The sequence below is a fragment of the Patulibacter brassicae genome (assembly GCF_033949425.1).
GTDB classification, from domain to species: Bacteria; Actinomycetota; Thermoleophilia; order Solirubrobacterales; family Solirubrobacteraceae; genus Patulibacter; species Patulibacter brassicae.
The window spans coordinates 57067-171637 of record NZ_JAXAVX010000003.1; the positions used below are offsets into that span (position 1 = coordinate 57067).

At 77.1% G+C, this 114571-nt stretch carries 102 protein-coding genes and 4 pseudogenes (2 of these 106 running past the window's edge); 51 read left to right on the forward strand and 55 right to left on the reverse strand.

The features are described 5' to 3' along the window. The 3 genes from cobN to SK069_RS07995 all read left to right on the forward strand — a co-directional run. A protein-coding gene (gene cobN / locus SK069_RS07985; protein WP_319953679.1) for a cobaltochelatase subunit CobN crosses the window boundary here: on the forward strand, nt 1-1793 show its end. 2392 nt of this gene lie to the left of the window's left edge; only the last 1793 of its 4185 coding nucleotides appear in the window; its start codon lies off the left edge, out of view; it ends in the stop codon at nt 1791-1793. Then, nucleotides 1790-2023: a hypothetical protein gene (locus SK069_RS07990; protein ID WP_319953680.1), complete on the forward strand. Its 234-nt coding sequence runs from the start codon at nt 1790-1792 to the stop codon at nt 2021-2023. Before cobN ends, SK069_RS07990 begins: the two co-directional genes overlap by 4 nt. Nucleotides 2024-2202: 179 nt before the next feature. Then, the gene (locus SK069_RS07995; RefSeq protein WP_319953681.1) at nt 2203-3069 is read left to right on the forward strand and encodes an alpha/beta fold hydrolase; all 867 of its coding nucleotides are present in this window, start codon (nt 2203-2205) and stop codon (nt 3067-3069) included. Between the two features lie 14 nt (nt 3070-3083). Here SK069_RS07995 and SK069_RS08000 read toward each other — a convergent pair whose 3' ends face one another. From SK069_RS08000 to ligD, 4 genes are all read right to left on the reverse strand, one after another. Beyond that, nucleotides 3084-3350 carry a hypothetical protein gene (locus tag SK069_RS08000; protein WP_319953682.1) on the reverse strand — a complete coding sequence of 89 codons (267 nt, stop codon included), beginning with the start codon at nt 3348-3350 and terminating at the stop codon, nt 3084-3086. A 252-nt stretch (nt 3351-3602) separates the two neighbouring features. Then, the gene (ku, locus tag SK069_RS08005) at nt 3603-4550 is read right to left on the reverse strand and encodes a non-homologous end joining protein Ku (protein ID WP_319953683.1); all 948 of its coding nucleotides are present in this window, start codon (nt 4548-4550) and stop codon (nt 3603-3605) included. Continuing rightward, nucleotides 4550-5395, reverse strand: a complete 846-nt coding sequence (gene ku, locus SK069_RS08010; RefSeq protein ID WP_319953684.1) for a non-homologous end joining protein Ku — start codon at nt 5393-5395, stop codon at nt 4550-4552. The genes ku (SK069_RS08005) and ku (SK069_RS08010) overlap by 1 nt, the downstream gene beginning before the upstream one ends. 1 nt (nt 5396) lies before the next feature. Beyond that, nucleotides 5397-7976 carry a DNA ligase D gene (gene ligD, locus SK069_RS08015; RefSeq protein WP_319953685.1) on the reverse strand — a complete coding sequence of 860 codons (2580 nt, stop codon included), beginning with the start codon at nt 7974-7976 and terminating at the stop codon, nt 5397-5399. Between the two features lie 248 nt (nt 7977-8224). Between ligD and SK069_RS08020 the strand changes: the two genes are divergently transcribed. Beyond that, nucleotides 8225-8542, forward strand: a complete 318-nt coding sequence (locus SK069_RS08020; RefSeq protein WP_319953686.1) for a hypothetical protein — start codon at nt 8225-8227, stop codon at nt 8540-8542. Nucleotides 8543-8596: 54 nt separating this feature from the next. Continuing rightward, nucleotides 8597-9502 (forward strand): adenylate/guanylate cyclase domain-containing protein, encoded by a 906-nt coding sequence (locus SK069_RS08025; protein WP_319953687.1) that lies wholly within the window; start codon nt 8597-8599, stop codon nt 9500-9502. Between the two features lie 6 nt (nt 9503-9508). Here the strand turns inward: SK069_RS08025 and SK069_RS08030 are convergent, their stop codons facing one another. Genes SK069_RS08030 through SK069_RS08045 form a run of 4 tightly spaced genes read right to left on the reverse strand, consistent with a single transcriptional unit; the run spans nt 9509 to nt 13704 of the window. Next, nucleotides 9509-10033 carry a hypothetical protein gene (locus tag SK069_RS08030; RefSeq protein WP_319953688.1) on the reverse strand — a complete coding sequence of 175 codons (525 nt, stop codon included), beginning with the start codon at nt 10031-10033 and terminating at the stop codon, nt 9509-9511. Between the two features lie 33 nt (nt 10034-10066). After that, on the reverse strand, nt 10067-10978 hold the full coding sequence (locus SK069_RS08035) for an SDR family oxidoreductase (RefSeq protein ID WP_319953689.1): 912 nt from the start codon (nt 10976-10978) through the stop codon (nt 10067-10069). A 33-nt stretch (nt 10979-11011) separates the two neighbouring features. After that, nucleotides 11012-12019 carry an MBL fold metallo-hydrolase gene (locus SK069_RS08040; RefSeq protein WP_319953976.1) on the reverse strand — a complete coding sequence of 336 codons (1008 nt, stop codon included), beginning with the start codon at nt 12017-12019 and terminating at the stop codon, nt 11012-11014. Between the two features lie 50 nt (nt 12020-12069). After that, nucleotides 12070-13704 carry a RecQ family ATP-dependent DNA helicase gene (locus SK069_RS08045; protein ID WP_319953690.1) on the reverse strand — a complete coding sequence of 545 codons (1635 nt, stop codon included), beginning with the start codon at nt 13702-13704 and terminating at the stop codon, nt 12070-12072. Nucleotides 13705-13856: 152 nt separating this feature from the next. Between SK069_RS08045 and SK069_RS08050 the strand changes: the two genes are divergently transcribed. The 5 genes from SK069_RS08050 to SK069_RS08070 all read left to right on the forward strand — a co-directional run bounded on the left by SK069_RS08050 (nt 13857) and on the right by SK069_RS08070 (nt 19244). Further along, a complete protein-coding gene (locus SK069_RS08050) occupies nt 13857-16037 on the forward strand; it encodes a VWA domain-containing protein (protein ID WP_319953691.1) in 2181 nt (726 codons plus the stop codon). Then, a complete protein-coding gene (locus SK069_RS08055) occupies nt 16034-16627 on the forward strand; it encodes a type 1 glutamine amidotransferase family protein (RefSeq protein WP_319953692.1) in 594 nt (197 codons plus the stop codon). Before SK069_RS08050 ends, SK069_RS08055 begins: the two co-directional genes overlap by 4 nt. After that, the gene (gene cobM / locus SK069_RS08060; RefSeq protein WP_319953693.1) at nt 16624-17469 is read left to right on the forward strand and encodes a precorrin-4 C(11)-methyltransferase; all 846 of its coding nucleotides are present in this window, start codon (nt 16624-16626) and stop codon (nt 17467-17469) included. Before SK069_RS08055 ends, cobM begins: the two co-directional genes overlap by 4 nt. A gap of 183 nt (nt 17470-17652) precedes the next feature. Then, complete coding sequence (locus SK069_RS08065; RefSeq protein WP_319953694.1) at nt 17653-18480, forward strand: ABC transporter ATP-binding protein; 828 nt, start codon at nt 17653-17655, stop codon at nt 18478-18480. Next, complete coding sequence (locus SK069_RS08070; RefSeq protein WP_319953695.1) at nt 18477-19244, forward strand: ABC transporter permease; 768 nt, start codon at nt 18477-18479, stop codon at nt 19242-19244. The genes SK069_RS08065 and SK069_RS08070 overlap by 4 nt, the downstream gene beginning before the upstream one ends. 43 nt (nt 19245-19287) lie before the next feature. Here SK069_RS08070 and SK069_RS08075 read toward each other — a convergent pair whose 3' ends face one another. The 5 genes from SK069_RS08075 to SK069_RS08095 all read right to left on the reverse strand — a co-directional run bounded on the left by SK069_RS08075 (nt 19288) and on the right by SK069_RS08095 (nt 21423). Next, nucleotides 19288-19662 carry a type II toxin-antitoxin system VapC family toxin gene (locus SK069_RS08075; protein ID WP_319953696.1) on the reverse strand — a complete coding sequence of 125 codons (375 nt, stop codon included), beginning with the start codon at nt 19660-19662 and terminating at the stop codon, nt 19288-19290. 1 nt (nt 19663) lies between these two features. Then, on the reverse strand, nt 19664-19903 hold the full coding sequence (locus tag SK069_RS08080; protein ID WP_319953697.1) for a type II toxin-antitoxin system Phd/YefM family antitoxin: 240 nt from the start codon (nt 19901-19903) through the stop codon (nt 19664-19666). Between the two features lie 105 nt (nt 19904-20008). Then, entirely contained in the window at nt 20009-20764 is a 756-nt protein-coding gene (gene cobF / locus SK069_RS08085; RefSeq protein WP_319953698.1) for a precorrin-6A synthase (deacetylating), read from the reverse strand. 39 nt (nt 20765-20803) lie between these two features. Beyond that, a complete protein-coding gene (locus SK069_RS08090) occupies nt 20804-21178 on the reverse strand; it encodes a type II toxin-antitoxin system VapC family toxin (RefSeq protein ID WP_319953699.1) in 375 nt (124 codons plus the stop codon). Next, a complete protein-coding gene (locus SK069_RS08095) occupies nt 21175-21423 on the reverse strand; it encodes a type II toxin-antitoxin system Phd/YefM family antitoxin (protein ID WP_319953700.1) in 249 nt (82 codons plus the stop codon). The genes SK069_RS08090 and SK069_RS08095 overlap by 4 nt, the downstream gene beginning before the upstream one ends. Nucleotides 21424-21518: 95 nt before the next feature. On the opposite strand from SK069_RS08095, the gene cbiQ reads away from it, so the two are divergent. Further along, entirely contained in the window at nt 21519-22295 is a 777-nt protein-coding gene (gene cbiQ / locus SK069_RS08100) for a cobalt ECF transporter T component CbiQ (protein WP_319953701.1), read from the forward strand. A gap of 17 nt (nt 22296-22312) precedes the next feature. Here the strand turns inward: cbiQ and SK069_RS08105 are convergent, their stop codons facing one another. Next, nucleotides 22313-23332, reverse strand: a complete 1020-nt coding sequence (locus tag SK069_RS08105; protein ID WP_319953702.1) for an LLM class flavin-dependent oxidoreductase — start codon at nt 23330-23332, stop codon at nt 22313-22315. Between the two features lie 79 nt (nt 23333-23411). Here SK069_RS08105 and SK069_RS08110 point away from each other — a divergent pair, with 79 nt between their 5' ends. From SK069_RS08110 to lnt, 4 genes are all read left to right on the forward strand, one after another. Beyond that, nucleotides 23412-24269, forward strand: coding sequence for a hypothetical protein (locus SK069_RS08110; protein ID WP_319953703.1), 858 nt, complete (start codon nt 23412-23414; stop codon nt 24267-24269). Between the two features lie 212 nt (nt 24270-24481). Further along, nucleotides 24482-26104, forward strand: coding sequence for a hypothetical protein (locus SK069_RS08115; RefSeq protein ID WP_319953704.1), 1623 nt, complete (start codon nt 24482-24484; stop codon nt 26102-26104). A 117-nt stretch (nt 26105-26221) separates the two neighbouring features. Continuing rightward, nucleotides 26222-26899, forward strand: coding sequence for an ABC transporter ATP-binding protein (locus SK069_RS08120; RefSeq protein WP_319953705.1), 678 nt, complete (start codon nt 26222-26224; stop codon nt 26897-26899). A gap of 10 nt (nt 26900-26909) precedes the next feature. Further along, complete coding sequence (gene lnt / locus SK069_RS08125; RefSeq protein ID WP_319953706.1) at nt 26910-28517, forward strand: apolipoprotein N-acyltransferase; 1608 nt, start codon at nt 26910-26912, stop codon at nt 28515-28517. On the opposite strand, the gene SK069_RS08130 is transcribed toward lnt, so the two are convergent. Further along, complete coding sequence (locus SK069_RS08130) at nt 28502-29086, reverse strand: cupin domain-containing protein (RefSeq protein WP_319953707.1); 585 nt, start codon at nt 29084-29086, stop codon at nt 28502-28504. The genes lnt and SK069_RS08130 overlap by 16 nt on opposite strands. Before the next feature lie 102 nt (nt 29087-29188). Here SK069_RS08130 and SK069_RS08135 point away from each other — a divergent pair, with 102 nt between their 5' ends. The 4 genes and pseudogenes from SK069_RS08135 (at nt 29189) to SK069_RS20255 (ending at nt 34308) form a co-directional block, all read left to right on the forward strand. Continuing rightward, nucleotides 29189-32080: a helix-turn-helix transcriptional regulator gene (locus SK069_RS08135; RefSeq protein WP_319953708.1), complete on the forward strand. Its 2892-nt coding sequence runs from the start codon at nt 29189-29191 to the stop codon at nt 32078-32080. Nucleotides 32081-32084: 4 nt separating this feature from the next. Then, a complete protein-coding gene (locus SK069_RS08140) occupies nt 32085-32438 on the forward strand; it encodes a VOC family protein (RefSeq protein WP_319953709.1) in 354 nt (117 codons plus the stop codon). A gap of 163 nt (nt 32439-32601) precedes the next feature. Beyond that, nucleotides 32602-33288, forward strand: a pseudogene (locus SK069_RS20250) (sirohydrochlorin chelatase); the annotation flags it as partial. 255 nt (nt 33289-33543) lie between these two features. After that, nucleotides 33544-34308 carry an energy-coupling factor ABC transporter ATP-binding protein gene (locus tag SK069_RS20255; protein WP_406628276.1) on the forward strand — a complete coding sequence of 255 codons (765 nt, stop codon included), beginning with the start codon at nt 33544-33546 and terminating at the stop codon, nt 34306-34308. Nucleotides 34309-34323: 15 nt separating this feature from the next. Here the strand turns inward: SK069_RS20255 and SK069_RS08150 are convergent, their stop codons facing one another. Further along, nucleotides 34324-34848 carry a hypothetical protein gene (locus SK069_RS08150; protein WP_319953711.1) on the reverse strand — a complete coding sequence of 175 codons (525 nt, stop codon included), beginning with the start codon at nt 34846-34848 and terminating at the stop codon, nt 34324-34326. A gap of 137 nt (nt 34849-34985) precedes the next feature. Between SK069_RS08150 and SK069_RS08155 the strand changes: the two genes are divergently transcribed. Then, complete coding sequence (locus SK069_RS08155; RefSeq protein ID WP_319953712.1) at nt 34986-36131, forward strand: radical SAM protein; 1146 nt, start codon at nt 34986-34988, stop codon at nt 36129-36131. Nucleotides 36132-36220: 89 nt separating this feature from the next. On the opposite strand, the gene cobJ is transcribed toward SK069_RS08155, so the two are convergent. Next, on the reverse strand, nt 36221-36955 hold the full coding sequence (gene cobJ / locus SK069_RS08160) for a precorrin-3B C(17)-methyltransferase (protein WP_319953713.1): 735 nt from the start codon (nt 36953-36955) through the stop codon (nt 36221-36223). 139 nt (nt 36956-37094) lie between these two features. Further along, nucleotides 37095-38819, reverse strand: a complete 1725-nt coding sequence (locus SK069_RS08165) for a hypothetical protein (protein WP_319953714.1) — start codon at nt 38817-38819, stop codon at nt 37095-37097. A 148-nt stretch (nt 38820-38967) separates the two neighbouring features. On the opposite strand from SK069_RS08165, the gene cobA reads away from it, so the two are divergent. The 6 genes from cobA (at nt 38968) to SK069_RS08195 (ending at nt 44695) form a co-directional block, all read left to right on the forward strand. Continuing rightward, a complete protein-coding gene (cobA, locus tag SK069_RS08170) occupies nt 38968-39891 on the forward strand; it encodes a uroporphyrinogen-III C-methyltransferase (RefSeq protein ID WP_319953715.1) in 924 nt (307 codons plus the stop codon). Then, nucleotides 39878-40705: an energy-coupling factor ABC transporter permease gene (locus SK069_RS08175; RefSeq protein ID WP_319953716.1), complete on the forward strand. Its 828-nt coding sequence runs from the start codon at nt 39878-39880 to the stop codon at nt 40703-40705. Before cobA ends, SK069_RS08175 begins: the two co-directional genes overlap by 14 nt. Continuing rightward, entirely contained in the window at nt 40702-41382 is a 681-nt protein-coding gene (gene cobO, locus SK069_RS08180) for a cob(I)yrinic acid a,c-diamide adenosyltransferase (protein WP_319953717.1), read from the forward strand. The genes SK069_RS08175 and cobO overlap by 4 nt, the downstream gene beginning before the upstream one ends. Next, complete coding sequence (locus SK069_RS08185; protein WP_319953718.1) at nt 41379-42464, forward strand: alkaline phosphatase family protein; 1086 nt, start codon at nt 41379-41381, stop codon at nt 42462-42464. Before cobO ends, SK069_RS08185 begins: the two co-directional genes overlap by 4 nt. Before the next feature lie 269 nt (nt 42465-42733). Continuing rightward, nucleotides 42734-44185 carry a cobyrinate a,c-diamide synthase gene (locus tag SK069_RS08190; RefSeq protein ID WP_319953719.1) on the forward strand — a complete coding sequence of 484 codons (1452 nt, stop codon included), beginning with the start codon at nt 42734-42736 and terminating at the stop codon, nt 44183-44185. A gap of 216 nt (nt 44186-44401) precedes the next feature. After that, nucleotides 44402-44695 (forward strand): hypothetical protein, encoded by a 294-nt coding sequence (locus SK069_RS08195; RefSeq protein ID WP_319953720.1) that lies wholly within the window; start codon nt 44402-44404, stop codon nt 44693-44695. Nucleotides 44696-44737: 42 nt separating this feature from the next. Here SK069_RS08195 and SK069_RS08200 read toward each other — a convergent pair whose 3' ends face one another. Next, complete coding sequence (locus tag SK069_RS08200) at nt 44738-45469, reverse strand: GntR family transcriptional regulator (RefSeq protein WP_319953721.1); 732 nt, start codon at nt 45467-45469, stop codon at nt 44738-44740. Nucleotides 45470-45495: 26 nt separating this feature from the next. Between SK069_RS08200 and SK069_RS08205 the strand changes: the two genes are divergently transcribed. Next, the gene (locus SK069_RS08205) at nt 45496-46791 is read left to right on the forward strand and encodes an MFS transporter (protein WP_319953722.1); all 1296 of its coding nucleotides are present in this window, start codon (nt 45496-45498) and stop codon (nt 46789-46791) included. Between the two features lie 239 nt (nt 46792-47030). On the opposite strand, the gene SK069_RS08210 is transcribed toward SK069_RS08205, so the two are convergent. Further along, nucleotides 47031-47264: a hypothetical protein gene (locus SK069_RS08210; RefSeq protein ID WP_319953723.1), complete on the reverse strand. Its 234-nt coding sequence runs from the start codon at nt 47262-47264 to the stop codon at nt 47031-47033. Here SK069_RS08210 and cobI point away from each other — a divergent pair. Then, nucleotides 47257-48024: a precorrin-2 C(20)-methyltransferase gene (gene cobI / locus SK069_RS08215; RefSeq protein ID WP_319953724.1), complete on the forward strand. Its 768-nt coding sequence runs from the start codon at nt 47257-47259 to the stop codon at nt 48022-48024. The two genes, SK069_RS08210 and cobI, sit on opposite strands and share 8 nt — an antisense overlap. A gap of 225 nt (nt 48025-48249) precedes the next feature. Beyond that, complete coding sequence (cbiE, locus tag SK069_RS08220; RefSeq protein ID WP_319953725.1) at nt 48250-49506, forward strand: precorrin-6y C5,15-methyltransferase (decarboxylating) subunit CbiE; 1257 nt, start codon at nt 48250-48252, stop codon at nt 49504-49506. Between the two features lie 71 nt (nt 49507-49577). Here the strand turns inward: cbiE and SK069_RS08225 are convergent, their stop codons facing one another. After that, the gene (locus tag SK069_RS08225; protein ID WP_319953726.1) at nt 49578-50303 is read right to left on the reverse strand and encodes a histidine phosphatase family protein; all 726 of its coding nucleotides are present in this window, start codon (nt 50301-50303) and stop codon (nt 49578-49580) included. A gap of 272 nt (nt 50304-50575) precedes the next feature. Between SK069_RS08225 and SK069_RS20260 the strand changes: the two are divergent. The 4 genes and pseudogenes from SK069_RS20260 to SK069_RS08240 form a co-directional block, all read left to right on the forward strand. Continuing rightward, nucleotides 50576-50974 (forward strand): annotated as a pseudogene (locus SK069_RS20260) (cobalamin biosynthesis protein); the annotation flags it as partial. Nucleotides 50975-51037: 63 nt separating this feature from the next. Beyond that, on the forward strand, nt 51038-51682 hold the full coding sequence (locus SK069_RS20265; RefSeq protein WP_406628277.1) for a precorrin-8X methylmutase: 645 nt from the start codon (nt 51038-51040) through the stop codon (nt 51680-51682). 73 nt (nt 51683-51755) lie between these two features. Further along, nucleotides 51756-53774 (forward strand): bifunctional adenosylcobinamide kinase/adenosylcobinamide-phosphate guanylyltransferase, encoded by a 2019-nt coding sequence (locus SK069_RS08235; protein ID WP_319953728.1) that lies wholly within the window; start codon nt 51756-51758, stop codon nt 53772-53774. A gap of 184 nt (nt 53775-53958) precedes the next feature. Next, nucleotides 53959-54588: an MIP/aquaporin family protein gene (locus SK069_RS08240; protein WP_319953977.1), complete on the forward strand. Its 630-nt coding sequence runs from the start codon at nt 53959-53961 to the stop codon at nt 54586-54588. Here SK069_RS08240 and SK069_RS08245 read toward each other — a convergent pair. From SK069_RS08245 to SK069_RS08270, 6 genes are all read right to left on the reverse strand, one after another. After that, entirely contained in the window at nt 54558-55208 is a 651-nt protein-coding gene (locus tag SK069_RS08245) for a hypothetical protein (RefSeq protein WP_319953729.1), read from the reverse strand. The genes SK069_RS08240 and SK069_RS08245 overlap by 31 nt on opposite strands. A 182-nt stretch (nt 55209-55390) precedes the next feature. After that, on the reverse strand, nt 55391-56026 hold the full coding sequence (locus SK069_RS08250) for a hypothetical protein (protein ID WP_319953730.1): 636 nt from the start codon (nt 56024-56026) through the stop codon (nt 55391-55393). Between the two features lie 180 nt (nt 56027-56206). Beyond that, the gene (locus tag SK069_RS08255; protein ID WP_319953731.1) at nt 56207-57235 is read right to left on the reverse strand and encodes a hypothetical protein; all 1029 of its coding nucleotides are present in this window, start codon (nt 57233-57235) and stop codon (nt 56207-56209) included. 342 nt (nt 57236-57577) lie between these two features. Further along, nucleotides 57578-58423: an undecaprenyl-diphosphate phosphatase gene (locus SK069_RS08260; protein WP_319953732.1), complete on the reverse strand. Its 846-nt coding sequence runs from the start codon at nt 58421-58423 to the stop codon at nt 57578-57580. A gap of 126 nt (nt 58424-58549) precedes the next feature. Then, entirely contained in the window at nt 58550-59827 is a 1278-nt protein-coding gene (locus tag SK069_RS08265; RefSeq protein ID WP_319953733.1) for a hypothetical protein, read from the reverse strand. 165 nt (nt 59828-59992) lie between these two features. Continuing rightward, nucleotides 59993-61132: a DNA polymerase III subunit gene (locus SK069_RS08270; protein ID WP_319953734.1), complete on the reverse strand. Its 1140-nt coding sequence runs from the start codon at nt 61130-61132 to the stop codon at nt 59993-59995. 86 nt (nt 61133-61218) lie between these two features. On the opposite strand from SK069_RS08270, the gene tmk reads away from it, so the two are divergent. Further along, nucleotides 61219-61869 carry a dTMP kinase gene (gene tmk / locus SK069_RS08275; RefSeq protein WP_319953735.1) on the forward strand — a complete coding sequence of 217 codons (651 nt, stop codon included), beginning with the start codon at nt 61219-61221 and terminating at the stop codon, nt 61867-61869. 63 nt (nt 61870-61932) lie between these two features. Continuing rightward, nucleotides 61933-70827 (forward strand): hypothetical protein, encoded by an 8895-nt coding sequence (locus tag SK069_RS08280; protein ID WP_319953736.1) that lies wholly within the window; start codon nt 61933-61935, stop codon nt 70825-70827. Nucleotides 70828-70849: 22 nt separating this feature from the next. On the opposite strand, the gene SK069_RS08285 is transcribed toward SK069_RS08280, so the two are convergent. Continuing rightward, nucleotides 70850-72973: an O-antigen ligase family protein gene (locus tag SK069_RS08285; RefSeq protein ID WP_319953737.1), complete on the reverse strand. Its 2124-nt coding sequence runs from the start codon at nt 72971-72973 to the stop codon at nt 70850-70852. Between the two features lie 27 nt (nt 72974-73000). Between SK069_RS08285 and SK069_RS08290 the strand changes: the two genes are divergently transcribed. From SK069_RS08290 to SK069_RS08335, 10 genes are all read left to right on the forward strand, one after another. Further along, on the forward strand, nt 73001-73699 hold the full coding sequence (locus SK069_RS08290; protein ID WP_319953738.1) for a hypothetical protein: 699 nt from the start codon (nt 73001-73003) through the stop codon (nt 73697-73699). 432 nt (nt 73700-74131) lie between these two features. After that, a complete protein-coding gene (locus SK069_RS08295; protein WP_319953739.1) occupies nt 74132-76963 on the forward strand; it encodes a vitamin B12-dependent ribonucleotide reductase in 2832 nt (943 codons plus the stop codon). Nucleotides 76964-77322: 359 nt separating this feature from the next. Beyond that, nucleotides 77323-78963 carry a carboxypeptidase-like regulatory domain-containing protein gene (locus SK069_RS08300; protein WP_319953740.1) on the forward strand — a complete coding sequence of 547 codons (1641 nt, stop codon included), beginning with the start codon at nt 77323-77325 and terminating at the stop codon, nt 78961-78963. A gap of 10 nt (nt 78964-78973) precedes the next feature. Continuing rightward, nucleotides 78974-79420, forward strand: coding sequence for a carboxypeptidase-like regulatory domain-containing protein (locus tag SK069_RS08305; protein WP_319953741.1), 447 nt, complete (start codon nt 78974-78976; stop codon nt 79418-79420). Beyond that, complete coding sequence (locus SK069_RS08310; protein WP_319953742.1) at nt 79417-80673, forward strand: hypothetical protein; 1257 nt, start codon at nt 79417-79419, stop codon at nt 80671-80673. The genes SK069_RS08305 and SK069_RS08310 overlap by 4 nt, the downstream gene beginning before the upstream one ends. Beyond that, complete coding sequence (locus tag SK069_RS08315) at nt 80670-82073, forward strand: hypothetical protein (protein ID WP_319953743.1); 1404 nt, start codon at nt 80670-80672, stop codon at nt 82071-82073. Before SK069_RS08310 ends, SK069_RS08315 begins: the two co-directional genes overlap by 4 nt. Before the next feature lie 123 nt (nt 82074-82196). Next, complete coding sequence (locus SK069_RS08320; RefSeq protein WP_319953744.1) at nt 82197-82730, forward strand: methylated-DNA--[protein]-cysteine S-methyltransferase; 534 nt, start codon at nt 82197-82199, stop codon at nt 82728-82730. 90 nt (nt 82731-82820) lie between these two features. Beyond that, entirely contained in the window at nt 82821-83015 is a 195-nt protein-coding gene (locus tag SK069_RS08325) for a hypothetical protein (RefSeq protein ID WP_319953745.1), read from the forward strand. Beyond that, nucleotides 83016-83408, forward strand: a complete 393-nt coding sequence (locus SK069_RS08330; protein ID WP_319953746.1) for an MmcQ/YjbR family DNA-binding protein — start codon at nt 83016-83018, stop codon at nt 83406-83408. It abuts the gene before it with no gap. A gap of 84 nt (nt 83409-83492) precedes the next feature. After that, complete coding sequence (locus tag SK069_RS08335) at nt 83493-84050, forward strand: hypothetical protein (RefSeq protein WP_319953747.1); 558 nt, start codon at nt 83493-83495, stop codon at nt 84048-84050. A gap of 30 nt (nt 84051-84080) precedes the next feature. Here the strand turns inward: SK069_RS08335 and SK069_RS08340 are convergent, their stop codons facing one another. The 12 genes from SK069_RS08340 to SK069_RS08395 all read right to left on the reverse strand — a co-directional run bounded on the left by SK069_RS08340 (nt 84081) and on the right by SK069_RS08395 (nt 94007). Continuing rightward, on the reverse strand, nt 84081-85331 hold the full coding sequence (locus SK069_RS08340; protein WP_319953748.1) for a fatty acid desaturase family protein: 1251 nt from the start codon (nt 85329-85331) through the stop codon (nt 84081-84083). Between the two features lie 91 nt (nt 85332-85422). Continuing rightward, nucleotides 85423-86529, reverse strand: a complete 1107-nt coding sequence (locus SK069_RS08345) for a ferredoxin reductase (protein WP_319953749.1) — start codon at nt 86527-86529, stop codon at nt 85423-85425. Between the two features lie 278 nt (nt 86530-86807). After that, complete coding sequence (locus SK069_RS08350) at nt 86808-87524, reverse strand: lysophospholipid acyltransferase family protein (RefSeq protein WP_319953750.1); 717 nt, start codon at nt 87522-87524, stop codon at nt 86808-86810. Between the two features lie 120 nt (nt 87525-87644). Then, a complete protein-coding gene (locus SK069_RS08355; protein WP_319953751.1) occupies nt 87645-88736 on the reverse strand; it encodes a winged helix DNA-binding domain-containing protein in 1092 nt (363 codons plus the stop codon). A gap of 63 nt (nt 88737-88799) precedes the next feature. Then, on the reverse strand, nt 88800-89333 hold the full coding sequence (locus SK069_RS08360; protein WP_319953752.1) for a hypothetical protein: 534 nt from the start codon (nt 89331-89333) through the stop codon (nt 88800-88802). Beyond that, nucleotides 89330-90424: a winged helix DNA-binding domain-containing protein gene (locus SK069_RS08365; protein WP_319953753.1), complete on the reverse strand. Its 1095-nt coding sequence runs from the start codon at nt 90422-90424 to the stop codon at nt 89330-89332. The genes SK069_RS08360 and SK069_RS08365 overlap by 4 nt, the downstream gene beginning before the upstream one ends. Further along, the gene (locus SK069_RS08370) at nt 90421-90960 is read right to left on the reverse strand and encodes a GNAT family N-acetyltransferase (RefSeq protein WP_319953754.1); all 540 of its coding nucleotides are present in this window, start codon (nt 90958-90960) and stop codon (nt 90421-90423) included. The genes SK069_RS08365 and SK069_RS08370 overlap by 4 nt, the downstream gene beginning before the upstream one ends. 147 nt (nt 90961-91107) lie before the next feature. Then, on the reverse strand, nt 91108-91314 hold the full coding sequence (locus SK069_RS08375) for a hypothetical protein (protein ID WP_319953755.1): 207 nt from the start codon (nt 91312-91314) through the stop codon (nt 91108-91110). Between the two features lie 2 nt (nt 91315-91316). Continuing rightward, on the reverse strand, nt 91317-91589 hold the full coding sequence (locus SK069_RS08380; RefSeq protein ID WP_319953756.1) for a hypothetical protein: 273 nt from the start codon (nt 91587-91589) through the stop codon (nt 91317-91319). Nucleotides 91590-91774: 185 nt separating this feature from the next. Continuing rightward, complete coding sequence (locus tag SK069_RS08385; protein ID WP_319953757.1) at nt 91775-92356, reverse strand: YdeI/OmpD-associated family protein; 582 nt, start codon at nt 92354-92356, stop codon at nt 91775-91777. Between the two features lie 66 nt (nt 92357-92422). Beyond that, nucleotides 92423-93415, reverse strand: coding sequence for an aldo/keto reductase (locus SK069_RS08390; RefSeq protein WP_319953758.1), 993 nt, complete (start codon nt 93413-93415; stop codon nt 92423-92425). A gap of 163 nt (nt 93416-93578) precedes the next feature. Further along, complete coding sequence (locus SK069_RS08395) at nt 93579-94007, reverse strand: MerR family transcriptional regulator (RefSeq protein WP_319953759.1); 429 nt, start codon at nt 94005-94007, stop codon at nt 93579-93581. A 135-nt stretch (nt 94008-94142) separates the two neighbouring features. Here SK069_RS08395 and SK069_RS08400 point away from each other — a divergent pair, with 135 nt between their 5' ends. Then, the gene (locus SK069_RS08400) at nt 94143-94394 is read left to right on the forward strand and encodes a hypothetical protein (protein WP_319953760.1); all 252 of its coding nucleotides are present in this window, start codon (nt 94143-94145) and stop codon (nt 94392-94394) included. A 119-nt stretch (nt 94395-94513) separates the two neighbouring features. On the opposite strand, the gene SK069_RS08405 is transcribed toward SK069_RS08400, so the two are convergent. The 5 genes from SK069_RS08405 to SK069_RS08425 form a co-directional block, all read right to left on the reverse strand. Continuing rightward, on the reverse strand, nt 94514-94861 hold the full coding sequence (locus SK069_RS08405; RefSeq protein ID WP_319953761.1) for a hypothetical protein: 348 nt from the start codon (nt 94859-94861) through the stop codon (nt 94514-94516). Between the two features lie 209 nt (nt 94862-95070). Next, complete coding sequence (locus tag SK069_RS08410) at nt 95071-95802, reverse strand: histidine phosphatase family protein (protein WP_319953762.1); 732 nt, start codon at nt 95800-95802, stop codon at nt 95071-95073. Nucleotides 95803-95849: 47 nt separating this feature from the next. Beyond that, nucleotides 95850-96929, reverse strand: coding sequence for a phosphotransferase family protein (locus SK069_RS08415; RefSeq protein WP_319953763.1), 1080 nt, complete (start codon nt 96927-96929; stop codon nt 95850-95852). Nucleotides 96930-96966: 37 nt separating this feature from the next. Beyond that, nucleotides 96967-97908, reverse strand: coding sequence for an SDR family NAD(P)-dependent oxidoreductase (locus tag SK069_RS08420; protein ID WP_319953764.1), 942 nt, complete (start codon nt 97906-97908; stop codon nt 96967-96969). Continuing rightward, complete coding sequence (locus SK069_RS08425; protein ID WP_319953765.1) at nt 97905-99155, reverse strand: acyl-CoA dehydrogenase family protein; 1251 nt, start codon at nt 99153-99155, stop codon at nt 97905-97907. Before SK069_RS08425 ends, SK069_RS08420 begins: the two co-directional genes overlap by 4 nt. A gap of 378 nt (nt 99156-99533) precedes the next feature. Between SK069_RS08425 and SK069_RS08430 the strand changes: the two genes are divergently transcribed. Continuing rightward, entirely contained in the window at nt 99534-99902 is a 369-nt protein-coding gene (locus tag SK069_RS08430) for a hypothetical protein (protein ID WP_319953766.1), read from the forward strand. 12 nt (nt 99903-99914) lie between these two features. Here SK069_RS08430 and SK069_RS08435 read toward each other — a convergent pair whose 3' ends face one another. Continuing rightward, nucleotides 99915-100511 (reverse strand): TetR/AcrR family transcriptional regulator, encoded by a 597-nt coding sequence (locus tag SK069_RS08435; protein ID WP_319953767.1) that lies wholly within the window; start codon nt 100509-100511, stop codon nt 99915-99917. Nucleotides 100512-100605: 94 nt separating this feature from the next. On the opposite strand from SK069_RS08435, the gene SK069_RS08440 reads away from it, so the two are divergent. Then, complete coding sequence (locus tag SK069_RS08440) at nt 100606-101832, forward strand: cytochrome P450 (protein WP_319953768.1); 1227 nt, start codon at nt 100606-100608, stop codon at nt 101830-101832. Nucleotides 101833-101841: 9 nt separating this feature from the next. On the opposite strand, the gene SK069_RS08445 is transcribed toward SK069_RS08440, so the two are convergent. Then, nucleotides 101842-102354: a hypothetical protein gene (locus SK069_RS08445; protein WP_319953769.1), complete on the reverse strand. Its 513-nt coding sequence runs from the start codon at nt 102352-102354 to the stop codon at nt 101842-101844. Nucleotides 102355-102481: 127 nt separating this feature from the next. Between SK069_RS08445 and SK069_RS08450 the strand changes: the two genes are divergently transcribed. Both SK069_RS08450 and SK069_RS08455 read left to right on the forward strand, forming a co-directional pair. Next, on the forward strand, nt 102482-103807 hold the full coding sequence (locus SK069_RS08450; RefSeq protein WP_319953770.1) for a serine protease: 1326 nt from the start codon (nt 102482-102484) through the stop codon (nt 103805-103807). 39 nt (nt 103808-103846) lie between these two features. Beyond that, a complete protein-coding gene (locus SK069_RS08455; protein WP_319953771.1) occupies nt 103847-104851 on the forward strand; it encodes an ATP-dependent DNA ligase in 1005 nt (334 codons plus the stop codon). Nucleotides 104852-104861: 10 nt separating this feature from the next. Here SK069_RS08455 and SK069_RS08460 read toward each other — a convergent pair whose 3' ends face one another. The 8 genes and pseudogenes from SK069_RS08460 to SK069_RS08500 form a co-directional block, all read right to left on the reverse strand. Next, a complete protein-coding gene (locus SK069_RS08460; RefSeq protein ID WP_319953772.1) occupies nt 104862-106055 on the reverse strand; it encodes a dioxygenase family protein in 1194 nt (397 codons plus the stop codon). Between the two features lie 118 nt (nt 106056-106173). Then, a pseudogene (locus SK069_RS20270) lies at nt 106174-107220 on the reverse strand (DNA polymerase domain-containing protein). A gap of 463 nt (nt 107221-107683) precedes the next feature. After that, nucleotides 107684-108355 (reverse strand): SDR family NAD(P)-dependent oxidoreductase, encoded by a 672-nt coding sequence (locus tag SK069_RS08475; RefSeq protein ID WP_319953775.1) that lies wholly within the window; start codon nt 108353-108355, stop codon nt 107684-107686. Between the two features lie 287 nt (nt 108356-108642). Continuing rightward, nucleotides 108643-109449: pseudogene (locus SK069_RS08480) on the reverse strand (sterol desaturase family protein); the annotation flags it as partial. 216 nt (nt 109450-109665) lie between these two features. Continuing rightward, nucleotides 109666-110355, reverse strand: coding sequence for a FadR/GntR family transcriptional regulator (locus SK069_RS08485; protein ID WP_319953777.1), 690 nt, complete (start codon nt 110353-110355; stop codon nt 109666-109668). 11 nt (nt 110356-110366) lie between these two features. After that, a complete protein-coding gene (gene nhaA, locus SK069_RS08490) occupies nt 110367-111623 on the reverse strand; it encodes a Na+/H+ antiporter NhaA (protein WP_319953778.1) in 1257 nt (418 codons plus the stop codon). A gap of 197 nt (nt 111624-111820) precedes the next feature. After that, complete coding sequence (locus SK069_RS08495) at nt 111821-112456, reverse strand: TetR/AcrR family transcriptional regulator (protein WP_319953779.1); 636 nt, start codon at nt 112454-112456, stop codon at nt 111821-111823. 144 nt (nt 112457-112600) lie between these two features. After that, the gene (locus SK069_RS08500) at nt 112601-113230 is read right to left on the reverse strand and encodes a TetR/AcrR family transcriptional regulator (RefSeq protein WP_319953780.1); all 630 of its coding nucleotides are present in this window, start codon (nt 113228-113230) and stop codon (nt 112601-112603) included. A 197-nt stretch (nt 113231-113427) separates the two neighbouring features. Between SK069_RS08500 and SK069_RS08505 the strand changes: the two genes are divergently transcribed. Beyond that, nucleotides 113428-114571, forward strand: the 5' portion of a protein-coding gene (locus tag SK069_RS08505) for an MMPL family transporter (RefSeq protein WP_319953781.1). Its footprint extends 1028 nt past the window's final position; the window shows 1144 of its 2172 coding nt (coding positions 1-1144); it begins with the start codon at nt 113428-113430; its stop codon lies beyond the right edge, outside the window.

Here is a 114571-nt window from a genome sequence, read left to right on the forward strand (position 1 = left end):
TCGGCTCGGGCGACCTGCCGGGCCTGCGGACGGCCGTCGGCGCCGCGTTCGGGATCGACGAGGACGCGCTGCTGCGGGCCGGCGGCGCCCGGCTGCCGCGCGCATCGACCGTCGGCTCGGCCGACGGCGCCGCGTGCGGCCTCGACGCCGCGGTCGCCGACGCCCTCGGCGACGCGGCTGCTCCGCTCCCGTCGGCGGGCGATCCCGGGGTCGCGGCGCTCGTGGAGCGCTTCCCCGGTCCGGCCGCCACCGCCGGCGACCTCGTCGACCGGCTCGACGCCGCGCAGCGCGCGCTCGTCGACGCGCTCGGCGACGCCGGCTGGCCGACCGACGCCGGCGCCGCGCTGGCGATCGTCACCGAGGTCCTCGGGCGCAGCGACCACGCGGTCGAGCGCGTGCTGCGCCACGCCGCCGGCGAGGTCGTCCCGCGGATCCGCCGCTGCGGCGAGGAGCTCGAGCACGTGATCGGCGCCCTGTCGGGCCGGTACGTGCCGTCGGGTCCCTCGGGCTCGCCGACCCGCGGTCGCCTCGACGTCCTGCCGACGGGGCGCAACTTCTACGGCGTGGACCCCAAGGCGCTGCCGAGCGAGCTCTCCTGGGAGACCGGCCGCCGCCTGGCCGACGACCTCGTGCGCCGCCACGTGAAGGAGGAGGGCCGCGCGCCCGAGCAGGTCGGGATCGTCGTCTGGGGCACCGCGAACATGCGGACCCACGGCGACGACGTCGCGGAGATCTTCGCGCTGCTCGGCGTCGAGCCGGTCTGGCATCCCGAGACGCGCCGCGTGCGCGATCTGCGGGTCGTCCCGCTCGAGGAGCTCGGCCGCCCCCGGGTCGACGTGACCGTCCGGATCAGCGGCTTCTTCCGCGACGCGTTCCCCGGGCTCATCGACCTCGTCGACGATGCCGTCGCGCTCGTCGCCGCGCTCGACGAGCCGGACGAGCAGAACTTCGTCGCCAAGCACGTGCGCGAGGACGAGGCGCGGCTGCTGGAGGAGCTCCTCGCGCAGCCGGCCGACGGGGCGCCGGGCTCCTCCGCCGCCGAGCGCGCGAAGCGCCGGGCGACGACGCGGATCTTCGGCTCGAAGCCCGGGACCTACGGCGCGGGGCTGCTGGAGCTCGTCGACAGCCGGGGCTGGCACGACCGCAGCGATCTGGCCGCCGTCTACGAGGCGTGGGGCGGCTACGCCTACGGGCGCGGCCTCGGCGGGGTCGAGGCCCGCGGGTCGATGCGCGAGCAGTTCGGCCGGATCGAGGTCGCCGTGAAGAACCTCGACACCCGCGAGCACGACATCTTCGACTCCGACGGGTACTTCCAGTACCACGGCGGGATGGTCGCGATGGTCGAGGCGGTGACCGGGAAGGAGCCCAAGGCGTGGTTCGGCGACAGCGCCGACCCGACGACCGTGGAGACGCGGACGCTCGCCGAGGAGGCCCGCCGCGTGGTCCGCTCGCGCGTGCTGAACCCGCGCTGGGTGGCGGGCATGATCCGTCACGGCTACAAGGGGGCGATGGAGCTCTCGGTCACCGTCGACTACCTCTTCGGCTACGACGCCACGGCCGGCGTCGTCGAGGACTGGATGTACGAGCAGGTGACCGACCGCTACGTCGGCGACCCGGACGTCCACGCGTTCCTCACGCGATCGTCGCCGTGGGCGCTGCGCCAGATCGCCGAGCGGCTGCTGGAGGCCGCCGACCGCGGGCTCTGGGAGGCCCCCGACGACGCGCGCCTGGAGCAGCTGCGCGACGCGCTGCTGGAGGTCGAGGGCGAGGTCGAGGAGGCGGGGCGCGCATGAGCGATCCGACGCCCGACCCGAGCCGGCCGCGTCGGCTGGTGCTCGTCCGCGACGCCCTGATCGCCTTCGTCGTCGTGACGCTCGTCTGGCGGTTCCTCATCTCGGGGAACTGGACCGCCGCGGTCCTCTGCGGCGTCGTGCTGGCGACCGTCCTCACCGTCACCTCGCTCTCGCGGGACCGCGACGCCGCCGCCGGCGGACAGGCCGGCGACGACGGCGGGACCGGCTGAGCCACGGGCCGGGCCGTCGCGGGACCCGACGCCCGCCGGGGCGGCCCGGCCAGCGCTGGCGACGGCGAGCTTCGCCCCGTCACCCTCCGCGGGACCCTGGGGGAGGACGGCTCGGCACCCTTCACGATGACCCCGAGCGGTCGACCGACCGCCGAGGCCGTGGCCTATGGTGCCGCGCGATGGTCGCCACCCACGCCCTGGGCGCCCCGCGCGCGCTGCAGCTCCCCGACGGACGCCGGCTGCGCCACCGGGTCTCCGGGCCCGCCGATGCATCGGCGACGGTCGTCCTGGACGCCGGACTCGGCATGTCGAGCGCGACCTGGGGCTGCGTGGTGCCGCTGCTGGGCGACCGGGTCCGGACCGTCGCCTACGACCGCGCGGGCTTCGGCGGCAGCGATCCCGATCCCCGGATGCGCACGCTCGAGCACCTCGCCGACGACCTGCTGGCGCTCCTGGACGCGCTGGGCGACGGGCCGTTCGTGCTCGTCGGCCACAGCTGGGCCGGGCCGATCGTCCGCACGGCCGCCGCGCGGACCGACCCGCGGCGGTTGCGCGGCCTCCTGCTGCTGGATCCGACCGACGAGCGGTGCGACCTCTTCCTCTCGGAGAAGATGGCGAAGCGCTCGGCCGCCGCCGCGCGCTGGCTGCCCGGTCTCGCCCGCACGGGGCTCTATCGCCTCGCCGGGCGGCTCGGCCCGGGGCGCGCGCTGCCCCCCGAGGCGCGGGCCGCCCACCGGCGCGACGACTTCTCGCCGGCCGCCGCGCGCGCGCTGGCCGCGGAGCTCCAGGGCTTCGTGACCGAGATCCACCGCCTGCGGGCCGATCCGCCGGCGATCGGGGACCTGCCCTTGACGATCGTGTCGGGCCAGGCGCCCGGGCGGGGCGAGGGCCGCGACCGGCCCGCCGTCGTGGCCGCGCACCGGGCGTCGGCCGCGGCCGCCCCGCGCGGGCGCTTCGTGCCGGCGGAGCGCTCCTCGCACCACGCGCTGCTCGACGACCCGCAGCTCGTCGCCGACGAGATCCTGCGCCTCGCCCTCCCGGCCTAGCCGGGACCCCGGGCTCAGCGCTCCATCGCCACGCCGGCGTCGTCGCCGCCGACCGGGCGCGCGCCCAGCTGCAGCTCCATGAGGACGTCGAGGACGGCGTCCGGACGGCGCCCGCCGTCGATCGTCAGGCGGACGTGGCCGGTGGCGTCCTGGGCGCGGCCGGGGCCGACCACGAGGTGGCAGCTCGGGCAGCGCAGTGGACGCGTCGGGTACGGGCGGGGGGCCTCCAGCAGCAGCAGGCGCTGGCAGTGGGGGCAGTAGGCGTCGTCGTGGTGGGACATCCGGGTGCCGGGGTGCGGGACGCGACCCGGCGGGGCCGGGGTGCGTGAGCGGTCGGGGTGTCGGGCGGGGCGCCGCCCGGCCGGCGGGCGGCCGAGCGGCGGCTCCGACGGACGATCACGCTGGCGCGATGGGGGTCGCGCGGGACCCGGTACCGCGGCCCTGGGGCGAACCTACCCCCTCGGGTGCGTACGGGGCAAGCAGGCGGGCGAAGAACGGCGGCGTTCGTGGATCCGCCCCTCCGGCGGCGTTCGTCAGGACGTGCCGGACCGCGCCTTCGCGCCCTTGCCGGCGCCCGTCTTCGCGCCGGCCTCGTCGCTCGCGCTCCCGCCGTCATCGGCGCCACGACCGGGCGTGCCGACCGGGCCCTTCGGCGAGCCCGCCCGGCTGCCGGGGCGCTTGCGGTCGCGGGCGCGCTGCAGGCTCTCCTCGAGCGCGGCGAGCAGGTCCTTCGACGCCCGCTGGGGCTCCGGCTCGGGCTCCGGCTCGGGGATCGTCACCTCGCCGCGCTCCTGCTTCTCGGCGATCAGCGCGAGCAGCCGCTCGCGGTGGTGGTCCTCGTAGGACTCCGGCTCCCAGTCGGCGGTCATCTCCTCGACGAGCGCGACGGCGTCGGCGACCTCCTGCTCGGTCGGCGGGTCGTCCTCCAGCGACGGGACCGCGCCGGTGTCCTGGGGATCGCGGATCTCGTCGGCGAAGCGCATCGTCGTCAGCGAGAGCAGCCCCTCCTGGACCCGCAGCGCCACGAGCTGCTCCTTCGCGCGCATGACGATCCGCCCGACGGCGACCTGGCCGGCCTTCTCCATGACGTCGCGCAGGAGGCGGTAGGCGCGCGCCGGGCCCTCGCCCTCGCCCCGCGGCAGCACCCAGTAGGGCTGCTGGAAGAAGATCGGGTCGATCTCCTCGAGGTCGACGAAGAGGTCGATGTCGACCGTGCGGGTCTTCTCCGGCTGCGCGGCCTGGAAGTCGTCCTCCGTCAGCACGACGAGGTCGCCGTCGTCGGTCTCCCAGCCCCGCGCGAGCTCGTCCCAGGCGACCTCCTCGTCGGTCCCGGCGGCGACGCGGTGGACCTCGATCCGCTCGCCCGTGTCCTTGTGGACCTGGTGGAAGTGGACGTCGCGGTCGCGGGTGGCGCTGAAGAGCACCACCGGGACGTTCACGAGGCCGAAGCTCAGCGAGCCGACCCACATCGGACGGGGCATCAGCCCTTCCCCTTCGCCTTCGACTTCGACTTCGCCTTCGCCTTCGAGCCGGAGCCCTTCTCCGCCCGGCCCGCGCCCTCGCCGTCACCGGCGAGCGAGGCCTCGAGCGCGGCGAGCAGGTCGTCGTCGCCCTCGTCCTCGCGCTCGGGCAGCTGCGGCGTCTCGCCGCGGCGCTTGGCCTCGATCATCTCCATCACGGCCTCGCGGTACGTGTCGCGGTGCTCGTCCGGGTCCCACTCGTCGGCGAGCATCGCCACGAGCTTGCCCGCCATCCGGACCTCGCGCGCCGACGGGTCCTTCTTCGGCGTCGTGAGCTCCATCTCGTCGGCCGGCACGAGCTCGTCGTGGAAGCGCATCGTCTGCAGGCCGAGCGCGCCGTGCAGCGGCCGCAGCGCGACGAGCTGCTCGCGCGAGCGCAGGACGAAGCGCCCGATCCCGACCCGCCCGCTCTGCTCCAGCGCGGCGAGCAGCACCCGGTAGGCGTGGGCCCCGCCGTCGCGGGCGCCCAGGTGGTACGGCTTGTCGTAGAAGACCGGATCGATCTCCTCGCCCTCCACGAAGTGCTCGATCTCGATGACCTTCGGCCGGGGGCCGTCGGCCGCGGAGAGCTCCTCCTTCGTCAGGACGATCTGGCCCGTGCCGGTGTCGTAGGCCTTCTCGAGGTCCTTGAACGCGAGCTCCTCGCCGCTCTCGACCCCGATCCGCTTGTGCTGGATCCGCGCGCCGTCGCTCGCGCGCACCTCGCGGAAGGCGAGCCCGCGGCTCTCCGTGGCGGAGAAGAGCTTCACCGGGATCGCGACGGTGCCGAACGTCAGCGTGCCGTTCCAGATCGAGCGCGCGGCCATCTCAGCCTGTTCCCCCAAGCTCGGGAACGTCCTGCTCGAGCGTCGTCAGCGGCGCGAGGAGGTCGCCGTGCGCGGCGACCCGCAGGAGCAGGTCGGTGAAGGTGAAGACGAGCGCGTCCGGATCGCCGTCCTGCGCGCAGCCGGCGACCTCCTCCCAGGTGACCGGCGTCGAGGCCGTCGGGCGCGGGCGGGCCCGCAGCGCGTACGCCCCGACCGTCGTCTTGTGCTCGTCGTTCTGGCTCCAGTCGATGAGCACCTTGCCCGGGCGCAGCTTCTTCGTCATCCGGGAGACGACGAGGTCCGGGTGGCGCTCCTCGAGCAGCCGGGCGATCGCGTGGGCGAGCGGCTTCGTCCGCTCGTACGTCGTGGCGCGGCCGCTCGGATCCAGCGGGGCGTAGAGCTGGAGGCCCTTCGAGCCCGAGGTCTTGGCGAAGCTCCGCAGCCCGAGCTCGTCGAGCAGCTCGCGCAGCAGCAGGGCGACCTCGCAGCACTCCACGATCGTCGCCGGCGCGCCGGGGTCGAGGTCGAAGACGAGCGCCGTGGGACCGGTGACGCCGGTGGCGTCCTCCGCGCCCTCCAGGACGCCGGCCGGATCGGCCCGCGAGAGCGACGGGTGCAGCTCGATCGCCGCGAGGTTCGCCGTCCACACGAGCGTCGGCAGGTCGTCGACGACGACGAAGTCGTTCGGCTCGGGCTTGCGCGACGTCGGGACCGGCGTCGTGCGCACCCAGTCGGGACGGTGGCTCGGCGCGTGCTTGTTGAAGAACGCCTTGCCCTCGACGCCGTCGGGGTAGCGCTTCATGGTCGTCGGGCGGTCGCGCAGGTGCGGCAGGACGAACGGCGCGATCCGCGCGTAGTAGTCGATGACCGCGCCTTTCGTCAGGCCGGCCTCGGGGTAGAGGACCTTGTGGAGGTTCGTGAGCTTCAGCGTCCGGCCCTCGACCTCGACCTGGGCATCGCCCTGCGCGGGCAGCTCGAGCGGCGAGGGCGGCAGGGCGTCGAGCGCGGACGCCGCGTCGGGGTGGTCGTCGTCGGTCGCGGCGTCCTGCACGGGGTCCTCCCCCTCGTCGGATGGCGGCTCGGCGACGACGGCGGCGCCGCCCGCGGCGACCTCGGCCGGCGTCGGCTCGCGGACGACCGCCGCCGCCGGCACGTCGTCGCGCAGCCCGAGGAACGACGAGTGGCGGATCGAGCCGTCCGGCGTCCACTCGGCGAAGCGGACCTCGGCGACGAGGTCCGGAACGACGAACCGCGTGCCCTTCGGCGGCTGGCGGCCCGCGAACGGCGAGGCGTCCGCCTCGCGCTCGCGCAGCGCGCGCAGGACGCGCCCGAGCGCGGCCTCGTCGAACCCCGTGCCGACGGCGCCGCAGTAGCGCAGCGCGCCCTCGGCGTCGTGGACGCCGAGCTGCAGCGCCCCGAAGGTCGTGGCCCGCCCGCCGCCGCCCGGGGTCCAGCCGCCGACGACGAGCTCCTGCCGCAGGACGTGCTTGATCTTGCGCCAGCGGCCGTCGCGCCCCGCGCGGTACGGGCTGTCGAGGCGCTTGGCCACGACGCCCTCCAGCCCCTGCGCGGCGGTCGCCTCCAGCAGCGCGCGGCCCTCGCCGGGATGGCTCGGCGAGACGCGCCAGTGGTCCCCCTCGAGCCCGAGCGCCGCGAGCTGCTCGCGGCGCTCGGCGTAGGGCAGGTCCACGAGCGGGTGCCCGTCGAGCCAGAGCAGGTCGAAGAGCAGGAGGACGATCTCGGCGCGCGAGCCGGTCCGCCGGCGGACCGCCCGCAGGTCGAGCTGCTGGCCGTGCTGGGCCATCCGCGGCTGCAGCGCCGCGAAGCTCGGCCGCCCGTCCTCGTCGAAGGCGACGACCTCGCCGTCGAGGATCGCCTCGTGGTGCGAGAGCGCCGCGTTGATCCCCCGCAGCTCGGGGTAGGCCCCGGTGACCTCGCGCCCGGTCCGGGTCTCGACCCGCAGGCGGCCGGGACGACTGTGGACGAGGGCGCGGAGGCCGTCCCACTTGACCTCGAACGCCCACCGCTCCTCGTCGCGCGGCAGCGGCCCGGTGCGGGCGAGCATCGGCGCGAGGCGCTCGGGCATCGGCTCGGCGTCGGGATCCTCCGGCGGGTCCATCCGGTGCACGAGCCAGTCCTTGGCGTCCTTGCCGGCCTGGAAGAGCACGTAGCGCCCGCGCAGGCGCTCGCCGTGGAAGACGACGATCACCTCGTCGTCGCGCCACTTCTCCGTCTCGTAGGTCCCGGCGTCCCAGATCGACATCTCGCCGGCGCCGTAGCTGCCGGCCGGGATCGTCCCGTGGAAGTCGACGTACTCCAGCGGGTGGTCCTCGGTGTGGACGGCCTTGCGGTTCTGCTGCGGGTCGTGCGGCAGGCCGTTGGGCACCGCCCAGGAGGCGAGCACGCCGTCGCGCTCGAGCCGCAGGTCCCAGTGCAGGCGCCGCGCGTGGTGCTCGTGGACCACGAACCGCGGGAGCGCGGCGAGGGCGCCGGTGGGAGCGCCCCCGTCGGGATCGCCCGACGGCTCCGGGGTGGCGCCGAAGTCGCGCTTGCGTCGGTAGTCGTCGAGGGAGGCGCTCATCGCGGGCACCGGTCGTCCGGGCGTCCCTGCCTTGTACCCCCGCGCTCGTCCGCGGGCACGGCCTGAACGCGCGCGCCCGCCGGGGCGGCGGTGCCGCCGGTCGGGTGCGGGGGCGGGACCATCGCCGGCTGAGACGCCCCGGGCACGCCGAACTCATCGCCGGGAGCGTCGCCTGCACCGGTGGCGCGCGGTTCGCAGCGCCCACCGCTGGGTAGTCGAGGGGCACGTCCACGACCCCAGGAGGGCCGATGAGCTCGACCGCTTCCCCCACCGACGGCGCGCGCTGGACCTCGCGCTACGGCATCCCGCTCGCGGCGCTGGTGCTCGCCGTCGTCGCCCTCGTCATCGGGCAGGAGATCATCGCGATGGTGCTCGCCGGCGTCGCCGTCGTGGCGATCGTCGCCGATCGCCTGATCCGCCTCGGCGGCAGCAGCCAGATCGATCGCGACGAGGAGCGCTCCGCCCGCGAGACCCTGCGGGAGGAGGGCCACTGGCCCGGCGAGCCCCCGCCCTCGGGTGCCGGCACGCCGCCCGACGTGACCCAGCCCACGCCGCACCGCGACTGACCCCGGCCGGGCGCGCCCCGACGGGCGCGCCCGGACCTGCGAGGCTCCTGCGGCATGCCGCCCGAGCGCGACGAGCCCCCGACGCCGGAGCAGCGGCCCGCGGAGCCGCCGGCGCCCGACGCCGCGTCGGGTCCGGCGGGCGCTGCGGCCGACCTGCTGGCGCACGACGCGCCGGCGGGCCTGCCCCGGAGCGAGCGCGGACCGCTCGGCGCGCTGCGCCGGGTGAACGAGAGCGACCGGCTGATCGACGCGGCGGAGCGCCTGCGCCGTCGCCTGCCGGGCGACCCGCGCTTCGGCGACGCCCTCTCGACCGCGGAGTCCGGCCCGTCCGGCTCCGCGTCGCTCACGCGGCGCATCGCCCGGCTGGCGGGCCAGGGGACCGGCGGCCTGGCGCACGAGCTGGGGCTCGGCGCGCTGCAGGTGTGGCAGGCCGCGGCCGAGTCGCGGGGTCGTGGCCGCGGGACGGAGGACCTGACGGTCCTCTTCACGGACCTCGTCGGCTTCTCCCGCTGGGCGCTGGAGGCCGGCGACCCGGCGACCCTGCTGCTGCTGCGCGAGGTCGCGGCGGTCCTCGACCCCGCCGTCGCACGGCATCGCGGCCGCGTCGTGAAGTGGCTCGGCGACGGCATGATGGCCGTGCTGCCCACCCCGGAGGCCGCGGTCCAGGCCGTGCTCGAGGGCCGCGACGCGCTGCGGGAGATCGAGGTCGCGGGCTTCCAGCCGCGGATCCGCGCCGGCATCCACCGCGGGCGTCCGCGCCGCGTCGGCGGCGACTACCTCGGCGTCGACGTGAACATCGCCGCCCGCGTCGCCGACGCCGCGAGCGCCGACGAGCTGCTCGCCTCGGACGCCGCCGTCGCCGGGCTCGACGAGGAGCGCTGGAGCCGCAAGCGCAAGCGCCGGTTCCGGGCCAAGGGCGTCCCGGCCGAGGTCACGGTCTACGCGGTCCGCGCCCGCTGAGGCGGCTCAGGCGCGGGTCGGCTCGGGCTCCTCGACGACGACCTCGACGCTCTCCGGCGCGTCGAGGATCGCCGCGGTGCCGTCGATCCGGGCCTCGTCGAGCGCCGGGCGCTTCGAGCGCCGGCGCAGCGGATTGGCCACGCGGCGCGCGATCCGGTCGATCCGCTCGAGCGACCGGCCCATGTCGCCGATGCTGTGCTCGACGCCGGAGAGGACGGTCGGCAGCGGCTCGACGGACGTCGTCAGCTCGTCGACCCGCCGGCTCATCGTGATGACCGAGCCGGACAGGGCCTCCGGCTGCAGCGCCGCGATCTCGGACCGCAGCCCCTCGACCGCGCCGATGACCTCCTGGATGTCCCCGCGCATGCCCTTCATGTCGACGGCGACGTCGCGCAGGAGCATCAGCTCGCCCTGCAGCTTGCGGATCTCGCCCGGCAGGGTGCCGAGCGTCCGCTGCAGGTCGATGACCGCGTCGAGCGCCTGCTCGATCTTCGGCAGGAGCTGCGGCAGCGTCGGGAGGGCGAGGCGCATCGCGGACAAGGCTCTACCCCGACGGGCCGTCCGTCAACCCTGCTGGACGGTCTGTCCGGTTTCCTGCGCCTCGACGGTCTTCGCGCCGAACGACCGGCCGAGCGCCGCGACCTCCGCCTCGAGCGCCGGCACGGCCTTGCGGGCCTGGAGCTTGATCCCGATGTCGCTGACGGGGCTGATGACGATCGTGCGCAGCGCCTGGAAGACGGCCAGCGAGCGCGGCACGTAGATCCGGCGCTTGCGCTTGGCGATGCCCTCGGCCACGGCGGCGGCACAGGCCTGCACCGTCGTCGTGGAGCCGAGCGGGCCGGGGAGCCGCGAGCGGATCTCCCGGAACGTCCGCAGGTCGTTCTCCGTGTCGCGGACGAGGTCGGTGTCGATCCACGAGGGGTGGCAGGAGCCGACCTTCACGCCCTTGTGGGCGACCTCCAGCCGCAGGACGTTCGCGAACGCCTCGGCGCCCGCCTTCGAGGCGCAGTAGGCGGCCATGCCCGGCAGGACGGTGAACGACGCCAGCGACGCGACGACGAGGACGTAGCCGCGGCGCTCGGTGACGTGCGGCAGCGCCGCGCTCACCGTCCGGACGACCCCGTTCAGGTTCACGTCGATCGTCCGCACGAGCGCGTCGGGCGGGTTGATCGCGACGGTGCCGTTGTTCGCGATGCCGGCGTTCGCCATGACGACGTCGATGCCGCCGAGCCGCTCGACCGTCCCGGCGACGGCGGCGTCGATCGACGCCTGGTCGGTGACGTCGGCCTCGAACCAGACGTGGCGCTCCGGCCCGCCGCCGTTGAGCTCGGCGGCCAGTGCGGCGAGCGCGTCGGGCTCGAGCCCGACGAGCGAGAGGCGGGCGCCCTGCCGCGCGAGGACGCGCGCGGTCTCGGCGCCGATGCCGCGCGCGGCGCCGGTCACGAGGACGACCTGGTCGGTGATCGAGCGAGCCATACGGCGCATCCTACTCGTCCGTAGGAAGTTTGGCTACTCGCCAGTAGGTCGCGGCCCCGCCGCGGCCCAGAGGACCCGATCGCCCGCGTCCACGCGCCGCGCCGTCCCGGCGTCCTCCAGCAGCTCGAGGGAGGCGAGGACGCTCGCCAGCCGCGTCAGCCCGTACGCGCTCGCCGGACCCGACGGCCAGAGCTCGCGGGCGATCGCCCAGCCGCTGCGCGGCTCGGGTCCCAGCAGCGCGGCGATCCGCGCCGTCCGGCGGTCGAGCCGCTCGCGACGGGCCGCGATCGTCGCGCCGGCGTCGCGCAGCGCGGGCCCGTGGCCGGTGAGGACGAGGCGGTCGCCGCGTGCCGCCGTCTCCGCGAGCGCCGCGAGGTACGCCACCGCCGGGCGCGCGCCGGGGGCCACCATCGAGCCGAGCACCGGGGTGAGGGGCGCCGTGGCGAAGAGGTGGTCGCCGACGGCCGCGACGGCCGCCGCTCCGTCGCGCAGGAGGACGTCGGTCGGGCTGTGGCCCGGGCGCTCGAGGACCTCGAGCTCGAGGTCGCCGGCCGGCACGACGTCCCCCTCCGCCAGCGGCACGACGTCGGCGACGGGCCGGAAGCCGTCGAGGACGGCGAGCGCGCCGCGCGTGGACGCGAGGACCTCCGGCGGGGCGTCGTGGCGCCCGGCGTGCCGCTCGCCCCAGTCGAGCTCGCGCTCGTACGCGGTGCGCGGGTCCGCGAGGACCTCCGCCACGCGCGCCCCGGTGCGGACCGTCGCGCCCGCCGCCTCGACGAGCCAGCCCGCCAGGCCGACGTGGTCGACGTGGTGGTGGGTCAGGAGGACCTGCTCGACGTCGGCGACCGCGGCGCCGGCCGCGGCGAGCCCGGCGGCGAGCGCGGCCTCGTGCGGGACGACCGGCATGGCCGCGTCGACGAGCGTCGTCGGGCCCCCGCCGCGGAGCAGGTGGACGTTCACGCCGTCGTCGATGCCCGGCACCGGCAGCGCGATCCGCGTGATCCCGGGGGCGAGCTCCTCGACGGTCAGCGGCTGGTCCATGCGGGGCACCGCGGGGATGCTGGCAGGCGCGCGGCCGCGACCCGCGCCCGTCAGTCGTCCGGCGTCAGCAGCCCGCGCTCCGCGACGAGGCCGACGTCGAGCGTCCGGTAGCCCGCGTCCTCGAAGAGGACCGTCATCCGCCCGCTGCCGTAGCGCTGCACGACGCCGCCGCCCCACTCCCCGTGCCGGACCGCCGCGCCGACCGGGAACGGGCGCTCGCCGTCGTCCGGGTCGGCGCGCCCGTCGGCGCAGGTGTCGCAGGCGCCGCAGGGGCCGGCGAACGCGTCGCCGAAGTACGAGAGCAGCACCTCCCGGCGGCAGTCGCGCGTCTCGGCGTACGTCCGGACCATCGCCAGGCGCGACTCCTCGTACGCCTTCCGGTGGCGGCCGGCCTCCTCCGCCGCCTCGACGGCGCCGGCGAGGTCGTCGAGCTCCTCGCGCGGGGCGACGCGGCCGTCGGCGAGGACCTCGACCGCCCCCGCGTCCTCCAGCCGCCCGACGGCCGTCGTGACCTTCGACGCGGTCAGGTCGACCTCCTCGGCGAGCTCCGCGGGGTCGACCGGCTCGTCGACGGCCTCGACGACGGTCGCGACCCGCGCGATCTGGTCGCCGTCGACCTGCCCGGCGCCGGCCTGGAACCGCCGCAGCCCGAGATCCTGCGGCCGGTAGAAGAGGATCGCCGACGCCGGCTCGCCGTCGCGGCCGGCACGCCCGATCTCCTGGAAGTACGCGTCGAGCGACGAGGACGGGGCGTCGTGCAGCACGAAGCGCACGTCGGGCTTGTCGACGCCCATCCCGAACGCGATCGTCGCCACGACGACCCGCGCCGTGCCGTCGAGGAACGCCTCGAGCACCTCCTCGCGCGGGCCCGCCGCCATCCCGCCGTGGTAGTGGCGCGCGGCGACGCCGCGCTCGACGAGCGTCGCCGCGAGCTCCTCGGCCGCGCGGCGCGTCGCGACGTACACGAGACCGGAGCCCTCCTGCTCGCCGATCTCGTCGAGCAGCGCGGCGGCCTTCGCGTCCTCGTCCTCGAACCGCCGCACCTCGAGCCAGAGCTCGGGCCGGTCGAACGACCCGACGACGAGCGCCGGGTCCTCCATCCCGAGGCGCGCGACGATCTCGTCCCGCACGGGGGGCGCCGCGGTCGCGGTGAGGGCGAGGACCGTCGGCGGCGGGTCCCCGAGGCGCCCGCGGGCGGCGCCGATCCGCAGGTAGTCCGGCCGGAAGTCGTGGCCCCACTCCGACACGCAGTGGGCCTCGTCGACGACGAGGAGCGCCGGACGCACGGCGGCGAGATCCTCGAGGACGTCCGGGTTGGCGAGCTGCTCCGGGGCGAGGAGGACGAAGCGGGCGCGGCCGTCGCCGAGCCGCTCGAGCGCGTCGCGCCGCTCGCCGACGCCCGTCTGGGAGTTCAGGGCGACGGCGAGCCCCTCGTCGCCCGACGCGGCGGCGAGGTTCGCCACCTGGTCCTGCTGCAGCGCGATCAGCGGCGAGACGACGATCGTCGGCCCGGCGAGCCGCAGCCCCGCGAGCTGGTAGATCGCCGACTTGCCGGCGCCGGTCGCCATCACCACGAGGGCGTCGCGGCCGTCGAGCACGGCCTCGACCGCCGTCCGCTGCGCGTCGCGCAGCTCCTCGATGCCGAGCACCTCGGCGGCCAGCTCGTCCAGGGTCGGCTCGGTCACCGGGAGCGCCTACCCCGGCGCGGCGCGCTCTACGCGCCCGTGCGCCCTTCGCGGGGCGGTCCGGGCGCGCCGATGCGGGCGCCGCCCGGTGCCGGGAGCGGGCCCGAGGCGTGGCAGCGCTCACCCCGCCGTCGCAGTAGCGTCACGGCCTCGTGACGTCGCCGGGATCGGTTCGCTTCCCCCTCTCCGCGCTGGTCGGCCAGGACGACCTCCGCCGCGCGCTCCTCGTCAACGCGGTCGCCCCCGAGGTCGGGGGCGTGCTCGTGCGGGGCGAGCGGGGCACGGCGAAGACGACGGCGGTGCGCGGGCTCGAGCCCCTGCTGCCGCCGCTGGAGGTCGTCGCCGGCTGCCCGTACGGCTCCGCCCCGGCCGAGGCGTCTCGCTGTCCGTGCCCCGCGTGCGCGGCGCTCGTCGCCGGCGCGCCGCTGCACGAGCCGGCGACGGCGACGCGCCCCGCGGCGCTCGTCGAGCTGCCGGTCGGCGCGACCGTCGACCGGGTCGTCGGCACGCTCGACCTCGAGCGGGCGCTGCGCGACGGCGAGGCCGCGCTGCAGCCCGGCCTGCTGGCCCGCGCGCACCGCGGGATCCTCTACGTCGACGAGGTGAACCTCCTCGGCGACCACCTCGTCGACGTGCTGCTCGACGCGGCCGCCCAGGGCGAGGCGACGGTCGAGCGCGACGGGATCTCCGTCCGGCACCCGGCGCGGTTCCTGCTCGTCGGGACGATGAACCCCGAGGAGGGCGACCTGCGGCCGCAGCTGCTGGACCGCTTCGGGCTCTCCGTCACCGTCGCCGGGTCGACCGACCCGGCCACGCGGGCCGAGGTCGTGCGCCGGCGCCTGGCGTTCGAGGCCGACCCCGTCGCCTTCGCGGCCCGGTTCGCCGACGAGGACGCCCGGATCGCCGCCGCGATCGCCGCCGCGGCCGCGCGCCTGCCCGCGGTCCGCCTCGGCGAGCGCGCGCTGCGGCTCATCACCGGCGCGTGCGCGCGGCTCGGCGTCGACGGGCTGCGCGCCGACCTCGTCGCCGCGCGCTGCAGCCGGGCGATCGCCGCGCTCGCGGGACGCGACGAGGTGTCCGAGGAGGACGTGCGCGAGGCGCTGCTGCTGACGCTGCCCCACCGCCGTCGCCGCGGCCCGCTGGACCCGCCCGGCCTCGAGCCCGACGAGCTCGACGAGGCGCTCGACGAGGCGCGCGGCGACGAGGACGAGCCGCCGACCGCCCCGCCGCAGGACGACGACGGCCCCGACGACGACCGCGGCCCCGGAGACCGCGGCCCGGCGCCGGACGACGCCCCACCGGACGCGCGCGACGCCCCGCCCGCCGGATCGGGCGACGACGCGCCCGAGCCGCCCCCCGCCAGCGAGCCCGGCGAGGGGCCCGCGGACGACGACCCGGCCGCCGAGGCCCCGGCCCCGCCGCCCGTCCCCGACCCCGCCCCGCCGGCCGACGAACCGCCCGCCGACCGGCCCTTCCGTCCCGGCGCCGCCGCCCGCACCCGTCGCGACGCGCCGACCGGGACGCCCGGCGTCGCGCCGCTGCTGGAGCTCGTCCGCGGCCGCGGAGCCCACCGCACCCCGAGCGGGCGCCGCAGCCGGACCGCGGGCGAGGCCGGGCACCAGGTCGACACCCGCCCCCGCGAGACCGACGAGCAGCCGCTCGCGCTGCCCGCCACGCTGCGCGGCGCCGCCCTGCGCGAGGCCCTGGCCGCCCGCGGCGGCCGCACCGGCCGGCTGCGCGTCACGCCCGGCGACCAGCGCACCCCGGTCCGCGCGGGCCGTGAGGGGACGCTCGTCGTGTTCTGCGTCGACGCGTCCGGCTCGATGGGCGCGCGGCGACGGATGGGCGCGGTGAAGGACGCCGCGCTCGGGCTCCTCATGGACGCCTACCAGCGCCGCGACCGCGTGGCCCTCGTGACCTTCCGCGGCCGCGACGCCGAGGTCGTCCTGCCGCCCACGGGGTCGGTCGAGCGCGCCGCGACGCGGCTGGCGGACCTGCCGACGGGCGGCGGCACGCCGCTGGCGGCGGGCCTCGACGCCGCGACGACGCTCGTCCGCGCCCACCGGCTGCGCGACCCGGGGCGCCGCGTGCTCTGCCTCGTGGTGACGGACGGGCGCGCCTCGGGCGGCCGCACCGGGCTCGCGGCCGCCGAGCGTGCCGCCGCGCGGCTCGGCCGGGTCGCCGACGGGGTCGTCGTCTTCGACAGCGAGCAGGGGCGCGTGCGCCTCGGCCTCAGCGCGCGGATCGCCGCCGCGGCCGGACCGGAGGCGCGGCTGCTGCCGATCGGCGCGCTGGCCGGCGAGGCGCCCCGCGCCCGGGTGGGGGCGCGATGAGCCGCCCGGTCGTGGCGGTGGCGACCGGCCCCGCGCTGCTGGAGCCCAGCCGCGAGCTGCGCGACGCGATCGCCGTGGCCGGCGCCGCGCTCGCGACCGTCGACCTCACCACCGACGCCGCGCTGCCCGACGGGGCCGTGGCGCTCGTCCTCGGCGACGGGGCCCCCGTGCCGCACGCACCGGCGATCGGGGCGAACGAGGCCCTGCGCGACGCGGTCGTCGCCCACCACCGGGCCGGACGGCGGATCGTCGCCGAGGGCGCCGGGGTGGCGTACCTCGCCACGAGCCTCGACGGGCACCCGATGTGCGACGTCCTCCCCGCCGCGGCGCGCCCCGGCCCGGGCGGCGTGCCTGGTCCGGTCGAGCTCATGGCCGCCGCCGACGGGCCGGTCCACGCCATCGGGCAGAAGCGGATCGGCCGCCCCTCCCGCGCGGTGGCGCTCGACGTCACCGCCGGCTCGCAGCCGGCGTGGACGATCGGCCGCGATCGCGAGGGCTGGGCGATGCCGGGCCTGCACGCGAGCCTCATCGTCGTCCCGTGGACGCCGGACCGCCTGCAGCGCCTGCTCGAGGGAGCGCCCGTCGCATGACCGATCCCGATCGGCCGACCGCCGTCGACCCCCGCCCCGCCGCGGGCGGTCGCGTTGTGTTCGTCGGCGCCGGCCCCGGCGCCGCCGACCTGCTCACGATCCGCGGGGCGAAGGTCCTCGGCGAGGCGGACGTCGTCGTCTGGCCCCGGTCGCTCGTGCCGCCCGAGGTCATGGAGCACGCGCGGCCCGACGCCGAGGTGCTGACGAGCGACGACCACACGCTCGAGGACGTCATCGCCCTCTTCTCGCGGGCGAAGGTCGAGGGCCTCGTCGTCTGCCGCCTGCAGTCCGGCGACCCCTCGATCTACGCGACGCTCCACGAGCAGATCAACGCCTGCCGGCGGATGGACCTGCCGTACGAGATCGTGCCCGGCGTCGGATCGCTGTCCGCGCTCGCCGCCGCGCTCGGCCAGGAGCTCACGGTCCCCGAGGTCGCCCAGTCGCTCGTGCTCACGCGGCGCGCCGTCCGGGTCCCGATGCCGGAGAACGAGCAGCTGCAGGACCTCGCCCGGCACGGCACGACAATGGCCCTCTACCTCTCGGTGCGCCGCCCGCGCGAGCTGCAGGCCGACCTCCTGGCGGGCGGCTACGCCCCCGACGCGCCGGTCGCGATCGGCTACCGGGTCTCGTGGCCGGACGAGCGGATCATCCGCTGCCGGCTCGACGAGCTCGCCGCGACCCTGAAGGCCGAGCGGATCACGACCCAGGCGCTGATCGTCCTCGGGCCGGCGCTCGCCGGCGGCGAGGAGGAGCGGCGCTCGCACGTCTACCGCCCGACGTACGGCCACCGCTACCGGCGGCTGGGCAACCCCGCCGCGTACCGCGGCGACGAGCCGTCCTGAGCGGCGCGCGGGCCGCGCCCCGCCGTGCCTCCGACGGGCCCCGCCGCGAGGCGCGTCGCCCGGGAACGCCGCGCTTGACCTCAAGTGCGGTCGAGGCGCCATCATGGCTCCCATGTGGTGCTCCCGTCCCCGCGCCGTCCGGCGCGTCGTCCCGTCCTGCCCATCCGGCCCCGGAGGTCGCGCGTGACCCTCGCCCTCGAGGTCCGCGACCTCGTCAAGCGCTACCCGACCGGTACCGAGGCCCTGAAGGGCGTCTCGCTCGACATCCGGGAGGGCGAGTTCTTCGGCCTCCTCGGCCCCAACGGCGCCGGCAAGTCGACGCTCATCCACTGCACGACCGGCCTCGCGAGCCCGACGTCGGGCACGATCCGCGTGTTCGGCCACGACGCCGTGACGCACTACGTCGACGCCCGCGCCGCCGTCGGCCTCGCGCCGCAGGAGCTGAACATCGACTGGTTCCTGACGCTCGAGGAGACGCTCGACTACCACGGCGGCTACTTCGGGATGCCCCGCAAGGAGCGCCGCGCCCGCGCGAAGGAGCTGCTCGAGGCGTTCTCGCTGACGGAGAAGAAGGACGAGCGCACCCGCACGCTCTCCGGCGGGATGAAGCGCCGGCTGATCCTCGCCCGCGCCCTCATGCACCGCCCGCGGCTCCTCATCCTCGACGAGCCGACCGCGGGCGTCGACGTCGAGCTGCGCCTCGAGCTGTGGCAGTACGTGCGGCGGATCAACGAGGAGGGCACGACCGTCCTGCTCACGACCCACTACCTCGAGGAGGCCGAGTTGCTCTGCGACCGGATCGCCTTCATCAACGGCGGCGAGATCGTCGCCGAGGGCACGAGCGAGCAGCTCGCCGCGCACTACGGCGTGGCCGGGCTCGAGGACGCCTACCTCGAGCTCGTCGGGCGCAAGGAGCTGTCGCGCAACGGCGCGAGCGCCGTCCCGGACGGCGTCGACCCGGACCTCGCCGACGCCGCGGCCCGGGCCGGCGCGACGGAGTCCGAGCGATGACCGCCGCCCAGATCCGCCTGCTCTCGCTGCTGCGCCGCGAGTGCAGCCGCTTCCTGAAGATCAAGCGCCAGACGATCGGCGCCCCGCTGCTGGAGACGTTCCTCTACGTCTCGGTGTTCGGGGCCGCGCTCGGCAGCCGGGTCGGCGACCTCCACGGGTTCGACTACGTGGTGTTCGTCGTCCCCGGCCTGATCATGATGGCGTTCGCCATCAACGCGTTCGCGAACAACTCCAGCTCCCTGCTCCAGCAGAAGATGCAGGGCTCGATCCACGACCAGCTCTCGTCACCGGCGACGCCGCTGGAGCTGCTGCTGGCGTTCTCGCTCGGCGGGTTCCTCCGGGGCCTCGTGATCGCCGTCCTGACGCTCGTCGCCGCCGCCCTGCTCGTCGACCTGCCGCTGCGCCACCCGGAGGTCCTCCTCCCGGCGCTCTTCCTCGTGGGCATGTTCTTCGCCCAGCTCGGGGTGCTCATCGGCGTCCGCGCCGAGCAGTTCGACGACGTCGCCGTCGCCCAGACGTTCGTGCTGCAGCCGCTGATCTTCCTCGGCGGCGTCTTCTACTCGACGTCGCTGTTGGACGAGCCGTTCGCGACGCTCACCCACTTCGATCCCGTCTACTACATGATCAACCTCGTGCGGTACGGGTTCCTCGGCTACACCGAGGAGTCGATCTGGCTGTCGTTGACGCTCCTGACGCTCGCGACGACCGTGCTGTTCCTCCTGAACCTGCGCCTCTTCCGGCGCGGCTGGAAGCTCCGCTCCTAGGGCGCCGCGCGACGTCCCGGGGCCGGCGCCGTCGGCCCCCGGCTCAGCGGAGGACGGGGACGTCGTAGGCGTCGATCCACGGGTCGGCGCTCACGATCGTCAGGCCCTCGAGCTGGGCCTGCGCGACGAGCAAGCGGTCGAACGGGTCGCGATGGTGCCAGGGCAGCACTGCGACGTGGTCCGCGTGGCGCGGGGCGATCGGGAGGAGCTCCACGTCGACCGCCTCGAGACGCGCGAGGAGGTCCGCGGTCGGCGGAACGAGCTTGCCGAGCGACCGCTTGATCGCGGCCTCCCACAGCACGACCGCGCTCACCACGACCTTCGCCCGCGGCCGGGAAAGCGCCTCGATCATCGGTGCGCTGAGTCGGTCGCGACGTCCCGCCAGCCACCAGAGGACGACGTGCGTGTCGAGCAGCACGTCAGTCGACCATGCCGAGGGCGCGCGCCACGTCCTCGGGCAGCTCGTCCCAGTCGTCGGCGATCTCGACGTCCGGGAGCGTCCCGAACGCCTCCGCGAACGGGATCCTCCGCTGCTCGAGGGGCGCGAGCCGCACGACGGCCTCGCCCCGACGGGTGATGACGATCTCCTCTCCCGCGAGCGCGCGCTCCACGAGCCGGGAGAGGTGGGTCTTGGCCTCGTGCATGCCGACGCTCGCCATGCGTCGACCGTACCAGCGAACTAGCCAACGGACTAGATCATGCCCGTCACAGGACGGTGCCGAGGTCGTTCCCGCCCGCGACGCGGCAGCTCGTCGCCGGCCGGCTCAGCGCGCCCGGCGCAGGAGGTACGTGTCGAACATCCAGCCCTTGCGCTCACGCGCCTGGGCCCGGACGCGGACGACCTCGTCGGCGACGTCGCCGAGCCGACCGTGGATCAGCAGCTCGTCCGGGGTCCCGAGGTACGCGCCCCAGAAGAGCTCGAGGTCGGGGTCCTGGTCGGCGAACGCGAGCTCGGCGTCGAGCATGACGACGACGTCCTCGGTCGTCAGGTCGGCGAGCTGCTCGGCCAGGCGCCGACCGGGGGTGACGCGGATCGTGCCGCCGACCTGGTTGAGCGTCGTCCGGTGGCGGGCCGCGAGGTCCTGAACGGCGCTGATGCCGGGGACGACGTCGTAGTCGAAGGCGACCGTCCCGCTCGCGAGGACCTGCTCGACGACGCCGAGCGTCGAGTCGTAGATCGCCGGGTCGCCCCAGACGAGGAAGGCCCCGCGCTCGTCCTCGCCGAGCTCGGTCGCGATCGCGGCGGCCCACTGCTTCGCGCGGCGGGTGCGCCAGTCGTCCACGACGCCCTCGTGCGCGTCGCGCGAGCGGCCCCGCGGCGGGTCGACGAGCTCGACGACGCGGTGCTCCCCGGTCACGTGCCGGCGCAGGACCTCGCGCCGGACCGCGACGAGGTCCTCCGTCTCCCGGACCTTCGTGATGAGGAAGATCACGCGCGCCGCGTCGAGCGCCTTGATCGCCTGGACCGTGACCTGGTCGGGGTCCCCGGCGCCGATGCCGACGAGCGAGAGGTGCCGCATGGCGGGCGACCCTACCCGGAGCGCCGCGAGGACCCCGCCTCACCAGGCGACGTCGACCCCGTAGCGGGCGAGCACCGCGTCCTTCGTGAGGATCGTCGCGCCCTCGCGCTGCGCCTGGGCGACGAGCAGCCGGTCGAACGGATCGGCGTGGATCGCCGGCAGCCGCTCGACCGCGGCGGCGTGCTCGAGCGCGATCGGCAGCGCACGCGCGCCCGCGCCGAGCAGCGTCGAGGCGAAGCCGTCGGGCGCCTCGAGCTTGCCGAGAGCGCGCTTGATCGCGACCTCCCAGACGACCACCGCGCTGAGCAGCACCTCGCTGCGCTCGTCCGCCAGCAGGGTCAGGGCCCGCTCGCCGAGCGGCGCCGCGTCGTCGAGCCACCAGAGCGCGGCGTGGGTGTCCAGGAGCAGCCTCACCGCAGGCCGAACGCCTCGGCGATCTCCGGCGGAACGTCGTCGAAGTCGTCGGCGAGCCGGACGCGGCCGCGCCACGCCCCGCGGACCTCGGCCAGCCGGTTGGGACGCTCGACGGGCACGAGTCGCGCGGCCGGCGCACCGTGACGCGTGATCACGATCTCCTCGCCCGCGGCGACGCGCGCGACCAAGCGCGAGAGGTGCGTCTTCGCCTCGTGCATCCCGACCTCCGCATCCGCACCGGCCACGCGTTCAGACTAGCACCCGACTAGACCTTGGCCGGGTCGAGCAGCGACCTCCGGCGAGCCGGCGCGGCCGCGGAGGCGCGCCTACACTCCGGCGGGTGAGCGGCGCCGCACACGGGGGCAACGAGGAGCTGCTCCGCCTCGACACTCCGCTGCACCGGCTCCCGGCGCAGTGCAAGGTCGCCACGCTGCTGCTCTTCGCGCTCGCGGTCGCGCTCAGCCCGACCCACGCGGTCTGGCCCTACGGCCTGCACCTCCTGCTCGTCCTCGCGGCGGCGCTCGTGGCGCGCGTCCCGCTGCTCCAGCTCGCCTCGCGGCTCGTGATCGAGATCCCGTTCGTGCTGTTCGTCCTGCTGCTGCCGTTCGTGACGCAGGGCGAGGAGACCCACGTGCTCGGCGTCGGACTGTCGATCGACGGGCTGTGGACGGCGTGGGCGATCGTCGCCAAGGCCTCGCTCGTGCTGCTGGCCACCGCGGTCGTGGCCGCCTGCACCCCGCCGGCGGCGATCCTCGCCGGCGTCGACCGGCTGCGCGCGCCGAAGGTCCTCACCGCGATCGCCGGGTTCACGATCCGCTACGTCGAGGTCGTCCTCGACGAGCTGCAGCGGATGCGGATCGCGCGCGTGGCCCGCGGCGACGACCCGCGCTTCGTCTGGCAGGCGCGGGCGACGATCCGCTCGGCCGGCACGCTGCTCGTGCGCTGCTTCGAGCGCGGCGAGCGCGTGCACCTGGCGATGATCAGCCGCGGATACGACGGCGGCATGCCGCCGGGCCTGCTGACGGTGCCGGCCACCCGCGTGGAGTGGCTCGGCGTCGCGGGGCTCGTGACGGTCGCCGCCTCGATCACCGTGGCCTCCCGCCTCGTCGTCGGCTGAGCCGGCGCGCGCCCGGATCAACCGCCGACGGCGGAGCCCACCGGCACGGCGCCCGAGCGGAGCTCCGGCAGGATCCGGTCGCGGTAGAGCGCGAGCGTCCCGTCCGGATCGGCCTGCCCGATGAGCTGCAGGCACACCGCGTCGGCGCCGAGGCCGGCGAGCTCGCGGACCCGGGCCAGGTGCTCCTCCGGGTCGTCGCTGACGATGAACCCCTCGCGCGCGAACTGCTCGTCGCTCATCTCGGCGTCGGCGAGCCGCTGCATCTCCTCCTGATCGGCGATGTCGTCGGTGTAGAGCTGCGGCAGCTGCGTCGGCTTCCAGCGGCGCGCGCCCGCGATCACCGCGTCGCGCTCGCGCGCCCAGGAGATCCCGCTCTGGAGGACGATCGTGCCGGGCTCGCGCCCGAGCTCGTCGCACGCGTCGCGGTAGGCGCCGATGACCTCCGGCGCCTGCTCGGGATCGCCGAGCGTCCAGAGGCCGTCGCCGTGCTCGGCGGCGATCCGCGCGGCCTTCGGCCCGAACGCGGAGACGATCATCCGCGGGCGCCCCTCCGCGCGGGTGAAGAGGTGGGCGTCCTTCAGCGCGAACCAGCCCTCGTCGACGGTGACGCGCTCGCCGTCCCAGAGCCGGCGGATCGCGGCCAGCCCGGCGGCGAAGCGCTCCTGCTGCTCGGGCACGCCGGGCCAGTCGAGGCCGAGCGGCGACTCGTTGACCGACTCGCCGCTCCCGACGCCGAGCGTGATCCGGCCGGGGAAGAGCGACTCGAGCGACATGAACGCCTGCGCGACGACGCCCGGGTGGTAGTGGTGGACGATCGGCGTGACGCCGGTGGCCAGCGGCGCGCTCGTCACCTGGCCGATCGCCGCGAGCGTCACCCACGCCTGGGCGCCCTCGCCGCCCGGGAACCAGGGCGCCCAGTGGTCGGAGAGGCCGAGCGCGTCGAACCCGGCCTGCTCCGCCGCACGCGCCTGCGCGACGAGCTGCGGAGGGGTGAACTCCTCGGTCGAGCCGGCGAACCAGAGCTGGGGGAAGGCCATGCTCCTCGGCTACCCGACGCGCCCGGCGACGAACCCGACGCGGCGGCCCGCCTCCGCCCCGTGGGCTAGCGTGCCGCGCGTGCGTCCGCCCGGTCCGCTCGCCACGGCGCTGCTCGTCGCGCGCCTGACGCTCGTGGAGGTCGTGCGCGGGCGCGCGGCGCGCGGCCTGCTCGTCGTCAGCGCGGCACTGCTCGCGCTCTTCGCGCTCGCCGCGCACCAGGCGCTCGGAGCCGCCCGGGGGCGCGGTGGCACGGTGACCGTCGACGTCGTCGGCGGAACCCTGCTGGGCAGCGCCGCGTTCGTGGCGCTGTTGCTCGGTGCCACGGTGGCGGGCACGCTCACCGCCTCGGCGGTGCGCGGCGACGCGGAGCGCGGCGCACTCGGCCCGCTCGCCGCACGGCCGGTGTCGCGTCTGGCGATCGTCCTGGGACGCACGCTCGCCGGGGCCGGCCTGGCGGCGGCCTTCGCGATCGCCCTCTGGCTGACGAGCGTCCTCGTCGTGCGGATCGCCGGCGACTGGTCGCCGCCCGCGCTGGCCGGTCCCGCGCTCGCGCTCGGCGGCGCGGTCGCCCTCGTCGCGCTCGGCGGGACCGTCGTCTCCACCGCCCTCCCGACGACCGCGGCGACGATCGCGGTCCTCGCGACCGTCGGCGTCGGGCTGAGCGTCGGGCTCGTCGCCCAGCTCGGCAGCGCCTTCGGCCTGGCGGACCTGCGGACGGTCGCCGACGTCGCCGCGGCGCTGCTGCCGTTCGAGGCGCTCTACCGGCACGTCCTCGCGAGCCTGTCCGACGGCCGCGACCTCGCGGCGGTGGGCGTCGCGATCGGGCCGTTCGGCGGCGCCCGGGAGCTCGCCGCCTGGCACGGTCCGGCCCTGACCGCATGGGTCACCACCGGCCTCGCGCTCGTCGCGTGGCGGGTCCGACGCACCGACGTCTGAGCCGCGGCCCACTCCCGGATGCGCCCGCCGCGCCGACGCGGGCGAGCGAGATGGGGACGCCGTACGCACGACGCTGGCGCGACGGGCGGCGAGGCGCCATACTGCTCGCGCCGCGTGGCCCCCGACGTCGGTGCACCAGATCGTCAGCACGACCAAGGAGCGGTCTTCCCGTGACCCGACCACCACGTTCGAGGGGCAGGCACGCAGCGGCGTTGACGCTGCTCGTCCTGCCCGGCCTCGCCCTCTCCGGCTGCGGGCCGAACGACCAGGACCTGGCGGCGGCCATCGCCGGAACCGCCACGCACCGCGACGGCGGCGTGCTCGTCGCGCCCGACGAGGTCACCGCGGGCCAGCCCGTCGACGTCTCGATCGCCGGATCGAAGATCGGTGACGATCCGCAGGCATGCCCGGTGGCCGCGTTCGTGTTCCGGGACGGCGGGGCGGTCGAGCAGACGGTCGGCGGCCTGGAGACCCTCGCCTCCGGCAGCGCCTGCTCGGTGGTGAAGGGCGAGTTCCGGACGACCTTCGCCGCCGCGGAGCCGGGCGTGCGCGAGGCCGTGCTGCAGGTCCGGATCGAGGCCGACGCCCCCGAGGGACAACTGCCGGTCTACACGATCGCGAGCAAGACGATCCGCGTCGTGACGCCCGGGACCGGCGGCCCACCGCCCACGGGTCCCGGCACCCCACCGGCGCCGGTCCGCTGCGGCACGACGCCGAGCGTCCCCGACGGCTTCAGCTGGGGCTTCCGCGTCAATCCGCTCAAGCCGATCGCGGGCCAGCCACTGGGCGTCGACCCCGGCGGCACGACGAGCGCCAGGCCCGTCGTCCGCTACGCGCTGGACCTCGACAACGACGGGACCCCCGAGGCGACCTCGACCGGAGGGCAGCTCCTGACCACCGCCCCCGGAGCGGCCGGTCCGCTCAGTGGGTGCCTCAGCGCCGTCGACGACCAGGGTCGCGTCGCGACGCACCCGATCACCACGACCGTCGATGCGTCCGGCCTGGGCGCCAAGGACTACGCCGTCCCCGCATCGGTGCCGGTCGGCGCCCCGGTGACGCTGAGCATCACGCCGCCCCCGCCCGCCGGGGCGACCGGCGGCTGCGTCTGGTTCTACGAGAGCGTCGCCGACGCGGACGCGAGCAACCCCATCTACCCCACCTGCGACAGCTCCCGGACGCACGCGTTCGCGAGTCCGGGCCTGAAGTTCACGGAGATCAGCTTCTTCGACGGCGTCGGACACAACAGCTGGGGTCGCTTCGTGCGGGTCACCGCGCCGACGCGCTCCGCGACGCACGCGGCGCGGAAGCCGCGGACGGTCAAGGTCGCGACGACCGTCAGCGGCGCGCCGAAGCTCGTGACGGTCGGCAGGACCGCGTACGCGGCCGGACGACTCGCGACGAAGGGCGCGGTCCTGCGCGGCCGGATGGCCGCGAAGCTCACGAGCCGGCAGCGCAAGCAGGCTCCGGCCCTCGGCGTCCTGCGCAACGCGGACTACGCGATCCGGATGGACGGTGAACGGGTGCTGCTGAGCCCGACGGCGTTCGGGCTCAAGGGCACCGGCCGGCTGCTGGCGCGCTCGCGCAGCGATCGCCGGACGCTCGTGTGCCTCGCCGTCTCCAGCGACGGGACGACGAAGGCGTCCGGCACGACGTGGCGGATCCTGGGCGCGACCGGCAAGGCGCGCGGCTGGACCGGCTCGGGGACGGCGTTCCCGCTCGTCGTCGGCCTGCCGGCGAAGCGCTCGGTCTCGCTGACCGCCAAGCGCGGCCGCGCGAGGTCGACCGCCGGGTGCAAGGGCCTGGCCCAGTACCTCCCGAAGAAGGGCAAGAAGTAGCCCGTGCCCGGGCGCGACCCCGATGCGCGCCGGCCCGCGGGCCCGGCATCGGCGTCGCGTCCGGCCGCGCCACCGCTCCGCGTCAGTGGGGCGGTCAAGCGCCACCGCGGCCGGACGGTGCTGCCCGGGATCGACCTCGTCGTCGCGCCGGGCGAGCAGGTCGGGCTGCTCGGACCCAACGGTGCGGGCAAGTCGACGCTGCTGCGGCTGGCCGCCGGCCTCGCCGGGCCCGACGCCGGGGTCGTCGAGCTCCACGGACGCGCGGCGACCGACCCGTCGGCCCGCATCGGCGTCGGGTACCTCGCCGAGCTGTTCCGCTTCCCGTCCTGGCAGACCGTCGACGAGACGCTGCGCCTGCACCAGCGGCTCGCCGGCAGCGCCTCCGGCGTTCCCGAGCGGATGGAGCTCCTGGCGCTCGTCGGCCTCGCCGAGCGCCGGGACGCCCGGGTCGGGACCCTCTCCAAGGGCCAGCAGCAGCGCCTCGGCCTCGCGCAGGCGCTCGTCGGGGAACCGACGCTCGTGCTGCTCGACGAGCCGACCTCGGCGTTGGATCCGGTCGGGGTGCGGATGGTCCGCCGGCTCCTGACGACCCTACGAGAACGCGGGGTCGCCGTCCTGCTGAGCTCGCATCAGCTGCACGAGGTCGAGCGCGGCTGCGACCGGATCGCCCTGCTGCGCGACGGCCGCGTGCTGCACGAGGGTCCGGTGCCCGAGCTCCTGCGTCGCTCCGGGCACGCCGATCTCGAGTCGCTCTACGTCGCCGCGATGCGCGACGCGTCCGGTGCACCCGGCTGAGCGCGCCGACGTGCCCCGGACCGGCACGCCCGGCGCGGCCGACGCCCCCCGGCACGCGACCGCGCGCCGCCGAGGGCGGACCGGGGCGCTGGCCGCGATCGGCGGTGCCATCGGCGGACTGGCCCCACCGCCGGTCTCGCTCACCCCGTTGGCGCTGCTCGTCGCGCTCGCCCTGCTCGCGCTCGCCTGGCGCACCGCCGACGGCTGGCGCACCGCGGCGCTCGCCGGGGTCGTCTGGGCGGTCATCGGACAGGTGGTGCCGCTGAGCTTCGTGGTGACGACGGTCCAGCGCTTCACCGACCTCGGGGTCGTGGGCGGCCTCGCCGGTCTCTGCCTGCTGCTCGGGGTCCAGTCGCTGCCGTGGGCCGTCGGGGGCGCGGCCCACGCGCTGCTGCGCCGCCGGCTCGGCAGCCCCGAGCTCGTCGCCTTCCCGGTGGCGGTCCTCGTCGCCTGCTCGCTGCCCCGGCCGTTCGGGTGGACCCCGGCCTCGATCCTCCTCGACCGACCGGAGCTCGTCCAGACCGCGGAGTGGCTCGGCGAGCGCGGCACGTCGGTCCTCGTGGCGGCGATCATCGCGGTCGCGGTCGCGGTCGTCCCGCGCTCGAGGAGCCGACCCGGGGCCGCGCGGGTCACTGTCGCCCTGCTGCTCGCGTCGCTGCTCCTCGGTGGCCTGGACCGGCTCGGCGCGGCGCGGATCGCCTCGCTCGACGCCACCGCGGGGCGGACGGTCCGGGTCGGCCTCGTCGATCCCGACGCGCCGGTCCACCGCCGCAGCGCGGGGCCTCGGGATCCTCGCGTCCTCGCGCCGCTGCGCCGGCTCACCATCGCCGCCGAGCGCCGCGGGGCAGCGCTCGTCGCGTGGCCGGAGTCCGCCTACCCGATCGCCCTCCCCCACGCCTCGGGGCGAATCACCGGCGGGAGCGCGGACCCCCGCGCACCGGGGACCCGGGCGCCGCTGCTGCTGGGGCTGGAGACGCGCGACCGCCGGCGACGGCCGTACAACTCGGCTGCCGTGAGCACCTCCGACGGCCGGCTCGGGCGCCCGTACGACAAGCTCGCGCTGCTGCCCATCGGCGAGCGACTGCCGCTGGCCGGCGTCCTGCCGTTCCTCGACGAGCTCTTCCCGAACGCCTCGAACGTCTCCCCGGGTTCGGGGCCGCGGCTGCTGCACGCACCGCTCCCGCGGGGGCCCGCGCTGCGGATCGGCGTCCTCATCTGCTTCGAGGCCGTCCGTGGCGACGTGGCACGCGCGCTGGCCGGCGTGGGGGACGGACCGGACCTCCTGGCGAACCTCAGCAACGACGCGTGGTTCCGCGCGACGACCGAGCCACGGCTGCAGGAGCTGCTCGCCCGGATGCGCGCGATCGAGCTGCGCAGGCCGATGGTCAGGGCGACGAACGGCAGCCCGGCGTCGGTCGTCGACGCCGCGGGTCGGGTGCGCGCGCGGCGCACCGGCCCCGCGCCCGCGGTCCTCGTCGCGGACGTGCCGCTGCGCCCGGCCGACGCGCCCCGCACCCTCCACGCGCGGCTCGGCGACGGACCGACCTGGATCCTGGCGCTCGTCGTCGTCCTCGTCACCGGACCGCTGCGGCGTCGCCGCGCTCACCAGCGCACGTAGCGCTCCCGCAGTCGCCGGTCCTCGCCGCTGCGTCGCGCCTGCCACGCCAGCGCGCGCAGGAGGCGGTTCAGCGCCCAGGCGCCGCGGCCGGCCGCGCGCGTGCGGGTCCAGTGCAGGAGCAGCGCGCCGTGACGGGGGTCGCGCGGGTCCGCGCCCGGGGCCGTCCGGCCGTCGGCGAGCAGCCCGTAGGTCACCTGCTTGGCGATCTCGAAGCCGCGGCTGGCCGGCACCATCTCGACGCGGAAGCACGCGCGGGCGGTCCCCTCGTTGACGAACCGGTGGGCGGTGCCGAGCTCGACGGAGCGGACGTCGCCGGCGCGCAGGACGTGGCGGGCACCGGCCTCCTCGACGACGAGCGCGCCGTCGAGCACCTCGAAGGTCTCGCGGAACGCGTCGTGGACGTGCAGCGGGGTCCCGGCGCCGGGCTCGAGCTCGACCTCCAGCAGCGTGCGAGCGCCGCCGCTGTCGTCGGCGGTGACGAGGAAGGTCACGGCGAGCCCGTGTCCCGGGTGGGCGAGCCGGCGGGGGTCGGTCGCCGGGCTGGGTGCCACGGTGGCGGTCGTCGTCATGACGACAGGGTGCGGCCACGCCGCGCGCCGTCCCAGGGGGGATTCCCCCGTCGTCCCCCACCCGCCCGGAACGGCGCCGCGGCGGCTCTAGGATCGGCCCGGATGGAGGACCGGAGCACCCGTGCGCCGCTCGTCGGCCGCGCTGCCGAGCTCGAGCAGGCCGTCGCCGCGATCGCCGCCGTGCGCGACGGCGCGGGGCGCGTCCTCGTCGTCTCGGGCGACCCCGGCATCGGGAAGACCGCGCTCCTGGACGCGATCGCCGACGAGGCGCGCGCGGCCGGGCTCGCGGTGCTCGCGGGCCGGGCGACCGAGCACGAGACCGACGTGCCGCTCGGCCTGGCGATCGACGCGCTCGACGGCGAGCTCGACCGGCTCGACGACGCCCCGCGCGCAGCGCTCGCCGCGGACCTCGGGGACGTCCTGCCGAGCCTCGCACCGCCCGGCGCCCGGACCGGCGGCGGGCGACCGGGACCCGCACCGGCCGCCGCCGCCCGGCGCTTCCACGTCCACCGGGCGCTGCGCGACGTCCTCGAGCAGCTCGCGGGACGCCACGGCACCGTCGTCGTGCTCGACGACCTCCACTGGGCCGACGAGGGCTCGCTGCAGTGGGTCACCCACCTCCTGCGCCGGCCGCCCCGCACGCCCGCGCTGCTCGTGCTGGCGCTGCGGCCGGCCCCCCGGCCGCTGGCGCGGCTGCTCGACGCGCTGCGCAACGGCGTCCCCGGCGCGCACCTCGAGCTCCGGCCGCTGCCCGACGAGGACGCCGCCGCGCTCCTGCGCGACGTCGACGTCGACGCCGGCGACCGGCCGGCGATCGTGCGCGAGGCCGGGGGCAACCCGCTCTTCCTCCAGGAGCTCGCGCGGGTCGGCGCCGCCGACGACCGCCTGCCGCCGACGATCCTCGCCGCCGTCGAGCTGGAGGTCTCGGCGCTCGACCCCGCCGCGCGGGCCCTGCTCGAAGGAGCGGCCGTCGCCGGCGACCCGTTCGACGTCGAGCTCGCCGCGGCGACGGCCGGCCTCGGCGTCGGCGCGGCCGACGACGCGCTGGACGCGATCGCCGCCGCGGACCTCGTCCGGCCCGAGCCGCAGCGGCCGACGCTCCTGCGCTTCCGCCATCCGCTCGTGCGCCGCGCCGTCTACGACGCGATGGCGCCGGGGGCCCGGCGCACCGCGCACGGCCGGGCGGTCACCGCGCTGACGGCCCGCGGCGTCGGGGCCGCCGGCCTCGCGCACCACGTCGAGCGCGTCGCGCGGGTCGGGGACGCCGACGCCGCCGCGACGCTCGTCGCGGCGGCCCGCGCGTCCGCCGGGCGCGCACCGGCCACGAGCGCCCGGCACCTCGGCTCCGCGCTCGCCCTGCTGCCCGGGGCGCCGCCGCAGGAGCGAGCCGACCTGCTCGCCGAGCAGGCCTCGGCGCTCAGCGCGACCGGCCGGCACGGCGAGGCCCGCGCCGCGCTGCTCGAGGCGCTCGAGCTGCTGCCGCCGGCGCTCGTCGAGCGCCGCGTGCGGATCACCGCGGCGCTCTGCTCGGTGGACCACGTTCGCGCGCGCCACGAGGACGCGCTGACGCGGCTGCGCTCCGAGCTCGCCGCCCTGCCCGAGGACGTCCCGGAGGAGCTGCGAGCGCTCGGCCGCTTCGCGCTCGCCACGAGCTGCGTGTACCTGCCCGACGAGGAGGGCCTCGAGGCGTGGGCGGGCCGCGCGGCGCCGGCGCTGCGCGAGGTCGACCCGGCGACCGCTCTCTGCGACGACGCGCTCGTCCTCATCGCGCGCCGCTGGCGGGGCCGCACCGACGGCCTCGAGACGCTGCGCGCCGCGGTCCTCGAGCGGCTCGCCGCGCTGGATCCGGCGATCCGGCGCAGCCGCAGCGACGTGCTCGTCTACCTCGGGCAGGCCGAGGCGCTGGCCGAGCGCAACGTCGAGGCGCTGCGGCTCGTCGACGAGGGGCTCGCGACGCTCGCCGCCGGCGGGGACGACGCGGCGCTCGTCCCGCTGTCGCAGCTGCGGGTCCAGGCGCTGCTCGCGCTCGGCGACGCCCGTCGCGGCCGCGAGGCGGTGGCGCTGGCCGAGGACGCCGCGCGGCTCCAGGAGGCCGACTACGGGATCGCGTACGCCCTCGCCGCGCGCGCCGAGCTCTGCCGCCTGGACGGCGACCGCGAGGACGTCGAGCGCGCCGCCGCGGAGTGGCCGGCCCTCGCCGGCCGGATCGGCGACATCGGCCTGGCGCGCACGGCGCAGGTGACGTTCGCGCTCGTCCAGACGGTCGACGACCCCGAGCGGCGCGCCGAGCGGCTCGCGGCGATCGCCGGCGCGCGGTTCGAGCGCCTCGAGCCGGAGTTCGCCACGACGCGCGTGCTGCCGTTCCACGTACGCGCGCTGCTGGCGAGCGGTCGGCGGCCGGCGGCCGAGGCGGCCGCCGCGCTGCTCGCGGAGCGGGCCGCGGCGCTCGCGCTGCCCGGCGGGCGCGCGGCCGCCGCGCTCGTCCGCGCGGAGATCGCCCTCGACGGCTCGGCGCCGGACGCCTCGGCGGCGCTGCGCCTCGCGGAGGAGGCCGCGGCGGGCGCCGCCGAGCGCGGCTTCGGCGAGCTGCGCTTCCACGCCGACCTCGTCGCGGCCCGCGCGCTGGCGCTCGCCGGCGAGCGCGACGCCGCCGTCGGCCGGCTCCGCGCCGCGGCGGACCGGGCCACGGCGGTGGCGGCGTGGGCACTGCGCGACGCCGCCGCCAGCGAGCTGCGCCGGCTGGGCGCGCGGCTGCCGGCAGCCCTGCGGGTCGCCGGCGAGCGCGGCGAGCTCACCGAGCGCGAGGAGCAGGTCGCCGAGCTCGTGGCGGCCGGGCGATCGAACAAGGAGGTCGCGAAGCTCCTCTTCCTGAGCCCGAAGACCGTCGAGCACACGCTCTCGCGGGTCTACGCGAAGCTCGGCGTCCGCTCGCGCACGGAGCTCGCGGCGACCCGCCCGGCGCTCGCCCGGTCGGCCGCCGGGGTGCGAGGCTGAGGGCATGGCCCTCGCCCGCGTCGTCCCGAACCTCCACGCCGCCACCCCGATCGAGGCGGCGGCGTTCTACCGCGACGTCCTCGGGATGGAGGTCGTCATGGACCAGGGGTGGATCGTGACCGTCGCGGACCCCGCGCGGCCCGGCCTGCAGCTGAGCCTCGTCAGCGAGGACGCGTCGGGACCCGTCGTGCCGGTCGCGTCGCTCGAGGTCGACGACGTCGACGCGGCGCACGCCGCCGCGGTCGCGTCCGGCGCCGAGATCGTCCACCCGCTGACGGACGAGCCGTGGGGCGTGCGGCGGTTCTTCGTCCGGGACCCCGCCGGGCACGTCGTGAACGTCCTGGGCCACCGGAGCTGAGACGCGGCGCCCGGCCGGCACGCGCGACGGCGCCGACCCACGCCGTCCGCGGTGCGGCACGCGAGCGCACCGCGCGCCGGTCTACCCTGACCGGGTGGACCTCCGCCGATCCGACGCCCGTGGCGGCACGCACGGGCGCCCCGCGCCGGACCGGCCGTCGCTCGTGCTCGTCGGGCACGGCTCGCGCGACGCCGACCACGTCGACGAGTTCTGGGACCTCGTCCGCCACGTCGGGGAGATCGATCCGGAGCTCCACCACGCCGGCGGGTTCATCGAGCTCGCCGAGCCGTCGGCGGACGCCGCGATCGACGCGCTCGTGGCGGACGGCGCGACGGAGATCGTCTCCGTGCCGATCGTCCTGCTCGCGGCGGGCCACCTGAAGAACGACGGCCCGGCGACGCTCGCGCGCGCGCGGATCCGGCACCCGGACGTGACGTTCCGCATGGCGCGCGACCTCGGGATCCACCCCGAGGTCCTGTCGGTCGCCGAGGATCGGATCGCCGCGACGCTCGGCGACGCCGACCCGGCGGCCTCGGGGGTCGTGCTCGTCGGCCGCGGCTCGAGCGATCCGGACGCCTCCGGCGACTTCGCGAAGCTCTGTCGCCTGCTGAGCGACCGACGGGGGCTGCCGATCGTCGAGCCGGCGTGGATCTCGGTCGCCGAGCCCCGCGTCCCGGACGCGCTGGAGCGCTGCCGCCGGCTCGGCGCCACGACGATCGCCGTCGTCCCGTTCTTCCTCTTCACCGGCGTGCTGCTCGGCCGGATCCTCGACCAAGCGGCCGCGTGGGCGCAGCAGCACCCCGAGCTGACCGTCCGCGGCGGCCCCCATCTCGGCGCCGACCGGCGGCTCGCGCGCGTCGCGCTGGAGCGCTACCGCGAGGGGTTCGGCGGCGACGTGCGGATGAACTGCGACCTCTGCGTCTACCGCGTGACGCTGCCCGGCTACGAGGAGAAGGTCGGCCTGCCGATCAGCCTCACCCCGCACGGGGACGGGCCCGCGCGGGGACGGCGGCGCAACCGTCGCGCGACCCGCGCACCGCGGCCGGGCTGGGACGGGACCGCGCTCGAGCTCGCCGACGAGGGCCGCCAGGGCGACCGCGGCCGCGTGAAGCCCGGCGAGGCCGACCCGGAGGCGGCCGTCGCGGTGAAGGTCCGCGACCTGCACTTCGCCTACCCCGACGGCTCCGAGGCGCTGACCGGCGTGGACCTGACGATCCGCGCCGGCGAGCGCGTCGCGCTGCTCGGCCCCAACGGCGCGGGCAAGACGACGCTCCTGCTGCACCTCAACGGCGTGCTGCAGCCGCAGCAGGGCACCGTGGAGATCGCCGGCACCGGCCTGACGAAGCGCACCGCGCGCGACCTGCGTCGGAAGGTCGGGATCGTCTTCCAGGACCCCGACGACCAGCTCTTCATGCCGTCGATCGAGAGCGACGTCGCCTTCGGCCCCGCGAACCTCGGGCTGACCGGCGGGGCGCTGGAGGAGCGCGTCACCGAGGCGCTGCGGACGTTCGGGCTCGAGGAGCTGCGCGAGGTCGCCCCGCACCAGCTCTCGCTCGGCCAGCGGCGCCGCGCCGCGGTCGCCGGCGTCCTGGCGATGGAGCCCGAGCTCATGGTCCTCGACGAGCCCTCGTCGAACCTCGACCCGGCGGCGCGGCGCGAGCTCGCCGACGTCATCCGCCGGCTGCCGACGACGACGCTGCTCGTCACCCACGACCTGCCCTACGCGCTGGAGCTCTGCCCGCGGGCGATCGTCATGGACGCCGGCCAGGTGATCGCCGACGGCCCGACGCGACAGATCCTCGCCGACGAGGGCTTCATGCGCGCCCACCGGCTGGAGCTCCCGGCGGGCTTCAACCCGCTCGCCGCCTGACGCGGCGGGCGGCGGTCAGCCGCCGTTGACGGCGGCGGCGATCCGCGACGCCACGCGCTCGCCGTCGCGCATGCCGCGCTCGAGCCGCGTGGCGGCCCGCTGGAGCTGCCGCAGGGTCGCGAAGGTCGCGCGGCGCGCGGCGACCCGCCGCAGCCCGGTCCCGAGCGTGCCGGTCGCGGAGCGCACGACGTTCACCGCCGAGAGGAGGTCGGCCCGCAGCCGACGGCCCTGGGTGCTCGACGCCGTCGTCCGCCGCAGGGAGAGGCGCAGCGACGAGGCCTCCGCCTCGACCCGCTCGGCGGAGCGCGCCGCGAGCGTCGCCCGGTTGCGGCTCGTGGGCGCCCGCGAGAAGCGCTCGAGGCGCTGCTGCAGGGTCGTCGCCTCGGGCTTGAGCGTCGCGACGTGGGCCTCGACGACCTGGACGAGCTGCACGTCGTCGGCGGCCGCCGGCCGCGGCCCGCCGAGGGCGAGGGCGCCGAGGAGCCCGAGCAGGAGCGCGAGGCGCCCGGCCGTCGCGCGGAGGTCTGTCGCGTTGCGCACCCCACCGACGATAGCCCGGCCCCGGGCGCCGGTGGGCCGGGAGGGCGCGGCGGGAGCCCGTTCGAGGTCCCGCGACGGACGGATGGACGGGCGGAGCGCTCCCCGCTCCGCCGCCGCCGATGCGAACATGCGTTCGCATGCGCTGGGATCACCTGCAGCTCGACGTCGACGCCCCGACCCGGTCGTTCCCCGGCATGCGGGAGCCGGCGGTCGTCCGGCGCTTCGACGCCCCCGAGGCGCTGGAGACCCGCTTCTACGAGGTGCGGGCGAAGTCGGTGCTCAACCGCGTCCCGGCCCGGTCGTCGATGCCGTTCGGGTGGACGGTGAACCCGTACCGGGGCTGCACCCATGCGTGCGTCTACTGCTTCGCTCGACCGACCCACGAGTACCTCGACCTCGGTCCCGGCCGGGACTTCGAGCGCGAGATCGTCGTGAAGGTCAACGCGCCGGAGCGGCTCGTGATCGACCTGGGCCGACGCGCGCGGACGCCCGCCGCGGACGAGGGCGTCGCGCTCGGCACGAACACCGACCCGTACCAGTGGGTCGAGTCGCGCTACCGGCTCATGCCGGGGATCTGGCGCGCGCTGATCGACGCCGAGGTCCCCGGGTCGGTGCTCACGAAGTCGCCGCTGCTCCTGCGCGACGTCGACCTCATGCTCGAGCTGCAGGCCGTCGCGGGCTTCGAGGCGGCGCTCTCCGTGCCGACGCTCGAGGAGTCCGCGTGGCGGGCGACGGAGCCGCGCACGCCGCATCCCCGCGCCCGTCTCGCCGCGGTCGCCGAGCTCACGCGGCGCGGGATCCCGACGAGCGTGCTCGCCGCGCCGCTCATGCCGGGCATCAACGACGACCCGCGGCAGCTGGAAGCGCTGCTCACCGCCTGCCGCGACGCCGGGGCGGTGAGCGTCCGCGGCATCGGCCTGCACCTGCGCGGCAGCACGCGCGACGTCTTCCTCGACTGGCTGCGCGACGCGCGCCCGGACCTCGTCGCCCGGTACGAGGAGCTCTACCGCCACGGTCCGTACCTGCCGCGGCCCGAGGCGAGCCGCCTCGCCCGGTCGATCGCCATGGAGGAGGCCCGGCCGCGACCCGGCGGCGCCCCGCGCAGCGGGGCGGCCCGCGGTCGGGGCGGGGCCGACGGCCGTCCCGCGAGCCCCGCCGCGCGAGAGGCGCGGCGGTTCGGCTGGCGCGGCGCGCCCGGCGGTGCGCCGGCGGACGACCGCTCGTGGACGCGCCCGGCCCGCCCCGGGAGCTCCGCGGCGGGCCGGCAGACGCGCCTGTTCTGACCGGACCCCGGCCCGACGTGCGGGCCCGGCACGCGCGCAGCCGGCCGCCGGGGCGCCGGCCGCGGTGACCGGTGGCCCTGGGCGGTGGGTCAGCGACCGCGCGCCGTGACGAGCCAGGGCCCGACGTGCTCGGCGGTCGGCCCCGCGACGAGGACGAGCGTCCGCATCGCGACGCGCTCGGGATCGAGGTCGGCGAGCGTCGTGTGCTCGATCCGCTCGTCGTCGCGGCCGACGTCGGTCACGAGCGCCACCGGCGTGGCCGGGTCGCGGTGCTCCGCGAGGACGTCCCGGGCGCGGCCGAGCTGCCACTCCCGCGTCCGCGAGCGCGGGTTGTAGAGCGCGAGGGCGAGGTCGGTCGCCGCGAGGGCGGCGATCCGCGCCTCGACCTTCTCCCACGGCTCGAGGACGTCGGAGAGCGAGACCGTCGCGAAGTCGCCCAGCGGCGCCCCGAGCCGCGCGGCCGCGGCGGTCGCGGCCGTGATCCCGGGCACGACCTCGACCGCGGGCCGCTCGTCCTCCGGCAGCGCCGCCGCCGCGCGCAGCGCCAGCGCGGCCATCCCGAAGATCCCGGCGTCACCGGAGGAGACGAGCGCCACCCGCCGACCGGCGGCGGCCTCCGCGAGCGCGATCGTCGCCCGCTCCTCCTCGGCCCCCATCGTGCCGCGCTCGATCCGCTGCTCCGGCCGCAGGAGGTCGGCGCACTGGTCGACGTAGGGCCCGTAGCCGACGACGACCTCGGCGTCCCGCACGACCTCCTCGGCCCGTGCGGTGCGCCAGGCGGCGGTGCCCGGTCCGAGGCCGACGATCGCGAGGCTGCCCGTCATCGGCGGCGATGCTACGGACCTCGCCGGCCGTCGACCCCGCCGATCGCGCCCCGACGAGACGGACGAACCGCATCGATCACGCGCACGCACGGGCCCGCATCATCCGGCGCTCGCACCGTCGTGCCGGGCCGGGCCCGGGTCAGCCGGCGCTCGCGGCGGCCCGGGCGACGCCGGGGTCGCCACCGCCGCGACGGGCAGCGCGCTCGCGGGCCGCGGCACGCTGATCGGCCCGGCGCTCGGCGGCGCGCTCCGCACGTCGGAGCCCCCGGCTGCGGCGGGCTGCCCGGCGCTCGACGCTCGCGGCGCGCTCGCCGTCGCTCGCGTCCGTGGAGCCGGCAGCCGAGTCGCTCACGGCGGTCGCTTCACCGCCGTCGGTCGACGTCCCGCTACCGGAGGAGGCGTCGCCCGCGGCCGAGCCCTCGGCAGAGGACGCTCCCCCGTCAGCGGACGAGCCGCCCGCGGAGGAGGAACCAGCACCCGACGCCGACCCGGACGCACCGCCATCGGAGGACGCACCACCGCCGGACGCCGAGCCGCCCTCCGGGGACGAGCCCTCGCCGGCGGCCGAGCCCGGACCCGGGTCGGCCGGGGCGTTCGCCGTCACGTCGCCGGTCCCGCGGTCCTCGACCGCCACGGGCGTGCCCCCGAGGGGCTCGTCGGCGGCCGGGAGGTGCAGCGCCACGGAGACCGCGGCGTCGTCGCCGGTGCCGCCCTCGGGCAGGCCCACCCCGGCATGGCTCGATGCGGTCTGCCCCGCCTGAGGCACGGCGATCCGGACCTCGACGGGTTCCTGCTCGGCGCCCACCGCCGCCGACGGTGCCGGCTTGGCCTCAGCGGGCTCCTGCAGGTCGATCGGCGTGACGAGCTCGACCGCGTTGCTCAGGGCGCCGTCGGCCGGCGCCGTCGAGCGTCGCGCGGCCGGCGCGGAGCCCGAGAACGGCTGGATCTGCAGGCGGACGCGAACATCGGGACTGTCGCCCGAGCCCCGCGTCAGATCGACGACGGCGCGGAGCCCGACCGGGCCGCCCACGCGCGCCGCGGCGGCACGCAGCTCACGCACGGTCTCGTCACCCAGGCGCACGCGCACGTCCATCTGCACGGGCTCGTCGGCGCCCCACCACGCGCTCACGCCCGATCGTGCGACTGGATCCGCGGCCGTCTCGTCGCGATTGCTCGCCGCCGCCACGCCCGTGGGCGGCGCGACGCTCGTCGTCCCGCCGGGCACTGCGGCGCCCGCGGTGGCGTTCCGCTCGTCGTCCGTCCCCGCGCCGGAGGCCTCGACCCGGACGCGGACCTCGCTGCCGGCGCGCAGCGTCGCGCCGTCGCCGCCGCTGAGGCTCACCGACGCCACCCGCAGGCGCAGGCCGTCGGTCGGGGAGGTGCCGCCCGCGCCCCCGTCGGACCCGCCGGGCGAGGAGCCGCCGGAGCCGGCCCCGGACCCCCCGGGCGTCGCGCCGGAGCCGCCCGCCCCGCCGTTGGAGCCCGGGCCGCCGGAGCCCGCGGCGCCGTCGCCGGAGGGGATGCGCCCGCGCTCCGGAGCGGCCTCGCCGAACCGCGCACCGCCGCCCCGCGGCGCGGCACCGGCGTCCGGAGCATCGCCCGCACCGGTCGCCGCGCCGTCCCCGGCGCCGCGGCTCGCGTCGCGCTCCGCGGACGGCGCCGCCGGTCCGCGGCGCAGCGGCGCTCGCTCGACGCCGTCGACGAGCTGCAGCAGCCGGGCGTGGGGATCGCTCTCCGCGAGGTCGACGCGGCCGGAGGGGCCGCCGCCGGGCACGAAGGCGACGCCGAGCGCCAGCGTCCCGACCGCGAGGGTCAGTCCGACGGCTCCGGCCAGCCCGAAGTCCCTGCGGGTCGCGCGATCCATCTCCGCTCGCGGTCGGCTCCTCCGCGGGGCGGCTGAAGCTCCGCGCCATCGGAACGGACGGATGTTCGGTCCGGACGCCTCGTCCGGACGCGGCGCGGCGGCCCGGGACGGGTCCGCGGGCGGGTCCGTCCGCTACGGTCCCGCGGGCATGACGGTCCACCTCGTCGGCGCCGGACCCGGCGATCCCGAGCTGCTCACCGTCCGCGCCGTCGCGCTCCTGCGCCGCGCCGAGGTCGTCGTCACCGACCGCCCGTCGAGCGACCCGATCGCCGACCTCGCGCCCGCGGAGGCGGAGCGGATCCTCGTGGGCAAGCGCCCCGGCGCGCCCGCCCTCGGGCAGGCCGAGCTCGACGCGCTGCTCGTCGAGCTCGGCCGCAGCGGGCGCGAGGTCGTGCGCCTGAAGAGCGGCGACCCCTTCGTCGCCGCCCGCGGCGGCGAGGAGGCGCTCGCGCTCGCCGCCGCCGGGGTGCCGTTCACCGTCGTCCCCGGCGTGAGCGCCGGGCTCGCCGCGCCCGCGTTCGCCGGCATCCCGGTGCACGTCCGGCAGCGCTCGCGCGTCGTGACGGTCCTCGCCGGCAACACCGACCCGGAGTACCCGGGCGAGGTCGACTGGGACGCCCTGGCGCGCCTCGGCGGCACGATCGTCGTCCTCACCGGGCGCTCGCGGATCCGCCGGATCGCCGGCTGGCTGCTCGCCGCCGGGCTCTCCCCCGACACGCCCGTGGCCGCGATCAGCGCGGCCAGCCGCGCCGGCGAGCAGCGCACGGTCCGCGGGACGCTGTCGGCCCTGCCGCCGCGCCTGGACCCGCCGGTGACGTTCGTCATCGGGGAGGTCGCCGCGATCGACCTCGACTGGTTCGCCGGCGGCGAGGCGAGCACCGTGGCGCAGACGGGCTCGGTCACGCCCCTCGCGCCGCGCGACCCCGCCCCGGCTCGCCCGGACCCACGGGCGTCGGGATCCCACGACGCACCCGCGGCGACGCCCTCCCGCCCGCGGGGCGCGGGCGCCGGAATGCCCCGCTCGGCGACGCTGCCGAGCTCGACGCCGGAGGGCCCGCGTGCACATCCCTGAGGGCTTCCTCGCCGCGCCGGTCACCGCGACGGGCGCCGCCGTCGCCGTCGCCGGGCTCACCGTCTGCGTGCGGCGCGCCCGGCTGACCGGCGAGGACGGCCGGCTGCCCCTCGCGGGCCTCGCGGGCGCCTTCTTCATCGTCGGCGACTCGCCGTTCGTCCCGCTCGGGTTCGGGACGCAGGGCCACCTGCTCGGGGGCACGCTCGCCGTCGCGCTGCTCGGCCCGTGGCTCGGCGCGCTGACGATCGCCGTCGTCACGATCCTCCAGGCCCTCGTGCAGGGCGACGGCGGGATCACGACGCTCGGCCTGAACATCGTGAACTCGGCGCTCGTGCCCGCGTTCCTCGGCTGGCCGATCCTGCGCGGGATCCAGCGCGCCGCGCAGGGCCTCGGCGGCCGCGGACGCCCCGGGCCGCTCGCGCTCGCCTGCGGGGTCGCGGCGTTCATCAACGTCCTGCTCGCGGCGTCGCTCTTCGTCGTCGAGTACCTCGTGGGCGCGAAGGTCGAGATCGACCGCGCCGCCCTGGCGGGCACGACGCTCGGCACCTACGCCCTCGTCGCGGTGCTCGAGGCGCTGCTCACCGCGGGGATCGTGCGGGCGCTCCTCGCCCGCCGGCCCGACCTCGTCCTCATCGCCCCGCCCGAGCTGCGCCGAGGTCGGCGGCGACGCCGACCCGTGCCGGCCCAGGCCGGCGGCGGACCGTACGTCCCGCCGCCGCCGGGCTGCGAGCCCGAGCGCCCGCCCCGCCGTCCGCCGGACGCCGGAGCGGCGTCCGGCACCGTCCGTCCCTCGACCCCGGAGGCCACGCCATGAGCCGCCCCGACGACGGCGCGACCGCCGCCGACCCCACCACCCCGCCCGACCAGGACGCCGCGGCGCGCCACGCGACCGCCGACGTCCCGCACACCCCGGACGACCGGGGCAGCGCCGAGCCACGGCGTCGCAAGCCACGCGACAAGCCGCTCGTGGCCGTCATCACCGGCCCGGGCAAGGGCAAGTCGAGCCACGGCTTCGGGATGCTCCAGCGCTCCTGGGCCCGCGGCTACCGCTGCGGCGTCTTCCAGTTCGTCAAGGGCGGCAAGTGGAAAGTCGGCGAGCGCAAGGCCGCGCAGGTCCTCTCGGACTCCGGCGAGGGCGGCACGATCGAGTGGGAGACGATGGGCAAGGGCTGGACCTGGATCCAGCGCGACCTCACGGAGTCCGAGGACCTGACGCGCGAGGGCTGGGCCGAGGTGCGCCGCCGGATCGCCGAGGCGCGCTACGAGTTCCTCCTGCTCGACGAGCTGACGTACCCGATCAGCTGGGGCTGGATCGACGTCGAGGAGGTCGTCGCGACGCTCCGCGACCGTCCCGGCTTCCAGCACGTCGTGATCACCGGACGCAACGCCCACCCGGCCCTCGTCGAGGCCGCGGACCTCGTCAGCGAGATCGAGAGCGTGAAGCACCCGATCAAGCAGGGCATCCGGGCGCAGCAGGGCATCGAGTGGTGAGCGCGCCGGGCCAGCGGCTGCTCGTCATCCCCGACGGCCTCGCCGAGGCGCTGCCCGCGCCGGACCGCCCGGACGCGCCACCGACGACGCTCGCGGCCACGCGGACGCTCGCGCTCGACCAGCTCGCGCGACGCGGCGCGGTGCGGCCCGTGGCGGTCACGCCGGAGGGCCTGCACCCCGGCAGCGAGACCGGCATCTCGCTGCTCCTGGGCTGGACGCCGGCGACGAGCCTCGACCGGCGACCGCACCGGGTCCACGCCGACGAGCCTCCCGGCACCCTCTCGCGGGGGCGGATCGACGCGGCCGCGCGCGGGATCCACGAGCCCGACGGCGCCGCGGTGCACCGCATCGACGTCCGCCACGACGACGGTCGACCGTGGCCGGAGCTCGGCGCCGCGGCCGAGGCGCTCCTGCGCGGCTCCGGCGGCGAGGAGGCGCTGCACGTCCAGCGCCTCGACGGCCACAAGCTCGTCGTCTTCGCCGTGACCGAGCCGCTGCTCCCGCCGCGCGCGGACCTCGTCGCGGCCGCCCGGATGGCGGGGGTCGCGGTCGCCGACGACGACCGGCCCCGGCTGCAGCTCTGGCCCGACGGCGCCGTCCCGCCGCCGATCCTCGACGAGGAGACCGTCGTGGTCTGCGCGCCGCGCTCGACGGCCGCGGGCATCGCGCGGATCATGGGCGCCGAGACGCTCCATCCGCGCGGCGCGACCGGGGACGTCGGCAGCGACCTGGCGGCGAAGGCGCGCGCCGCCACGGCGCTCCTGCGCGACGGCGTGCCGACGGTCGTCGTGCACGTCGGGGCGCCCGACGAGGCTGCCCACCGGCACGACCCGGCGCTGAAGGCGCGCGAGCTCCAGCGGCTGGACCGCGACCTGCTGGCCCCGCTCGCGGGCGTCGCACTGGACCTCGGCGCGACGGTCGCCGTGTGCCCGGACCACGGCAGCGACCCGCGGACGGGCCGGCACACCGCCGATCCGGTGCCGGCGCTGCTCTGGGGACCGAGCGTGCCGCGCTCCGGGCCCGACCGGATGACGGAGGCCGGGGTCGCCGGCCTCGCGCCGGTCGCCGGGCCCTGGGACTGAGGGGCGGACGTGGGCGCACGCGAGCCTGCCGGGACGGCGCGTCGACCCGCGCGATCGCGCGTGGACCGCACCGCTTCCGCCGGGCCGTCCGCCCCGGGATCCCGGGGTCCCGGATGCTCCCGTCCCGGCCCCGGATCGGATCTCCCGGGCATTCGGGCGCAGTACGCTGTCGGCGTGACGAGCCCGTTCCGCGTCGTCGGGCGCCCGAGCCTCGCGCTCGCGCTCCTCGAGCTCCGGGAGCGGCCGGCGGGCGACCGGCCCCGCACGCCATGACCGCGCGCATCGTCATCGCCGGGACGAGCTCCGGCGCCGGCAAGACGACCGTCGCCAGCGGCCTGATGGCCGCCTTCCGCGCCCGCGGGCGCACCGTCCAGGGGGCGAAGGTCGGGCCCGACTTCATCGATCCGAGCTACCACGCGCTGGCGACCGGCCGGCCGGCCCGCAACCTCGACGCGTTCCTCGCCGGGCCGGAGCTCGTGGCCCCGCTGCTGGCCCACGGCATCGCCGACCACGCCGACGACGGGCGCCCGGCCGACCTGACGGTGATCGAGGGGGTCATGGGGCTCTTCGACGGGGCGTCGGGTCGCGGCGAGCTCGCCTCGACCGCGCACGTCGCGAAGCTCACGCGCAGCCCGGTCGTGCTCGTCGTCGACGCGGCCGCGATGGCGCGCTCCGTCGCCGCGCTCGTGCTCGGCTTCCGCAACTACGACCTCGCCGTCGACGTCGCGGGGGTGATCCTCAACCGCGTCGGCTCCTCGTTCCACGCCGATCTCCTGCGCGAGGCGCTCGAGCCGATCGGCGTGCCCGTGCTCGGCGCGCTGACGCGCGACGACCGGCTCGTGGCGCCGTCGCGCCACCTCGGGCTCGTCCCGGTCGAGGAGCGCGACGCGCGGGCGCGGGAGACGCTCGACGTCCTCGCGGCGCGCGTCGCGGCGGAGGTCGACCTCGACGCCCTGGAGCGCCTGGCGGGAGCCGCACCGGCCCTCGGGCCCGCGTGGGACCCGACGCAGGCACTCGCGCGGGCGGCCGGCGAGCCCGGGCGCACGCCGGCGACCGGCCCCGGCGCGACGCCCGCGGCCGCCGGTGGCCTCGTCGCCGTCCCGCCGCCCCCGGACCGCCGGCCCCGGATCGCGTACGCGGCCGGGGCGGCGTTCACGTTCCGCTACACGGAGAACCTCGAGCTGCTGCGCGCCGCCGGCGCCGAGCTCGTGCCGGTCGACCCGCTCCGCGACGCGGAGCTGCCGGAGGCGACCGACGCGCTGTACCTCGGCGGTGGGTTCCCGGAGGAGCACGGCGAGGCGCTCGCGGCGAACGCCCCGCTGCGCGCCGCCGTCGCCGGGCTCGCCGCCGCCGGCCGGCCGATCGTCGCGGAGTGCGGCGGCCTGCTCTACCTCGGCGGCACCCTCGACGGGCGCCCGATGTGCGGGGTGCTCGAGGGCACCGGGGCGCTCGGCACGCGCCTGACCCTCGGGTATCGCGAGGCCGAGGCGGGCGCGGACTCCCCGCTGTGGCGGGCCGGCGAGGTCGTTCGCGGGCACGAGTTCCACTACTCGACGCTCACCCCGGAGGCGACCTCGCCCCCCGCGTGGACCCTGCGCTCCCGGGGGCGCGAGCGTCCCGAGGGCGTCGCCACGGGGACGCTCCACGCGAGCTACCTCCACACCCACTGGGCCGCGTTCCCGCAGGCCGCCGCCCGGCTCGTGGCGGCCGCGAGCGCCTGACGCGACGCGTACGACGCACGCTCCGGCGCGCGGTGCGGGAGGCGATCGCCCGGGACGCGGACGGCGCGCCGACGACGGCGCCGGGCCCGCGGGCCGGGACCTCCGGCGCGGCGTCTGCGCCCCGCTGCCCCCGTCTTCCCGGAGTTTGCGGGAACTTCCTGGTCGATGTCGTCCGACGGCCCTGGCAGGATGCGACAAACCCGAGGAGCGACAGCCGTGTCTGATTTCGAGGTACGTCGCGACGAGTTCGCGATGTGGGTGGTTCGCCAACGCCGCACGCTGGCACCCGTCTGCCGGCACATCCGCCGCGACGACGCGGTGCGGTCGGCCGTCCGGTGCGCGGCGCGCACCGGGGGCGGGCGGGTCCGGGTCGTCCTCGCCGACGGGCAGCACGCGGTCCGCGCCGTGCCCGCCGAGGCCCCGGCCGTCGCGGCGCCGGTGGGCCCGCGCCTGCTCGTGGACCGCCACACCGGCGAGCTGCTCGACGCTCCCTGGCTCGCCGCCGGCTGAGCGTGGATCCAGGCCGGGTCCCGGCGGATCCCCCGGCGGCGGTCAGCCGAGCAGCGCGCCCGCGGTGGCGCGGACGTGGCGCTCGAGCCGCTCGAGCATCGCCGGCAGGTCGCCGGCCGCGAGCGTCTCCAGCAGCTCCTCGTGCTCGGCGATGATCGCGAGGGGGTCGCGCGCCCGGTGCTGCAGCACCTGCGCGGTCAGGCGCTGCTGGCGGTCGCGCAGGCCGTCGTAGAGGTCCAGCAGGACGCGGTTGCCGGCGGCCGCGACCCACGTGCGGTGCATCCGCCGGTCCGCCTCCGCGTACGCGCCGATGTCGCCGTCGGCGACCGCGGCGCGCTGCTCCGCGACGGTCGCGCGCAGGTCCTCGAGCACGCCCGCGGCCACCCCCGCGCCGCCCGTCGCGGCGGCCGGAACGGCGTCGTCGGCCCTCCCGACGCCGGGCCGGGCGTCACGGCCGGCCGCCCAGGCGCTGGGCCGCGGGGCGAGCAGCCGCTCGAGGCAATGGCGCTCGACGAGCAGCCGGGCGTCGAGCAGATCGCGCCCGTCGCGGTCCGAGAGCGCGGTGACGAGCGCCCCGCGCTTGGGGTAGAGCGTCAGCAGGCCCTCGGCCTCGAGCCGCAGGAACGCCTCGCGCACCGGGGTCCGGCTGACGCCGAGCTCGCCCGCCACCTCGCCCTCGCTGAGCAGGACGCCGTCGGCCAGGGATCCGTCGAGCCAGCGCCCCTTCACGAGGTCGTAGGCCCGCTGCGAGGCGGACGGGGCGGCGGTGGGCACGCGTCCATGCTAGAGATCCAGCATAGATGCAAGCCGTATCCGACATGGCGCGCGATGCCGGCGCGCGCCTCGGCGGTCGCCGGGCCTGGGCGATGTGGGGACTCGCCGCCGCGGCGTACCTCGTCGCGTTCTTCCACCGCATGGCGCTCGGCGTCGCCGGGCTCGAGGCGACGGAGCGGCTGTCGATCCCCGAGGGCGCGCTGGCCTCGCTCGCGGCGCTGCAGCTCTTCATCTACCTGGCGATGCAGATCCCGGCGGGCCTCGCCGCCGATCGCCTCGGCCCGCGCCGGACGCTCGCGATCGGGCTGGCGATCATGGCCGTCGGCGAGGCGCTCTTCGCCGTCTCCACGAGCCTCGCGCCGGCGCTCGCCGGCCGGGCGCTCGTCGGCCTCGGCGACGCCCTGACGTTCCTCAACGTGCTGCGGATCGGGCACGCCTGGTTCCCCGAGCACCGCCAGGGCCTGCTCGCCGCGCTCACCGGCGTCGTCGGCGCCGTCGGCCAGCTCGTGGCCACCATCCCCCTGCACCTCGCGCTCGACGGCGTGGGGTGGACCCCGACCTTCCTCGCGGTGGCGTTCCTCACCGGCGCGCTCGTGGCGATGCCGCTGCTCCTCCTCCACGACCGGCCCCCGGGGCGCCCCGCCCCCCGGGGTGACGACCACGCGCCGATCGGGCGCACGCTGCGCGACGCCTGGGCCCGCCCGGCGACGCGGCACGGGTTCTTCCTCCACCTCGGGGCGATGGGCCCCTTCGCGATCGTCGGCGCGGTCTGGGGCGTCCCGTACATGGTCGCCAGCCAGGGGATGAGCCGCGCGACCGCCTCGACGCTCCTGCTCGGGATCGTCGTCGCCCTGGCCGTGACGGGCCCGATCGTCGGCGCGCTCGTCGGCGGCGATGCGAGGCGCCGGCGGGCGTCGGTGCTCGTCCCGGCGGTGCCCGCGATCGGCTGGGGGCTGCTCGTGCTGTGGCCGACCCCGGACGTGCCCGATGCCCTGCTGCTCGCGGTGCTCGTGGCCACGGGCGCGGCAGCGGGTGGCTCGATGATCGCGTTCGAGATCGCCCGCCGCGAGGCGCCCGCGGTCTCGGCCGGCAGCGCCACGGCGCTCGTGAACTGCGGCGGCTTCTCCGCGGCGGTGCTCGGCGCAGTCGTCGTCGGACTGCTGCTCGGGGGCGACCCGTCGCCGGCGACGGCGCAGCACGCGATGGCGCCGGTGGCGCTGATCGCCGCGATCGGCACCGCGGGCTGCGTGATCCACGCACGGCGCGGCGCGACCCGCCGGCGCGATCCCGAGGCGGCGATCGCCGCCTCGGGATCGTCCTGACGTCCTGCCGTCCGCGACGACGAGCGCCGCGCCCCGCCACCCCTTCCGGGTGCGACGGATCGGCGCGGCGCGAGCCCGGAGGCGCGCGGTGCCCGACGACGAGCGCCCCGAGCACCGAGCGGTCCTGGCGACGTCGGTGGGAACGAGTTGCCCGAACGGCCGCCGTGGCAAACCTCCGGCGGCCGCCCGGATCGGCGCCGCCCCGGGGGAGGCCCCGGGCACGGCACCGCGCCGCGCGGCTAGTCGCCGGAGGCCGACGCCAGTCCGCGGGCCGGGGAGCGCCGCAGCCGCGGGCCGACGAGGCCGACCGTCGCCAGCACGCCGAGCGCCGCCACGCCGGCCACGACCCACGTGGCGCCGCCGCCCGCGACGCGCACCGCCGCGCTCGCCGAGCAGCTCGACGGCGCGGCGCTGCCCGCGGGCGCCTGACGACGCGGGACGCCGCCGGCCGTCAGGATCGGCGGGGTGAGCACCGCGGCGGACCCCACCACCGGCACGCTGATCGGGATCGGCGTCGGTCCCGGCGATCCGGAGCACCTGACGCTCAAGGCGCTGCGGGCGCTCGAGCGCGCCGACCGCGTCTTCGTCCCCGTGACCGAGGCGGCCGGCGAGGTCGGACGCGCCGAGCGCGTCGTGGCGCCCCACGTCGACCCGGCGAAGGTCGAGCGGCTCGGCTTCTCGATGCGCGACGCGTCGCTGCGGCAGGAGAACTGGGACCGCGCGGGCGCCGCGATCGCCGCGATCGTCCGCGACGGCGGGACCGCGGCGTTCTGCACGCTCGGCGACCCGAACGTCTACTCGACCTTCACGTACATGGCCCACACCGTGCGCGACCTCGTCCCGGGGCTGCGCGTCGAGACGGTGCCCGGGATCACCGCGATGCAGGACCTCGCCAGCCGCTCGTCGATCGTCCTCACCGAGGGCAACGAGTCGCTCGCGCTGCTGCCGCTGACCGCCGGCGAGGACGCGCTGCGCAGCGTCCTGCGCACCGCCGACACCGTCGTCGCGTACAAGGGCGGCCGCCACATGCCGCGGGTGCGCGAGATCCTCGCGGAGGAGGGTCGCCTCGACGACGCCGTCTACGGCGAGCTGCTCGGCGTCGAGGGCCAGCAGGTCACCGGCGCCGGCGCGGACGCCGAGCAGCGCGGCCCGTACCTGTCGACGGTCATCGTCCCCGCGCGCCGCGAGGGCCGCGGCGGCAAGCTCCGCGACGAGACCGGCCGCGCGATCTGAGGGGGAGAAGGCCGGGTCCCGCCCTGCTTCTCCCCTCGGCCGCGGCCTCGGCGTCCGGGAAGCCCCGGCGCAGGGCACCCGGGAGAAGGCCGGGCCCCGCCCTGCTCGTCCCCTCGGCCGCGGCCTCGGCGTCCGGGAAGCCCCGGCGCAGGGCACCCGGGAGAGCACCGGGCCCGCCGCCCGGTCGCTGCTGCGACGCAGGCCGCCGCTCGCCATGATGGGGACGTGCGCGAGGACCCCGTCCACGTCGTCGGCCTGACCGGCGGTCGCCCCGCCGGGGAGGCCCCGAGCGCGGCGCTCGCCGCGGCGACGCTCGTCGCCGGCGGGCTCGAGCCGCTGCGGGCGGTCGCGCCACTGCTGGACGGGCGCCCCGACCCGCCGGAGACGGTGACGCTCGTGGCGCCGCTGGACGAGGCGCTCGGGCGGATCGCCGGACACGCCGGCCCGGTCGCCGTCCTCGCCTCGGGCGACCCCGGGTGGTTCGGGATCGTCCGCACGCTCGCCCGGCGGATCGACGCGGAGCGGATCGTCGTGCACCCCGCGCCCTCCTCCGTCGCCCGCGCCTGGTCGCGCGTCGCGATGCCGTGGGACGACGCGCGGATCGTCTCGGCCCACGCCCGCGGCCGCGGCGGCGTGCGCGCGGCGCTCGGGGCGCTGCTCGCCGGGCCGAAGGTCGCGGTCCTCACCGCGCCCGACGCCGATCCGGCGTTCCTCGCCGCGGCGTACGCCCGGATCCCCGGCGCGCCGGAGCGGCGGATGGCCGTCTGCGAGCGGCTCGACCTGCCCGACCAGCGCGTGACGATCGGCGCGCCGGAGGACCTCGCCGCCGGGACGTTCGCCGATCCGAACGTCCTCCTCGCCTGGGCGCCCGACCAGCCGGTCGCCGCGGCGCGGACCGCGATCCAGCCGGCGCGCCACGCCGACCGGTGGGCGCTGCCGGAGTCGGCGTTCGCGCACCGCGACGGCATGATCACGAAGCGCGAGGTGCGCGCCGCCGCGCTCGCCGCGCTCGGTCCGGGACCGGGCGACGTCGTGTGGGACGTCGGCTGCGGCAGCGGCTCGGTCGCCGTGGAGTGCGCGCGACTCGGCGCCGGCGTCATCGCGGTGGACCACGACGAGGCGGCCGTCGCGCTGACGCGCCGCAACGCCGCCGACCACGGGGTCGAGCTCGCGGCGTTCGCCGGCGCGGCCCCGGACGCGCTGCGTGCGCTGCCGGATCCCGACGCGGCGTTCGTCGGGGGCGGGGGCGGCAACCTGCCGGCGATCGTCGACCTCGCCGCGGAGCGCGCGCGCCGCGCGGTGGTCGTGACGCTCGCGACGCTCGACCGGATCGAGCCGACGATCGCGCGGCTCGCGGCGGCGGGGCTCGACGTCGAGGCGACGCTCGTGCAGTCCGCGCGCCTGCGGCCGTTCGTCGGCTCGCACCGCCTCGAGCCGACCAACCCGACGGCGGTGCTCGTCGGGCGCCGCGCCGGGGCCTGAGCGTCGAATCGGGCCGAACCCGTCCGGGTCGCCGCGGCCCCACCTCGCGCCGCCCACGCCCGGGCGACGCCTCAGACGAGCGGCTCGGCCGACTCGTGCGCGAGGTGCGCGATGTCGTTGAACGAGCGCAGGCGTCGCAGGCCGAAGCCGAGCTCGACGATCCGCGTCACGGAGGTGTTGTCGCAGCCGAGGAACGCGAACTGGCTGCTGCCGGTGACCTGACGGCAGATCTCCGCGACGATCCCGCCGTGGAGGACGGCGACGCCGACCGTCCCGGGCTCCAGCTGCGCGAGGGCGTGGTCGAGCCCGCGGGAGACGCGCTCGGCGAGCTGCTCGTTCGTCTCCGCGCCGGGGATGAGGTCCCAGCGACCCTCCATGAGCGCGCGGACGAACAGCGGATCGCGGTTGGCGGCGCGCACCCGGTACTCGCCCGCCTCCCACTCGCCGAGGTGGACCTCGCGCAGGTCGGCGATCACCTCGGGCTCCAGGCCGGTCCGCGCGGCGAGCGGCGCCGCCGTCTCGTGCGTCCGCACGAGCGTCGTGACGAAGAGGCGCGCGATCGGCTCCTGCGCGAGGCGCGCGCCGACGCGCTCGGCCTGCTCGCGCCCCTCGCGGGCCAGCGGCGGATCGCTGTGGCCGGACGCGTCGACCGGCAGCGAGCCGCCCTCGACGAACGCCTGCGACGCGCCGTGCCGCACGAGGATCAGCTCGCGGGCGTCCGGGGGCAGCTCGAAGAGCCGCTGCGGATGGACGCCTCGCTCCTCGTCGTCGCTCGCCGGGTCGCGCTCGTCGCTCACGCGCGCAACGTTGTCAGAGCGGCCGGCTCGCCGCGCCCTGCCGACGGTTCGCACGCGGCGTGCATGGCGCGACGCGTGCGACCGGCGGGACGGCGCGCGGCGCGCGGCGCATCCGGGACGTGCGCACAGCGTCCCGTGGGGTGCGCGGGACCGCACGCGACGCGCCGTGCACCCCCGCGCCGTGCGGGCCCCCATGCCCCGACGGGCCCGCCGCGGTCGCCCCGCGCGACGACCGCGCGGCGATCGCCGCGCCCCGGCGCGATGATGCCCCGGTGCCCGCCCCGCCGCAGACCACCGACCCGCCGATCCGGACCGTCGTCGTCGGCGTCGGCGCGAGCCGCGGCTGCCCGGAGGCGGAGCTGCTGGCGCTCGTCGACGCCGCGCTCGCCGACGTGGGCCTGCAGCGCAGCGACGTGCGCGCGCTCGCGAGCGCCACGGTCAAGGCCGACGAGCCGGCGATCGCCGCGACCGCCGCGACGCTCGGGGTCCCGGTGCTCTACGGCCCGGCCGCCGACCTCGCGAGCGTCGTCGTGCCGACGCCGTCGGCGGTCGTCGCCGCAGCGGTCGGCACGCCGTCGGTGGCCGAGGCCGCAGCGCTGCTCACCGCGGGGACCGGCGATCCGCAGGCCGCCCGCCTGCTCGCGCCGAAGCGCCGCAGCGCCCAGGCCACCTGTGCGCTGGCCGTCGCCGGGACGACCGACGACGTCCCGGTGCCGAAGCCGCGCGTCGAGTCCGTGCCCCTCCCCGGCGCCCCCGAGCGGACCGCGGCCGGTGCCCCCCGGCGCGCTCCGCACCCGATCGAGCTCGAGAGCTACCGCATCCTGCGCTCGCGGATCGACCTCTCGCACCTGCCGCCGCTGAGCCGCGCGGTCACCGAGCGGACCGTCCACGCCGTGGCCGACGTCGCCTTCGCCGAGACGCTCGTCCTCGACGAGGACGCCCTGCGCGCCGGCCGCGACGCGCTGCTCGGCGGCGCCCCGCTGATCGTCGACACCGGGATGGCCGCCGCGGGGATCACGGCGCGCGAGACGATCGTGCCGCTGCGGGACCCGCGCGCGGCGGAGCGCGCGCGGGAGACGGGCTCGACCCGCTCGGCGGCGGCGTTCGCCCTCGCGGCCGCCGATCACCCCGACGGCGCGGTGTGGGCGATCGGCAACGCCCCGACCGCGCTCTTCGCCCTGCTGGAGGAGATCGCCGCCGGGCGGGTGCGGCCCGCGCTCGTCATCGGCCTGCCGGTCGGCTTCGTCGGCGCGGCCGAGAGCAAGGCCGCGCTCGCCGCCGGCGGGGTAGCGTGCCTGACGAACCGCGGCGAGCGCGGTGGGACGCCCGTGACCGTCGCGGCGATCCACGCGCTGCTGTTCCACCGCGACGACCGCTGATCCCCCGCATCGGACCGACCGCCATGAGCCGCCCCCACCCGTCCCCCGCGTCCCCGCGACGTCGCGACCGCGGATGAGCACGCCGCGCCTCGTCCTCGTCCTCGGCGGCACGCGCTCGGGCAAGAGCGCCGTCGCCGAGCGGCTCGCGGCCGCCGCCGGGGGGCCGGTGCGCTACCTCGCGACCGCGCCGACCGGCCCGACCGGCGACCCCGAGCGGATCGCCAGCCACCGCGCGCGGCGTCCCTCGACGTGGACGACGGTCGAGCTCTCCGGCTCCGTCGACCTGGCCGGCGCGGTCCGCGACGCCGGCGGCGACACCGTCCTGCTCGACGGTCTCGGCGCGTGGCTCGGTGGCGCGCTGCACGACGCGGGGCTGCTGGACGACGGGGGCCGTGGCGCGGATCCGGCGCACGCCCTCGACGGCGCCGCCGCGATCGCGACGATCGAGCAGGCGGTCGAAGGCCTCGTGGCGGCCGCGCTCGCGCGCACGGCCGGGACGATCGTCGTCGGCGAGGAGGCCGGGATGGCCCCTGTCGCCGGCGATCGCGGAACCCGCCGCTGGGTCGACCTGCTCGGCACCGCCCACCAGGCGCTCGCGGCGCGGGCCGACCGGGTCCTGCTCGTCGTCGCCGGGCGCGCGATCGAGCTGCCCGCCGGTGACGCCCCGGCCGCGATCGCCCCGTCGGCGACCACGCCCGCGCCCTCGGCACCCGTCGTCGTCCCCGCGACGTCCGGAGCGCCGGAGAGGATCGCGGCCGAGGTGCCGACCGACGACCCCACCCCCGCGGATCCGGGGACCGCGAGCGACGCCCCGCCGGGCGCGTCGGCGTCCCGGAGCCCCGCGCCCGACGACCGGACGGGTCCGGCCGCGGCGCCCCGCGATGCCGGTCCGGACCGCCCGCACGGCGCCGGCGACGCGACCGACCCCGGCGCGCCACCCCTCGAGTCGCCCGTCGGGGACGGCACGCACGAGCCGGGTGGCGCCGCGGAGCCGAGCGACGCGCCGGACCCGCCGGCCGCCTCGGCGGCGCCCCTGGGCGCCGACACCGGGCTGCTCGCCCTGCGCCTGCACGGCGACCGGATGGTGCCCGAGGGCACGATCGACTTCGCGGTGAACGTCGTGGCCGGGGACCCGCCCGGCTGGGCGACGCAGGCGCTGCAGGCGGGCCTCGCGCGCGTGGGGCACTACCCCGACGACCGCGCGGCGTCCGCCGCCGTCGCCGCCCGCCACGCCCGGCCGACCGACGGCGTGCTGCCGCTCGGCGGCGCCGCCGAGGGCTTCTGGCGGCTCGCGCTCGCGGTCCGCCCGCGGCGGGCGGCCGTGCTCGTCCCCGGCTTCACCGAGGCGGAGGCGGCCCTGCGCAGCGTCGGCGCCGAGATCGTCCGGGTCCGTCGCGACCCGGCGCGCGACTGGGCGCTCGAGCCCGAGGCGATCCCCGAGGACTGCGACCTCGTGGCGCTCGGCCGTCCCGAGAACCCGACCGGCACGCTCGACCCGCGCGAGGCGATCCTGCGCCTGCGGCGGCCGGGGCGCACGATCCTCGTCGACGAGGCGTTCGCCGACTTCCTGCCGCCGGACGCCGACGCGCTCGCCGACCACCGGCCCGACGACGACGGCCCCGGCGACCTCGTCGTGCTGCGCAGCCTCACGAAGGCGCTCGCGGTGCCCGGCGTGCGCGCGGGCTACGTCCTCGCCGAGCCCGAGCTCGTCGAGCGCCTGCGCCTCGCCGGGCCCCCGTGGACGTGCCCGACGCCGGCGCTCGAGCTGCTGCGGGCCTACGCCGAGCGCCCCGACGCCTGCGAGCGGATCGCCGCGCGGACGGCCGCCCACCGCGACGACCTGCTCGCGCGGCTGCGGCAGATCGCCGGGGTCCAGGTCTGGGAGAGCCAGGCGAACTTCCTGCTCGCGCGGGTGCCGGCCGGCATCGACGCCGTGACGGGCCTGCACGCCCGTGGGATCGCGGTGCGCCCCTGCACGACGTTCGCCGGGCTCGACGACCGGTTCGTCCGGATCGCGGTCCGCACCCCGGCGCTGCACGCGCGCCTCGTGCAGGCGCTCGCGGCGGTGATCAGCGAGGCCGAGCAGGCCTGACGCGCGACTGGCCCGCGCGCCCCGGACGGGATAGCGTGGACGCGTCCGCGCCGGCGCGGTCGCCGACGGGGACGGTCATCCCCCATCCCCGACTCGTGGAGGCCCCATAAGCACCATCGAACCGGTCGAGCCGGTCGATCCACCCCTGACGAAGCGCGCCCTCGCGGAGGCGATCGGCACCTTCATCCTCGTCCTCTTCGGCTGCGGGACGGCGCTCGCGCTGACGAGCGCCGTCCCCGCCGAGGCGGCGATCCTCCAGAACACCGGCATCGCGCTGGGCTTCGGCCTCGGCATCGCGGCTGCGATCTACGCGACCGGGCACATCTCGGGCGGCCACCTGAACCCCGCCGTGTCGATCGGCCTGGCGGCGATCGGCCGGTTCGAGAAGCGCGAGCTCCCGCACTACATCGCCGCGCAGGTCATCGGCGCGATCCTCGCGGCGCTCGTGCTCAAGGGCGTCTGGCCCGACGCCGACACGCTCGGCAACAACGCGCTCGCCGACGGCGTCTCCGTCGGCTCGGGCCTCCTCGTCGAGGCGGTCCTCACGGCGGTCTTCCTGTTCGTGATCGTCGCCGTGGCGACCGACCGCCGGGTCACGCCGGGCTTCGCGGCCCTGGCGATCGGCTTCGCGCTCGTGGCGATCCACCTCGTCGCGATCCCGCTGACCGGCACCTCGGTGAACCCGGCCCGGACGCTCGGCCCGGACCTCGTCGCCTGGGAGTGGGACCACGTCTGGATCTTCCTCCTCGCCCCGCCGATCGGCGCGGTGGTCGGCGCGTTCGCCTACCAGGCCGTGAGGCCCGACCGGGTCTGACTGCCCGCCGTGCGGTCCCCGCCCCGCGGCGGGGTCCGCACGAGGCGCAGGCCCTCGACGGTCTCGACCTCGGGCGGGGTCGTCGTCTCCTGGTACCGGCGCCAGGCGCTCTGGCCGCGGGCGCGGAAGGCGTCCTCGAGCCGGGTGCGGTAGCCGGCGCGGATCACCGCTCGACCGGCAGCGCGACCCTCGACGTAGCGCTGACGTCCCGCGGCGCTGCCGACGTAGACCCAGACCGGCACCTCGCGCTCGGGCGGCCACGCCTCGCCGGGCTCGGCGACGAAGTCCGCGGTGACCTCGATCCGCTCGTAGTTCAGCTCGCGGGTGTCGAAGACGGCCAGCCGGTCCTCGTCGACGGGGACCGCGACGCCGTTGACCGCCGTCGCGCGATCGCGATCGAGGTCGACGTACGTCACCCAGAGATCGGGCCGGCGACCGGTCTGGGCATCGACGACGTGCTTCACGTCGTTCACCCGGTCGCGGTTGCGCATCGCCACCGTCCACGAGCGCCGGAAGCCGGGGAGCGCGCCCCAGACGGGCCGGACCCGCTCGAGGCCGCTGGCGAGCGGGAGCGCGTCCGCCACCAGGGAGCCGTAGCCGAAGACGTACCCGCAGAGCACCGATCGATCCTCGCAGGGACGCCGGCGGCCGGCCAGGCGCGGGCGCCGCGCCCCGGACGACGGGCGGGCGCGCCTCCGGGCCGGCCCGGAACGACGAGCGGCCCGCGCCGGGGTTCCCGGGCGAGCCGCTCGCGGTGGGTCCGGGCGGTCGCGCGTGCGCGGCCGGCCGGTGGATCCGTCGATCAGTCGACGTTCATGCAGACGACCTGCGCCTGGAAGGAGCGCGCGGCGCCCGAGTTGTTCGTCACGCGCACGGTCCACCCGGTGCCGGAGGACGTCGAGAGGCCCGTCCGGTTGACCGTCAGGCCGGTGGAGCTGCTCGTCGTCATGCCGCCGCCGACGGCGCTCTTGCCCGCCGGGCAGGTCACGATCGGCTGGGCCGTCGCGCCGTCCGCGAGGTCCTGGGCCGGCCCGACGACGATCTGGTACCCGGAGGTCCCGGGATCGCCCTTGTCGCCCTTCTCGCCCTTCTCGCCGGGGTCGCCCTTGGCCCCCGGGTCGCCCTTCGGGCCCTGCGGGCCCTGCGCGCCGCTCGGCAGCTGGCCGGCGCCGAAGTCCTTCGCCGTGAGCGAGCCGTCCTTGACCTTCGCGCCGGTGACGGCGTTCGCGGCGAGCTCGCTGCTCTTCACGGCGCTCGCCTTGATCTGCGAGGCGCCGACGCTGTTCTTCGGGAGGGAGTAGGCGGCGTAGCTCGTGCCGCCGAGGGCGACGAACAGCGCGATGCCGGCCGTGACGTGCGCCGAGGACGGACGACGGCGGCGGGGACGCTCGACGACCTGCTCGTCGTCGGCGTGGTGGGTGCGGGTCTTCGTGAACATGCGGGGCTCCTGTGTCTGGGTGCCGGCGGCGGCTCCACCGGCGATGGAGCCACTCTGTCGCGGCGCGGATCGGCCGCCAGCGGCCTCGGTCACCACCCGGGTGCGTCCTTCGTCACGTTCGCCGCGCGGGGGTGGTGCCGGAGCCGCGGAGGCGCTCCGCGGACGCCCGGTGAGCACGGCTCAGGTGCCGACGGGACGGCGCGCGACCCGCCGCGCGCCGAGGCCGAGCGCGAGGACCGCGGCGTAGACCGCCACCGCCGCGACGGAGCTCGCCGCCACGACGAGGCCCCCGGCGAGGACCGCGCCCCCGGCGTCGCCGGCCGCCGCGGCCACGCCGGCCGGCGACGCCGCGACCCCGATCGGCAGGAGCCCGGCGGCCCCGAGCGCCGCGTGCAGGGGTCCGGCGTCGGTCAGCACGACGGGCACCCCGCAGAGCGCGAGCGCCGCGAGCGCCCGTCCCGCCCCGAGGAGCTGGATCGCGCCGAGCAGCACGACGAACGGCGTGCGTCGGCGGCGGTCCTCGAGGATCGCGAGACCGCGGGCGGCCGGCCGGTGCGCGAACCGCCGCGCCGCCCAGCGGAGCAGCAGCACGAGGCCCGCGGCCCCGGCGACCGCCGCCGCGGCGGCGGGCAGCGAGCCCTCGCTGCCCGCCAGCACGCACGCGGCGAGCAGGATCGTCGTCAGCACCGCCTCGACCACCGCGATCGGCGCGTCGGTCGCGACGACCTGCAGCGGGCGCGGCGCGCCGTGGGGGTCCAGGCGACGCAGCGCGAGGGCACGCACCGGCAGCGCGAGCGGCGCCACGAGCGCGCCGGCGAGGAACGCGGCGCCGTTGGCGCCGTGGACGGCGTCGCGCGTCGGCCGGCGCCCGGTGACCGACGCGAGCGCCAGCCGCCAGGCCTCGCTGCGCAGGACGAGCGTGGCCAGGTGCGTGACCACGAGCGCCGGGAACGCCAGCGGCGGCACCGCCGCGAGTGCCGCCTCGACCTCGTGGCGGCGCGCGAGGAGCAGCAGCACGAGCGCCGCGACGGCCAGCGGCGGCAGGAGCCACGTCGTCAGCGTCCGTCCCCGCGCCGCGATCCGGGCCCCGAGGCGCCGGCCGGCGCGACGTGGATCGAGGGAGCGGGGCCGTCCCGCGCGGGCGGTGGGAGCGTGGGTCTCGACCGAGGTGGGAGCGGCGGTCGAGGCGCCCGACGGGACGGCCTCCATCTCGACAGCGAGGGTGACGTGCCCCGCGGGATGCCGGGTGAACGAGCGGTGACCCCCTCCGGGAGCCCCGATTCGGGGTGAAACGCCCGGGATCGCCCCGCACGTCGGTTGCTAGCTTCCGGCCCGGAAGACAGGCTGGCGTCGGAGTCCCCCCCACCCCCGTCCGGCGACCGGCCCCCGGTGTCCCATCCGGTCCTCCCGCATCGGCGCACCCGCGCTGTCGTCCCCGGCTCGCCCCGCCGGGGACGACAGCCCGCCGAGGCCCCGGCCCGTCGCCCCGCTGGGCGCGGGGTAGCCGAGCCGGTCGACGCGCGCGCCGGGCCGCGCGCCGGCGGACCCGGATCAGATCGAGGAGGCCGCGTTCGGGTCGACCGCGCCGGCGGCGATGAGGATGAGCAGCAGGATGCCGAGCGCCACCCGGTAGATGACGAACGGGCGGAAGCTGTGCGTGCTGATGAAGCGCATGAGCCAGGCGACGACGGCGAAGCCGACGAGGAACGAGATGACGGTCGCGAGGATCGTCGGCCCCCAGGAGACGTGCTCCCCGCCGATGTCCTTCAGCTCGTAGAGCCCGGACGCCAGCACGGCCGGCACCGCCAGCAGGAACGCGTACCGCGCGGCGGCCTCGCGGCGGTAGCCGAGCAGCAGGCCGGCGGTGATCGTGCCGCCGGAGCGCGAGACGCCCGGGACGAGCGCCAGCGCCTGCGCGAAGCCGTAGAGCAGGCCGTGGCGCGGGGTCAGGTCCTCGAGCGTGCGGCGGTTCGTCGCCACGCGGTCCGCCCAGCCGAGCAGCAGGCCGAAGACGATGAGCGTCGCGGCGATGAGGTGCAGGTCGCGGAACGCGGTCTTGATCGTGTCCTGCAGGAGGATGCCGAGCAGGCCGATCGGGATCGTGCCGATGATGATGAGCCAGCCCATCCGCGCGTCCGTGTCCGCCGGCCAGCCGCGTCGAGCGAGCACCGCGGGCAGCGATCGCCACCACGCGACGAGGATCCGCGCGATGTCGTGCCGGAAGTACAGGAGCACCGCCAGCTCGGTGCCGATCTGGATCACCGCGGTGAACGCGGCCCCCGGATCGTCCCAGCCGGCGATGCCCGCGGTGATCCGCAGGTGGGCGCTGGAGGAGATCGGCAGGAACTCCGTGAGCCCCTGCACGAGCCCGTAGATCACCGCTTGGAGCGCATCCATCGGCGGTGGAGGGTACTGGCGTCCTGCGCCGCCGGGTGCGGCCTGGCGCGCCGGGCCTCGCCGGGCGGATCGGCGTCCGACGGCCGGGCGAGCGGCCCGGGGAGCCGCTGGACGACGGCTCCCCGATCAGGCCGCGCCGGCGCCTGGGAGGACGCGGACGCGCACGCGGCGCTGCTCGAGCGCGGCGATCCAGCCGCCGCGGACGCGGTCGCGCAGGTGCTCCTGCCCGAGCGCCATGAGCGCCGGGTAGGCGGCGGTCGGATCGACCGGGCTGCCCATCCGCCAGGCGAACCACTGGCGCTCGAAGTGCCGGACCCGCTCGTCCTCCGGCGCCGCGACCGCCCGCAGGTGGATCCGCAGGACCTTCCGGGCCGGGCGCTCCGTCGCCACGAGGCCGACCCGCTCCAGGTCGCCGAGCAGCGCGGCGACCGTCGAGCGGTGGTCGCCGTCCGGCGCGAGGTTCAGGAGCTCGGCGAGCTCGCCGGCGATCGCGGCGGTCGAGCTGTCGAAGGACCCGACCCGGCCGTCGGTGTGCCGCAGCAGCGCGAGCCAGAGCGCGGCCCCGCGCTTCGCCCGCCGGAGGGCGTTCGTGCCGATCCCGCCGCCGAGCAGCAGCGCGGCGACCTCGAAGGCGGCCAGGCCGACGGGATCGCCCGCGGCCGGCGGCTGCTCGTGCTCCAGGCCGTGGGCCGTGACCCACCCCCGCAGGCTGTTGAGCCCCGCGCCGTCGGGCGACAGCGCGAGCGCGAGCGGCGGCAGGGCCATCGGGCCCACCGCGTAGACCCCGTCGGGGTCGCGGAACGCGGGGTCCGGCGCGAGCAGCCGCGCCCGCAGGCGCCCGTGGCGGGAGAGCTCGCGGAACCGGCGCCCGGCGATCCCGTCCGTCCCGACCTCCCACGACAGCCGCTGGATCCGCCGCGTCAGCGGCGCCAGCTCCGGGCGCTGCTCCGCCTCGTCCATCCGGATCCGCGCCGCGCGCAGCGCCTCGCGGTCCGGTGCCGGCGGCCGCACGAGCGCCAGGCGCCCGAGCGTCCGCTCGATCGCGCCGATCTCCTCGAGCGCCTCCAGCGAGGCCTCGAGCGACGCCACGTCGTGCCCGGCGCTGATCGCGGCGTGCCGCCGCGCCAGCTCGGGCAGCGAGCGGGGCAGGATGGCGTGGTAGCCGCCGGTCCGCTCCACGAGGAGGAAGTGCGCGATCGAGACGCCGAGCGAGAGCTCGGTCGCCGGGGACCGCCCGTGCAGGACGGTGACGAGCTCGGTCGCGCTGCTCAGCAGCGGCCAGTGCCGCACCGCCGGCTCGTCGATCGGCCCGTGCGTGGCGTCGACGAGCCGTGGCTCGTACTCGAGCTCGTCGAGCGCGAGCGCGCCCCGCCAGCTCCAGGTGTCCCGGAAGATCCGCTGCATCGGTGATGCCCACGACGCGCGACGGCCCCATCCGCGTCGAAGTGGCGACACCCTACGCGGGATCGAGGCGCCCGGCGAGTCGCCTCGGCGAGGGTCCGGCGGCGCGCGGTCGCGCGGCGGACGCGCACCGGGCGCGAATTCCGGTCGCGCGCCCGCGGCGGGCCGTCAGCGCCGCCGGGGACCGACCGCCTCGCCCAGCCGGACGCTCAGCGCGTCGAGCTGCAGCTCCTCCGTGGCGTTCACGCGGAGGCTCCGGCGGGTCGCGTCGACGAGCTCGACGGCGCGCAGCGCCCGGTGGGGATCGCCGAGGCGCTGGGCGTCCTCCCCGACCGCGGCGACGCGGTCCAGGTGGTGCAGCTCGTCGGTGGCGCCCAGCACGGCCGCGGCGACGTCGCGGAACCAGAGGCCGCAGAGCCGCAGCGCGAGGTCGAGCGTCTGGGTCCGCGCCCGCCGGCTCGCCCGCTTGCCGTCGTCGGTCGCCTCGCGCGCGACCCGCTTGCGCTCGCGGTCGGGCAGCTGGTCGGCGCGCTCGGCGGCCGCCGCCACGACGGCCGCGGAGGCCGCCTCGCCGTGGGCCACGGCGACCTCGATGAGGCTGCGCCACGGCGGCATGCCGGGATTGCCGCTGAGCGCGTGCCGCGCGAGCGACTCGGCCGCCGCCCGCAGCGCGCGGCCGTCGTCCCCGGCGAGGCGCTCGGCGAGCCCCGCGTCCCCGAGGGCGAGTCGGGCGCAGGCGCGGGCCGTCTCCTCCGCCACGAGCGCGCGGTCGACGATCCGGCGGACGAGCTCGTCCTCGGGCGGCGCGTCGAAGCGCACCGCCTGGCAGCGCGAGCGGACGGTCGGCAGCAGCTCCCCGGGCCGATCGCTCAGCAGGACGAGCACGACGTAGGACGGCGGCTCCTCCAGCGTCTTCAGCAGCCGGTTGGCCGCCGTGTCGTTCAGCGCGTCGGCGTGCTCGAGGACGAACACGCGGTGCGCCGCCTCGAACGGCCTGCGGCTCACGGCCCCCACGACCGCCTCGTCGATGTCGCCCACCCGCATCTCGCCCGCGCCCGTCGGCCGGACCCACGTCAGGTCGGGGTGGGCGTCGCGGGCGATCCGGGCCGCGACCGCCGCCGGATCGCTCGTCCCGCGCGCGAGGAGGTCCGTGGCGAGCGCCCGCGCGACCTCGCGCTTGCCGCTGCCCGCGGGCCCGTGGAAGAGGTAGGCGTGCGACGGCGACGGCGTGCCCGCGGACGGGAACGCCGAGGCGAGCACCGCGCGGGCGTGCGGCTGGCGCTCGGTGGCCTGGAGCACGGCGCTCACGGCGGCGATGCTACGTCACCCGGACCGCCGGGCGGCGGTGGGCGGGGAGGGCGGGCGGGCTCCTCCCGCGTTAGCCTGGCGACCCGATGGCGCCCCCGGGTCGGTTGATCACCATCGAGGGCCTCGACGGCGCCGGCAAGACGACGCTCGCCGCGGGACTCGAGCAGGAGCTGCGCCGCCGGCGGCTGCCGGTCGTCGCGCTGCGCGAGCCCGGCGGGGTCGTCCTCGGCGAGCGGATCCGCGCGCTCCTCGCCGATCCGGTGCTCGACGTCGACCCGCGCGCCGAGGCGCTGCTCTTCGCCGCCTCGCGCGCCCAGCTCGTCGCCGAGCGGCTCGCCCCCCTCCTGCGCGACGGCGCCTGGGTCCTGCTGGACCGCTTCGTCGACAGCTCGCTCGCCTACCAGGGCGGGGGCCGCGAGCTCGGCGTCGACGCCGTCGCCGCGATCAACGCCACGGCCGTCGGCGACGTCCGCCCCGACCGCACGCTGCTCCTGCGCCTCGACCCGGCGACGGGCCGGCGACGGCTGGCCGCGCGCGGCGACGAGGCCGACCGGATGGAGCGCCTCGACGAGCCGTTCTTCGCCCGGACCGCGGCCGCCTACGACCGGATCGCCGAGGCGGACCCGGGCCGCGTCCGGGTGCTCGACGCGACCGCCGAGCCGGACGCCGTGCTCGCGGCCGCGCTCGCCGCGCTCGCCGACCTGCTCGGCCCCGAGGGCGACTCCTCCGGCACCTGATCGGGACGCCGCGCGCTGCGGCGGCCCCGTTCGGCATCGGCCGCAGGGCCTAGACTCGCCCGCGTGAGCGAGGGCAACGAGGCCGCCTCCCGGCCACCGTCCTTCGCCTGCGAGCGCTTCGACGCGGTGCCCGCCGGCGCCGGCACCGCGCTCCTGCGGGTCGAGGGCCGGTGGACCGCGCCCCGGCGCGGGCGCCTCGGCGTCCCGGCGCTGCTCGTCGACGACGGCCGCCGCAGCCGCCGCATCGCGCCCCTGCCGGGTCCCGGCGACAGCGCGCCGCTCGCGGGGCCGCAGGAGCCGACGTGGCGCGTCGCGTTCTCCTGCCCGCAGGAGCTCGTCGACGACGAGCGCAACGCGTTCGCGCTGGATCTCGGTTCCGACCTGCTCGTCGACCTGCCGCGTCCGCGGCTGCGCGCCCTGCCGCGGCGTCCCGAGCCCGAGCCGAAGCCCGTCGAGCCGGAGCCGGTGGCGCCGCCGACCGGCCGCTCGCGCCCGCTGGACCTGCCGCCGCCGACGCCGCCGCTGGCCCCGGTCCGCGAGCTCGAGGCCGAGCGCGACCGGCGGCTGCAGGCCGAGCGCGCGGCCGAGCAGCAGCGCCAGGCGGTCGCCGAGCTCGAGCGGCGCGTGGCCGACGAGCGCGCGGGTCGCCGCGACGCGGAGCAGCGGCTCGAGCTCGCGACGGCGCGCGTCCGCGAGGCCGAGCGGCGCCACGAGCAGCTGCAGCAGCGGGCGGGCCCGCAGGTCGAGCAGGCGCGCGCGGACGCGCAGGCGGCGCGCGAGCGCCTCGCGGTGGCCGAGGAGGCCGCGGACGAGGCGCAGCGACGGCGAGGAGCCGCCGAGGAGCGGCTCTCGGCCCTCGAGCGCGAGCTGGAGGTGCTGCGTCGCGATCTCGCGCGCGCCGCGGCCGAGCGCGAGGAGGCGCTGGCCGCCGCGGCGGACGAGCGGACGGCGGCCGCCGAGGCCCTGCGGACCGCCCGCGAGGACGCGCGCGTCCGCGAGGCGGAGGCCGTGGATCGCGCGGCCGAGGCGCAGCGGGACGCCGAGCGCGCCGCCGACGCGCTGGCCGCCCTCCACGGCGAGCTCGAGGCGACGGAGCGTCGCCGGGCGGAGCTCGGCGTCGCGCACGACGCCGCCCGCGCGGACGCCGCGGAGGCGCGGACGGCGCTGGCCGACGCCGAGCAGGAGCTCGAGGAGCTGCGCCGGCGCGTGGCGGACCGGGACCGCGAGGTCGCGGAGGAGGCCGACCGGCACGCGGAGGAGGCCCGGCGCGCGGCCGAGGAGCGCGCCGCGCTCGTGCGGGCGCGCGAGGACGCCGAGGCGGCGGTCGCCACCACCGCGGCGACCCTGGCGCAGCGCGACCGCGAGCTCGCCGAGCGCCTGCGCGAGCGCGACGCCCTGCGCGCCGAGCTCGAGGCGCTGCGCCAGGCCCGCGGGAACGAGGACAGCGCGACGCGCGACCGGCTCGACGTCCTCGAGCAGGAGGCGCGCGAGCGGATCGCCGCGGCCGAGCGGCAGGCCGAGGCGCTCGTCGAGGAGGCCCGGAGGGAGCGCGACGCGGTCGAGTCCTCCGCCGAGGCGCTCGCGGCCACCGTCGATCGCGAGCGCTCCGAGCTCGCGCGGCGCCTCGCCGGGCTCGACGCCGAGCGGGACGCCGCGGCTGCCGAGCGCGCGGAGCAGGACCGGACGCTGCTCGCCGTCCAGGCGACGGCCGAGGAGGCGCAGCGCCGCGCCGAGGAGCTGGCCGCCGCCCGCGACGCGGCCGAGCGCGACCGCGCGGCCCACGCCGCTCGCGAGCAGGAGCTCACGCGCGAGCTCGAGGACGCGCGCGCCCGGCTCGCGACGCTGGAGGCGCAGGTCGAGCAGGAGCGCGAGGCGGCGCGCGCCGCGGTCGCCGCGGCCGAGGGCCGGCTCGTCGAGGAGCGGGACGCCGCCGCGGCCCGGCTCGCCGAGCAGCGCGCCGACGCCGAGACCGTCGAGGCGCAGCTGCGGCGCGACCTGCGCACCGCCGTCCGGGCCCTGGACCGCGACCGCGAGCGCGCCGAGCGGGCGCTCGCGGAGGCGCGCGAGGTCCACGACCGGCTCGGTGCCGACGCGCGTCGCTGGCGCGAGCACGTCGACGCGCTGACCGTCGAGCGCGACGCCCTCGCGGCCGACCGCGAGCGGCTCTCCGCCGCGGTCGAGGAGGCCCGCGCCGCCGGCGAGGCCGCGGCGGCCGCCGGCGCGGAGGAGCGACAGCGTCGCGCCACGGAGCTCGACGCCGCCGCGACGGCGCTGGCCGCGGCGCAGGAGCGCGAGCAGGCCGCCATCGCCCGACGCGAGGCGCTGGAGCGGGAGCTCGAGGAGCTCGAGGAGCTCCGGGCCACCGCCGCGCGGCAGGGCGAGGAGCTGGCCGAGCTCGAGGAGCGTCTCGCCGAGCTCGGCCCCGAGCGCGAGCGCCGCGCCAGCGCCGAGCGCGTCGCCGAGGCCGCGCTGGCCGAGCGCGCCCGCAGCGAGGCGACGATCGCCGAGCTCGAGACCGAGGTCGGCCGGCTCACGACGGAGCTCGACGAGCGACGCGCGGCGGCGGCGACCCTCGACGCGGAGGTCGCCCGGCTGCGGGACGACCTCGCCGCGCACGAGGAGCAGGTCGCGCGCCACGCGGAGGAGCTCGCCGCGCGCACCGCGCGCCTGGACGAGCTCGAGCGGGAGCGCGACGCCGCGCGCGACGAGGGGGAGCAGCGGACGCGCGAGCTCGCGGCGGCGCGCGCCGAGGCCGAGCGCCAGGCCGACGAGCGCGACGCCGCGGAGGCGCGGGCGACGTCCGCGGAGGCCGCGGGCGTCGCGGCCCAGGAGCGAGCCCAGGCCGCCGAGGACGAGCGCCACCGGACCGCCGAGGAGGCCGACGAGGCCCGCGCCGCGGCCCAGGACGCCCGCCGTGCCGCCGAGGAGGCGCGCGGGGAGGCCGCGCGCGCCGCCGCGGAGGCGCAGGCCGAGCGGGAGCGGGCGTCCGCGCTCGAGCGGGAGCGCGAGGACGCGGTCGCGCACGCCGACGCGGCCCGCGCGGAGCTCGCCCGGCTGACGGAGGAGCACGCGCGCCTCGGGGCTGCGCACGACGCCGGCACGACCGAGGCGGCGTCGCTGGCGGCGGCCCTCGCCGAGGCCCGCAGCGAGGTCTCGCGACTCGCCGGCGCCGCGCTGGAGCGCGAGCAGGAGCTCGTGGCGCTCACGGAGCGCCTCGCGCTCGCCGAGGAGCGGGCGCGCGCGGCCGAGGAGCGGTCCGCCGCCGCCGAGGCCGACGCGGCGACGGCCGCGGCCGACCGCGCCGCCGCGCTGGAGGACGTCACCGAGGCGACCGCCCGCGCCGAGACCGCGCGGGAGGACGCCCGCAGCGCCACCGAGGCGGCGGAGACCGCGCGCGCCGACGCCACCGCCGCCCGGGCCGACGCGGAGGCCGCCCGTGGCGCGCTCGAGGCGGCCCGGCAGGAGACCGAGCACGCCCGCGGCGAGGCGCAGGAGGCCCGACAGGCCGCGGCGGCCGCGCTCGCGGCGGCCCGCGTCGACGCGGAGGAGGCACGGGAGCAGGCCGGAGCGGCCGAGGCGGAGCGCGACGCCGCCCTGGCGGCGAGCGCGGCGGCGCAGGAGGACGCGCGCGCCGCCGTCGAGGCGCGCGATCGCGCGCTGGAGGCCGCGGAGGCCGCCCGCGACGAGGCGGAGGCCGCCCGCGACGACGCGGCGACCGCACGCGAGGAGGCCCTCGAGGCGCGCGAGGCCGCCGCGCGACTGGTCGAGGAGGCCGAGGACCGCCGGGTGGCGGGCGAGCGCACCGCCCAGCAGGCGCTGGCCCGCGCGGCCGACCTCGAGCGCGAGCGCGACGAGGTCCGGGCCGCGGCCGAGGCGGCGGAGGCGGCGCTCGCCGCCGAGCGGGAGACGGCGCTCGCGGCGGCGACCGAGGCCGACGGCGTCCTCGCCGCGCTGCGCGCCGATCTCGACGCCGCGCGCGCGGCGACCGCGGAGGCCGAGGCGACCGGTGCCCGCCGGGCGAGCGAGCTCGAGGCGCAGGTCCGGGCCGCCCGGGCCGACGCCGAGCGCCGCGTCGCCGAGCTCGAGGACCAGCTCCGGACCGCCCGGATCGAGGCCGAACGCCGCGTCGCCGAGCTCGAGGCGCAGGCCCAGACCGCCCGGATCGAGGCGCAGGGTCGCGTCGGCGAGCTCGAGGACCAGGCCGAGGCGGCACGGGCGGAGGCCGAGCGCGCGCGGACGGAGGCCGAGCGGCGCGTCGCCGCGCTCGAGGGGGAGGTCCAGGACGCGCGAGCGCAGGCCGCGGACGCCGACGCGCGTGCCGCCGACGCCGAGGCCCGGACGGACGCCGCCGAGGCCGCGGCCGCGACCGCCGCGCAGCGGGTCGCCGAGACCGAGGACGCCGCCACGCGACGCGCCGAGGACGCCCTCGCGCGGACCGAGGCGGCCGAGCGCGAGCTCGCCGAGGCGCAGGAGCGCGCCGCGGCGGCCGAGGAGCGCACCGCAGGCGCGGAGCGGGCCGCCCAGCAGGCGCTCGACCGCCTGGACCGGCTCGAGCAGGAGGCGTCCGCGGCGACGGAGGCCGCCGCGACCGCGACCGCGGCGCGCGGGGAGGCCGAGGCGGCCGCCGAGGAGGCACGGCAGCGCGTCGGGATCCTGGAGCGGGAGCTCGCCGCGGCGGCCGAGCAGGCGGCGGCGCTGGAGGAGGCCCGCGCGCGGGCGGACGCGCTCGCGGAGGAGCTCGACGCGGCGGCGTCGCGGGCACGGCGGGTGGAGGAGGAGCGCGACGAGGCACGCGACCGGCTCGCGGCGGCCGAGCGCGCCGCGCAGCAGGCGCTGGAGCGGATCGGCGAGCTCGACGCCCGGCTCGCCGAGGCCGACGCCGCCGCGACGGCCGCCGCGACCCGCGAGGCGGCGCTGCGGGACGAGCTCGACGCCGCGCAGGACGCCCGTCGGGTCGCCGAGGACGCAGCGGCCGAGGCCGAGCGGCGTGCCGAGGACGCTCGCGCCGACGCCGACGCGGCCACGGAGCGCGCCCGGTCCGCCGAGGACGCGCTGGCGGAGGCGGCCCGCGCGGCCGAGGCGCTGCGCGAGGAGCACGGCGACGTCCTCGGCGCCGCGGAGCGGACCGCGCAGGCCGCCCTGGACCGGATCGCCGCCGTCGAGCGCGAGCAGGCCGAGGCCGCGCAGCAGCAGGCGGACGAGCACGCGCGAGCGCTGGAGGAGCTGCGGGCGCGCCTGGACCGGGAGCGACTCGCCGTGCTCGCCGAGCGCGACGAGGTCGACGCCCGCCGCGCCGCGACCGAGGAGGAGCGCGACGCGCTCGCGGACCGCCTCGCCGAGGCGCATGCCGCGCTCGCCGCCCAGGAGGAGGCCGGGCGGACCGCCGAGGACCGGCTGCAGGCCGCGATCGGCGAGCTCTCCCGGGCCCGCGACGAGCTCGGCGAGCGCGAGGAGGAGCTCGTCGCGGAGCGGGAGGCCGTGGCCGCCCTGACCGACGAGCGGGACGCGCTGCGCGAGGCGGTCGGCGAGCGCGGGCGGGAGCTCGAGCGCTCCGCCGCCGCGCTCGCCGAGCACGAGGCCCTCCTCGCCGAGCGCGGCGCCGCGCTCGTCGAGGCCCAGGAGCAGCTCGAGGCGACCGCGGCCGATCTCGCCCGCCGCCACGCCGCCGATCTCGCCGCCCAGGAGGCGGAGGCGGACGCCGCGCTGCGCGAGGCCGCCCGCGCCCACGCGGAGGAGCGCGCGGCGCAGGAGGCCGCCGCGCAGGAGCGCCTCGCCGCCGAGCGGACCCGGCTGGAGGAGCGCCACGCCGCGGAGCTCGCCCGCCTGCACGAGGAGCACGCGGCGGTGCGCGAGGCGCTGGAGCAGGAGCGCGACGACGCCCGCGCGCGCCTCGACACGGCCGCCGCGGAGCACGCGCAGCAGCTGGCCGAGGCCGTGGCCGCCGCCCGCGCCGAGGGCGAGGAGCTGCAGCGCCAGGCGCTCGAGGCGGTCGCGGCGGGCCGTGAGCGGGAGGACGACGTCCGGGACCGCGCTCGTGCCGCGGTCGCCGAGCTCGAGGGCCGGCTGCGCGAGGCGACGGCCCGGGCCGAGGGCCTGCACGCCGCGCTCGAGCGCCAGCGCCAGGACGCCGCGGACCACCTCGCGGCCGAGCGGACCGGCGCCGCGGCCCTCCAGGCGGAGATCCGCCGGCTGCGGACCGTCGCCGAGGAGGCCGAGCAGGCCGCCGACGCGGACCGCGCGCGGCTCGGCGCGGAGGTCCGGGAGGCGCAGGAGGCGCGGGACGCCGTCGCGGCCGAGCTCGAGCGGACGGCCGCCGCGCTCGGCGAGGCGACGGGTCGTGCCGACGCGCTGGGCGACGCGCTGCGCCAGCGGGAGGAGGCGCTGGCCACCCTCGAGCGACGTGCTGGCGCGATGTCCGCCCGGATCGACGAGCAGGCCACCGCGCTGGCGGCCCTCGGCGACCGCCTCGCGACCGCCGAGGCCGAGCGCGACGCGGCCAGCAGCGGGCTCGCGGCGGTCGAGGGCGACCTCGCCGCCGCCCGGGAGCGGCACGCCGAGGAGCTCGCCCGCGCCGGCGCGCAGCGCGACGACGAGCTCGCCGCGCTCCACGCCCGCGCCGCCGAGCGCGAGCGGATCGAGCGCGAGCTCCTCGAGGAGCTGGGGCGCGCGCGGGACGACCTCGACGCGACCGCGGCGGTCGCCGAGGCCCGCACGGCCGACGTCGCGCGGCTCGAGGACGAGCTCGAGCAGCTGCGCGCGCAGGCCGCCGAGGAGCTCGAGCAGGGCCGCCGCGTCGCCCAGCGGGCGCTCGACGACCGCGAGGCCCTCGCCGCCCGGCTGGCAGCGGCGGAGGCCGCCCTCGACGGCCTGCGCGAGGAGGTCGCTCCGGCGATGACGGCCCCGGCGACCGCCGAGGCCGGCGTCGCCGCCGGCCCCGATCCCACGGCGATCGCCCGGGCGCTCGGGGAGCGCCTGCAGGCTGCCGAGGAGCGGGCCGTCGAGGCCGAGCGCCGCGCCCAGGAGGCCGACGACCGCGCCGCCGAGGCCGAGCGTCGGCGTGCCGCGGCGGGACGGGAGCAGGACCAGGCCGACCTGCGGGTCGAGGAGGCGCGTCGCGCGGCCGCCGCGGCGGCCGAGGAGGCCCGGCAGCTGCGACGCCGCCTCGACGCCGAGCGGGACGAGGCCCGTCGGCAGTCCGCGGAGGCGACCGCGCAGCTCGACGAGCTGCGCAACGCGACGGAGCAGCGGATCCGGGACCTCCGCAGCCGACTGGACCCCGAGCGCGAGCGGCTCCAGGAGCTCGTGCGCGCCGCCGAGGCCGCGCTCGACGAGCAGCGACTCGACCAGCAGCGCGCGCTCGCCGCGCAGCGCGAGGAGCACGCGCGCGACCTCGCCGCCGCCCACGAGGCGCTGCGCGAGGCCCAGCAGCAGGCCGCCGACGCGCGCGAGGTCGTCGCCGAGGAGCTGCGCGAGCAGCAGGAGCGGCTCCTCGCCGACGAGCAGGCGGCGGCCGAGCAGCGGCGCCAGCACGAGCAGCTCCAGCACGAGCAGGCGATGCGCGCGCTCGCCGACGAGCACGCGCTGGGGCTGCAGGCGCTCCAGGACGAGCTCGAGGTCCGCCTCGCGGCCCGCGACGCCGAGCACCGCGCGGAGCTCCAGGCGCTGCGCGACGAGCACCGGCGGCAGCTCGAGGGCGTCGCGCACGAGCAGCACCGCGTGCTGGCCGACGCGGTCGACGAGCAGGAGGGCGCGGTCAGCGACCTGCGCGCCGAGCTGCGGGCGGCCCGCGAGGCCCAGGAGGCCGCCGAGCGCACCGCCGCGGCCGCCGAGCGCCGGGCGATGGAGCACGAGCGCGCGACGCTCGAGCAGGCCGAGGCGCGCGTCGCCGCCCAGCAGGCGGCGGCCGCCGCCGGGCGCGAGCAGGAGGAGGCGGCGCACGAGGCCCGCGAGCGCGCCCTGCGCGAGGAGCACGAGCAGGCGCTGCGCGAGGAGCGTGCGCGCCACGCGACCGAGCTCCAGGAGCTCGCGCGCACCCAGGCCGAGGCTCGCGAGCAGGACGCCCAGCGCCGGGCCGAGGCGCTCGACGAGCTGCGCGGCGAGCTCGAGGTCCAGCTCGTCGAGGCTCGCGGCGAGACCGACGAGGCCCGGGCCCTCGGGGCCGAGCTCGGCGAGCGGATCGCCGAGCTCGAGGACGAGCTCCAGGACGCGCGTCGGCGCCTGGACCGCGAGAGCGCCGAGCGCCGCGAGCGGGACCGCGAGGTCGAGCGGCTGCGGGGCGCCGGCGCCGGGCTCGAGCGCGGCACGCGGGAGCGCCTCACGCAGCTCGAGGCCGACCTGCGACGGACCCGCGAGCGGCTCGCCGCCGCCGAGCGGTCCGAGCGCGAGGCCCGCGCCGCCCAGCGCCAGCGCGCCGGCAGCGGCCGGGCCGTGGACCCCCGCCAGGCGCTCGCCGACCAGGCCCAGCGTCGCCGGCTCGAGCAGCGGGTCGGGGACCTCGAGCGGCGGCTCGCGACCGCGCTCGAGGGGGCGCGCACCGCCGAGCACGCCCGGCGCGAGGCGGATCGCCGTGCGCAGGCCGCGGCCGACGAGCGCGCCCAGCGCGCGCGCGAGGCGACGGAGGCCCACGCCGCGACGGAGGCCGCGCTGCGCGAGCGGGAGGAGCTCGCCGCGGCCTACGAGGAGGAGATCGCGGCGCTGCGCCGGGCCACCGACGAGGCGCGCGCCGCCGCGGCGGCGGCCGAGCAGGAGCGCGACGCCGCGATCCAGGACGGCGAGCAGCGCGTCGTCGCCGCGCTCGAGCACGCCTCGGCGGAGGTCAACGCCGTGCACGGGGACCGCGACGCGGCCGTCGTGGAGCTCGAGGACCTGCGGGCTGCGCACGACGCGGCCCTCGCCGAGCTCGAGCAGCTGCGGACGAACGGCACCGGCCCGGCGGCACCGGACGCGCCGCCCTCCTGAGCGCGGCGCGGTCGTCCGCCGCCTACGGCGCGGGCAGCGGCGTCGCGGTCGCCGTCGCCGACGCCTCGGGCGGCGCGAGCTGGCCGTTGGCGGTGCCCAGCAGCGAGACGGCCTGGACGCCGAACGGGTCCAGCTCGACGGCGCGACGGGCGGCGCGCCGCATCCCCTCGCGATCGGCGAGGCGCCCGGCGACCTCGGCCGCCAGCGCCCACGCCGCCGGGTTGTCCGGCTGGCGCTCGGTCGCGCGAACGGCGAGCCGCTGCGCCTCGAGCAGGTTGTCGCGCTGGCGCGCGATGGCGACCCCGATCTGCAGCGGCCGCAGCGCGAAGGGGTCCAGCTCGGCGGCGAACGCCGCGTCGCCGGTCGCGTCGCGCAGCTGCTCCGGGGTCGCGTCCGCCGAGAGCGCCCGCGCGGCACGGTCGGCGTGGCCGTCGGCCACGAGCGGCAGGACGACCGCGACCGTCACGAGCACGGCGGCGACGAACGAGCCCCCGAGCACGACGGCGCGACGGCCCACCCGCGCGCGGCGATCGAGCCGCTCCGGCGCGTCGGCGACCGTCGCCGGGGTGACGAGCCCGTCCGCCCGGCGCGCGGTGCCGCGGGCCGCCGGCACCGCACCCGCCGCGGCGAGCGCGGCGAGCACCGGCAGCGTCACGGCCGGCAGCTCCCAGTCCCAGTCCAGGGCGACGTGCGCCAGCCAGGCGGCGGCGGCCCCGATCGCCAGCGCCTGGAGCGTGCGCTCCCGGCTCGGCGGCGTCTCGCGCAGCCGCAGCACGGCGGCGCGCAGCAGCATCCACAGCGCGGCCCCGAGCAGGAGCAGGCCGACCGCCCCCGTCTCGCTGAGGACCTGGAGCGGCAGGCTGTGCGGCTGGGCGACCTCGGTGGCGTCCTCGCGGTAGCGCTTGCGGATCGTGCCGAACGTCCCGCCGCCCCAGCCGCCCACGGGATGGTCGGCCCAGGCCGAGAACGCCTCCGCCCACCAGTCGGCGCGGTTCGACGACGACACGGAGAGGATGCGGTCGGCACCGGCGACGGGCGCGACGCGGTCCGAGGAGGCGACGGCGTCGCGCAGCTCGCGGACCGCCGGTCCGACGCCGCCCTCGCGCGCGATCCCGGTCGCGGCGGCGGCGAGGACGAAGACGGCGAGCACGGCGAGCCCTCGGCGCACGAGGATCCGCGTCCGCCGGCCGCTCCAGCGCACCCGCCCGTCCAGCGCCTCGACGGCGAGCACGGCCAGCGCGCCGAGGGCCAGCGCGAGCAGGGCGGTCGCCACGACGACCGGCCGCGAGCGCTCCGCGACGACGGCGTCGCCGACGACGCGCCCGCCGGCGGCGAGGGTCAGCGGCAGGGAGGCGACGAGCGACGCCCCGAGCATGAGCGCCATCCGCAGGCGCGAGCGGCCCGAGCAGGCGGCGACGACGAGCGCCCCGATCACGAGCGCGACGAGGGCGCCGCGCGACTGGCTCAGCAGCAGGACCCCGGCCAGCAGCGGCGCGGTCGCCCCGAGCGCGAGCCGCAGGCGGCGGTCGGCGCCGCCGATCGCCATCCGCCCCGCGACGAGCAGGCCGATCGCCGCGACGAGCCCGAGGGCGTTCCAGTAGTCCAGCGGGCCGCGCAGGCGCGTCGCGTTCTCGACGCCGCCGATCGTCACCCCGGTGTCGGGCGAGAGGCGGCCGACGAGCGCGGCGACGCCCAGGACGAGGGCCACGACGAGCAGCCCGCCGACGGTGATCTCCCGCGCGCGAGGGCTGACGCCCGCGGCGGCGACCGCCACGAACACCGCCGCGGCGTACCCCGCGGCGAGCGCGCCCCAGCGCAGCGAGAGGTCCGGCCGGACGCTCCACAGCACCGACAGCAGCGCCCAGGCGGCGAAGAGGGCGAGCAGCAGGACGGCGGCCGCCGATGCCCCGCGCGGCAGCATCGCCGTCAGGCCGCCGCCGGCGAGCGTGCCCGCGACGAGCGCCAGGGCGAGCCCGCCGACGACGGCGACCGCGGCGGCCGTGGGGCCGTAGCCGCCGCCGGCGAAGCCGACCCCGAGGCCGAGCGCGAGCAGCGCGAGGAGCAGGAGCCCGCCCGAGGACGCGCGCGGGCGGAGGGGGGTGCGGGGTTCCCGGCGCTCTCGGGGCGATCGGAGAGCGGCGTGCATGAAGGGTGGCGACGCTACCATCGCCCCGTGCCGACCGGTCGCACCCCCCGTCCGCTCGTCGGGCTCCTGCTCGCCTGGCTCCTCGCGCTGGCGCTCCTGCCCGCGACGGCGGGCGCGGCGACGATCCGCGACCTGCTCGAGGAGTACCAGGGCCTCGGCGAGATCGACGCGTGCTCGCACACGCTGAAGGACCTGCAGGACGCGAAGGGCGCGATCGGCAGCGACAGCAGCCAGTACTCGCCCGAGTTCGCGGACGCGCTGGACGCCGCGATCGCGGCGCGCGGTTCCTGCCCGAAGGACGGCGGCGGGACCTCCGGCGGCGGCTCGTCCGGCGGCTCGGGCTCGTCGTCGGGCGGCGGGACCGCCACGCCGAGCCCGGGGCCGACGCAGACCCAGGAGCAGCAGGCGCCGACGGCCACGACCGCCGAGGCGCCGCCCACCCCCAGCCCGGGCCCCGTCGCCCAGCCCGCGCCCGAGGTCCAGCAGCAGGACCTCATCGCCACGAGCGCCCGCCCGCCGATCGCGACGGAGACCGCGCCGTGGACGTGGGGCGCGATCATCGGGGCGATCCTCCTCGTCGCGGCGCTCGCGTGGCTGCTCGTCAGCGCGACCGGCCGGATCCGCTGGCTGCAGCCCGTGGGGCACGCGATGGGCGAGGCCGGCTGGCGCATCAGCGCCCGGTGGGCCGAGTTCACGGACTGGCTGCGCCTCGGCGGCGGCCGCTGAGCCGCATCCCGCGCCCCCTCGGCCGGTCGCGACGCACCGGGACGGAGCGGGCGCGCCGCGACGACCGGGGCGCGTCGCGAGCGCCGGCGCGCCCGCTCGCGGGCGGTCCGGAGGCGCCTCGGAATCTGGCGCGTAGACACTCATCGAGGGAAAACCCCCGCTCCCTCGGGCAAACGCCCCGCACGTGCCACGCTGTCCGAAGGACGTCGCGACCATGACGTCCGACGACCCTGCGAAGGTGCCCGGACACTCCGCGGACCACCTCCGCGACACGGATCACCCGACCACGTTCCGAACCGGTGTGCGCACGCCGGGCCGCTCTCCTGCGGTCCGGCGTTTCTGTCTCCGCTCGGCGCCTGGTCGCGGTCGGTCACCCCGCAGTCCCGTCTCACCGCAGACCACCCCCTTTCTGGCACAGGAGCTCCGACCGGCATGGCCACCAGCGACTACACGATCGACCAGGCGCTCACCGTGCGCCGGCGCTTCACGCAAGCGGGCGTCCACCCCTTCGACCAGATCGAGTGGGAGACCCGCGACGCCGTCATCGGCAACCCCGAGAAGCCGGCGTTCCGCCAGGACGGCGTCGAGTTCCCGAAGACGTGGTCCCAGAACGCGACGAACATCGTCAGCCAGAAGTACTTCCGGGGCCAGCTCGGCTCGCCGACCCGCGAGCGCTCGGTGAAGCAGATGGTCGGCCGCGTCGCCGGCACGATCGCCGACTGGGGACGCTCGCTCTCCTACTTCGCCACGCCCGAGGACGCCGACGCGTTCGAGGCCGAGCTGACGTACATCCTCGTCAACCAGCTCGCGGCCTTCAACAGCCCGGTCTGGTTCAACGTCGGGTTCGAGGAGAGCCCGCAGTGCTCGGCCTGCTTCATCCTCTCCGTCGACGACTCGATGGACTCGATCCTCGAGTGGAACACGAAGGAGGGCCGGATCTTCCGCGGCGGCTCGGGCTCCGGCATCAACCTCTCGAACATCCGGGGCTCGATGGAGCCGCTGTCCAAGGGCGGCACGGCCTCCGGGCCGGTCTCCTTCATGCGCGGCGCCGACGCGTGGGCCGGCACGATCAAGTCGGGCGGCAAGACGCGCCGCGCGGCGAAGATGGTCGTCCTCGACGTCGACCACCCGGACATCCTCGAGTTCGTCCAGTGCAAGGCGAAGGAGGAGGACAAGGCCGAGGCCCTCGCGAAGGCGGGCTTCGACATGTCGATCGACGGTGACGGCTTCACCTCGATCCAGTACCAGAACGCGAACAACTCGGTCCGCGCGACCGACGCGTTCATGGAGGCGGTCGTCGCGGGCGAGGAGTGGCAGACCACCCCGCGCAACCCCGAGGCGCAGGACATCGCCACGCCGCGGTACGACGCGCGCGAGCTCATGGACGAGATCGCGAAGGCCGCCTGGCGCTGCGCCGATCCGGGCATCCAGTTCGACACGACGATCAACCGCTGGCACACGTGCCCCAACAGCGGCCGCATCAACGCGTCCAACCCGTGCAGCGAGTACATGCACGTGGACGACTCGGCGTGCAACCTCGCGTCGCTGAACCTCATGAAGTTCCGCCGCGCCGACGGCACGTTCGACACGGAGACGTTCGAGCACGCCGTCGACGTCGTCCTGCTCGCGCAGGAGATCGTCGTCGGCCCGTCGAGCTACCCGACCGAGCAGATCGGCGCGAACGCCCGCCGCTTCCGCCAGCTCGGCCTCGGCTACGCCAACCTCGGCGCGTACCTCATGGCCAACGGCCTGCCGTACGACTCCGACGAGGGCCGCGCGATCGCCGCCGCCATCACGGCGCTCATGACCGGCCGCGCGTACCGTCGCTCGGCCGAGGTCGCCGCCGCGATCGGCCCGTACGAGGCCTACGCCGAGAACCGCGAGCCGCACAACGCGGTCATGCGCATGCACCGCGAGGCCGCGTACGAGATCGACGACGCCCTCTCCCGCGACGCCGAGCTGCTCGCCGCGGCGCGCCGCAGCTGGGACGACGCCGTGAAGCTCGGCGACGCCCACGGCTACCGCAACGCGCAGGCCACGGTGCTCGCGCCCACCGGCACGATCTCCTTCCTCATGGACTGCGACACGACCGGCATCGAGCCGGACTTCTCGCTCGTGAAGTACAAGGAGCTCGTCGGCGGCGGCTCGATGACGATCGTCAACCGGACCGTGCCGCTCGCGCTGCAGGAGCTGGGCTACGGCGCCGAGGAGGTCGACCAGATCGTCGCCTACACGAACGAGCACGGCACGATCGTCGGCGCCCCGGGCCTCGCCGCGGAGCACCTGCCGGTCTTCGACGTGGCGGTCGGGCAGCGCGCGATCAGCCACATGGGCCACATCAAGATGATGGGCGCCACGCAGCCGTTCCTCTCCGGCGCGATCTCCAAGACGGTGAACATGCCGTCGACGGCGACCGTCGAGGACATCGCCGAGGCCTACACCGAGGCGTGGCGCCTCGGCGTGAAGGCGCTGGCGATCTACCGCGACGGCTCCAAGACGGCCCAGGCGCTGCGCACCGACGCGCAGGCCGAGGGCGGCGTCTCGGAGGCCGAGGTCGAGGAGCGCATCGAGCAGGAGGTCGCCCGCGCCGTCGCCGAGGCCGAGACGCGCATCCGCGCCGAGCTCGGGCCGAAGCGCCGCCGGATGCCGCGCGAGCGCCAGTCGATCACCCACAAGTTCTCGATCGGCGGCCACGAGGGCTACCTCACCGCCGGCATGTACGAGGACGGGACGGTCGGCGAGATCTTCCTCACCGACATCGGCAAGGAGGGCTCGGCGCTCCGCGGCATGATGAACTCGTTCGCGACCTCCGTCTCGATCGCGCTCCAGTACGGCGTGCCGCTCGAGACGCTCGTGCGCAAGTTCAGCTACATGCGCTTCGAGCCCGAGGGGATCACCACGAACCCGGAGATCCCGTTCGCGAAGTCGATGCCGGACTACTTCATGCGGTGGCTCGCGAGCCGCTTCCTGAGCGCCGACATCCAGGAGGAGCTCGGGATCCGCACCGCGGAGGTCCGCGCCCGCGAGCAGGTCTCGCAGTCCGGCGCGTCGACCGACACGGCCGGCCCGGCGGCGAGCGCCACGGGCGCGCAGCCCGCGCTGGCCGCGGCGACCGACACCCCGCCGGTGGTCCCGGCGAAGGTCGAGGCGTCCGGTCCGATCGTCGAGCTCGGCCCGGTCTGCGGCGAGTGCGGCGGCATGATGCAGCGCACCGGCGCCTGCTACACCTGCTCGAGCTGCGGCAACAACACCGGCTGCGGCTGAGCAGCCCGGCGCGGCGGCCCGCCGCCGCGCCTGCGCCGGGGGGATCCGTCCCCCACCCGGCCGCCCGCGGGCGGCCGGCCCACGGGCCCCTGACGGGGCCCGTCCTCGTTCCGGGCCCGTGCCGGGCGGTCCGGGCCGACGCCGGACCGAACGGCCGAACGCCCCTCCCCCGCCCTCGCGTGTCGGCAGGGCCTCGGGGGCCGGGGCCCTGCCGACGCGCCAGAGCGCCCCCGCCGCACCGACCGTCCGGTGAGCGCCGCGAGCGCCCGACCGGACATCCGTCCTCCCGAGCTGGCGACGCCGGCCGCGCGACCGATGGCAGGAGTGCCGGCCCGCCAGCCCCGACCGTGCCGTCCGTCGTGCGCCCAGCCATCTCCCGCTTCTCCGCCGCGCTCCCGTGCGCGATCGCGCTGCTCGCCGGTGCCGCGCTCGGCGCGGCGCATGCTCCTCCCGCCGCGACCGCGAGCGTGGCCACCACGCGGTCCGCGGCCGCTTCCCCGCTGCGCGTCGAGGGCACCGTGGCCGACCGCGACGGTCGGCCCGTCGTCGGCGCCTCGGTCCAGCTGACGCTCCGACGGTGGGACCCGAACGGCAGCAGCAGCACGGGGTACCGCGGCGGATCGAGCGACGCACGAGGCCGCTTCGTCATCGACGACGCCACCGACGGGATCCCGCTCGACGCGCTCTGGACCGCGTCGGCGATGGCCGCGCACGGCGGCGAGCACGGGCCGTCGGTCGACGTGCTCGCCGCCCTGCAGCGCGCGGCGACCACCGGCGAACCGGCGCGGATCGACCTCGTGACCTCGGTGGCCACCGCAACGATCACCGGTCGCCTGACGATCCGTCCCGGCGACGGGGAGCAGGATCCGACGCCGTTCGTCGAGGAGCGCCCGGGCCGCCCGGCACCGTCGGTGGTGATCGCGGGCGAGCGTCCGTACGACCAGCGCACGGCCACCGTCGACGCGGACGGACGCTTCTCCTTGCGGGTCCCGCCCGGCACCTATCGGCTGAGCGCCACCACGCCCGGGGCCCTGGCGACCGTGTGGCCCGACCTCGAGGACGTCCCGATCGGGTCGGGCGAGGCGCTGCGGGTGGGGGACCACGGGACGGCGGTGGCGGACTTCTCGATGCGCGCCCGCCTCCCGTACGACGCCACCACCGAGGCCGGGACCTGGGAGCCGGGATGGCGGGTCCAGGACGCCGAGCGGCGGCCGACCGACCCCGCTCGGTGCTACCCGCCCGATCCTCACGTCTCGCGCGTGGTCGGCGCCGGCTCGCGCGCCGTCGCGACCTTCCTCGGGACCGGGGAAGCCGTGTCGCTGACCCGGCCGAGCGTCGTGCGGGCGGGCAACCTCCTGACGCTGACGGTCGAGAACGCCGGCGACCGGCGGCTGTGGCTCGACGACGCGCACCTCGAGGGCCCCGGCGCGCAGCGGTTCCGCAAGCCGGCGAGCTGGTCGCAGATGCCCTGCGCGCGCAACATGAGCCTGCCGCCGAAGGAGCCGTACGGCGGTGGCACGGCGATCTGGTTCGACGCCCGCAGCATCCCGTCCGCCCCGGAGCGCCTGGACATCGTGATCCCCCACGACCAGGGCGAGCTTCGCGTGCCGCTGGAGGTGCGCGACCTGCCACCCGAGCCCCAGCCGACGTTCCCGTGGCCGACGCCCGTCGCGTCCGGGCCGCGCCCATCGTCGCCGACGACGGCCAAGCGCCCGTTCAAGGGGACGGCGCCGACGCTCGCGTCCCTCGAGCTGTCCCGGCGCGCGGTCCGCGTCCACCTCCCCGGGGCCGGGACGGCGACGGTGGTCTTCCAGCGCCGCGCCGCCCATCGCGCCGCCCGCTGGCGCACCGTCCGGACGGTGCGGCTGCGGTCGACCGGGGCCGCCGACCTGTCGCGAGGGATGCCGCGGCTGCGGCCCGCGCGCTACCGCGTCCGGCTGACCGCGTCCGTCGCCGGCCAGGTCCCCCGCACGATCACCGTCCTGCACCGCATCCGCTGAGGTCGTTCCGATGCCGTTCCCCGTCCCCGTCCGGCGCTCCCTCCTCAGCGCGTTCCTCCTCGGTGCCGTCGCGGTGGCCGCGGCGGCCCCGCCGGCGGACGCCGCGACGTCACCGGTCGTGCCCCTCGCACCGGTCCGCTCGGCGACCCCACCCGTCACGGACCCGTGGACGCTCTCGCCGACGCCGCTCGACGACCTGCACGAGCGCGAGGTGACGGTGCGCGGCACGATCCGCGACGAAGGCGGCGCGCCGCTGCCCGGCGCGCAGATCCGGATCTCCACCAGCACGGTCACCGAGTTCGGGTTCGGCACGTTCGGGTCCAAGGAGTGGAGCACCCGCAGCGACGAGCACGGCCGCTGGATCATCGAGGGCGTGAACCCGTCCGTCCGGGTCCGTGGTTCGACGTCGCCGGTTCCCGCCTCTTCGTCACCGTCGACGACCCCGAGATCACGATGACCTACGACGAGGATCTCGGGACGGCGCTGCGCACCGCCGCGACCGACGGGACGGGCGTCGTCGAGCGCGACGCCGTCGCGCGACGCGCCGACGCGCGGCTCAGCGGGCGGATCACCGTCGCCGGCCGGTCGGATCCGGGGGCGATCCAGGTCAAGGTCATCGGCGACACGAGCGGCTTCGCGACGGTCGCGCCCGACGGCAGCTGGGAGATGGCGGTCCGCTCCGGCACGTACGCGGTCGAGGCGCAGAGCGTGTTCGGCCTCCCCCGTCGCTGGCCCGACGTCCCGGTCCCCCCGGGCGTCCAGCGCCACTTCGGACGCAACATCCAGGTCGGCTACCGCCAGCAGCGGACCGGGATCGACCTCCAGCTGCGTCCGCGCCGCGCCTACGCCGCGATGGACGAGACCGGGGTCTGGCAGCCGGGATACGCCTCCGCGTACCCGCGCGAGGACCTCACCGAGCTCTGTTACGACCCGCAGCCGCGACCCGTCGGGGCGCTCTCCGTCGCACCGGTGCTCGGCCGTATCACCAACCAGCGCGGAACCTTCCCGGGGCTGCGTCAGAACGAGTTCTTCGGGCAGTTCCCGATCCAGGTCGAGCTGCGCAACGACGGCGACGCACCGATCCGGCTGATGGACGTGCGCTTCGAGGGGCCGGACGCGTCGCGCTTCGCGATGCGCACCGACGGCGCGCTCTTCTGCGCGCGCCAGATGCTGCACCCGAGCAACGGCCTGCAGCTCGTCGACATCCCGGTGCCGCTCCCGATGCCCAAGCGGGAGCTGCGCGTGACGGTCGTCTTCCCGGGGAGCGGGGGACGTGACCTGCGCGTGCCGCTCGTCGTCCTCGACGCCAATGCCCGCAACGCCGACGGCAGCCTCGCGTACGCCGATCGCCTGGCGGTCCCCGCGCTCGCGGGCGCCGGTGGCCCGCACGATCGCCGGCCGTCGAAGCTCGGCACCGCCCCGACGCTCGCCGGTCTGGAGCTCACCGCCCGCAAGGTCGAGGTGCACTTCCCGGCCGCGGGCGAGGCGACCGTCCGGTTCGCTCGTCGCGTCGCCACCCGCGCGCGGAGCCGGAAGGGCGCGACCTGGCGGACCGTGCGCACCCTGCGGGTCCACAGCGCCCGTTCCGGCGACCGGCGGGTGAGCATGCCTCGCCTGCGGGCCGGGCGCTACCGCGTCACCCTGACCACGCGGATCGGCCGACAGCCGGCCCGCTCGCTCGTCCTCTACCACCGGATCGGCACCCGATGACCGCGTGGCGACGGCGTGGCGCCGCGCGACGTCGCGCCGGCGGTGCCGCCGCGACGCTCCTCGTCGTGGCGGCGTCGCTGGCCGCCACGCCGGGCCCCGCCGCGGCACGGGCCGACGACTCGGGGATGCGCGCGTTCGACGCGCTCACCGCCGTGCTGCGAGGACGCGTCACGGTCCGCGGCGCCGCGCTCGGCCCGGGACAGGTGACGGCGTCCCGCCCCGACGGCGCGGAGCGCCTCGTCACCGACACCGACACCGACGGGCGGTACGAGCTGCGCGTGCGCCCCGGACGGTGGAGGGTCACCGCCGAGAGCCGCTACGGCCTGCCGACCCGCTGGCCCGACCTTCCCATGGGTCGCGAGGACGCGCCGGACGTCGTCGCCCAGGACGGCGAGGTGCGCGACGGTCTCGACTTCTCCCTGCGAGCCCGTCTCGCGGGCCCCGGAACGGACGAGTACGGCACGCGGTACGCCGGTCATGACCCGTCGCAGGAGGACGCCGCCGCCACGAGCTACCCCCGTGACCCGTACCGCTCGGTGCTGTCACCGAACGGCCCGCGGCTCTCGATCACGGTCGCCCCGCACCACGATGCCGGTTCGGTCCGCAACCTGCGCCCGGGCGAGCTGCTGACGTTCGGCATCGGTGGCGTGACGGTCCCGGTGACGCTCGGCGTGCGCAACACCGGGGACGACACGGTCTTCCTCCGCGACGCGCGCTTCGACGGCGGCGACGCCGTGCGCTTCGGCTCGTGCACCCTCGACCAGGGTGCCTGCGGGACGTCGCGCCTGCTGCCGGGCCAGGGGACGACGATGCGCCTCTGGCCGGTCTTCGCCGCGTACCGCTTCCACTACGCCACGACGTTCGTGGTCCCGGGCGGCGGCCTCCGGATCCCGCTGGTGCTGCGCAACGTCGCACCGCCGGGCTGGGGCACCGACGGCGACGCCCGCATGCCCGCCGACTGGGCCGAGCACGCGCCGCTCGACCAGGTCGCGCTCGCGAAGGCCAGCGGTCGGGGCTTCGCCCCGTCGGCGCGGGCGGCGGCCGGCGCCGCGCCTGCTCCGTCGCCGACCACCGGCGTCGCGACACCCGCTGCCCCTTCCGGATCCGGGAGCTCGCGCCTCGGCACGCCGGCCCTGTCACGCACGGCGCTCACCGCGCGGTTCCCGGTCGCGGGCCGGGCGACGGTCCGGATCGACCGGCAGGTCGCACCGGCGGCCCGCACCGGGCGCCCGGCGCGGTGGCGGACCGTCGGGCGCGTGACGCTGCGGGCCAGGCGGCCGGGGGTCCAGCGGGCGCGGGTGCGGCGGATCGTGCCGGGCCGCTACCGGATGCGGGTGCAATCGTGGCTCGGGGGCGCACCGCTGGATGCGCGGACCGTCACGGTCCGCGTCTCCCGCTGAGCGCCGTCGCCCGGGAGCGCCGGGGCGTCCGCGGGGCCCCGATCGTCCGCGTGCCTCCGCGAGCCCGCGACGTCGTCGGCCGCCGGCCGACGACGTCCGGCCGGTGCCGGAGGATCCGGGGTCGTGACGGAGCGTCGCGTCATCGACACGCCGGTCGGGCCGGCGGCGTTCACCGTCGTGGAAGGGGCGCTGCAGGGCGTGTGGATCGGCCCGCGCGACGACGGTCCCGGGTCGGGCGGCGCGGGCCCCGGCGATGTCGCGCTGGCCGACCGGATCGCCGCCGCCCTCCGCGCGCTGCTCCACGGCTCCGCCGTCGAGCGGGAGGCGGCGGACGCCGCGCTGCGCGCCGTCCCGATCGCCGACGCCGGCCTGCCGGAGCTCGACCGCGCGGTGCTCGCGGCGATCCGCGCGATCGGTCCCGGCCGCACGAGCACGTACGGCCGGATCGCGGTCGCGGTCGGCAGGCCCGACGGCGCGCAGGCGGTCGGCGGCGCGCTCGGGCGCAACCCGTTCCCGCTCGTCGTGCCCTGCCACCGCGTGCTGGCCGCCGACGGCGCGATCGGCGGGTTCTCCGCGCCCGGCGGCGCCGACACGAAGCGGCGGCTGCTGACGCTCGAGGGCGCCGGGGCGTTCGAGCAGCCGAGCCTGTTCGGCTGAGCTTCACCCGTCACCCGGCCACCGCGGCCTTGCGTCGCCGCGACGAGCGGAGTAGAAGGGGAGCGAGCCCTTCCTCTCCCTGCGAGCACCGTGGCCAACCACCTCACCCCCGACGAGCTCGCCGACCTGCGCGGCGTCGAGCGGACCGAGATCATCGCGACCTGCGTCCGGCTCGGCGTGCCCGTGTACCACGGCAAGATCGACCGGTGGCTCTTCCAGGTCGCGCTCGAGGGCGACGAGCGGAGCCGCGCGACCGGTCCCCTCGCCGAGCAGCGCCTCCACTAGGTGCCCGCCGAGGCCGAGGCGGCGTTCGCCCGCGTGCGCCGGATCGTCGCCGCGCTGCCGGAGACCTCCGAGCGGACGAGCCACGGGCACCCGGCGCTCTTCGTCGCCGCCCGCGAGGGCCGGGGCGGGCGCCAGTTCGCGCACCTGCTCGACGACCACCACGGGGACGGGCGCCTGGCGCTGTGGATCGCGGCACCGGCGGGCGCGCAGGAGGCGCTCGTCGACGCGGCGCCCGACCGGTTCTTCCGACCGCCGTACGTCGGGCACCGCGGGTGGCTCGGCGTCGACCTGCGCGCCGGCGTCGACGACGACGAGCTGACCGGGCTGCTCGAGGACGCCTACGTCACCGTCGCCCCCGCGCGGCTCGCCCGCGCGCTCGACGAGCGGTCCTGAGCGCCCGGGCCGGCCCCGGGACGGGACCAGCACGCGACCGGGCTGCGCCGCGACTGGTCGCGGCGCCACTACGGTGGACCGACCGTGCGCCGGCCCCTCCTCCTCCTGCTCGCGCTCCTCGCGAGCGTCCTGCTCGGCGTCCCGGCCGTCTCGGGCGCGGCCGACGCCCGCTTCCGCGTCGCGCTCGACGGGCGGATCGGGGGCGCCGTCCAGGGCACGCCGGAGGACCTCACCGCCCGCTTCGGGGCGCCCTCCGCGCGCCGGACCGGCCGCGGCGGCACGACCTGCGAGCTGCGCTGGAGCCGCATCGGCCTGCGCGCGACCTACGCGGTGCTCGGCGAGGGCGAGCTCAGCGCCTGCGACGACGGGCAGTTCGTCGGCGCCCGCCTGACCGGCTCCCGCTGGCACACCACGAGGGGCCTGCGGGTCGGGACGCCGGAGCGGCGCATCCGCGCGACCGGGGCGCGGCGCTGCGCCCCTGGGCAGTGTTTCTCGAGCACCGCCGGCACGCACGTCCGCAACGGCTGGGTGCTCTCGTCGCACCACAACCGCTGCACCGGCCGCCGCTCGCCGACGGTCGTCGCCCGGACGACCCGCGGCCGGATCTCGTCGTTCCAGGTCGACTGGATCGGCTGCGAGTAGGGCCCGCGCCCGCCGGGCCCCGCAGCGCGACTACGGGAACGCCGGGATCGGGCCCGCGTGGCCCTGGACGGTCGGCTCGGCGACCGGCTCCTCGTCGGGGGCGACGTACGGCCCCGGCTTCGGTCGCTCCCGGCCGCCGGGGAAGGAGAGCCGCAGCAGCGTGCGCTGGACCATGAGCCACTGCTGCCAGAACGGGCCGCTGTTGTACGGCAGGCCGTACTCCTCGCAGAGCGCCTTGACCTTCGGCGCGATCTCCGCGTAGCGCGACGAGGGCATGTCCGGGAACAGGTGGTGCTCGACCTGGTAGCCGAGGTTGCCGCTCATGACGTGGAACAGCGGCGTGCCCTCGATGTTCGCCGCGCCGATGAGCTGCCGGACGTACCAGCCGCCGCGGGTCTCGTCCTCGACCTCCTCCTCGGTGAACGTGTACGCCTGGTCGGGGAAGTGGCCGCAGAAGATGATCATGTTCGACCACACGTTGCGCACGACGTTGGCGGTCGCGTTGGCCACGAGCGTCTTCTTCCAGTGCTTGCCGGAGAGCGCCGGGAAGACGATGTAGTCCTTGAGGATCTGGCGGCCGGCCTTGCCCGCGATCCCCTTCAGCTCGCGCTTGAGGACCTTCGGGTCCTTGCGGCGCTTCCGGATCGCCTCGATGTCGAGGTCGTGCAGCGCCACGCCCCATTCGAAGAGCAGCATGAGCAGGACGTTCACCACCGGCTGCGCGAGGTAGCGCGGCTCCCACGGCTGCTTCGGATCGACCCGCATGATCTCGTAGCCGACGTCCTTGTCCTTGCCCACGATGTTCGTGAACGTGTGGTGGACGTAGTTGTGGGAGTGCTTCCACGACGCCGCCGTCGAGGCGGTGTCCCAGTCCCACGTCGAGGAGTGGATGTTCGGGTCGTTCATCCAGTCCCACTGGCCGTGGAGGATGTTGTGCCCGAGCTCCATGTTCTCGAGGATCTTCGCGACGGAGAGGCCGGTGGTCCCCAGGGCCCAGGCCGGCGGGTAGCGCGACGCCATCAGCACGATCCGCGAGAGCGCGACGAGCCGCCGGTGGAAGGTGATGAGGCTGCGGATGTACGTCGCGTCGCGCTCGCCGAGGTCGGCCTTCACCTCGTCGTGGATCGCCTGGAACCGCTCGCCGAGCTCCTCGATCTGCGCGTCGGTCAGGCGGTGCAGCGGGTTGTGCGAGGCCGGGTCGAACGGGCGGCCGGACGGCCGCTCGGCGTCGCCGACGGTGTCCGGGCGCGTGGCGGTGCTGGGTCCGGTGTCGGGGCTCATGCGGGCCTCCTTGGGTCGGTGGGGCGGGACGGCGGCGCGACGGGACGCGCACCGCGTGAGCGGGGGAACGGGGCGCGGTGCGGACGGCGGGTCACAGCTCGATCTCCACGTCGCCCTCGGGCGCGTTGACGCAGGTGCGGACCGTCTGGCCCTCCTCGCCGTGGACCTCGCCGGAGCGCAGGTCGCGCAGGCGACCGGCGCGCAGCCGGCCGACGCACGTGTGGCAGATGCCCATCCGGCAGCCGTGGGGCAGCGTCGCGCCCGCCTCCTCGCCGCCGACGAGCATCGAGACGCCCGGGGCGCAGGTGGCCTCGACGTCCGTGACGAGGAAGCGGACGGTGCCCCCGGACCCCTCGGCCCCGTCGGCGCCGGTCCCGATCACCGGCTGGAAGCGCTCGGTGCGCAGGAGCTCGGGGTCGTCGCCGTGGTCCTGCCAGTGCGCCTCGAACGCGTCGATCATCTCCCGCGGGCCCGAGAGGAACGTCGCGCGCTCGCGCCAGTCCGGCACGAGGTCGTCGAGGTCCGTGCACGCCAGGCGCCCGCTCTCGGAGGACACCTGCTCGTGCAGGCGATAGCCGTCGTGCTCGCGGGCGAGCGCGCGCAGCCGCTCGCCGAAGATGAACCCCTCGCGCGTGCGGGTGCCGTGCAGGTGGACGACGTCGCCCAGGCCGCCGCGGCGCTGCAGCTCCCGGAGCATCGCGAAGATCGGGGTGATCCCGCTCCCGGCGGTGATCATGAGCAGCCGCTCGGGCAGCGGGTCGGGCAGCAGGAACTCGCCCTCCACGTCGCCGAGCAGGACCTGCGTGCCGTGGTCGCAGCGGCGGGTGAACCACGGCGACATGCGGCCCTCGGGGACGTGCTTCACCGTCACCGAGACGAGCCCCTCGGGATGGTCCGGGTCGCTCGTGATCGAGTACGCGCGCCAGTGCCGGATGCCGTCGATCTCCGCGCCGATCCGCAGGTACTGCCCGGGGCGGTGGCCCGGCCAGGGCGCGTTCGGCTGGACGACGATCGTCGCGGCCTCGTCGGTCTCCGGGACGACCCGCTGGACGGTGCCGGTGAGCTCGCGCGTGGACCACGCGGGGTTCAGCAGCGCGAGGTAGTCGTCGGGCAGCAGCGGCGTCGTCATCGCTCGCGCGGCCTGCAGCAGCCGGCGACGCAGCACGGGCACGCGGGGGGTGGCGGCGGTCTCGACCATGCGGCTCCTCGTCCTCGGTGCGCGGCCGAGGGAGGCCGCGTCCTGGGCGACCGGGTGCCCGGTCGCCGGTGCGACCAAACCACGTGAGGTGCACGACTGTCAACTCAGACCGCGCCTCTCGGCGTCCGGCCGCCTGATGGACGCGGCGTCGGACGGCCGCGGCCGGCGGGCGACGCCGCCGCACCCGGCACGGCGAACCGCCCCGGGCGGCACCGACCGGACCGCCGGAGGTCCGTCGGCCGGTGGCGCGACGCCACTGCCGGCCGCGGGTCGCGACCTCAGGCGGTCGGCGTCGCGACGCCGCTCTCGGCGTCGCGACCGGCGGCGTCCTCGGCGGCGGCCGCCGCCTGCGCAGCGCGGTACCTCGCCGCCGTCCGGCGGCGGCCCGGGATCGAGATCGGCGCGCGCTCGCGGCACTCCGCGAGCATCCGTGCGCTGAACTCGGCGGGTCCCTCACCCGGCTGCACGCCCCCACCGGCGGGGCGGAAGAACTCGATCCGGATCGACGGGCGCTTCGGGAACCGGACGATGTCCACGGTGCCCTGGATGGCGATGCAGACGACCTCGGCCTCCGGCACCTCCTGCGCGAGCCGGCCGATGCCGCTGCGCGCGCGGAGCGTGCGGCCGCGCGACATCGTCCCCTCGGGGAAGACGCCGATGCACGAGCCGGCGCGCAGCTCCTGGATCGCGGTGGCCATCGCGGCGGCGTCGCCCTTGCCGCGCTGGATCGGGATCTGGCCCATGCCGTCCAGCACCCAGCCCAGCGGGCCCTTCCACAGCGTCGACTTCGCGAGCGCGCGGATCTGCCGGTGCGGCGCCGCGACGGCGACGGCGACCGGATCCCAGTAGCTGTCGTGGTTGCCGATCACGAGCGTCGGCCCGCTCGCGGGCAGGTGCTCGGCGCCGACGACCTCGATCCGTCCCCAGTGGCGGACGATCGGGATCGAGACGGTCCGCACGACGCGGTACATGCGGGTCATGGGGGTCGTGCTCACGCCCCGAACGGTACCCGCCCCTCGGGGGTCCGGGGCGCGTGGCGCGCCGCCACCCGGGCCCGCGGGGCCCGCCCCACCGCGACCGTCCGGCGCGGGCTCGCGCCGAACGGAGCGGCCGGATCAGTCGACGACGACGTCGCCCGGCGCCTCCGGCGCGAGGAAGCGCAGCGCGCGGCGTCCCTCGGCGCGGATCGCGGCCCGGGCCCGCTGCGACAGGCGCCGGAGCGGCACGACGCCGATCCGGGTGCGGCCGCCCTCGCGGACGGTCCCCCAGGTCGCGGCCACCTCGCCGTCGTGCAGCACGGTCGGGGGCACCATGCCGTTGCGGGACGCGAGGGCGTCGCGGTCCTCCGCGCGGATGATCCGCCGGCGGTCGGCGTGGGAGAGGATCGCGTTGTCGAACGCCGGCAGGAACCGGACGGGCGCCGGGACGTCCTCGGCCGGCAGCGGCGCGCCCGCGACGTCGAAGAGCTCGCGGCCCTCCTCGTCGCGCAGGACGACGACGTCCTCGATCCCCTGCAGGAGCGCGCGGGTGCCGGTGAGCCCCGACCAGGTCGTGGCGTCGGCGGCCGTCGCGGGCCCGAACGCGAGGAGGTAGCGGCGCAGCAGGGCGCTGCCGGCCGGCTGCGCGGCGATCGGGCGGCCGAGGAGCTCCTCGGCGAGGGCGAAGCGCGCCCGCGCCGGGAAGCCCGTCCGCTGCGCGGGGTCGGGGACCATGAGCAGCGGCAGCGTCATCCGGGCGACCATCGCGAGGTCCGCCGGCGACCGGTCCGGCCAGGCGGCGGCGAGCGGCTCGCGCAGGTCGGCGATCGTCCGCGGCTCGTCGGCCAGCAGCGCACGGGCCCGGTCGACGAGCCCGGGCACGGCGAGGAGCGGCCGTCGGGCGGGCTGCTGCAACGCCCGATCCAGGACCGGCTGGAGCGTGCGGCGGAACGCGACGTAGTCGTCGGCGGTGGTCCAGTGGATCGTGCCGCGCAGCGTCGTGCCCCGCACGATCCGCCGTGCGGCGAGCAGGTCGATCACGGCGGGGCGCGCCACGTCCCGCAACCGGCTCCAGAGCCCGAGGAACGGCGGCTCGGGCTCCTGGGCCTGGACGCCGCCGAGGTGGGCGACGGCCGCGACGGGATCCAGCGGAGATCGCTCGAGCAGGAGCTGGCGCGCCAGCAGGGCGCGGTTCAGCCGGCGCTGCGTGAGCGGGGCGTCGTCGGTCACGGCACCAGCCTCCCACGCGTTCCGGCCGGTTCCTGGCCGGAATCTCGCCTTCGTCGAGGCCGCTCAGCCGCGGGCGCGCTGGAGCCGCAGGACGTCGACCTGGATCTGCTTCTGGCGGAAGCTGCCGCGGAAGACGGGGCCGGCGCCGGTGACGAGGTCGCCCGGCCGCGGGTCGCGCGCCGGCCGCAGCGACGCCCGGACGTCGAGCACCGTGATGCCGGGGAGCGTCACGCCGCCGGCGGACAGCTGCTCGCGGACGACGAGGTGCAGGTCGCCGTCGCCGTCGGGGTCGACGGACTCCAGGCCGATCACGCGCCCGCGGGACGCTCGGCAGCCGTAGGCGGGCGACGGGGTCGCGGTCGGGCAGGACGCCGTCCAGCTCGCCGGCGGCGCGGGCCGCGCGGGAGTCCGCCGTGTCGTCGTGGTGGGACGGCTCGCGGCGGGTGCCGGGGGCGCCTGGGCGCTGGTGCGCGCGGGCTCGACCGAGCGGTCGGGCGGCTCGTCGCCCCCGCAGCCGACGAGCAGCAGCCCGCCGAGGACGCCCGCCACGACGAGTCGACGCGTTCGCGTCGGGGCGCTGCGTCGCGTGCCCGTCATCGCTCCACGACGACCGTCACGTCGTCGGCCTCGGGCTCCAGCAGCCGGACGAGGCCGTCGGCCTCCGCCTCCAGCGCCGCCCGGTCGGCCCGTGCGAGGCGCCCGAACGGGGCGAGGCGGACCGTCGCGACGCCGCGCTTGCGCTCCGCCGACCACGTGCCCGCCACGACGCCGTCGACGAGGAACGTCGCCCGGACGCGCAGGTTGCGCGTGAAGACGGCGGGGCGGTGCTCGTCGGCGATGATCCGCGTCCGGTCGGCGTGGGCGAGCAGGACGCCGTCGAACTCCGGCAGGAACCGCGCGGGGGCGTCGGCGTCGGGGCCCGGACGCGGCGCGTCGGGCAGGTCGAGCAGCTCGCGTCGCCCCGCCCGGAACGCGACGAGCTCGTCGCGGATCCCGGCCACGACGTCCTTCAGCGGCTTCACGCCGGTCCAGGTCTGCAGGTCGGCCACGGTCATCGGGCCGTAGGCGGCCAGGCAGCGCCGCACGAGCTCCGCGGCGCGGACCTCGCGGTCGGGCTCGCGCCCCAGGCGGGACGCGGCGAGCGCGAACGGCACGTCGCGCGGGAACGCCCAGCGCTCCTCGCCGGGCACCATCACGAGCGGCACCGCCATCCGGGCGACGTAGCCGAGGGTCCGCTCCTCGACGTCGGGCAGGCGCTCCAGCAGCCCGGCGCGGATCTCGTCGAACGTCCGCGGCCCGTCGGCGAGGACCTCCCGCGCGGCGACCGTCACGGCCCCGACGTCCGCCTCGCCGCCGCGCTGGCGCGCGATCGACTGCGCGCCGGCGACGAGGGCGTCCTGCAGCGTCGTGCGCAGCGCGAGGTAGTCGCCCGGCGTGACGAGGTGCAGCGTGCCCCGGACCCACGTCGCCCGGACGACGTCGCCGCCCACCAGCGCGGTCCGCAGGTCCTCGGCCGCGAAGCCCGCCAGCCGGGTCCAGAGGCCGACGAACGGCGGCCGCGGCTCCTGCGCCTGCAGGGCCCCGAGCCGGGCGATCGCGTCGGGCACCGGCAGCGCGACGCGCTCGAGCAGCAGCTGCCGCGCCAGCAGCGCGCGGTTCAGCGCCCGGGGCTCGGTCTCCTCGCTCACCAGACGTCCCCGTCGCGCCAGTCGCAGGCGATGTCGGCGTCGAGGTCCAGCGGCGCCTCGACCGGCAGGACGAAGACCGAGCCCTCCTCCTCCGGGCAGCGGCGCAGGCCGTCGGGCGCGACGACCGAGGTCGTGCCGCGCCAGCGCTGCCAGCCCCGCGCGAGGTAGAGCGCCTCGCCGTCGTCGGAGGCGCCGAGCGCGCCGAGGTCGTACGCCCCGCGGATCACCGCCTCGAGCTCGTCCATGACGAGACCGCCGAGCCCCGCGCGACGGCGGTCGGCCCGCACGGCGACCGCCTCGACGTACCCGCAGCGCAGCGCGCGACCGCCGTGCAGCATCCGCCGCATGACGACCGACCCGTGGGCGATGAGGGCGTCGTCGCCGGGGTCGCGCACGAGCGCATGGATCCCGCCCAGCCCGTGCTCGAGATCCTCGTCGCCGAAGTCCCCGTCGAACGCCGCGTGCATGAGCGAGCGGATCTCGGCGATCTCGGCCGGCCCGAGGCCGGAGGTGTGGACGACCCGCGCGCGCGACACCGACGCAGCCTCGCATCCGGGGACGACGGCCCGCGCCGGGGCCTTCGCGCCGCGCGGAGGTCGAACCGAAGGCCCGTTCGTGATCGACCGCCTTCCCCTACGCCTCGATGGGGCCGATCGCGAGATCCGATGCGGGCCGGGTGTCGCTCAGATCACCGCATCCACGAGCACGAGAACACCCCCGGCCACGAGGGCGGCCCCGACGATCCTGCCGAGAAGGACGCTCGACCAGACGCCGTCGCCGTGCGTCGCACGCAGCGACGCCGACTTCCGCGCAGCCCACGGGTCGAGCACCAGCCGCGCGCCGGACCAGAGCGCGAGGAGGCCGATGAGCACCCAGAACGCCGTCGACATGGCTACTCGTCCGCCCGTTCCTCGTCCGCCTCGTGGGCGTCGCCTGCCGGCCCGCGGTAGCGGTCCCAGGCGAGCTGGCCGACGAGGGCGACGGCGATGACCGCCACCTCCACCCACGTCCACGCGTCGTCGAGGAGCACGAGCTTCACGACCACGAGCAGCACGCACGGCCACAGCACCATGGCGTTCCATCGCGCCGTCCCGGCCGAGCGCACGGCCCGACGTCGCGCGTTGCGGCGCGTGCGCCACCACTCCGCGAACGGCGGCCGGGTCATCGAGCCCCGTCCGGACCGGGCCCCGCGCGCCGACGGTCGCTCCGACGCCGCAGCGCGAGGCCGGACGCCGGTTCCGACGTGCCTACCCAGGCGGCGTTCCGCGGTCGTCCGCTCGCGAGGAACTGCACGCACGCGCCCTACCCAGACCGGTGGCACAGCACGCGAGATGGCGCCCCGTCCGGCTCCTACGGATGCAGCGTCTCCCCGGCCGCGCACATGTCGGCGAACGTCGCGATCCGGCGCGCGCGGGTCTCCGCGCGCTTCGCCTCGGCGATCCGGTAGAGGATCGCGTAGCGGTTGCGCCCGTCGAGGGCGTCGAAGAACGCCGCCGCGCCGGGACGCTCGGCGAGCGCCGCGCGCAGGTCGTCGGGGACGGTCGCCGTGGACGGCGCGTCGTAGGCGGCGTCCCAGCGACCGTCGGCCTTCGCGGCATCGACCTCCCGCTGTCCGGCCGGCCGCATGCGGCCCGCGGCGATGAGGCGCTCGACGTGCTCGCGGTTGACCTTCGACCAGCGGCTCCGCGGACGACGCGGCGTGAACCGCTGCCGGTACCAGCGCTCGTCCTCCGTGCGCTTCAGGCCGTCGATCCACCCGTGGCAGAGCGCGACGTCGAGCGCCTGGGCCCGGGTGATCGACGGCTCGTCGTGGCCCTTCTTCGCGATCCGGACCCAGACGCCGTCGGCGGTCGCGCCGTGCTCCTCGAGCCACGCCTCCCACGCCTGCGGGTCGGTCGGCGTGCGCACGGGGTCGTCGTCCGGGGAGGCCACGAGCGTGAGCGTACGGCCCGGCGCGGACCCCGGCCGGCGACGCCGGGGCCCGTGACGCGCGACCGCTCAGCGGTTGACCGAGGACATGTCCGGATACCGGTCGCCGGCCGCGTCCGCGACGGTCGCGAGGTCCGCCAGATCGGCGTCGGTGAGCGTCAGCCCGAGCGCTCCGAGGTTCTGCTCGAGGTACGTCCGGCGCTTCGTGCCGGGGATCGGGGCGAGGTCCTCGCCCTGCGCCAGCAGCCACGCGAGGGCGACCTGGGCGGGGGTGGCCCCGTGCGCCCGGGCGACGCGGTCGACCGCCTCGACGATCGCGATGTTGCGCCGCAGGTTCTCGCCCTGGAAGCGCGGGTTGTGGCGGCGGAAGTCGTCCTCGTCGAGCGCGTCGAGCGAGCGGATCGCTCCCGTGAGGAACCCGCGGCCCAGCGGGCTGTAGGGGACGAGGCCGATGCCGAGCTCGCGCAGCGTCGGCAGGATCTCCGCCTCGATGTCCCGGGTCCAGAGCGAGTACTCGGTCTGCAGCGCGCTGATCGGGTGCACGCCGTGCGCGCGGCGGATCGTCTCGGCCGAGGCCTCCGACAGGCCGAGGAAGCGGACCTTGCCGGCGGCGACCTGCTCGGCCATCGCGCCGACGGTCTCCTCGATCGGCACCTGCGGGTCGACGCGGTGCTGGTAGTAGAGGTCGACGTGGTCGACGCCGAGGCGCCGCAGGGACGCGTCGATCGCCTCGCGGACGTACTCCGGCGAGCCGCCGATCCCGCGGACCTGCGGGTCCTCGCGGTCGCGGACGATCCCGAACTTCGTCGCGAGGACGACCTGGTCGCGGCGATCGGCGATCGCCTTCCCGACGAGCTCCTCGTTGTCGCCGAAGCCGTACATGTCGGCGGTGTCGAGGAACGTCGCGCCGAGCTCGATCGACCGGTGGATCGTGGCGATCGACTCGGCGTCGTCGCGCTGGCCGTAGAAGTCCGACATGCCCATGCAGCCGAGGCCGAGGCACGAGACCTCGAGGCCCTGGCGACCGAGGGCGACGGTGGGGGTGGTGGCGTTCGTGCTCATGCGGTGCTCCTGGTGGTGGGGCGTGACGGCGCGGTCGCGACGGCCCGGGACGGCCGTGGCGACCGCGCCGCCGACGCGCGCGCCGACGGGTCGGCACGCGGTGCGGGGACGGGAAGGCGGGTGGGCAGGACGGGGCGGTGAGCGCCCGCCGCGTGGATCCGGGTCAGGCGGCGCCGGCCTCGGGAACCGGCTGATCCTCGAGCACGCAGTCCCGGTAGACGCTGATCTTGTGATCGATCGCGGCGAGGTTCTCCTGGACCTCCTCCAGCTGGCGCAGGACCGCGGCGCGGTGCTCCTGCAGCAGCGCGAGCCGGTCGGCCTCCGTGCCGGCGCCCGCGCGCACGAGCTGGGCGTAGCGCTTGATCTGCCGGATCGGCATGCCCGTGCGGCGGAGCTTCGTCAGCAGCGTGATCCAGCGCAGGTCGCCGTCGTCGTAGCGGCGGTGACTGGACGCGGCGCGGTCGACGGGTCGCAGCAGGAGCCCGGCGCGTTCGTAGTAGCGCAGCGTGTCCGGGGTCAGGCCGGTCGCGCTCGCGGCCTCGGAGATCGTGCGGCTCGTCGTCTCGGTGGGGGAGCTGAGGACGGCGGCCATGGGACAACGGTAGAAGCTGGAGCGCGCTCCAGGTCAAGGCCCGGCGCCTGCACGCCCGAGATTGGCGCGCGGACGCTCGCCCGGCCCCTGGGTCGGGCCGGGCGCCGCCGATCGGCGGTCTGCCACGATCGGACGATGAGCGAAGAGCACGAGCACGAGGCCGCCGCCGTCGCGCTGACCGGCTGGATCGCCGACCTGGGGGCCGACGGCGAGGACGCCGTGGTCCTCGCCGACGGCTCGCACGTCGCCACGGCCCCCGGGCACGTCAGCGTCGAGGCCGGCTGGGTGCGCATCGCCCCGAGCGACCCGCGCCGGCCGACCCTCGTGCTGCCGGCTACCGACGTGCTCGCCGTCGTCCTCGCGTCGGGCGTCGGCAGCTCCACCTGAGCCTTGGAACCCGGCTGAGGCGGCGACGCGCCGGATCGTCGATCGGGCGTCGCGATGGCGGGGCCGCGAGCCGGACCGGCGGTCGCACCGCGGGGCGGCGTGCCGCCCGGCGCGCGCGGTCAGGACGCGCGGTGCCGGTCGACGACCGCCCACGCCAGGAGCGCGACGACCGCGCTGACGACGAGCACCGCCGGCCACGACGAGATCGCCTTGCCGAGGGGGTGCGACAGCGCGAACGCGACGAGGTAGGCGAGGACGAGGCCGCTCGCGATCGGCAGGCCGCGCGCACGGCGCCAGACGAGCCCGCACCAGAGCGCGGCGAGGAACAGCACGACGCCGCCGAGCGGACGCACCCCGGTGAGGTCCGCCACGCCGAAGCCGACGAGCAGCGAGCCGCCGGCGACCACCCAGGTCGGGACGTCGAGGTCCAGCAGGCCGGTCGCGCGCGGGGAGGTCGGCGTCGCCATCGTCACGCAGGGTACGCCCGCTCGGCCCGCCCGGCCCCGCCGCCTCCCGGACCGGCTGCGGACGCACTCCGCACCCCACCGCCGCCCGGCGCATCGGCCGGAGGGGCGCGCCGGCGCGCCCGGCACGTCCACCGGAGGGGGCGCGCGGCGGAACGTTCCGCCACGCCTCCCGCCCGGGGGCCGTGTCCCGGAACCGGTCCTCGCCGCGCTCAGCGGGTCGTGCGGTGCGGACGTCCGGGACCCTCGAGGTGCGAGTGGTCGTTGAAGCCGACGAGCGTCAGCCCCCGGCGGCCGCTGACGACGGTCGTCAGGGCGCTGTTGGCCATGACCCGGTTGAGCTGCAGCCAGCCGCGGCGGTCCATGCCCAGGAGGGCGCCGCAGACGACGCTGATCGTCCCGGCCGAGGACACGACGACCGGCACGCCGTCGGCCGGCGGCTCGGCGACGACGGCCTCGAGCGCCGCGCGCGCGTCCGCGGCGAAGACGGAGTACGAGCCCTGGACGGCGTCCTCCGCCCCGTCGATCCAGTGCTCGAGGGCGGCCTCGAGCAGGTCCTGGAAGACGGCGCTCGGCTCGCGGCCGCGGACGACGCCGATCGCCGAGGCGATCTGCCGCCGGTGGCGGTCCGGCAGCCGCGCGACGAGGCCCTCGTGGTCGAACTCGTTCCAGCGCGGGTCGACCGACCGCGGCACGTCGCGCTCGACCCGCGCGCCGCGCGCGACGGCTGGCCCGGGGGCCACCGCGTAGCCGGCGAGCAGCTCGTCGGCGGTCTCGCGCTGGCGACGCAGATCGCCGTGCACGACGCGCCCGATCCGCCAGCCACGCCGGTGCAGGTCGCCGCCGAGCGCGCGGGCCTGCCGGCGGCCGTGGTCGGAGAGGCGGTCGTAGTCGCCGACCCCGAAGGACGCCTGACCGTGGCGGACGAGGAGGATCGCAGGCACCGGTCAGCCCTCCGCACGCGCGCCGGGCGCCGCGGGCCGGCGACGGCTCATCCCGCCTGCCGGATGATCCGCCGGCAGCGCAGGTCGAGGTAGCGCACCGCGATCCAGAACCGCTTGAACTGCGGGTTCGTCGTCTTGCCGGCCACGTAGCGCGCGTAGATCTGCTGGACGATCACCGCGAGCCGGAAGAGTCCGAAGACCTCGTAGAACGTCCACTCGGGGACCGCGATCCCGGCCCGCTCGCAGTAGCGCGCGACCACCTCGTCCCGCGTCGGCATGCCGGGCAGGTCGGTCGGCTGTCGGCGCAGGAGCTGCATCCCCCGGCCGTCACCCGCCTGCACCCAGTACGCCAGCGCCGAGCCGAGGTCCATGAGCGGGTCGCCGAGGGTCGCCATCTCCCAGTCGAGCACCCCGAGCACGCGGCCCGGGTCGTCCGGGGCGAGGACGAGGTTGTCCAGCCGGAAGTCGTTGTGGATGACGCAGGTGGCCACGTCGTCGGGCCGGTGCTCGGCGAGCCACTGCGTGACGGCGCGGAACGACGGCGACCGGGGCGTCCGTGCGGCCTCGTAGCGCGCCGTCCAGCCGTCGACCTGTCGCTGCACGTAGCCCGCGCCGCGCCCGAGGTCGCGCAGGCCGGCGGCGTCGACGTCGACGGCGTGCAGCGCGGCGAGCGTGTCGATCGCCGCCTCCGCCATCCGGCGCGCGTCGGCCGGCGACAGCGTCATGCCCTCCGGCAACCGGCCGCGGACGATCGTCCCCGCCAAGCGCTCCATGACGTAGAACGGCCGGCCGCCACAGGCCGCGCGGGCCGCCTCGTCCTCGCCGGTCGCCTCGACGGCCGGCACGAGCTGGAAGGTCGGACGCAGGCGGGACTGGATCCGGGCCTCGCGCAGCACGTCGTGGGCGGCGCCCCGGTGCTCGCCGGCGGGGGGCCGGCGCAGGATGAGGTCCCGCTCCGGGTAGCGCAGCAGGTAGGTGAGGTTCGACGCCCCGCCCGCGAACTGGCGGACCTCCGGCGGCGTCGCGCCGAGCCCGTGGACGTGCGCCGCGAGCCAGTCGTGGAGGGCAGCGACGTCGAAGGCGTCCTCCGCGCGGACCTCGCGCGGCTCGTCGATCGCGGCGCTCACGCGCGCTCCCCGTCGGGGCGCGCGCCCGGGCGAGCGCTCACGCGCCGTCCTCCCCCCGCGCGCCGGCAGGGACGGCGTCGCCGGCGGCGGCCTTGCGGTCGGCCTGCGCCAGCCGCGACAGCAGGGTCGCGGTGCGCTGGCGCGCGACGCGGCGGAACAGCGGCGGCAGCCAGTGCTTCACGAACGCCGACGTGCGGCCGTCGCGGTCGGTGAGCACGAGGAACCGCCGATCGTCGATGCCGCGCACGACCTGCGCGGCGATCGCCTCCGGCGCGACGGGCGAGCCGTCGACGAGCTTGCCCATGAGCGCGCGCATGCCGGGATCGCCCGTGCGGAAGCTCGCGGTCAGCCCCGTCCGGAAGAAGCTCGGGCAGACGACCGTCACCGCGATGCCGTCGGGCTCGAGCTCGAGCCGCAGGGTCTCCGACAGCGAGATGACGCCCGCCTTGACGACGTTGTAGGACGCGTTGGCGGGCGGGTTGACGATGCCGGCCAGCGAGGCGATGTTCACGAGCTGCCCGTGGCCCTGCGCCTGCATGAGCGGCGTGAACGTCCGGCATCCGCGCACGACGCCGAGCAGGTTGATGTCCACGACCCACTGCCAGTCCTCGATCGGCTGGTGGGTGATCCGCCCGCCGGTCGCGACGCCCGCGTTGTTCACGAGCACGTCGAGCCCGTCCCAGTGCTCGACGCACCAGGCCCGCGCGGCCTCCCAGTCGGCGTCGACGGTGACGTCGAGCGCGAGGCCGTGGATCGGCCCCTCGGGCGCCGACGCCCCGACGACGGCGCCCCCGGTCAGCGCGACGCCGAGGCCGCCGTCCGGGCCGGTGGCGCCCGCCGCGACGGTCTTCACGGCGAGCTCGAGCGCCCCGGGGTCGCGATCGGTGACGAGGACGCGGTCGCCCGCGGCGGCGAGGCGCTGCGCGATCGCCAGACCGAGGCCGGACGCGCCGCCCGTGACGAGGACCCGGCGGCTCATGCGGCGGCCTGCGCCTTGTAGGCGGCGAGCTCGAGGCGCGCGATCACGCCGCGGTGGACCTCGTCGGGCCCGTCGGCGAGCCGCAGCGCCCGCGCCATCGTCCAGGCCCCGGCGAGCGGCGTCTCGTCCGAGAGCCCCGCGCCACCGTGCAGCTGGATCGCCATGTCGATGACCTCCTGCGCCATGTTCGGCACCACCACCTTGATCTGGGAGACCGCGCCGAGCGCCCCGGCGAGGCCCTCGGTGTCCAGCAGCCAGGCGGCGTGCAGCACGAGCAGCCGGGCCTGGTCGATCTTCATCCGCGCGTCGGCGATCCGCTCGCGGTTGCCGCCGAGGTTCGCCAGCGGCTTGCCGAACGCCACGCGCGTCGTCGCGCGGCGGCAGGCGAGCTCGAGCGCGAGCTCGGCGAGGCCGATGAGGCGCATGCAGTGGTGCACGCGGCCCGGACCGAGGCGCGCCTGCGCGATCCCGAACGCGCCGCCCGGCGTCCCGATGACGTGGTCGACGGGCACCCGCACGCCGTCGAAGCGGACGCGTCCGTGGCCGCCGGGCGCGTCGAGGAAGCCCATCGTCGGCAGCAGCCGCTCGACGGTCACGCCGGGCGCGTCGCGGGGCACGAGCACCATCGAGTGCTGACCGTAGCGGTGCGCGTCGGGGTCGGTGAGCCCCATGAAGATGAGGACCTCGCAGTCGGGGTGCCCCACGCCGGTGCTCCACCACTTCTCGCCGTCGAGGACGACCTCGTCGCCCTCGATCCGCGCCGTCGCCTGCATGTTCGTCGCGTCGGAGGACGCGACGTCCGGCTCGGTCATGCAGAAGGCCGAGCGGATCTCGCCGCGCAGGAGCGGCGCGAGCCAGCGCTCCTGCTGCTCCGGCGTGCCGAACTGCAGGAGGACCTCCATGTTGCCGGTGTCCGGCGCGTTGCAGTTGCAGACCTCCGACGCGATCGCCGACCGGCCGAGCCGCTCGGCGAGGATCGCGTACTCGGCGTTCGCCAGGCCGGGCCCCGCGAGCGTCTCCGGCACGCCGGGCACGTCGGCGGGCTCGGGCAGGAAGAGGTTCCAGAGCCCGGCGTCGCGCGCCGCCGACTGGAGCTCGCGCATCGCCGGCGGGACGGCGAACGCGCCCGGTGCCTGGGCGTCGAGCTCGCGGAGGATGGCCGGCTCGACGGGATCGAGTCGCTCGGTGAGGAACGCGTCGAGCCGCTCCAGCAGCTCCTGGGCGCGCGCGGTGGGGCGGAAGTCCATCGGTCCGGGTGCTCCTCGGGCAGGCGTTCCACGACCGGCGGCGGCGACGACGGCCGACACCCGACGGGCGGTAGGTACCGGACGGTACCACTCGCTCGGTCCGCCATCGACCCGCGGGCGCGGGACACGGAGGGAACGCCGAGGGTCGGCCCGTCGCGTCCGGACGCGCGCGGCGGCCGTACGCCGTCGGGCCAACCCGACGTGCGCCGTTCGGGCCCGGGCGGCGGGCTCCCGGGCGACGAGGCGGTGATTCGATGGCGCCGATGCCGATCCCCGTCACGACGTACGACCTCCTTCGCACGAGCCGCTTCCGCACGACGTACGAGCTGCGCGACGAGCAGGGCGCCCCCGTCGCCACCCTCCGGATCGGTCCCGGGGATGCGCGGGCGGCGGGCCGTCGCCGGGACGATCGAATCAGCCGATCGCGGCTGGGACCTCCGGCGCGCCCCGCGGTCCCGGACGCTCGAGGCCGTCGACCCCGAGGAGGGCGTCGACCTGCGCTGCCAGGGGGACGCGATCGAGCTGCCGCGCCTGGACCGGGCGCTCCGCTGGCGCCGCCGTGCCCGGCTGTCGGCCTACGGCTCGCTGTCGCTGGCGAGCCCCGTCGACCCGAAGCAGGAGCAGGCCTGGGCGACGCTGCGCCCCCGTCGGCAGTCGGCGCCCGGCTACGCCGTCACGACCGCCGGCGACCTGCCCGAGCCCGAGCTCGTGCTGCTCAGCGCCGCGTACGACCTGCTGCGCGGCTGAGCGCGCCGGCCGTCAGGCTCCCGGAGCGAGCGCGCCGCGCCACAGCGCGGACACCGCGCCGACGACCTGCGGATCGATCGTCGTGGCGCGCGTGAGGTGCTCGACGAGCACGGACTGCGTCGACCAGGCCAGGGCGAAGGCCCGCGCGCGAACCGCGTCCTCGGGGATGCCGGGGCGATGGCGGGCGATCCACCCGCCGATCCGCTCCTCGAACCGGGCGTGCAGCAGGCGCCAGCGGTCGCGGATCTCCGGATCGTAGCTCGCCGCCTCGGCGGCGAGCAGCACCGCCCCGCGGTGGCGCTCGAAGACCTCGGCGGTGTCGGCGATCGTCGCGCCGGGGTCCGTGTCGATGCCGCCCAGCCAGTCGTCGACCCGCTCGCCGAGCTCGGCGCCGAACCGGTCCACGACGCCGTCGGCCAGCGCGCGCTTGTCGCTGAAGTACGCGTAGAAGCTCGCCCGCGAGAACCCGGCCTCGGCCGCGAGCGCGCCGATCGCGACCTCGCTGTAGCTCGCGCCCGCGCCGACGAGCCGCTCGGCCGCGTCGAGGAACGCCGCGCGACCGCGCTCCTTCGCCTCGGCGGCCTTGGACGTCGTTCGCACGAGCGGCACGCGGCGGACGCTAGCACCCACGACAGCAGGACTCGACCCCACGTCTTGACACCAGCACTTGACAGCGAGTCTAGTCCCGGCGTACGGTGGCGCCATGAGCACGGTGGTGGACACGACGATCGACCTCGGCGATCACGGCCTCTGGAAGGACGGACCGCCGTACGCCCTCTTCGAGCAGCTCCAGCGCGAGCCGGGCGTGCACTTCAGCGCCAACGCGCACTGGCCGGAAGAGGACGGCTTCTACTCGCTGGTCCGGGCGGCGGACGTCGCCGCGGCCACGCGCGACCTGGCGACCTTCTCCTCGGAGCGGCGCGGCATCTTCGTCTGCGACGACATCGGCGTCCCGCTGGACATCCAGCGGCTGCAGATGATCTCGATGGACCCGCCGCGCCACGACCGGCTGAAGAAGCTCGTCGGCAAGGCGTTCACGCCGGCGCGGATCGCCGCCCACGAGGACGCGGTGCGGCAGATCGTCCGCTCCGTCCTGGATCGCTTCTCGGCCGGCGACCGGATCGACCTCGCGGTCGACGTCGCGCGACCGGTGCCGGCGCGCGTCATCGGGTCGCTGCTCGGCACGCCCGAGGAGGACGACCACAAGCTCGTGCACTGGACGAACGTCGTGACCGCCTGGGAGGACCCGGAGATCCGCGCCGGCTGGGACTCGACGATCGACGAGTTCCAGGAGATCGTCGCGTACATCGAGGCCGTGCGCCAGGACCGGGCGCAGCACCTCGGCGACGACCTGCTCTCCGCCCTGCTCACCGCCGAGGTCGACGGCGAGCACCTCGAGCCGTTCGAGATCGCGACGTTCTTCATCCTGCTGCTCGCCGCCGGCAACGACTCGACCCGCGCGACCTACGTGGCGACGATGCGCGCGCTCATCGAGCACCCCGAGCAGCGGCAGCTCCTGCTCGACGATCCCTCGCGCATCCCGCAGGCCGTCGAGGAGGGCCTGCGCTGCTTCCCCGCCTTCGGGTTCATGGGCCGGGCCACGACGCAGGAGGTCGAGATCGGCGGGCAGACGATCCCGGAGGGCGCACGGGTGCTGCTCTGGTACCTCGCGTCCAACCGCGACCCCGAGGTCTTCCCGGACCCGCACCGGTTCGACGTCACCCGCGAGAACCTCGACCGGCACCAGGCCTTCGGCGCCGGCGGCCGGCACTTCTGCCTCGGCACCGCGCTCGCGCGGATGGAGCTGCGGATCTGGATCGAGGAGACGCTGGCGCGCTGGCCGGCGATGGAGCTCGACGGTCCGGGCACCCGGATGGAGTCGCTCTTCCTGAACCAGTGGAAGCGCAGCCCGGTGGTGCTCGCGGCCTGACCCCGCGCGTCAGGCCGCGCGCGGGACGAGCTCGAGCGCCGCGGGGCGCATGACCTGCGACCCGTCGCACTCGCAGAGCGGGCAGCGCCAGTGCACGAGCAGCCAGCGGACGTCGCGCTCGTCGTCGGGCTCGAGCGCGCGCAGGCAGCTCGGCCAGGCCGGCACCGGACCGGCGTGGTGCTCGCAGCGCAGCGTCACCGGCCAGTGCCCGTCGCGCATCGAGCGCCACCAGCGCTCGACGCCCGCGTCGGGCTCCACGGCCATCCGCCCGGTCATCAGGTCGAAGTGCGCCGGCAGGGCCGTGGCGATCGGCGACCAGTCGAGCTCCTCCCCGGACATGAGCAGCGTGTGGCGCTCGCCGCAGCCGTCGGCGCAGCGGTAGGTGACGAGGTGGGCGGGCGGCGCGCCCGCGCCCGGCAGCCGCTCCACTCGGCGGAACGCGCTGAGCCGCAGCACGCCGTGGTCCCCGGACGCGCTGCAGACCGCGTCCCACCCTCCCGCGATGGCGTCGAACTCGTGCATGCCTCAGGATCGCGCCGCCGGCGGCGGAGCGCCAGTGCCACGCGGGCCGGACCGAACGCCCGTCCATGCGACGACGGGAGGAGCGATCACCGGCGCAGGCGTGCGCCCAGGGGAGGATGATGCCGGCGTGCTCCGCGCTCGCCGCCGCCGCTCACTCGCCGCACGCCCCTGGCGAGGAGCGCTGCTGGCGCTGCTGGCCGGCGCGCTGGCCGCCGGAGCCGGGCCTGCCGTCGCGGCCGCCGACGCGGGACGCGCGACGCCCCGGATCATCGGCGGCGGCGACGTGGCGATCACCGCGGTGCCCTACCAGGTGGCGTTGTGGAACCCGACCCGCGGCACGCCGCTGGAGGGCCAGTTCTGCGGCGGCGTCGTGCTGTCGGCGACGACGGTCGCCACCGCCGGGCACTGCGTCCACGACGCCGAGGCCGGCGGCCTGCGGCCGACGACGTCGATCCGGGTGCTCGCGGGGACGAGCCACCTGCGCGGAGCGAGCGAGCCCGCCTACGGGCCCGGGGTGCGGGACGTCGCCGTGTCCTCGATCGCGCTGCACCCGAGCTACGACCCCACGACGGCCGACTTCGACGCCGCGGTGCTCACGCTCGCCGAGCCGCTCTACGCCGGCTCGCCCGCGATCGACGGCGTCGCCGCGATCGCGCCGATCGAGCTGCTGCCGGCGAGCCAGAGCGGTTCGGTCACCGCCTACGGCGCCCTGCTGCAGGTCTCGGGCTGGGGCGACACGAGCGGCGGCAGCACCTATCCCGCCGACCTGCGCGCGACGAACGTCCGCGTCGCCGATCAGCAGGTCTGCGGCTTGCAGTACCTCCTGCAGGGCGGCGTCACCGACCGGATGCTCTGCGCGACGGCCAACGGCCAGGACTCCTGCGGCGGCGACAGCGGAGGCCCGCTGACGGCCACGGTCGGCGGCACCCGCGTGCTCGCCGGGCTCGTGAGCTTCGGCCTCGGCTGCGCCAACGGCGTCTACGGGGTGTACACGCGGGTGGCCAGCACCGCGATCGGCTCGTTCCTGCGCAGCGCCGCCGGGCTGCCGGCGGCCGGCACGTCGACGCCCCCCGCCCCCGCGCCGACGCCCGCGGCCCCGGCGCCCGACGTCGCGGCCCCGACGAGCCGCGTGGCGCGGCGCACCTGCACCCGCGTGCGGTGCACCGTCCGGGTGACCGTCTCCGACGCGCTGCCGACCGCCGGCGTGGCCCGGGTCACCGGCACGCTGCAGTGGACGACCCGCCGCGCCTGCCGGCGCGACGGCCGCCGCACGACCTGCGCAGTGCGCCGGAAGCGCACCCTGCGCGCGTCGCTCGTGGGCGGGACGACCTGGGCGCTGCGCACCCCCCGCCTGACCAAGGGCGTCCGGTACCGGCTGACGGTCACCGCCCGCGACCGAGCCGGCAACGTCGAGCGGCGCCCCCGGGCGGTCACGCTCCGCCGGCGGGCCTGACGCCCGGGACCCGGCGGCCGGGGCGGGTAGGGTCGGGCCGTGCCGCTGCCGCTGGATCCCCCGCTCGCCCCGCAGCTCGCCCGGGGCCGGGCGAGCCTGCCGACCGAGGACGGCTGGGCCTACGAGCCGAAGTACGACGGCTTCCGGGCGATCGCGTTCGTCGACGGCGACGCGGTGCGGCTCTGCTCGCGGGGCGGCAAGGACCTCGAGCGCTACTTCCCCGAGGTCGTGCTGCCGGCGGGGCGCTACGTCCTGGACGGCGAGCTCGTGATCGATCGCACGTCGCTGCAGCGCGCCGATCCGCCGCTCGAGGTCCAGGGCGACGATCCCGAGCAGTTCGACCTGCTCTCCCAGCGGATCCACCCGGCGGCGTCGCGGATCGAGCGCCTCGCGCGCGAGACCCCGGCGCGCTACCTCGCCTTCGACCTCCTCGCGCTCGAGGACGACGTGCTGCTCGACCGGCCGTTCGCCGCGCGCCGCGCCGCGCTCGAGGAGCTGCTCGGCCGCGACGCGTTCGCCTTGGACCCCGTCGTCGACCTCGTCCCCTCGGTCCGCACGGCGGCGGAGGCGCAGGACTGGCTCGCGCGCACGGAGGGGGTCGTGGCGAAGGAGCTCGACGCGCCGTACCGACCGGGCGCGCGCAAGGGCATGGTGAAGGTCAAGCGACTGCGCACGATCGACGCGGTCGTCGTCGGCTGGCGTCCCGGCAAGGAGGAGGGCACCGTCGGGTCGCTCATCCTCGGCCTCTACGACGAGGGCGAGCTGCGCGTCGTCGGCCACACCTCCGGCCTGAAGGCGAAGGAGAAGCGCGAGCTCGTCGCGACGCTCGCCCCCTACGCCAGCGGCGCGGGCGGCAGCGCCGACCCCAGTCGCTGGAGCAGCGACCGCGAGCTCGAGTGGGTCGGGCTGCGGCCGGAGCTCGTCGTCGAGGTCTCCTTCGACCAGGTCTCCGGCGGCCGGATCCGGCACGGGACGAGGCTCCTGCGCTGGCGCGAGGACAAGGCGCCGGAGGAGTGCCTGTTCGACCAGCTCTCGCAGGGCTGAGGGCGACCCCTCAGGCGCGCTTCGGGATCGTCACCGTCCGGCGCGCGCTCGAGGTCGCGCCGTCGGCGTCGACGAAGGCGACCGCCACGCGCGCCCGGCCGCGCGCGGTCGCCGCGGGGATCCGCAGGTGGACGACCTGCGTGCCGGTCCGCAGCGCGACCTTCTTGCGCACGATCGTCTTGCCGTTGCGGGTGATCCGCGCGGTGACGGTGACCGCCTCGTCGACGTCGAACGTCAGCCGCAGCACCCGGCGCCCGCGGGCCGTCCGGCGCCAGCGGGCCCGCTGCAGCGACGCGTCGACCGTCGCCGCCGACGCCGCCGAGGACCCGCTCGACGACGATCCGGAGCCGCTCGACGAGCCGGCGCTGCCCGACGACGAGCCGCTCGACGTCGTCGTCGGGGCATTGGCGAGCGAGACGACGAACGTGCCCGCCAGCGCCGACGCCGGATCGCCCGTGAGCGTTACGAGCAGGCGCGACCCGTCGCTGCCGTAGATGTTGTCGGTCGCGTTGGTCGTATCCGGGTTGCCGCGGCCGCTGTAGGCGCTCGTCTGCAGCACCTGCGAGGTCAGCGACGGATCGAAGAACAGCTGCGAGGTGAAGTCGTAGGTCGTCCGGGTGCCGTCGAACGTCCGGACCTTGAAGTGGACGTGGATCGCCCGGCCCGAGTACCAGCCCGGGAAGACCGTGACGAACGTGACCTTCCCGTCGGCGTCGGTGACCTGCGATCCCCGCAGGTACTTCTGCCCGACGGACGAGTTCTGCGAGACGTCGGAGTACGTGCCCTTGGCGTTGGCGTGCCAGACGTCGACGGTCGCACCGGCGATCGGCGCGCAGTCCTTCGTGCTGTCGACGACCACCAGCGAGAGCGTCACGGGGACCCCCGCCTGGACGACGCCCGTCGACGGGTCGCTGCGGATGTCGGACCGGTTCAGGCCCTCCTCGACGAAGTACGGGCCGACCGTCTTGGCCGGTGCCGTGAGCGTGCAGGCGGCCGTCGCGGCCTGCGCCTCGACGTCGAGGCCGAGGGCGTCGAGCAGCCCGCCCGGGCCGCTGGCCTGGGCCAGGAGCAGGGCGGCGCCGGTCAGCCCGCCGGCCGCGACGGCGTGGCGCCGCGTCAGCCCGGGGCCGGCGGCATCGAGGATCGTCGCCTCGTCGTGGTCGTGGTCGCGGTCGTGCCTGTGCTCGTCGTGAGGGTGGATCATCGGGGTGCGCTCCTGCGGGGTTCGCGAAGAGCATCGGCCCGCTCGCTGGGCGTGGGGAGAACGGTTCCTGGGAGCCCCCTGAGCGCGCGCGGGCCGCGGTCGCGGCGCGCGCCGGCGGTCAGCGCTCGCGGCGGGCGCGCGAGGGCTGCACGCGCGGCGGCTCGCCGGGCTGCTTGGGGTAGTTCGGCGGCCAGGGGGCATCCGGCAGCCCGCGCTCCTCCTCGTCGACCCGCGCGAGCTCGAGCAGGCCCTCCAGCGATCCGGCGTGCTCGTCGATCGCCGCGTGCGGGTCGCCTTGGGCGGCCAGCAGGTCGGGGACCGTGTCGATCCGGAAGTCGGCGAGCTCGGCGTCGGGCACGTCCTCCCAGCGCAGCGGCATCGAGACCCACGCGTCGGGGACCGGGCGCAGCGACCAGGCGGACGCGACGGTGCGATCGCGCGCGTTCTGGTTGAAGTCGAGGAACACGCCGCGGCGCTCCTCCTTCCACCACTGCGCGCTCGCGACGCCGGGCAGCCGGCGCTCGGCCTCGCGCGCCAGCGCGACCGCTGCGCGCCGGACGCCGCCGAACTCGTGCTCGGGCCGGATCCGGACGTTCACGTGGATCCCGCGGGACCCGGAGGTCTTCGGCCATCCGACGAGGCCGTGCTCGTCGAGGATCTCGCGGACGCAGAGCGCGGTGCGGCGGACGTCGTCCCACGACGCCTCGGGCGTCGGATCCAGGTCGATCCGCAGCTCGTCGGGCCGGTCGAGGTCGGCGCGCCGGACCGGCCAGGGGTTGAGGTCGATCGCGCCCTGCTACAGGGCCCAGACGAGGTGCGCGGCGTCGACGACCACGAGCTCGCGCGCGGTCCGACCGCTCGGGAAGGTCACCGTGGCGTCGGGCAGCCAGTCCGGGGCGGTCCTCGGCAGCCGCTTCTGGAAGAACGGCTCGCCGTCGATCCCGTCGAGGTAGCGCTTCAGCGACCCGGGCCGCTCACGCAGGTGCAGCAGCGCCGGCTCGGCGACGGCCAGGTAGTACGTCACGACGTCGAGCTTCGTGATCGCGCGCTCGGGGCCGCGGCCGTCGCGGCGGTCGGCACGCGGGGGGAAGACGACCTTGCTCGGGCTGGACAGGCGAACCTCCCGGCCGGCGACGTCGATCGTCGTCTCCTCCTTGCGCGCCACGTCCGGAGCCTCCCAGACCTGCCGGGCGGCCGCGAGTCGCGACCGCCGGGTCGCCGGCCGCCGGGCGGTGCCGGAGCGACCGGACGGGGCGCGCTGGCCGTTCGGTCGACCGCGGGAGCGCCTGCGCGCCACGTTCTCGGGCGAGGACAGGTTCCTGGCCCACGTCGCGCCGCCCGGCGGCCGATCCTCCCGGTGTCGCCGCTCCCGTTCACCGATCGGCCGGCGACCACCGCGGACTCCCACCCATCCCGCGCACCCGACCGCCCGGCCGAGGAGCCTGCTCCAGGCCCCGCGTGCCCGAGAGGCCGAGCGGTCGGCCACGGACCATGGGCTCCTCCCTCCGGGGAGGGGCCCCTGGCCCGGCCCGCCTCTCAAGCGCGACGTCGAGGAGGCCGCGGGACGCCCCGGTCCGACGATCCCGGCCGTCGCCGCGCCCGACCACCGGTCCCGGCCCCGATCGCCGTCAGGCGCCGGGCACGTGGACCGACGCCCGGCGCTCGCCGGCCGGGTCGCCGAGGAGGTGCAGGACGGTCGCGGCGAGGTCGGCGGGCTGCTGCCACGTCGCCCGGTCGGCGTCGGGCATCGCCTCGCGATTGGCGGGCGTGTCGATGACCGTCGGCAGGAGCGCCGAGGCCGCGATCCCACGGTCGCCGTACTCGGCGTGCAGCACGTCGACGAACGCGAGCACGCCGCGCTTGGCGACGAGGTATCCCGACGCGCCGGGGAACGGGTGCAGCGCCGCGCTCGCGGCGGTGCACACCACCGCGCCGCCGCCGTCGAGCAGCAGCGGCAGGGCCGCCGCGGTGATCGCGTAGGTCGGCACGAGGTTCAGCCGCAGCATCCGCTCGAACTCCGCGAGCGGCGCCTCGCCGACGAGGCCCGGCTGCGCGAAGCCGCCGACGAGGTTCACCAGCGCGTCGAGCCGGCCGTCGGCGGCGGCGACGACCGCCGCCGGGCCGTCCTGCTCGAGGAGGTCCGCCCGGACGAGCGCCAGGCGCTCGTGCTCGGGGACGCGCGCGAGCTCGGCCTCGGTGACCCAGGGCACGACGACGCGCCAGCCGGCGTCCAGGAGCGCGGCGGTGACGGCGGACCCCAGCCCGCCCGTGCCGCCGGTGACGATCGCGGTGCGCGTCATCGGCGGATCGTGCCAGGCCGGCCGGGCCCGTGGTCCCGCCAGGCGCCCGCGCCGCCCGGGCCCTCCGGCGTGGCAGCACCGGCATCACCGGCCGCGAGGATCGCGGGGCTCGCGCCGTCCGCCCGGGACGCCACCACCGACGCACCGGCGCGGTCGGCGCCGGTCGCCCCGACCGACGGCCCGGTCGGCGCCATCGCGGGCGCCGGAGCGGACGCGCGAGCGCCCTCGGGCGCCGGCGCGGGCGTGGAGCCCCCATGGGCGTCGGCCCGATCGGCGTCGCCGGGCTCCGGGCTCCACCCCGGGCCGTGGAGCAGGTAGCCCGCCCGGGTCCGCCAGTCCGGAGCTCGCCGGACGTCGCGCAGCATGTCGGCCCACTCGTGCGTGGCCACGCGGACCGGGTTGTAGGTCTCGATGTTCGTCGTCAGGCCGTAGCGGACGCGCTCGCCCTCGGGCTCGAACGTGCCGAACAGGCGGTCCCAGATGATGAGGATGCCGCCGTAGTTCTTGTCGAGGTACTGCTCCTGGCTGCCATGGTGCACGCGGTGGTGGCTCGGGGTGTTGAAGAACCACTCGATCGGGCGCGGCAGCTTGTCGATCGCCTCGGTGTGCAGGAGGAACTGGAACAGCAGGCTCCACGTGTGCGCCAGGACGATCATCCACGGCTCGAAGCCCACGAGCGGCAGCCAGAGCCAGAACAGCAGCCCGGTGAACGGCGTCCAGTCCTGGCGCAGCGCCGTCGACAGGTTGAAGTGCTGCGAGCTGTGGTGCACGACGTGCGTGGCCCAGAACATCCGCACCCGGTGGTGCCCGCGGTGGTACAGGTAGAACGCGAGGTCGTCGGCGAAGAACAGCAGGACCCAGGTCCACCAGTCCGCGGGGTCCAGGCGCAGCGGCGTCAGCGAGTAGAGCCCGGCGTAGACGGCGATGACGACGAGCTTCCAGCCCGCCGTGATCGCGACGTTCCCGAGCCCCATCGAGAGGCTCGTCGCGGTGTCCTTCGGCTCGTAGCCGACGAAGTCGCGCTCGTCCGGGTCGGCTTCCCCGTGGTGGTCGTGGTGCGCGGCGAGGCGCAGCGTCAGCAGCTCCACCGCCATGAAGACGACGAAGAACGGGATGGCGGTGAGGATGAGCTTGTCCACGGCGGTCTCCAGAACTGGTTGGACCAGTTGATCCACTGGTTATACCAGCAGCCGCCGCCGGTGTGGACAACGTTCGTCGAGGCGTCCCGACGACCGCCTTCGGGCGCACCGCGGGGCGCGCGACCGCCGGCGCATCGCCGGGCCGGCTCGAGCCCGCGATCGGCGGCGACCTCAGACCGCCGCGGCGTCGGCGCGCAGCTGCGCGGCGACGATCGCGGCCGCGCGGTCCGCGTCACCCTCGCGCACGGACGCCGCCAGCAGCTCGAGCGCCGCGCGGTCGCGCGGCACGAGGGACGCCGCCAGGCCGGGGAAGGCGGCCAGCGCCTCGATCAGCGTGTTGAGCAGCAGCCGGTAGGCGACGTTGTCCGCGCCGTCGACGATCGCGCGCCACAGGTCCTCGTAGCGCTCCACGAGCACGTCGTCGTGCTCGTCGAGGGCGGCGATCGTCGCCTCGACGAGCGCCGCGGCCCGCTCGCGCGCGGCCGCGTCGGCGCCGGCGACGGCCCGGCGGGCGGCGTCGGTCCCGATGAGCGCCCGAAGCTCGAGCACGCTGCGGGTGATCTCCGCCGGCGGGGCGTCACCGCCGGCGCGCATGAGGTCCAGCAGGACCTCGAACCCGCCATGCACCCGCCAGTCCCGCACGCGCGTCGCGCCGCCCTGGCTGATCCGGATCAGGCCGGCCTGCTGGAGGCGCTTCAGGGCCTCGCGGACCGCGTGGCGGTTGACGCCGAACCGCTCGGCGAGCGTCCGCTCCGAGGGCACCGCGTCCTCGGGCGCCAGGGCCCCGTCGAGGATCTCCCGCCGCAGCGCCTCGTGCACGACGTCGGAGACGCGGCGCGGAGGAGCGGGCGGCGCAGGCATCGCGCGGGGTTCTACCAGCGCTCGCGTCCGCGCCGCGTCCGTCGCCGCGGGCCGTCCGCTCCGGCGGACCGCGCCGTGTCGGTCCGTTCCGGGCGCGTCGTGCGGCGCAGCGCGACGACGCCGACCGCCGCCGCACCCAGCGAGGCCGCGAGCACGCCGACCTTCGCCTCCTCCCGCAGCAGCGGGTCGGAGAACGCGAGCTCCGTGACGAACAGCGAGACGGTGAACCCGATGCCGCCGAGCCATGCGGCCGCCGCGATCTGGCGCGGCGGAGCGCCGGCCGGCAGCTCCCCCAGGCCGAGCCGCCGCGCCGCGAGCGCGGTACCGGCGATGCCGAGCAGCTTGCCGAGACCGAGACCGAGCACGACGCCGATCGTCACCGTCGAGCTCGCCGCCCGCTCGAGCGCCGCGCCGTCGAGCGGGACGCCGGCGTTGGCCAGCGCGAAGACGGGCACCACGGCGAACGAGCTCCAGGGGTTCAGCGCGTGCTCGATCCGGTCGGCGGCCGCCGCGCGCAGGGTTCCCTCGGGTCGGACCACGGGGACGATCAGGCCGAGGGCGACGCCGGCGATCGTCGGGTGCACCCCGGCGTCCTTCACGAGCAGCCAGAGCGCGAGCCCGGCCAGCGCGAAGCCCGGCCAGCGCCACGCGTGCATCCGCGGGCGCAGCGCCACGAGGGCCACCACGACGACGAGCGCGCCGAGCAGCGGCAGCACGGCGACGCCCTCGGAGTAGAAGACCGCGATCACGGCGATCGCGCCGAGGTCGTCGACGATCGCCAGCGAGAGCAGGAAGACCCGGACCCCGGGCGCGACGCGGTCCCCCATCGCCGCGAGCAGCCCGACGACGAACGCGATGTCGGTCGCCATGACGATCCCCCAGCCGTGGCCGCCGGGGCCGCCGGCGTTCAGCGCGGCGTAGAGCAGCGCGGGCACGACCATCCCGCCCAGCGCGGCGATCGCCGGGATCGCGGCGGTGCGGCGGTGGCGCAGCGCCCCGACCTGGAGCTCGCGGCTGATCTCGATCCCGACGACGAGGAAGAAGAGGGCCATCAGGCCGTCGTTGACCCAGTGCCGCAGGTCGAGGTCGACGGCGACGTCGCCGACCCCGAGTCGCAGCTCGGTCGCCCACAGGTCGGCGTAGGCCTCGCGGGCCGGCGTGTTCGCCCAGACGAGGGCGACGAGGACCGCGACGAGGAGGAGGGCGGCGGCCCCGCGGTCGTCGCGCAGACGTGCGAGCAGCGCGGAGCGGGGGGTGGGGCGGGACACGGTGGAGGGACCTCCGGGCAGGCGTCGTCAGCGACGCCGACCAGCCTTCCCGGCACACCAGGGCCTCGCGACCCGTCCGTCGAGGATACCGCCGGAGGCGGTAGCGCCCGGCGCCCCTGCCGCCCTCGCGCACGCGCCTCGACCGACGTCCCGGGCGACCGATGAGGCGGGGTCGGCCGCCGGGTCCCCGCAGGCCGCTAGGGCACGTAGACCCGCAGGCCGTCCCAGCAGAGCGCGAAGTAGTGCTCGACCATCTCGTCGCGCGTGATGCCGGGATTCCGGCGCCACCAGCGGGCGAGCTCGACGCCCATCCCGTTCAGGGCGCTGCCGAAGACCTCGAGCCGCTGGGCGTCGACTTCCGGCGCCGAGACCTTCAGCAGGCCGGTGAGCAGCGCCGAGGTCCGGTGGCGCATCTCGTTGGCGCCCTCGGCCGCGGGCCCGTCCTTCGGCATCCCGCCGCCGAAGAGCACGTCCCACTCGCGCCCGTGCTCCTCGACGAAGGAGAAGTACGCGCCGATGCCGGCGCGGAGGCGCTGCTCGGCGTCGGTCTCCGGCGCGACCGCGGAGGCGAGGCGGTCGTCGAGCTCGCTGCGCGCCCGACGCAGGCAGGCGAGGTAGATGCCGTCCTTCGAGCCGAAATGGCGGTAGACGACGGGGCGCGTGACCGCCGCCGCGGCGGCGATGTCGACGATCGACGTCGCCTCGTAGCCGCTGGCGGCGAAGAGGCTCAGGGCGGTGTCGAGGAGCTGCTCCTCGCGGAGCGCGCGCGGGACGCGGCCGTTCGGCAGGCCCCCGAGATCGGGCCCGGTGGCCGCTGCGGGGGTGGTGGACACCCGGGGAACGCTATCGGGCCGGCCCGCGGAAGTCCCGCGGCGATCGCGCCGGCCGGGTGCCGGCCGGTGCCGGCGGCCCGCGGCGGCATGACGACCAGCCAGCCGGCGGACCGCGACCGACGCCGCCGTCCCCGGTCCGGACGGTCAGTCCTCGCGCAGGGCCTGGATGCCCGCGTCGACGAACGCGAGGGCGCGATCGAGCTGCAGGAGCATGGCGTCCCAGTCCATCGTCTCCGGCGCGCACTCGTGCGCTTCCTTGTGGTCCGCGCCGAGCACGTCGAAGACCGCGAGCGTCGCGGCGGCGGCCATCCGCGCCTCGAGGGACTCCCCGGCGAGCCCGAGATCGTCGGCGATCGCCGCGGCGAACACGCGCTCCATCGACGAGATGAGCTCCTGCTCGACCGCCTGGAGCGCCGGGTCCGCGGCGATCACGCGACGCCGGGCGAGGGCCTGGGCCTCCTGGGCCCGCCAGGCGGGCAGCTCGTCGACGATCCAGGCCCGCAGCGCCTCGGCGGCGCGCTCGCCGGGCGCGCGCTCCCGCAGCCGGCGCTCCAGGCGCTCGCGCTCGTCGGCGGCGTCGGGGAAGAGCAGGTCCTCCTTCGCCGGGAAGTACGCGGAGACGGTGCGCGGCGCCACGTCCGCCGCCTCGGCGATCTGGGGGATCGTCGTGGCCGCGAACCCCTGCCGGTCGAAGAGCTCCAGGGCCGCGGCCGCGATCGTCGCCCGGCGGCGCTGCTTCTTGCGCTCGCGCAGTCCGACAGGGACCTCGGTCATGTCTCAACCGTAGCGAACTCTGCAATGCGTGCAGAAACGCACACGACGCAAGTCTGCAGGACGTGCGAAAACGCGACTCCTGCGGTAAGGTCGCGGCGCCTCGAGCGTGGCGCGACCGCGTCGAGGCCGCCGCGCGGCACCCGTCGCCTCCCGAGGTCACGGTCGCCCGCGTCACCGTCCCACGTCCCAGGAACACCATGTCCGACGCTCTCGCTCGCCTCGCGCGGGCCATCTCCCACCACTGGAAGCGAAGTCTCGCGATCGCCATCGGCGTGATCGTGCTGCTCGGGGTCGCCGCCGGCGCCGGCGGCAAGGCCGCCGACGACTTCGAGGTCCCCGGAGCCGAGTCCCAGCAGGCGGTCGACCTCTTCCGGGCGCACGCGAAGGCGCTCGCCGGTGCGGACTCGACCCTCGTCTTCTCCGTCAAGGACGGCAAGATCACCGACGCCGGCCCGAAGGCCGCCGTCCAGGGCGCGCTGGCGCAGGTCGAGAAGCTGCCGGGCGTCGCCTCGGTCGCCGACCCGTTCGCGCGCGGCGGGCAGCTCTCGCCGGACCGCACGCTGGCGTCCGTCGACGTCCGCTACGACATCGAGCCGACCGACATCGAGAAGGAGGACGGCGAGAAGCTCGAGGACGCCGCCCGCACCGCCGAGAAGGACGGCGTCTCGGTGGCGATGCGCGGCATCGTCGTCGACACCGCCGCGCAGCAGGAGGCCCCGGTCGGGGAGCTCGTCGGCGTCGCGATCGCGATCATCCTCCTGACGCTCCTCTTCCGCTCGAAGGCGGCGATGGGCGCGACGCTCCTCGGCGCGATCCTCGGCGTCGCGGTCGGCCAGATCCTCCTCGCGGCGCTCGCCAAGCCGCTCGGCCTGCCGGAGTTCGCGACGACGATCGCGGTGATGCTCGGCCTGGGCGCCGGCATCGACTACGCGCTGCTCATCGTCAGTCGCTACCGCGAGCAGGCGGCCGAGGGCGACAGCGTCCGCGACGCGGTCGGCAAGGCGGCGGCGACCGCCGGCTCGTCCGTCGTCGCGGCGGGCCTCATCGTCATGGTCGCGATCGCCGGCCTGCTCGTCATCGGGATCCCGATGATCGGGAAGATGGGCGTCGGCGCCGCGATCGGCGTCGCGGCGGTCGTCATCTCCGCGCTGACCGTGCTGCCGATCTTCCTCGGTGCGTTCGCGAAGTGGCTGCGGCCGGCCAAGCGCGCCCACGTGGAGCCCTCGCGGGCGTTCCGCGCGTGGGGCGAGCGCGTGACGCGGCGGCCGTGGCTGTCGATCGGCGCCGGCGTGGCGCTGCTGCTGATCTTCGCCGCGCCGATGCTGCACATGCGCCTCGGCC

Coding starts and splice junctions, on each gene's coding strand:
- SK069_RS07990 (WP_319953680.1), top strand. CDS start 1,790: ATGAGCGATCCGACGCCCGACCCGAGCCGGCCGCGTCGGCTGGTGCTC.
- SK069_RS07995 (WP_319953681.1), top strand. CDS start 2,203: ATGGTCGCCACCCACGCCCTGGGCGCCCCGCGCGCGCTGCAGCTCCCC.
- SK069_RS08000 (WP_319953682.1), bottom strand. CDS start 3,350: ATGTCCCACCACGACGACGCCTACTGCCCCCACTGCCAGCGCCTGCTG.
- ku (WP_319953683.1), bottom strand. CDS start 4,550: ATGCCCCGTCCGATGTGGGTCGGCTCGCTGAGCTTCGGCCTCGTGAAC.
- ku (WP_319953684.1), bottom strand. CDS start 5,395: ATGGCCGCGCGCTCGATCTGGAACGGCACGCTGACGTTCGGCACCGTC.
- ligD (WP_319953685.1), bottom strand. CDS start 7,976: ATGAGCGCCTCCCTCGACGACTACCGACGCAAGCGCGACTTCGGCGCC.
- SK069_RS08020 (WP_319953686.1), top strand. CDS start 8,225: ATGAGCTCGACCGCTTCCCCCACCGACGGCGCGCGCTGGACCTCGCGC.
- SK069_RS08025 (WP_319953687.1), top strand. CDS start 8,597: ATGCCGCCCGAGCGCGACGAGCCCCCGACGCCGGAGCAGCGGCCCGCG.
- SK069_RS08030 (WP_319953688.1), bottom strand. CDS start 10,033: ATGCGCCTCGCCCTCCCGACGCTGCCGCAGCTCCTGCCGAAGATCGAG.
- SK069_RS08035 (WP_319953689.1), bottom strand. CDS start 10,978: ATGGCTCGCTCGATCACCGACCAGGTCGTCCTCGTGACCGGCGCCGCG.
- SK069_RS08040 (WP_319953976.1), bottom strand. CDS start 12,019: ATGGACCAGCCGCTGACCGTCGAGGAGCTCGCCCCCGGGATCACGCGG.
- SK069_RS08055 (WP_319953692.1), top strand. CDS start 16,034: ATGAGCCGCCCGGTCGTGGCGGTGGCGACCGGCCCCGCGCTGCTGGAG.
- cobM (WP_319953693.1), top strand. CDS start 16,624: ATGACCGATCCCGATCGGCCGACCGCCGTCGACCCCCGCCCCGCCGCG.
- SK069_RS08070 (WP_319953695.1), top strand. CDS start 18,477: ATGACCGCCGCCCAGATCCGCCTGCTCTCGCTGCTGCGCCGCGAGTGC.
- SK069_RS08080 (WP_319953697.1), bottom strand. CDS start 19,903: ATGGCGAGCGTCGGCATGCACGAGGCCAAGACCCACCTCTCCCGGCTC.
- cobF (WP_319953698.1), bottom strand. CDS start 20,764: ATGCGGCACCTCTCGCTCGTCGGCATCGGCGCCGGGGACCCCGACCAG.
- SK069_RS08105 (WP_319953702.1), bottom strand. CDS start 23,332: ATGGCCTTCCCCCAGCTCTGGTTCGCCGGCTCGACCGAGGAGTTCACC.
- SK069_RS08130 (WP_319953707.1), bottom strand. CDS start 29,086: ATGACGACGACCGCCACCGTGGCACCCAGCCCGGCGACCGACCCCCGC.
- SK069_RS08135 (WP_319953708.1), top strand. CDS start 29,189: ATGGAGGACCGGAGCACCCGTGCGCCGCTCGTCGGCCGCGCTGCCGAG.
- SK069_RS08140 (WP_319953709.1), top strand. CDS start 32,085: ATGGCCCTCGCCCGCGTCGTCCCGAACCTCCACGCCGCCACCCCGATC.
- SK069_RS08155 (WP_319953712.1), top strand. CDS start 34,986: ATGCGCTGGGATCACCTGCAGCTCGACGTCGACGCCCCGACCCGGTCG.
- cobJ (WP_319953713.1), bottom strand. CDS start 36,955: ATGACGGGCAGCCTCGCGATCGTCGGCCTCGGACCGGGCACCGCCGCC.
- SK069_RS08165 (WP_319953714.1), bottom strand. CDS start 38,819: ATGGATCGCGCGACCCGCAGGGACTTCGGGCTGGCCGGAGCCGTCGGA.
- cobA (WP_319953715.1), top strand. CDS start 38,968: ATGACGGTCCACCTCGTCGGCGCCGGACCCGGCGATCCCGAGCTGCTC.
- cobO (WP_319953717.1), top strand. CDS start 40,702: ATGAGCCGCCCCGACGACGGCGCGACCGCCGCCGACCCCACCACCCCG.
- SK069_RS08190 (WP_319953719.1), top strand. CDS start 42,734: ATGACCGCGCGCATCGTCATCGCCGGGACGAGCTCCGGCGCCGGCAAG.
- SK069_RS08205 (WP_319953722.1), top strand. CDS start 45,496: ATGCAAGCCGTATCCGACATGGCGCGCGATGCCGGCGCGCGCCTCGGC.
- SK069_RS08235 (WP_319953728.1), top strand. CDS start 51,756: ATGAGCACGCCGCGCCTCGTCCTCGTCCTCGGCGGCACGCGCTCGGGC.
- SK069_RS08250 (WP_319953730.1), bottom strand. CDS start 56,026: ATGTTCACGAAGACCCGCACCCACCACGCCGACGACGAGCAGGTCGTC.
- SK069_RS08255 (WP_319953731.1), bottom strand. CDS start 57,235: ATGGAGGCCGTCCCGTCGGGCGCCTCGACCGCCGCTCCCACCTCGGTC.
- SK069_RS08260 (WP_319953732.1), bottom strand. CDS start 58,423: ATGGATGCGCTCCAAGCGGTGATCTACGGGCTCGTGCAGGGGCTCACG.
- SK069_RS08265 (WP_319953733.1), bottom strand. CDS start 59,827: ATGCAGCGGATCTTCCGGGACACCTGGAGCTGGCGGGGCGCGCTCGCG.
- tmk (WP_319953735.1), top strand. CDS start 61,219: ATGGCGCCCCCGGGTCGGTTGATCACCATCGAGGGCCTCGACGGCGCC.
- SK069_RS08285 (WP_319953737.1), bottom strand. CDS start 72,973: ATGCACGCCGCTCTCCGATCGCCCCGAGAGCGCCGGGAACCCCGCACC.
- SK069_RS08295 (WP_319953739.1), top strand. CDS start 74,132: ATGGCCACCAGCGACTACACGATCGACCAGGCGCTCACCGTGCGCCGG.
- SK069_RS08305 (WP_319953741.1), top strand. CDS start 78,974: ATGCCGTTCCCCGTCCCCGTCCGGCGCTCCCTCCTCAGCGCGTTCCTC.
- SK069_RS08310 (WP_319953742.1), top strand. CDS start 79,417: ATGACCTACGACGAGGATCTCGGGACGGCGCTGCGCACCGCCGCGACC.
- SK069_RS08315 (WP_319953743.1), top strand. CDS start 80,670: ATGACCGCGTGGCGACGGCGTGGCGCCGCGCGACGTCGCGCCGGCGGT.
- SK069_RS08340 (WP_319953748.1), bottom strand. CDS start 85,331: ATGAGCCCCGACACCGGACCCAGCACCGCCACGCGCCCGGACACCGTC.
- SK069_RS08345 (WP_319953749.1), bottom strand. CDS start 86,529: ATGGTCGAGACCGCCGCCACCCCCCGCGTGCCCGTGCTGCGTCGCCGG.
- SK069_RS08360 (WP_319953752.1), bottom strand. CDS start 89,333: ATGACGGGCACGCGACGCAGCGCCCCGACGCGAACGCGTCGACTCGTC.
- SK069_RS08375 (WP_319953755.1), bottom strand. CDS start 91,314: ATGTCGACGGCGTTCTGGGTGCTCATCGGCCTCCTCGCGCTCTGGTCC.
- SK069_RS08380 (WP_319953756.1), bottom strand. CDS start 91,589: ATGACCCGGCCGCCGTTCGCGGAGTGGTGGCGCACGCGCCGCAACGCG.
- SK069_RS08390 (WP_319953758.1), bottom strand. CDS start 93,415: ATGAGCACGAACGCCACCACCCCCACCGTCGCCCTCGGTCGCCAGGGC.
- SK069_RS08395 (WP_319953759.1), bottom strand. CDS start 94,007: ATGGCCGCCGTCCTCAGCTCCCCCACCGAGACGACGAGCCGCACGATC.
- SK069_RS08400 (WP_319953760.1), top strand. CDS start 94,143: ATGAGCGAAGAGCACGAGCACGAGGCCGCCGCCGTCGCGCTGACCGGC.
- SK069_RS08405 (WP_319953761.1), bottom strand. CDS start 94,861: ATGGCGACGCCGACCTCCCCGCGCGCGACCGGCCTGCTGGACCTCGAC.
- SK069_RS08420 (WP_319953764.1), bottom strand. CDS start 97,908: ATGAGCCGCCGGGTCCTCGTCACGGGCGGCGCGTCCGGCCTCGGTCTG.
- SK069_RS08425 (WP_319953765.1), bottom strand. CDS start 99,155: ATGGACTTCCGCCCCACCGCGCGCGCCCAGGAGCTGCTGGAGCGGCTC.
- SK069_RS08430 (WP_319953766.1), top strand. CDS start 99,534: ATGCGCGGGCGGCGGGCCGTCGCCGGGACGATCGAATCAGCCGATCGC.
- SK069_RS08440 (WP_319953768.1), top strand. CDS start 100,606: ATGAGCACGGTGGTGGACACGACGATCGACCTCGGCGATCACGGCCTC.
- SK069_RS08445 (WP_319953769.1), bottom strand. CDS start 102,354: ATGCACGAGTTCGACGCCATCGCGGGAGGGTGGGACGCGGTCTGCAGC.
- SK069_RS08460 (WP_319953772.1), bottom strand. CDS start 106,055: ATGATCCACCCTCACGACGAGCACAGGCACGACCGCGACCACGACCAC.
- SK069_RS08475 (WP_319953775.1), bottom strand. CDS start 108,355: ATGACGCGCACCGCGATCGTCACCGGCGGCACGGGCGGGCTGGGGTCC.
- SK069_RS08485 (WP_319953777.1), bottom strand. CDS start 110,355: ATGCCTGCGCCGCCCGCTCCTCCGCGCCGCGTCTCCGACGTCGTGCAC.
- SK069_RS08500 (WP_319953780.1), bottom strand. CDS start 113,230: ATGACCGAGGTCCCTGTCGGACTGCGCGAGCGCAAGAAGCAGCGCCGC.